This is a genomic window from Pseudomonas parafulva, assembly GCF_000800255.1.
Taxonomy (GTDB): Bacteria; Pseudomonadota; Gammaproteobacteria; order Pseudomonadales; family Pseudomonadaceae; genus Aquipseudomonas; species Aquipseudomonas boreofloridensis.
On record NZ_CP009747.1, the window covers coordinates 4,334,777 to 4,448,075 of the forward strand.

The window sequence follows — 113,299 nt, forward strand, 5'->3', positions numbered from 1 at the left end:
GGGACATGTATGAACGGATTCTCAACCCTCGCATTCAACAGCGGTTGCGCGGGCGTGTTCTTGCGGGCCACTACTGGTCTCCTCCTTGAGGATCTTCGTGATTTGCCTAGTCGACAGGTCGTACAGTCTTCCCAATGTTCTCAGGGAAAAGTACTTTGGTGCCCATCCATTAAGCCACCGAACTTCTGACTCGACAGTAGATAGCACTCGGCCACCAGTAAGTGCAAGATTTAAACCTAGGCGTCGGATGAGTTGGTTTTCATCGACGCTGGATGCGTTCGACAAAACAGCCCCGCGCTTGGTATCGAGGCAGACCTGTTCAATGTTTGCCCCTGTGATTCCGTCAGACAGCTGAGCTAGGACATCCAGATCCAACTGCTCGGCGCTGAACGGCTCCAGGTATTGTTTCCACAGCATTCGGCGCAATGCCAGGTCAGGCTCAGCCATAGGAATTCGGAAACTGAAACGGCGCCAGATGGCTGGGTCGAGCAACTGATCGTGATTGGTTGCAGCGACCAGAATGGTGCTCTCTGGGATGGCGTCTATGTTCTGCAGCAGTGCAATCACCACTCGCTGGAGCTCCCCGACATCACGTTCGTTCCCCCGAGCCCCCGCTAAGGCATCGAACTCATCTAGGAACAGTACACAGGGGCGCTGTTGGGAGTACTCGAACACCCTACGGAGGTTCCGGCTGGTCTGTCCTAGTAGACTGCTCACAAGCGTGTCGCAGCGGACCGTTAGCAGTGGCAATTCAAGGTGCCCGGCGATATACCGGGCAAGCTTAGTTTTCCCGGTACCGGGCGGGCCGTATGCCAGCAAGCGGCTCGGCATGGCAGCGCCCACGCGTGCAAGGTCGTCGTATCGGCGGATATTTGCCAGAAACTCCTGGATTCGATTCTCAACAGCACTGGGCAGCAGCAACGAGCCTTTATCAAGCGAAGGGGTGCTTACGTCCACCGTATGCAGATGGCTTTCACCATCTGTAGGCAGGTTCGAGAAGCTGAAACCATGGGCAGCATCCTGGGCACTGGCTAGCGCTGCAGGAGCCCGCGCAAGGCGCTCTCTGATCATTCGGGCTTGTCGTTTGTCGCCGTCACTCTCCAGTTTGTCTGCCAGGAGGCCGGCATAATTCGAGGCCATGCTGGCATTCGCCTTGAGAGCTCCGTCCAGGATCTTCAAGATTTCTGAGAGGTATTCCACGGGATGATTCGCTCAAAGGGTTATCTGTTTCGGATTTCGGCGTGAGTGTAGCGTATCTGGTCAAAATCGTTTCGCATTACTGTGCTTCTGATTCACTATAGTGACCTGTGGAAATTTGCATTTCTGTCGTAAGGTGGCGGCGCCCTAGGGCTATGGCCTGGCGAGCGATGCCAATGGGGTTGGCTTTCTTGAGGCAGGTATGGAGCAGAACGACCAAATCGAGCCGCTACTGGCGACCGTACATACTCTCCTGAGAGCAGATGGTGCGGATGATGCTGCCGAGATCGTGCAGAAATACCCCGCCGCAGCGGAGCAGACGGGGTATGACAATTGGAATGGCGGCACCAACTACTGGCACATCCAGTTCAAGATGCCTGCTTCTGACTATGCTCGTCTTGGCGCGAAACGCAGCCAGCTGGAAGAGCAGATCACAGCCAAGCTACGCACCGTTACCGAGCATCAGGAGAATGATTGCTACTCTGCAGTGATCGTCCCAGACAGGGAGTTCCGCGCTGATTGGCGGTCGTCGAGTCAGTCAGAACTGCCTAAAAAGGTGCGACAAAACATCTTGGATGGTCTGCGCTTGGAGGATGTCGACTGGAGCGGGCGGCTCAACGATGTGGAATTTTTGAGCCGGTTGTACGACCTGGAAGAAATGCCATCCACGGATAGCCGTTACAAGGATGCTGTTGGCGATATCTGGCAGCATCGCTGTAACAACGATGATTGGGAAAACGACTGGCTCTACAGCGACAGCCGCTTCCGCTTGGCTGAAGGGAGTGCCGATCACTTCCTGCGTTTTCTGTGTGAAATGGTCCATCCCTTGGTGCGACCCGATCGAAATGACGCGCTCAAGCTGGCGGAGCAGTTCAATGATCAACTGAAGGGCGCCGGATGGGAGCTGTATCAGGCTGAACTCATTGCTGGCCGACCGAGATTTGCGTTTCGGTCTCTAGAGCATAATGGTGGCCGCTCGGTACTCCGTGCTAAAGCGGTTGCAGATGCACTGAATGCAGGCTGGATGGCCAAGCAAATCGAACGTCTAGAGCTCGCCGTGGATACCGACCCGGAGTTGGCGATCGGCACCGCTAAAGAGCTTGTGGAGACCTGTTGCAAGTCGATTCTCACCAAGCGTGGTATCGCCTTCACCAAGTCAGACGACATGGGTGACTTGACGAAGAAGCTCACCAAAGCTCTTCAACTTGTGCCAGAGGGCGTAAGTGATGCTGCCAAGGGGGCTGAGAACGTTCGACTGATACTGCGCAACCTCACCCAGATCACGAGCAATCTGACACAGCTAAGAGGCCTTTACGGGACGGGACACGGAAAGGACGGCCAGTATCGTGGTCTTCAGCCGAGGCACGCTCGGTTAGCTGTTGCAGCGGCCGTCGCGTTTATCGACTTTGTGTCCGAGACGCACCGGCACCGGGAACACACGGAAAACGCCGAGAAGGCATGAACTGAGTAGGCGGTCCAAGGGGCTGACCGGCTAGGTTCAGCTCGACTGTTGCAGATGTTCAATTCGTCTGTAGGTCTCATAAAGCGAGATCATGTCCCCTTGGGCCATCACCTCCAGGGGAGAACGTCCTTCGAAGAAATCATTGGCATTATCCAGGTTTGGGAACCCTTGAACGTTTTCTTGATTTGCAAAGACCGTTCGCAACGCGGCATGAATGTTGAGCACCAAGCTGATTCGCTGCTGCTGATCCAGATCAAGGCGTACGCTGGCGCTGGAATCCCGTGAGATCTTCTGGCGGGTCGCGGTGGATAGGCGAAGAATGCTTCCGACCTGCTCGGTGGTCGCGTTCCATCCATCAAGAATTCGCAGGGCTGCCCTTAACCCTACGGCCAACTGATTTTGAGTGAGCTCAGCATTGGCGCCCGTCATTTGAAATCTCTCCATCACCGCGTATCTACAGCCCAAACCGCTGCTTGACTAGCTGATCATGAGGACCGGTTTCCTCACCACAAGCTTCTCGCCCATCTTCTCACCAGTCCAGGCCATCTGGAAATGGCTGCGGAAGATCATGAGGACTGGATGGCTTCAGTGCTGCCTCCAGCTGAAGCACTCCCACTGCCTTTTTGAACTGACGTGGTGATCTCTTGGAGAAAAGATCGGGTTAGCCCGTAGGCTTGTCTTTTTTGCAGAGCGCTGACCAGCCTTGGAAGCGCCAAATAAATTTGCTTTTTTTTCAATGGAAGCTCATGAGACTTCAGCAAGTTGTCAGCAGTCGATTTTAGCGCTTCTAGCAAATGCAGATCACGTTTGCTCCAATCAACGGCAGAGTGATTTCCGATTCGTCCGTTTGGAAGCCCTCTAAGCCTACTGGTCAGCCATTCCCTGTCGTTTCGGTAAAGCCAGACATACACTGCTGGGAGGCGGCATCTAATTTGCTTTGCGCTATCTTTCGAGAATGTCTTTACGGTGTTTTCCCAGATCGACCTTCTTTTAAATTTTTCGTTAGATATTGTTTTTTCTTTCCACGCATTGGCTACTGATGGCTCTGATCGCATCAATTTGTTTATAGTCGAAATCGTTATGCCGAAATCCTCACACAGGCTATATTTTGATTGACCCTGAGAAAGCCTGAGTAAGATAGCAGCTCTGATATCTTTCTTTAGAATCTTTGGTCGCCTAGCGGCTTTGAATATTTCATCTGAGGAGGAATTTATCTCTTTGACACGGTTAACTGGACTGACAAGGCCTGGCGAAACTTTTTTTGATGGCGTGTAAGAATTGACTATCTGATCGTGTAACTTGATGAAAGCAGCGACAGATCCAAACAGCCAAGTAATGAGCGTGAGGTGCTTCAAGGGGTGGACGTGCCCCCTTGGACTGCGCACAAGCCCCCTCAAAAATGTGACGGCCTCATCGGGGCTTCTGGGCATGCAGCTAAAGGGTTGGTAGGCCTGAAGTCCACTGATGTGGAGCCAAAGCGCACTGGCGGCTGCCTCCTGTCCAGACCTGCGTTCACCGTACTGAGCCAACGCTGTCCTATACACAGCGTTGACAGCGCTTGGATCAAAAACCCTCTGGCATCCGAAACTTGATAAGCCGATGATTGCATCGACAAGATCTTCCAGCACTTTCCGGGTCGTGGCTGTCGTTTCAACTCGAGGGACAGGTAGGAGATCTTCTTCTTCGGGCAGTAACCACTCGAATTGACCTGACCACTGTCTATTCTTTGTACTTTCTCGGAGATACAAACCGTGCACAGGGCAAATTGTCACCCCTGGATACTGATGAGATAGATGCCAGTAGGCCACGCCGACACGTATACGGTCGCATACCATACATGCAATACAAGCTTTTAAGGGGTGTTCCGCACCGAAGCGGTTTGTTAGCAAACCCAGACGGTACTTCAGTGATCCCAATCTCGGGCCTAAAAGTGCTTCCTTTGCAGCAAGCACATTTTTCTTAGATTGAAAGGAGAAGAAAAATGGAGCAATGGTGTGCTCGTTTATGATGGATTCAGGAGTACCCCAATGAGTAGTAAGTTTATTCAAAGCGCCTAAATTATAATTAAAATCGTGAACATACTTTTTAGTAGTGCCGAATAGCCACTCGCTAGTAGCGGCTGAGTCAATGCTGCAAAGGTACACATGCTGCCTGCTGCAGATGCTGAAGAAGGTTTCGTCTTCGAGCCAGTTTAATGCAAGTCGCACCATGGCTTTCACCATCGCTCAATACATTAATTTTGCCGATTATCATAGTAGGTGGTGTTGCGTTACGCAAGAAGTGTTTGGGAATGATAATCGTTTATCTCAATATATAATTCTCAGAATTGTATATTAAGGTCTGCTCCGGTCTCGTATTTAGGCAAGGTAAAAAAGAGGGCGTGCGTGCACTAATTAACTTAATCCAGTTGCCAACTTTTTATTGTCAGGTGGGAAAATGCAGCGGTACTATTGCCAGTTGTGCAGACGCGGTACAACGGCCTGCATCAGGGCTGGCGTTCAACGCAACCGCTACTTTTTTGAATGGTAGGAGATCACATGACATCTAAAAGCTAGCCAAGAGAGCTAATAGAAGTCAGGTAGACAAAGACCCCAGTGCGACCTGGGGTCTCTGTGGATAAGTCAGTTTTGGAAGCCTGACCCTTCCATTGTCTATCCCTTGCATGTGGGACGTCAAGTCCCGCACGACTTCGTTCATCCACAAGAAAGTTGGCGTTATCCACAGCGCAAGGTGCTGGCGGATGCCCGGCCGGCAAGGGTTTGCTGCAGTCCTGACAAATTATCCCCAGTCAGCGCTGCGGCTGCTTTCCCCACCATAAAGGGAAGAAAGACATGAACAGGCAGCATCAATTCGACCTCATCATGAGTCGACAAAGAGACTTTCAGTGGGGCGATCCGTACGTTCCTTCAACGTTGGCGGTTCCTCGAGAAGCCCCTAAAAAGTCCCGTATCTCGCGTCTGAACAGCCGAAAGCTCAATCGTGCTATCCATGCAATGTCCAACCCTGAGCGTGTTTTCATTCAGCTGGCTCTGCACTCTCCATGCTTGCTTGATATGCATGAGCAGCGAATGCTCTCGCCATATGAAGCTCGCCACCCGCTGAGTGGCCATCCGTTTATGAAGGGTAGGTTCCCGGCGCCTGTTCGTGGCACTGTAGAAATCGCCAATGAAATCGGGTTCAAGCATTTCGAAGTAACAGTGCGGGTTGGAGGTGTCTGGCGCAGGATGCCGTTCCCTTATCAAGGCGACCTACTCCTCTATTTGCTGGGTGCCAATGGCGTCCCTTACGCCGTGAATTGGACGGTCAAGGATCAAGGCGCGGCTTTTGGTGAGCGGCGTATCTCCAGTCTGAAGACCCCGGCCCAGCAGCGGAAAGATCGAGAATACGCGGAAGGACGCGCTGAACTGGAGGCGGCTTACTACGCAAGTGCTGGCATCAGGACGGTGAAAGCGTCTTTGGACAGCATTGCTCCTACCGTACAGGCCAACCTTGGCCTGATTTTTCCGATGCATGGCTTGTCGCTGTCCCACCCCATAGAGCTGCTGTCCGATTTCAGTGCAGAGGTCAAAGAATTCATCGCCAAGGGTGAGCCCGCCTTTCTGGTGATTTCTAAATTTAGTAAACGTTGGGGCGCTCCTAGACAGTTTACGGCGCGGTTTTACCAAGACATTTGGGAAGGAAGGTTGAAGGTAAATTTCTTCCAGCCAATCCTCATTGATCACCCTCTGGAAACAGAGGGAGGTGATCTGATGCAGGTATACGACTCGCTTTTTACGGAGCAAGTCTCATGATTACTGGCGCTCAATTGATCGCACCCGAAGGGTTTGGGGAACTCTGCAAAGGTGTTACTTACTACTTTCTTGTGAATGATCCAAGCCATAACCGAGCTCGGCTAATAGAGTTCATCATTGGGAAAAATCCTGTTCCGATCCTGATAACTTTAACCTCAACTCAATTCGAAGAAGCGCTAGAGACCGGAGTACTTCTGGAAACCGGAGTGGTAGATAAGTATCCGCCCTGGCTGAAACGTATCGAAGGTGTAGCCATATCTCACCTAGAGGAGTGTCGCGTTTCTGCCAAGGAATCCTATGACGAAAAGGTTAACCGTCGTTTCCTTGCGATTTCTGACCTGGTGCGCGACACCAAAAAAATTCTCATCAGCAAGAATCCAAACGCCGTGATCAATGCTTGCGCCAATGCCTCTATCCCTAGACAGAATGCTGCGCGGCTACGTCTGTGGTTCTACGCCTACATCACGTTTGGGCGTAACAAGTGGGCGTTGATGCCACGAACTCACTGTATAGGTGGGTGGGACAGGACGGGACCAAATCGCACGGTAAAACTCGGACGGCCTTCTCCTTTGGGTAAGAAGGCAGGATATCCCTGCGATTTGGAAATGCAGAAGAAAATATGCTCGGGTTATGTACGATTTACATCACCATCCCATACTTGGCATAGAATTCGTCGTGAGATACTTATCAATGAATTTGGGTGTCGTGCGATTGAAAAGTCTGGGAACTATATGTTTATTCATCCCGAGGGGCTTCCTTTTCCGTCTCTAGCACAGATTCAGTATTGGATCAGAAAGAATTTCAGCTTGCGAAAGCGTGAAGTCGCGCAGAAAGGTGCGAACAAGGCGCGCGCTAGGGCAGGTGATAAAGGAAGTTTCTCAGAAAAATTGATTAATGTTAATCAGCTTTCTGAGTTCGATGGGTACTATATTAGTGAAAAACTAAGCGGCCTGACTGAGGGAAGTGTAGTTGACTCCTTTTGCGTCGTTCGTGCAGTTTGCGGTGTATCAGGAGCCATCGTCGGAATTGGATTTTCCGAAGGTAGGGAAAACATGGAGTCCTATCGGATGTGTTTATTCTCCATGGCTTTGAATAAGGTCAAATTCTGTGAGCTTTTTGGCGTTGAGATCGCGCCCGAACACTGGCCCTGCGAGGGCTTATCCGGTAGCGTCGTCTTTGATAGAGGCCCCGGTGCAAATTATGATGTCGAGCCACAGATTAACTGGCTCGGTGAGCTTGAGCTAACGCCGGTATTTTCGGGTCAATCTAAATCGACAGTCGAGTCATCGCATCCACGCGATAAAAATGATCTGGAGCAGCCAGTAGTCGTCCAAAGCAAACTGAATTTCGTCACCATGGCCAGGCGGGAGATCAGGCAGGTGCTGGAGGACAACCTAGGGTCTGATGCTACCCGTAGAATGGAGGAGGCCCTCATTCTCGCAGGAGTAAAGGCCACACCTATCGGGGTTTGGAATTATTGGAGTGGACGTGGGCGTGATTCATCTATCGGAATGCAGTTCGAAACTGCCGTTAGATCCTTCCTTGCTCAGCATCCTGCAACCATCAAGCAAGACGCCGTGTATTTTTATGGCCGAAAATATAGGTCGCCCGAACTAGAAGCTACAGGCGTTTTTGACCGAGTATCAAAAGACTCTGTGATTCAAATAAGTGTCTACGTGCTTACCATGTGTGTTCGCCATATTTGGCTTGATCTAAACGGTGTTTTGTACGAGCTTGATATGGTGCGCACTATTAGGACCCTTGGGGGGGAAAGAGATATCTCTTTGCGTAAGCTACAAGAGATTGACGGTCTTAGGCGCGCTGAGGTAGCTAAAATAATGGAGCAGAGATCGGCGTTGCAGCAGGTCCAGCGGGATGCTTTCAAGCATGAAACGGGAGAGGATTGGCAAGCAGTTAAGCGCATAAAGGGACGGCCGTCAAAAAGCGCAGCTTCAAAGCGTGATAAATCGGATTTCGATAGAAGCCGAGGGAAGTAGAGATGAGCGGATCACTGCAAGAACGCTTCATTTTCGCCATGGATAATGAATTTGTCCGGAAAGCGATTACTGTGAAGCCTGATCCCGTTTCCGCGCTAGCTAGCGCGGAGCCATTCATGGCGGCAACAATACTTGCCGATGCATTAAAGCAATCGTTCATACCTAATCAATTTTCCCTCGATTTTATACATGAAATGGTTGGTCGAGCTTTTATGCATCATTGCTATGTTTTTTCAAGCGAGGCCGAGCATCAGGCGAAGATTTATACTCCTCCCATAACGGAAGTTGTACCAATATGCCTAACGGGTTTGGCGGGATTGGGTAAGAGTCGTACAATTGATGCTTTGAAAAAAGTAATGCCGGCTCCATCTCAGTTTCATTCGCCATACTTTGACGGGGCACTGAATCTAGAATCCTACTGGTACGCAAGTGCGGAAGGAAAGGAGAGCGGCAAGAGCTTGCTCTTATGGTTTTTGTTTGGAGGCTCAGATCGAAAAAGTGGTAATTTTGATAGGCTACTGCTTGAGTGTCGGCGCCGTGCATACAGGGATATAGTTTCGTTGCTTTTACTTGATGAAACTCAGCACATCAGCCTAGGTTTAGGTATAGCGAGGATCGTTACTATTCTGCTGACATTGATGCGAATAGGCCCGCCAGCAGTTTTCGTATCTAACTTCAGTCTTGGGCATAAGCTCTTCAAACGCAACAATGAGGACAAGCAGCGTTTACTCCCCGAACCTCGGATCATGCTGCCCGATGAGGTTGGCAGTAAGGACTGGAAGGCATATGCAAATGAGTGCGTCAGGGTCAGCGGCGGTCATATCCGCACCCGAGGAGGAGATTTTGCCGCAGAGCTCCATCGATACACATTCGGGATTAAGCGGATCGCGGTGCATCTATTGAAGCAGGCATACATCGAAAGTCGAAAATCTGGACGGGCCTGGATTGAGATGGATGACCTCGGTAGCGCCTTTCGTTCTGCGGAGTTTTCCGCCAACGCGGGCGATGTCCAAGCTCTCCATAATTTGGCATTAGGTGAACGACGATTGCAGAAGGCTCGCCCCGATTTGTGGTGTCCGTTTGATCTGCCGACGGCTTATACGAGTAGCGTTGCACAGTCGGTCATTGCCGAGCGAGATAGACAGGTGGCCGAAACGATCTTCGATTCTGCCCTCAACGCGGCAGAGCGCACCGCGAAGGCGCAAATTGTACAGCCTAGTGACAAAAGGCCTAGCAAAAGCTCTCGGAGGCCGCCTGCAGCAAAGCTGAGTGAGGAGGAACAGAAAAAACTGTTCTTCGAATATGAAAGCAGGGGTCAGAAGCCTTCTAAGCAGCAAACGCGCTGAGAAAAATTCTATTAAGTATAGGGTGGCTATCCATTTGCCGTCTTCAGGTGGTCAAGCCCAGAGGTTTTGCTTGATCAACTGGCCCCCCGGTGAGCATCTTTGAGGCAAAGCAGGCTCTATCCCGCTCGAACGATTGTGGAATCTAAGGCTACCGGATAGCTTGTAGGTCACTGACGATAGCTCCCACAGAGACGCCGACATGTCCCTTGCAGCTCAAGAGCGTAGTGCTCTCTCAGCGTTACTTGCACGCACAGCTGACAATTCTGCTTTCTACACGCTGCTCACAGCGGCTGACGGGGTGCGCGAGATCAATGAGCTGGCAGGTCTTAAGGTTGACCCTCGGTATCGTTTGGTTCGTGTTGACCGTCGGCTGGGACCGGCAAAGAATGAGTTCGAAGTTGCCCTGGTCGACGATATCGAGATGTCAGTGGCCTTTTACGACAAGGTCACGCTCGTGTGTGTCCCAGAAGTCAGTAGCCGACTCCTTGCGCGCAACTCAATCTGGCGATCGGCGAGTAGCCGTCATTCCCCAGCTCTCCGCGATATTTCACAGCAGGTGTTTTTCAACTACATCGTTCAGCACTACGACATCGTCCTAGCAGCGGACACGATGACAGATGGCGGCAATTTTAATTGGCACCGCCAGGTCTCTAGGGCGATTGAGAAAGGTCTCTACGCCTTCGTGTGCGACCCAACAACGCAAGCCCTTCAGTCAATTCCAACGCAGGGCGCGCTCAACGATTTGCTGGATCAGGCATGGTCTGATACCAATCATGAGGCCTTGCGAGCCGTTATCTCGCTTTCTCCTTTGGCCAGTCGTCTGGAAATAGACAATAAGCCCGTGTAGCGCTGCGTGTAGGTTTTGAATGCTGGTGACCGTTGCAGCAGAGGATCTACGTTAAGTCACTTACTGCAGCATCTGAGAAGATGGGGCCTGACCATGGTCCGGAGGGAGTGAAATGAAAGCCCATGCAGAGCGCTTGTGGGATGTAGTCATCATTGGCGGAGGACAAGCCGCCCTGGCAACGGCGTACTTCCTGCGCCGGACAGATCTCTCGTTCATCATCCTCGATGCCGAGCAGGGCGCCGGTGGTGCTTGGCGACACGGCTGGGATTCCCTGCGGCTGTTCTCGCCAGCCACCTGGAGCTCCATTCCCGGTTGGATGATGCCGCCTGCTCAGGATGGCTATCCGTCTCGCGAACATGTCATCGACTACCTCACCCAGTATGAGGCGCGCTATCAGTTTCCGATTGAACGGCCGGTACGTGTCACCTCAGTCGAGCGCTTAGCCGGCGCGTTACATGTCCATTCAGAGTCTGGCCATTGGGATGCCAAAGCTGTGGTCAGTGCCACAGGCACTTGGAGCAATCCGAACATACCTGCCTACCCCGGCGCTGAGCTGTTCCGTGGCCAACAGCTGCATTCGGCTGTTTACGTTGAACCGCAGGCCTTCTCTGGCAAGCGCGTGCTGGTCGTCGGCGGCGGCAACTCCGGCGCTCAGATTCTCGCAGAGGTTTCCAAAGTAGCGGATGCGACCTGGGTAACCCCTACCGATCCAGTTTTCCTACCTGATGATGTAGATGGCCGAGTGCTGTTCGAGCGGGCCACAGAGCGCTGGAAAGCGCAGATGGAGGGGCGTGTCATTGAGCAGCCGGTCGGCGGGTTGGGCGACGTAGTAATGGTCCCGCCTGTGGTGGAGGCGCGTGAGCGAGACGTTCTGCACGCGGTGAGACCCTTCGTTCGTTTCACCCCTGACGGTGTGGTCTGGGCAGACGGCTCGGAAACCGCAGTGGATGCAGTGATCTGGTGCACCGGGTTCAAACCCGCCTTGGGACACCTCGTCAGCCTTGGGGTTGTTACTGAGCAAGGACGTGTAGAGGTCGAAGGGACCCGATCTGTGAGTGAGCCCAGACTGTGGCTGGTGGGCTATGGCGAGTGGACAGGTTCTGCATCAGCAACCTTGATCGGGGTGATCCGCACTGCCCGCAGTACTGCAGCTGAAATCGAGCAGTTTGTGGTGAAAGCGGAGGCCTGATGGCCTCCGCATTTCCTCACGGATCAGTGTATCTGTTGTGCCATTTCACTGTGCCTGGGCAGTGCGATCGAGATGAGTGCGGCAGCCAATACGAAGATGCTGGATACCCACAAACACGCCTCTAACCCGTAAGCTTGGAACACCCAACCTGACAGCAGTGTGCCGACCAAGCGCCCGAGGGCGTTGGACATGTAGTAGAAGCCCACATCCAAGGACACGCCGTCTTCCTTGGCATAGCTGACGATCAGGTAGCTGTGCAGCGACGAGTTCACGGCGAACAGCACGCCGAACAGCATCAACCCACCGAGCAGCACTACCTGCGCCGACCAGCCTGCCGACAGGCCCAGGGCAATGAGCGCAGGTAGCCCGGCCAGGGCGATTGCCCAGATGAAGGCTGCTCGACCATCGGGCACATGTCCGCGCTTCTTGCCGGTGATATGGGGAGCAAACGACTGGACGATGCCGTAGCCGATGACCCACGCGGCCAAGAAACCGCCGACCAGCCAGAAGTCCCAGCCAAACTCAGAGCTCAGGTACACCGGCAGTGCCACAACGAACCAGACATCCCGCGCACCGAACAAAAACAGCCGTGCGGCCGAGAGAATGTTGATCGCCCGACTCTTGGACAGCATGTCACGGAACTTCGGTTTGGCCTTGGCCTTGCCCAAGTCTTTTTTCAGCAGCATCAGACTGCCGATCCAGATCAGGGCCAGCACCGCTGCCATAGCCAGTACCGCCTGGCTGAAACCGAGCAGCGCAAGCAGTCCTCCCCCTAGGAAGAAGCCCACGCCTTTGAGCGCGTTTTTCGAGCCCGTCAGGATGGCCACCCATTTGTAGAGGGTGCCTTGCTGGCTGTCCGGTACCAGGAGCTTGATGGAGCTCTTGGCGCTCATCTTGTTCAGGTCCTTGGCGATGCCGGAGAGCGCCTGGGCGACCATCACCCACGGCACCGTCAGCGAGGCTGCTGGTACCGTGAGCATAAGCAGGGCGACGACCTGCATGCCAAGGCCGATGTTCATGGTGCGGTTGAGCCCCAGGCGGGCGCCGAGGTAGCCGCCCACGAGGTTGGTGATCACACCGAACACTTCGTAGAACAGGAACAGCGCCGCGATCTGCAGCGGCGTGTAGCCCAGTGAATGGAAGTGCAGTACCACCAACATGCGCAATGCGCCGTCGGTGAGGGTGAAGGCCCAGTAATTGCCGGTAACCAGCAGGTACTGACGCACTTCCGCAGACAGGGCTGACAACGCCTTCATGATCGCCATTTACTCCGCTGCGCCGACCAGGCGTGCCAGTTCAACCGCACGGTTGGCGTAGCCCCACTCGTTGTCGTACCAGGCGTAGATCTTCACTTGGGTACCGTTGACTACGAGGGTGGACAGCGCATCGATGATTGAGGACCGCGGATCTGTGCGGTAGTCGATGGACACCAAGGGGCGTTCTTCGTAGCCCAGGATGTCCTTCAGCGGTCCTTCGGCTGCGGCTTTCAGCAGCGCGTTGACCTCTTCAGCCGTTGTCTCACGTTCCACTTCGAACACGCAGTCGGTCAGCGAGGCGTTGGCCAGTGGTACACGTACAGCGTGACCATTCAGCTTGCCGCGCAGCTCGGGGAAGATCTCGGCGATTGCGGTGGCAGATCCCGTGGTGGTCGGGATTAGGCTCATGCCCGAGGCTCGGGCGCGACGCAGGTCCTTGTGCGGTGTATCCAGAATGCTCTGGGTATTGGTGAGGTCGTGAATGGTGGTGATCGAGCCATGGCGGATGCCAAGGTTCTCGTGAATCACCTTGACCACCGGGGCCAGGCAGTTAGTGGTGCAGGAAGCGGCGGTGACGATACGGTGCTGCGCCGGGTCGAACTGGTGCTGGTTGACGCCCATCACCACGTTCAGTGCGCCTTTCTCCTTCACTGGAGCGCAGACGACCACACGTTTGACGCCCTGATCCAGATAGGCCTGGAGCACAGCTACCGACTTCATCTTGCCGCTGGCCTCGATGACCAGGTCGCAGCCCGACCAGTCGGTGTCTGCGATGCTCTTGTTCGCAGTGACCTTGATGCGCTTGCCCTCGATCACTACCGAGTCGCCTTCTGCGCGGGCTTCACGGTGCCAGCGTCCGTGGATCGAATCGAAGTTGATCAGATGGGCATGGGTCTCGGCGTCACCGGCCGGGTCATTGATCTGCACAAACTCGAATTCCGGCCAGTCCCAGGACGCGCGAAGCGCCAAGCGACCAATACGGCCAAACCCATTGATACCTACTTTGATAGCCATGTTCTTGGTCTCGCATCGCGATTAGAGAAAAGTCAGAGGGTGTTGGAGAACTGGTTGATGTACTCAACGTGTGCAGGGTTCTGAATCGCACGTGGGCGCAGGGCCTGGACCTGAGCAACGGCTTCCTGCACAGGAATGCCGCACTCGATCATCAGGCAGGCCGCAAATAGGCCCGTGCGTCCAGAGCCGCCCTTGCAGTGAATGGCGATCGTCTTACCGGTCATCACCAGCTCTTTCAGGCGGTCCCGGTGAGTGTTCCAGGCGGCAGCAAACGGCTCACCGGGTGCTTCGTCGTCCTCGACCGGCAGGTGGAACCATTCGAGGCCCAGCAGTTGGCACTCCTCGGGGAGCAGATCGATCTCGTTCTGCAGCAGTTCTTCACTTGGCATCAGGGTCACCAGCGCGCTCGCCCCAGCTTCGCGTAGCGTTGCCAGCGCCTGAGATACCGAGGTGTCCTTGGTACCAGGGCACGGAGTGAAGATCAGCTGGCCGATCAGCTCGGGACTAGCCAGCACGGAATAAGGGTGCAGTTGCATGCTCAGAAAGCCTCAAATGGATCGTTGATTAACGCGTTTGGAAAGCTCTTCAGCCGACTCCTTGCGCTCGGAGTAGCGATCGACCAGGTAGTCGGAGCGATCACGAAGCAGCAGAGTGAACTTCACCAGCTCCTCCATCACGTCGACGACTCGGTCGTAGTACGGAGAAGGCTTCATGCGGCCGTTCTCGTCGAATTCCAGATAGGCCTTTGGCACGGAGGACTGGTTAGGGATGGTAAACATGCGCATCCAGCGGCCGAGGACCCGCAGCTGGTTGACCACATTGAACGACTGCGAGCCACCGCAGACCTGCATCACCGCAAGGGTTTTGCCTTGGGTCGGGCGCACGGCACCCATGCTCAGCGGAATCCAGTCGATCTGCGTCTTGAACACGCCAGTCATTGCGCCGTGGCGTTCTGGCGAGCACCAGACCATGCCTTCCGACCACAGCACCAGATCGCGCAGCTTCTTGACCATGGGGTGGTCATCAGGCGCGTCATCGGCCAGTGGTAGGCCGGACGGGTTGAAGATCCGCGTCTCGGCACCGAAGTGCTCCAGCAGGCGTGCCGCTTCTTCCGTCAGCAGGCGGCTGAACGAGCGTTCGCGGGTCGATCCATACAGCAGCAGAATGCGAGGCTTATGGATGGACTTTTGCTCGACTGCCAGTTTGTCAGCTGTCGGCAGGTAGACCAGATCGTTGTCGATGTTGGGGATGTGGTGTTCGGTCATGATTTACTCCGAGAAAAGTCTCCAGATGGCTGATCGAACCAGCGGCGTTTGAGCCACAAGGCCACGCCTACCAGTGAGATCAGTACCGGCACTTCCACCAAGGGCCCAATGACGGTGGCGAAGGCGACCGGTGAGGCAAGACCGAAGGTGGCAATGGCCACGGCGATGGCCAGTTCAAAGTTGTTGCTCGCTGCGGTGAACGCCAGCGCAGTGGTACGTGGGTAGTCGGCCTCCAGCAGCTTGCCCATCCAGAAGCTGATGAAGAACATCACCACGAAGTAGATGGTCAGCGGGATGGCGATGCGCAGCACATCCAGCGGCAGCTGCAGTACCATGTCGCCCTTCAGGCTGAACATGGCCACGATAGTCAGCAGCAAAGCCACGAGCGTCAGAGGACTGATCTTCGGCATGAAGCGCTCCTGGTACCAGATCTCGCCCTTGCTACTGATCAGGATCTTGCGGGTCAGAAAGCCGGCCAGGAACGGGATGCCCAGGTAGATCAGCACCGATTGAGCAATTTCGATGAAGCTGGTCTTGATGATGCTACCCTCAAGACCAAACGCCGGTGGTAGCAGGCCAAGGAAGATCCACGCATACACGCTGAAGAACAGGATCTGGAAGATGCTGTTAAACGCCACGAGTCCGGCGACGTACTGGTTGCTCCCACCCGCGATCTGGTTCCATACCAGCACCATGGCGATGCAGCGGGCCAGGCCGATCAGGATTAGACCTGTCATGTACTCGGGTTGATCGCGTAGGAAAATGATTGCCAGGGCAAACATCAATACGGGTCCTATGACCCAATTCTGGACCAGCGAGAGCACCAAGATGCGTCTGTCGCTGAAGACTTGCGGAAGCTCCTCATACTTCACCTTGGCCAGCGGCGGGTACATCATCACAATCAGGCCGATGGCAATGGGGATATTGGTGGAGCCCACGGACAGGCTGTTCAGCCACGTCGGAAAACCTTTGAAGAAGCTGCCCAGGCCCACACCCAGGGCCATGGCCAGAAAAATCCACAGGGTAAGGTAGCGATCCAGAAAGGACAGGCGGCTCTTGCTCATGGTCATGCTCCCAGCGTGCCAATCAGTGCCAGCTCTGCTTTCAACTGCTCCGGACTCATGTGCTCGAACCGCAGGGCGAGGAATGCCCGAACGCGGTTACGAATGATTTCCACGGTATGGTCGAAGGCGCCTTCGATCAGTTCGGTACTCCCCTCCATGTCGGAAGGGTCTGCCAGCCCCCAGTGGGCTTTGATCGCAGGCCCGAAGAACACCGGGCATGCTTCACCGGCCGCTTTGTCGCAGACCGTAATCACAAAATCCGGGGCAAGCGACTGGTGAGCATCGGTAGGCTTGCTGAAAAGACCATCCGTGCCAATGCCGGCTTTGGTCAGAGTCTTTAGGCTGAGGGGGTGAACTTCGCCCTTTGGCTGGCTCCCAGCGCTATAGGCCTTCAAACCCTTCGGTGCCATGTCGTTGAAGACTGCTTCGGAAAGGATGCTACGGCAGCTGTTTGCAGTGCACAGAAAGAGAATTTTCATCGACGTATCCTTGGCGTTATTCAGCAGCAGGTAGCGGCCCTTTCAGGCCGGTCACCCATTTGTTCAAGGCGTTTGGCGTCAGGGCTGAGCCAGTGGCGATTTGCAGTGAGCGTGCTCTGCAAAATCTGGACGACCCAATCTGGGAGATTAGGGTGCAGGCGGTAGTACACCCACTGCCCTTGACGACGATCTGCCAGTAGACCGCAGGTGCGTAGTTGAGCCAGGTGGCGGGAAATTTTCGGCTGGCTTTCTTGTAGTGCACAGGTCAGTTCACACACGCACAGCTCACCTTCTTCGGTGATGAGCAGCATGGTTCGGACGCGGGTTTCATCTGCCAGGCATTTGAAGACTGTCGTTGGGGTTAGATGGTCTGTCATTGCTATCTCAGCGCTTGTTTTTCACCAGAACGAACATCTTGATGCGTTCATGGATTTCATGAAGGGTGTGTCGGAAAGCGTCAGGCTCGCTGCTGGTGGCGGGATCTTCGAAATGCCAAGAAAGGACCTCGCCAGCTTTCAACGACGTCATGCATTCCGCTGCCGATTTGTCACACAAGGTGATGACGTAATCGAAATGCTCACCTGAGAATTCGCCAGTGGCCTTGCTGCGCAAGCCATCGGTGTTCACGTTCAGATGCTCAAGTGCCTCCAGCGTACGAGGGTCAATTGAGGTGGGCTGGGTGCCGGCACTAAACGCTTCGAAATGCTCGGTATCTGTGTGCCTAAGGAGGGCCTCCGCCAACTGCGAGCGAGCGGCATTAGAGGTACAGACAAAGAGCACGCGGGTCTTGAAGGCCATGGGGGACCTCAGGGTTTATTCGGAAAATCGAATATATGATTTTCCGCATGCTTCGTAAACAGAAAATATGTTTCATGCAGCCTAAAGGACTGCTTTTGGCGAAGCTGTGTGAGGATTTCTTGGTGGGCAGATGAGGCGGCGAAGGGTTACATCTGGTTACACGTATATTTGGACTACGTCATGAAAGCGTCATCGACGGCCCTTTAGGTTGCGGCCATTCCAACCCAACACAGGAATTCGTAATGAAAAAAATGACCCTCGCGGCTCTGGTCCTCTTCGGCCTTTTTGCCGGTGCTGCCAATGCCAGTCAGTACGACAAACCCGGTTTCGTCACCGAGGTCGAAGACGGGCGACTGTGGGTGTTCCGAGCGGATTCCCAGGAGCTCAAAGACTTCAATGCCAGCGGTGAGCCGGTCAAGCAGTTCACTGACATCGGTACCGGCCCTGAAGGGATGACCGTCAAAGCCGCGGACGAGCAGACCCTGAAGGAGTACCTCGAAACACTGAAAAAGTGATGGATCAGGACTACACTCAGGCTTCATCCATATAGTCCCCTTGGCCGCCTTCGGGCGGCTTTTTTCGTAGCCGTTCGGGCAGCACATCTTTCTGACTAAATCAGGTGATGCGCTGGCGTCCGATCAAATTCAAATGGACGCCATTTTCTAGTCTGGTTATGTGAGGCGCACGCTTCGAGCCACCCTTATTTCAGGTCATTAATGCAGAAGTCATGGAAAAATTTCCGCCCTTGGGATGTCTGACAATGATTCAGCCGGCGCGACCCGAAGCGCTTAATCCGTTGAGTCCAGATTTCCCTCTCAAGCATCAGCTTTTTTTGTGGTGTAAGCAGCTACTGACTTACGTATTTCTTCCCTAGCCTCATCTGCGTTACCCCAGCGCTCCATCCTCACCCACTTACCCGGCTCCAACGCCTTGTAGTTTTCGAAAAAGTGCTGGATTTGCGCAAGCAGAAGTGTGGGAAGATCTTCGCTTTCCTTGACAGCGCTGTACATAGAGCTGAGTTTGTCGTGAGGAACAGCGATTACTTTGGCATCGGCGCCTGCTTCGTCTGTCATGTACATCACGCCAACCGGACGACTGCGAATGACAGCACCAGGAGAGACCGGATAGGGACAGACCACCAATACGTCAAGGGGATCGCCGTCATCGCTTAGCGTGTTCGGTATAAACCCGTAGTTGGCCGGATAGAACATCGGCGTACTGAGGAAGCGATCAACGAAGATCTGCCCGCTTTGTTTGTCCACCTCGTACTTGATCGGAGAGTGATTTGCAGGTATCTCGATAACGGTGAAAAAGTCATCGGGAATTGCATTTCCAGCAGGGATATCCGCATAGCTCATTTACATAACTCCAGTGTTCGAATGAAGGAAGAGGCTAGGTGGCCTTTTTGCCAACGGTGCCCATTTCGATTGGGGACTTGATGTAAAACACGGAGATCTCCTCAAGCTCCAATCGCTTGAACAACCTTTCGGATTCGTCCTCGGTGAGGGCCATGCGGATCTCTGTCGGCTGATCCGCCAATTCAAAAAAATGTGAGGAGTGAAGTCGACCTGTATGCCCAAATCCCTCAATGCCTGTAGAGAGTGTTGCGCCACGCAGCCCCATTTCCTTGGCTAAATCAACGATCCAGTCACCGAGCATCCTTCCTTGGTAGCGACGGTTTTGTTGGGTAAAGAAAATCACGAGAAAGCCTTTCATTGTCATCTCCTCAACGCGAGCCAATCATTTGAAAGGACAGAAGCCCGGCAGCCGTCATCGCCAACGAGCCCACTACGTGCAAAGAAATCGAGCCGAGAGCCCACAGCAATCTGCCTTCTTGGATGAGAGCGACTGTTTCGGCTGAAAAGGTGGAAAAGGTGGTAAGTCCCCCACAGAAACCCGTTATTATCAGCAGCCGCCACTCAGGGCTTAGGGAGGGAGACGCGGCCAAGAACGCGATCGCTAGGCCAATGATGTACCCCCCGACCATGTTCGCTACCACCGTACCTGGGGGAATTGTCGGGAACAGCGCGTTGAGCTTCATCCCAAGGAGCCAGCGCAACCAGGCGCCAAGTGATGCGCCGATAGCGATAACAATCAGTGATTTCAGCATGGCTGAGTATCTCCTCTTGGCTGATAGAGCCGAGGAGGTGCTAACAACAGGGGATTGCGAGAGAAGGCTGAAATAAATTTCTGTGTCACGGTTCTGTCCTGAATTGGCGGACAGGGGACACACCTACGCACCCTGTCCAGGGTTCACGTAGGCATCATCAGCACGAGGCGGTTTAAAGGAGGAATGCCATCTCCTGAAAAGATCTTATAGCAAGCGTATCGAAATCTTCAACCAGCACGCGCTCCGATCAGTAACCCCGTCCAGGGCTCTTTGTCATGTTGATCTAAACCTGCATCGACCTAGCCGAATACCGGAACGCGGGGCCAGGAGGGGCTTCAAGGCGATGATCTTTCACCTGAAGTCTTCTCCTGCCCCTGCTGAGGGTGCAACCTCACGCCTAGCTGGCCACCTTAACTTCCTGATTCAGATGGCCTTTTGCCGGATGCTAGTGGCCCATCAAGGTATCAATCCCATCGGGTTTATCGTGCACACCAAAACGATCCACCAGGGTAGTTGTCGCCCGGTTCATGCCGATCACATCCACTACAGTGCCATTGCGGCGCAGCTTCAAGACAACCTTGTCCAGGGCGCCCACTGCTGTGATATCCCAGAAGTGAGCTTCACGCAGGTCAATCGTTACGGTATCCGCTTCCTCACGCAGATCGAAAGCACTGGTGAATCGCTCCGCAGAGCCGAAGAAGACCTGGCCGACTACATAGTAGGTCCGGTGCTTGTGCATCGGATCGGCCTTGGAAGTAATGTCGAGGTAGTGGGCGATCTTGTTAGCGAAGAACATGGCGGCGAGCAACGTGCCAGCGATGACGCCAAACGCCAGGTTATGGGTGGCAACCACGACAACCACGGTCACAACCATCACGATATTGGTCGATAGCGGGTACTGCTTCAGATTACGGATGGATTGCCAACTGAAGGTGCTGATGGACACCATGATCATCACCGCCACCAGTGCCGCCATTGGGATGCTGGCCAGCCAATCGCCGAGGAACAGCATCATCGCCAGCAGTAGCACTCCGGCGCTCAATGTGGAGAGACGGGTGCGACCACCCGATTTCACGTTGATCATCGACTGTCCGATCATCGCGCAGCCGGCCATACCGCCAAGCAGCCCTGCGGTGATGTTCGCGATGCCTTGTCCTTTGCATTCGCGGTTCTTATCGCTGTTCGTTTCCGTCAGATCATCCACGATGGTGGCGGTCATCATCGACTCCAGCAGTCCAACGACAGCCAGCGCCGCCGAGTAAGGCAGGATAATGAGCAAGGTATGCAGGTTCAGCGGGACTTCGGGCCACAGGAAGATTGGCAGGCTGTCCGGCAACGAGCCCATGTCGCCCACCGTGCGGATATCCAGGCCGACATACATTGAGATCGAAGTCAGTACCAGAATGCAAACCAGTGGCGAGGGTAGCAGCTTGCCCAGAACAGGTACGTACGGGAAGAGGTAGATGATCCCGAGCCCGGCAGCAGTCATGGCGTAGACCGACCAGGTCACGTTGGTCAGTTCGGGGAGCTGGGCCATAAAGATCAGAATGGCCAACGCGTTGACGAAACCGGTTACGACGGAGCGTGAGACGAAGCGCATCAACTCACCCAGGCGCAGATACCCGGCGAGGATCTGCAGAACGCCGCACAGTAATGTTGCAGCGAGCAGGTACTGCAGGCCGTGATCTTTGACCAGATTAACCATGAGCAACGCCATGGCACCTGTGGCAGCGGAGATCATGGCGGGTCGGCCACCGACGAATGCAATGACCACGCAGATGCAGAATGAAGCGTAGAGACCTACTTTCGGATCGACGCCCGCGATGATGGAGAAGGCGATGGCTTCAGGAATCAGGGCAAGTGCGACAACCAGGCCTGCAAGTACATCCGCACGGATATTGGATAGCCATGTGGCTTTAAGCTTTTCGAGCATGAATTCACCCAAGGCAAGGCGCATGCAGCCCGGACGGCGACCGTCAGGCAAGCACGAGCGTGCATTTCAATTGAGTTGTGAGAGGATTTTGGCTGCGAAAAATTCTCAGGTGCAGCCGAGTACGACCGCAGCTAGAAGGCGGTCAGGTGTTGCGGGGGGGCGGGAAACTAAGGCGGCGTAGGCAGCCAGTTAGTACGAATCAAGGTTTTTCCTAGAGGTTGTCTGAAGATAGACCGGCAGTATGGTAGAGGGTTTTGTCCAAGCGGATCAACCTCAAGCGCCCGGATGTACGACCGCTTGCGGTCTTGGACAAAGCAACCTACCAGAGTTTTAGTCTCTGGCAGGTTTTGTATGAGAGGAGGCGGTTTAGGCCGCTTTTGCTGACGTTCCAGGGTGCGTCCGGCGCACTTTTAGCACTCCCCATGCAATGCCCAATACAGCAGAAATCACCGATCCGGATAGCACTCCGACCTTGGCCGCGCCTAGCAAGCTGGCATCAGCGAACGCCAATGTGGCAATGAAGATCGACATGGTGAAGCCGATACCGGCCAACAAGCCGATCAGGGTAATCACACTCCAGCTAACGCCCGCCGGCAGTGTGCACCAGCCCAGGCGGACCATCAGCCAGCTTACGCTCAGTACCCCTAGCGGCTTGCCTGCCACCAATGCAATACCGATACCCAGCATCACCCAATGAGGCGCCTCGCTCGACAGGTCGATGCCTCCCAGGTTCACTCCCGCATTGGCTAGGGCAAACAACGGCATGATGGCGTACGCTACCCAAGGATGTAGCGCACTTTGAACACGTACCACCGGGGGCACAAGCTCACGCTGCGCCAGACGCAGTCGCTTGAGTGGGTCCATCAAGTCGCTGGCATCTTGCTCCGGAGCCTTGGCACGACCGATGAGCTCACCTGAGAACCGTGCAATGGCCTCCAGCGGGCGTTCGCGCATGGGCATCGAGACAACTGGCGTCATCATCCCGAGAACCACACCAGCCAATGTAGGGTGGGCGCCTGTCATCAGTATCCCTATCCAGGTGATGACCCCCGGGATGACATACGCATAGGCCGAACCAATCCCGATCTTCTGCAGCGCGATAACCATCACGAGGCCTACCGCTGCGACCGCAAAACCTGAGTAGTCCAGGCCGCCCGAGTAGAAGAAGGCAATGATCAGAACGGCAATGATGTCGTCGATGATCGCTAGGGCCAGAAGGAAAACACGTATGTTCGAGGGAATCGACTTGCCTAGCAGAGCCAGTACGCCGACGGCGAACGCGATGTCTGTGGCGGTTGGTACCGCCCAACCGTTTTGCTGGGGGGCCTGGTGATTGAACACGAGGTAAAGCAGTGCCGGCACGGCAACGCCACCAAGCGCCGCAGCCATGGGTAAAGTGGCCTGACGCAGGCTGGATAATGCCCCCTCATGGATCTCGCGGCGAATTTCCATCCCTACCACCAGGAAGAAGATGGTCATCAGGCCGTCGTTGATCCAGAAGTGCAGGGATTGTGATACGACGTACGTTCCGATACCAAATGACAACGGGGTATGCCACAGGGCCTCGTAGCTGTCAGCCGCTGGGGAATTGGCCCAGATCAGCGCGCAAATGGCGACGACCAAAAGGACTATGCCACTGACGGCTTCGATATGTAGAAAACGCTCTAGGTTGGCAAAGGCGCGCTCGGCCATTTGCTGGGCACGGGGAAGCTCAGGTGTATGCATCGGCACAGTTACTCGCGCGCGGCGGCCCGACCGGCGTTGCTTTTAACCTGCCTCACTGCCTTATGCAGCTAGCACCCGAGTGGCAGTTTACATAAAAAGCTCCATCTTCGAACTCTGAGTCAGGTGTCTGAGGCACTAGCCACGAGCTTTAGGGGATTTACATGTGCATATACGCGCACATATATTGTCGACATGACGACCAGCCAGAAACTCCGCACCCAAGCCATCGAGGCCGCCATCGAGTCGCTGGACGAAGCCTTCTTCAAAGCGCTCTGCGAGCCATCTAGGGTTGCGGTGTTCAAGCGAGTGCTCCTGCTCGGCCGGGCGGATGTCGGCGAAATTGCCAAAGAGCTGCCACAGGAGCGCTCGGTGATCTCCAGGCACCTGCAGGTACTGCATGATGCCCAGATCGTGAAGGCCACCAAGGTGGGCAGGCAGGTGTTCTACGAGGTGAATGGTGGAGCAATCGTCGAGCGCCTGGAGGGCTTGCTCCAGCGAACCAAGGGCTTGGTTTCGCTGTGCTGCCCATAGCTAGGTTTTTGCCCTAATACATGTATGAGTGCGCATATATGAACAAGTTGAGTCGCGCAGTAGATGTGGTCGTCATCGGTGGTGGGCAAGCGGGTTTGGCGATGGGCTGGCATTTGCAGCAGCGCGGCTTGGAATTCGTCATCTTGGATAAGCAGACACTTCCGGGCGGAAATTGGCGCAATTACTACGACAGCCTGCAGCTGTTCTCCCCAGCGGAGTACTCCGCGCTACCGGGGATGGTGTTTCCCGGCGATCCCCAAGGCTACCCGTTGCGAGACGAAGTGGTGCAATACCTGGAGACATACACCGCCGAGTTTCATCTGCCTTTTGAGGGCGACACCCGAGTGGTGGAGGTCGTGCAGAAGGACAAGGCATTTGAGGTTCGCTGCGACTACGGAGTAATCTTCACTGCGCGCTCCGTGGTAGTGGCCTCGGGCGGGTTCAGCCGGCCCTACATACCTGATATTCCTGGGCTGGAAAGCTTTTCAGGGGACTATCTGCACAGTTCGGCGTATCGAGCGCCCGAGGCTTTTGCCGGCCAGCGTGTTGTCGTGGTCGGGGCAGCGAACTCGGCTATTCAAATTGCCTACGAGCTTGCTGGCGTTGCACACGTAGTGCTGGCGACCCGCGAAAAAATCCGCTTCTTTCCACAGCGGATCCTGGGGCTCGACTTTCATACCTGGATGAAGCTCACCCGGCTGGAGCACACGCGGTGGCTGAGTGACCAGAGCACGCCTGTCCTGGATACCGGTAAGTACCGGAAAGCCCTGGTTACCGGACGTTTCCAGCTCAGAGCGATGTTCCAGCAGGTGTTGCCCGACGGCGTCGTCTGGCCAGACGAAACCACCTCCCAGATCGATGCGTTGATCTTCGCTACGGGCTTCCGGCCGAACGTGCAGTTTCTGAAGCAGCTCCCTATCGCCGACCAGCAAGGGCGTGTTCTGCAGCGAAACGGAGTGGCAGATCAGGTGCCAGGTTTGTTCTTCGTTGGGCTACCCAAGCAAAGGAACTTCGCATCGGCGACCCTCAGGGGGGTAGGTGCTGACGCGGGCTATCTCATGCCGCAGTTGCTTCGTCATCTGGACCGGGTTGGTTCGAAGGAAACACTCGCTCATCGAGCGCGCAATTCAGCCAGCGGCCGTCAAGACGGGTGTGCTTTTCATAGATGCCAACGGTCCTGAACCTCCACAATACTACTTAGGCACGCTGCCCACTTAGTTCGCCAGACGTAAGTGATGTCTCCACACCAGACCTGATTTGGAGCTTCGACATCAAACGCTCGGTTCAAGGTATTCGGTATATCTGGCCGCTCCACTGTGGCCTTTTTGTACGCATGTGATCCTGGCTGCTTGCTGATCAACGCCAGCTCACGCATCAGGCTGCGTACCTTGAACCGCCCGATTTGCTCACCCTCTTCTTGCATCATTGCCATGATGGTGCGGCTGCCGGGCGCACTTCGACCTCGCGTGAACAACTCATTCACTCGACTGCGCAACCGTAGTCGTTCAACGTCCGGAGTTCGCCTTCTGTGACGATGTGCGTAGTAACTTGAGCGAGTGACTTCGAACACTTCGCACAAACAATCAACGGGCTCATGGTCGCTGAGCTGGCGGATCAGCGCGTACGCTCGAGATCTTCCGACATCAAGAGCGCGGTAGCCTTTTTTAGTATCGATTTCTCGCGTTCAAGGCGCGTGATCCGGGCTTCCAACTCTTGGATTTTTTGCTGCTCTGGCGTCAACGCTTTGCTGGCCGGCGTAACGCCGCCGCGCTCCTGTTGAAGTTGATTAACCCATCGGCGCAGGGCCGACTCGACCAAGCCGAGCGAACGGGCCGCTTCGGCATGGCTGTAGCCTTGATCGAGCACCAGGCAGGCAGCTTCGCGCTTGAACTCAGGGGTAAAGGTACGGCGTTGCTTGGTCATCGGACACCTCTCTGTGGCGAGCATTCTCGCCTAAATGGGTGTCCGGGGTTAGTAGACCACTACACTTCCTGTAGGTTTAGAAAGCTGGTGACCGATGCAGCACCCAACCTAGAAGTTTGAGATACGTCCTATTCAGAAAGGACGGACCAAGGCCTAGGCTGAGTCTATGAAAATTGGCCACATGATCTTGCCTGCTTACGCGAGCGTTTATAAACCCGAGACAGCCCGGAATTTACTACGGCTGTTAGCGTTCGCCCTTGTGGTGGGCGTTTACATCGGAGCGTATAGTTTTTTACGCGTGACTCTAAATCAAGAAGTCTCATTAAGACGCAGTTACATGAACGAGGCGGTATTTAATGCTCAGCGTTTCTTCGTCAGTCGCAAAACGCTGCTTCAAATGATCGTGCTTTCCACAGTTGGCGATGCGAATTCTGATATCCACGATGACCATGGAGAGCAACTGCATTTCGTTTTGGGTGACGCTCAGAATCAATGGAGCCTATGGCTGACAAAGCGAATGCTTGCGCATTTGAGGAAGGAGCAAAACAGTCTTATATACGTGCCCGCAAGTGAGAGCATGCCTGTAAAACGCTTCCTGGTCGCCACGGAGTACGCACAAGCGGTACCGATGTATATATTACGGCGCCTTCGTGAAATCGATACTCATGATGATATTACGAAGGAAGAGTACTAGCTTAGCGATCCCGAGCAACCTGATTCGCCCATATACATATTTATCCGTCTGGACGTCCTTAAGAAAAACTCGGGTTGGCTCGGCTTGGAGGTCGATGGGCCACACCTAATCCAAGCCATACAGCACGAGCAGGCTGGCGCTTTTCAACTACTCGACACAAGCGGACTGCTAATCCTGAGTAATACACCGTTACAGCAACGTACGCCACTAGACGCTCAGAGTGCGCCAAACAGAACGACGGCGAGTTTTGGCTGGGAAGGGGGCCAATGGCTACCAGATAGTTTAACAATACGAAAGCAACTCGACTACTCCGACTGGCAGATCGTCTATAGGTTGAAACTGTTGTCGTTGCTTCCCGCCTTGTCGCTACCGCTCAGCCTATGTCTATTGATCTGCATAGTTTTCACAGGGCTCATGCTATGGTTAGTCCGCCGGGTCGAGCAGCGGCTGATAGCACCAGCGGCAGCGCGAATTGATGCTTTAGTTGAAAGCGAAGCGTTTTGCAGCGCCGTCATCCGAATTGCCCCGGTGGCTCTGTGCGTGCTGCGCCGCCATGATGGCGCTGTGGTTTTGGAAAATCACCTATCTGAACAATGGCTCGGTACAGGTGATGAGCGGGCGGACGTGTACCAAGAGTGGATACATCGAGCATTTGACTCGGAGTCAACCAATCACAATGTTGATGAGATGCAGTTGGCCGATGGTCGCCACCTTTCTTTGAGCTACACGCCGACACGGTATCAGCGTGAAGATGTCTTGATCTTTGCTTTCAGCGATATTACCACGCGCAAGTCTGCTGAGATGGCATTGCAACAGGCACGCACACTGGCCGATGCGGCTAACGAAGCCAAGACTCTTTTCCTGGCCACTATGAGTCATGAGATACGTACCCCTTTGTACGGCGTAGTTGCGACGCTTGAGCTATTGTCACGCACCCAATTGGATGCTCAGCAGCGCGGCTATCTGAAGGCGATCGAAGGATCGTCAGCGACGTTACTACAGCTGATATGCGATATGTTGGATGTGTCAAAGATTGAAGCGGGTCAGCTTGCGCTGGAGCTAAGCATTTTTTCTCCTATAGAATTAACTCAGGATGTCATACAGGGCTATTCAGGTGCGGCTAAAACCAAAGGTTTGCAGTTGTTCACTTGTATAGACCCGTCTTTATCCGAAGAGGTATTGGGAGATGTAGTCCGAGTTCGCCAAATTCTTGGTAACTTACTGAGTAACGCGGTTAAATTCACTGAGAGCGGACGTATCGTCGTGCGTCTTCAGGTGGTATATCGGGAGGGGGAGCGCACGATGCTCTCCTGGCAAGTGGTTGATACGGGCAAAGGAATCCCGGCAGAGGATCACAATCATTTATTCGAGCCTTTTTTCCAGAGTCATCCGAGCGCCAACGTTGTGGCAGGCACTGGTCTTGGACTTTCGATATGCAAGCGTCTTGTTCACTTGATGAACGGCTCACTACGAGTGTTTAGCGAGCCGGGACTGGGAAGCAGCTTTGCCTTTAGTCTGCCGCTTGAGCATGTAACCGTAAAAACACAACAGCGGTGGGCACTGCCACTGTCAAGCGAAATCATCTATGTGCAATCCTCTGTGCAGGAGCTGGCTGAGCACACTGCAGGTTGGTTGCGGCGCTGGGGCGCCAGAACTCGACTGATCGGGCCTGACGCTGCCCAACTGGATACTGACGGAATACTGGTCGAGTTGTGCCCCGGTCCAGCAAACACCGCACAACGCGCAGACTGGCCCGGCAGGTGGGTCCTTGTCTCACAGGACGGGCACAGCATCGTTCCGAAGTCCCAACACATTTGGCATGTCGGCCTCAACAACCTTCAAGCCCTGAACCGTGCGCTCAGTCAAGCACAGGGCCTTGGTACGCATGACGAACTTGTTGTATCGCATCAGCTGGCTGAAAAGCTTCACCTGCGCTTGCTGGTAGCAGAGGACAACATGATCAATCAGCTAATTCTCCGGGATCAGCTAGAGGAGCTCGGCTGCACTGTAGTACTGGCCCGAGATGGAGTAGAAGCTCTAGCGGTGTGGCGAGACGCTGACTTCGACATAGTCATTACCGACGTCAATATGCCCAAAATGAATGGGTATCAGCTGACCCAGCGGTTGCGCGAGCAAGGCTGCACAATGCCTATCGTCGGAGCTACTGCAAATGCCATGCTCGATGAAGCTGAGCGTTGCTTGAGTGCAGGTATGGATCACTTTCTGGTCAAACCCTTCACGCTGCAAGCGCTGTACCAATGCCTGCAGCCCTATAAGAGAGGCATGCCTTGAACGTGTATCGTGTGCTTATAGTTGAGGACCATCCGTTTCAGCATCAATATCTGGCCAACATATTCCTGGCGACGGGCGGTTTCGAAGTAGAACTCGTCTGGGATGGCGCCAGCGCCCTAAATCGCCTTTCCCACAACCGTTACGATCTATTGCTGACCGATCTGATGATGCCGCAAATGGATGGCGTCCAGCTAATTCAGCAGATTGCGCAGTTACATCGTCCTCCAGCGCTGGCACTGATGACCGCCGCTTCACGGCGTATGTTGATCGGCTCTGCGCAGGCTGCCAAGAATTTGGGATTGCATGTTGTAGGCTTGATTTCAAAACCGGTGCGTGCAGACGAAATCGTCAGCCTGCGTAAAAACCTTGATCTTCACATAGCAGAACAGGTGTGCGGTTATGGTAGACAAACGCGAGGATGCCGATCCCGCGCTACGCTCATCAAGGCCCTCGAGAATGAGGAGATACAAGCGTGGTTCCAGCCCAAGAAGTCTTTGCGAGACGGCGGCATCGTTGGCGCTGAGGCGTTGGCGCGTTGGGCTCATCCTATCGAAGGTGTGTTGATGCCCGGGGACTTCTTGAATGATGTTGAAAAAGCTCAACTGGAGATTGAGCTGCTGGGCAGCATGCTCGCCCAGACACTCCACGCACAGGCCCAATGGACCAAGATGGGGCATCCGCTGCCAGTGTCTATCAACCTGCCGACGCATTTGCTCGACCGGGGCGATCTCGTCGACAATTTACTCCGTCAGGTACTTGCCAGCCAGGCCGATCCTAGGCTGATAACCTTCGAATTGACAGAAAGCTCCACCACTCGATTTTCCAGCGACTACTACGCTGGAGCCTGTCGCCTTCGTCTGATGGGCTTCGGCTTGGCACAGGACGATTTTGGCAAAGGCTATAGCTCATATTTCAACCTAGTCTCGACTCCCTTTACAGAGCTCAAGATTGATCGCTCGTTGGTGTCGGGCTGCAGCGACAATGAAGGCCAGGCAGCGGCCCTGCTAAGCATCACAGATCTCGGACGCAAGCTGGGCCTGATCACAGTGGCGGAGGGTGCCGAAACGCAATCCGAGCTGGGAGTACTGCGGCGGATCCATTGTGATCTTGTGCAAGGCTTTATCATATCGCCGGCCGTAGCCAGGGACGATCTAGCTGCTTTACTCAAAATAGATGGCACTGGGCCTGCACTTCTCTAAAGCTTGATGGTCAAACGATTCAGCAAACGGAACTGCTGCCCTAGCCTTGGGTGATAAATGCTGAGCTTCCAGCGCACCGACCTTCTCCTACTGGCTGAGCACTTCCCATGAAACATGCAAGTCTGCGTCTGGACAAGCTGGCGCAAAGTTCCCAACGTTTGAACAAAGCGCTGCTATTGCTAACCGGATTGCTCATTCTGCTGTCCAGCACTTGCTATTGGGCTATCTCTCGATTGCTCGAAGCCGAGCAGCAACGCGTCGAGTTCCACTTTGCCCGTGTGATTGAGATCGTTAATGAGCATGAGGCTTTTCTGCGCAACGTAGCGACAGGTTATCGGCACAACACATCGCCACCATTGCGTTCGGTGCAGTCGGTTTCAGTCATGCAGACGCAGCGTACCGGTAACCAGGTTCTGCTCAAAGCCAAAGGGTTCGACCTGTCTCTGCCGTTTTTCCTTGCTCATAGCAGTGACTTCAGCAGGGATGACGAAAACCGGGCATTGGCCTTAGGCGTCCAGTTGACAGACTACTATGGCGGTTTCTGGGCCAGTTCTTTTTATGCCTCGCCGCAACTGCTGGTATTAACTCCCGACGGCGATGCCAGCTTGGCCATCCCGGCCCCCGAAGATAAGCGCCAGCATCTACCGATGCAGTCGGATCAGTACTCGACGATTGTCAGTCGTATTGAGCAACTGCGAAATGCCCAGAGCTCTATGAGCGATCATCGGGTGCGCTGGGTGCGCGCACCTTTGCGGCTCTATCGCGACCACCGCAGCATTGTCGCCATGATCAAGGTTAACGCCGCCAGTGCCCTGCTTCCCGCCGCCAAGGCACAAGGGCAATTGACCTTGGCGGCGCTGGTAGACACAGCACAAGTCGACGAGTACGAGCGTGTATTACGGTTGTCGGTTTACAACCAGTTCACCTTGGTCTCGCCTGAAGGCCAAGTGGTGCTAGGGGACCTCGGAGCTGATGACCCCGCCCCGTTGGGGCTGAGTTTCAATCGTGAAGGGCTACGCTTTAAGATGGTGTCTCCCAGCGGCGATCACTGGATCGGTTTGTACGGGATCACCTACCAGGGCTTTTTGCGCTATGCCAAGTGGCCGCTCGTGGGCTTAGCATTCACTATCATCGCATCGATTCTGATCGGATTGTGGATCAACCATTGGTACAAGTCGCGCATTGTGTTCCCCGCACAACGGGCACAGGTGCGTTTATTCGAGAGCGAAGCCTTCAATCGCATCATGCTGCAGCATGCCCCGGTGGGGCTGTGCGTGCTGCGTCGCGACGATCACCAGTTGTTGCTGGAGAACCAGCGTGCCGTGCAATTGGTCGCTACACCCGCCGTCATCCAGATGCTGGAGGGCCATCAAGGAGATCAGGCTCCCGGAGAGATGTGCCTGCTCGTGGAAGGCCGCTACCTGCAGGTGGTGGTCGTCGCTGCCCGCTACGAAGGCCAGGATGTATTTCTGTGCGGTTGCAACGACGTCACCCGTCACGTGGACGAAACCTTGATGCTCAATCAAGCTCACCGGCGGGCAACTGCCGCCAACGAAGCCAAGACGGTGTTTCTGGCCACCATGAGCCATGAAATCCGCACCCCTCTTTATGGAGTGCTGGGTAATCTAGAATTGCTTTCACTCACCGAATTGAGCGATCGACAACGGCAGTATCTGGAAATTATACAGGGCTCGTCGAGCGTGCTTTTCCAGCTGATCAGTAACGTGCTGGACGTTTCGAAGATTGAGTCTGGTCAGATGGCGTTGGAAGAGGAACCGTTCCATCCAGCTCAACTGGTCGAAGACGCGATGGCCAGCTTCGCTGCAACTGCTCATAACAAGGGCTTGGAGATTGATACTGAGATCGACCCGCAATTACCCGCGCAGGTGAACGGCGATGCTGGGCGTATACGTCAGATCCTGCACAACCTATTGGGCAACGCCATCAAGTTCACTGACTCAGGTCGTATTCGGTTGCGTCTCACCGTCCAGGCACGTACAGGAAATAGTGTCTCCCTGCAGTGGCAGGTGACCGACACCGGCGTCGGGATTCCTGAAGGGTCCATTGACCAGCTGTTCAAACCCTTTTATCAGGTCACGGCCGGTCAGGATGGTAACGGCGCCGGCTTGGGGCTTTCCATCTGCTCGCGACTGAGTAAATTGATGGGCGGCAGCATGCGGGTGGTCAGTGAACCGGGCCTGGGCAGCAGCTTCTCTTTACTCATCAGTCTACCGGTAGTCGACGCCCCATACCTTGCGTCTCAATCGCCGCTGTTGCCTTCCGGCCTGGATGCGCCCTGTTTGAACGTTCGGGTTCTGGTGGCCGAAGACAATCCTGTGAGCCAGGCCGTATTGCGCGAACAGCTTGAGGCCCTCGGCGCCTATCCCACCGTCGCCCAAGATGGCCAACATGCGCTGCAGATTTGGCATACTCAACCTTTCGACTTGGTGATCACTGACATCAACATGCCGCAACTCAATGGCTACGAGTTGGCGCAAGCCTTACGGGGGCAGGGCGTGACTGTGCCGATCATTGGTGTGACCGCCAACGCATTGCGCGAGGAGGGTCAGCGTTGCCTAGCGGTGGGCATGAATGGTTGGGTCGTCAAGCCGTTGAGCCTGAGCATGTTGCGCCAGGCCTTGTTGTCGTACTGCCAAAAAGCGAGCAGTCTGGTGGCGAATGCAGTGCAGGATCAAGAGGGTTGGATCGAATTGTCCAGCACCATGCGAGGGTTGATGGCCGAGACGTTGGTAGTGGATATTGAACAGATCGAACAAGGCCTGATAAAAATGGATGCAACCATGGTCCAGCAGCGTTTGCATAGTCTCAGTGGGGCGCTGGCAAGCGTCAACGCGCAAGCGCTTTACACGCAATGCCAACAGTTGGAAAACGCGCTCCATGGCGGTCCTCTTACCGCATCGGTGATTAAGCAAGTCCGAGCACTCTGCTCCCGCTTATCGGCGCTTGCTAATTACCTGGCCGTGGAACACAGTTGATGTCTATCTCCGCTGCAAACGAGGTTCTAAATGTCTGAGTTGAACGTTGTCATAGCGGACGACCATCCCATTGTTTTATTGGGTGTACGCGAGATCGTCCAGCGCAATTGCCGCTTTACGGTGATCGGCGAGGCCGTCAGCTCTACTGAGCTAGTCGAACAAATGCGCACGCACCGTCCTCAAGTGCTCATCACCGATTTCAACATGCCGGGCGATGACACTTACGGAGATGGGCTGAAACTGATCGACTACGTGCTGCGTAATTTTCCAGAGACGCAGATCCTAGTGCTGACGATGATTTCAAATATCCTCATACTTTCACGTTTGGAAGAGCTTGGCGTGGCTGGAGTGATCCAAAAAAACCATCTGCATCTGGAGATTGAGAAGGCACTTACAGCAATTAGTCTGCATCGCCGCTACAAGAGCCCGGCGCCGGAGACCCGCTTGGCAATGGGCAGTTCAGGACATATCGAAGATCGCTTTCAAAGCCTGTCGCCTCGAGAACTTGAGGTCCTGCGCCTTTTCGTCACGGGCATGACGGTCAGCGATATTGCCCGACAGCTTTCTCGCAGTAATAAAACCGTCAGCGCCCAGAAAGTCTCCGCCATGCGCAAGCTGGGCGTGGACAGTGATCAGGCGCTTATGACCTACTGCTTCGAAGCTAGGCAGTTCCAATAATTACAGATAGCTAATCTGCATCAGCAGGGTAGCGCTGAACGCACCTGCTTGGGGTAGCGCCTCCAGGGCAACAGGCTTGAGCCGCAGTTTTACCAACATTGGAACGTCGCCAGCCTTCCACTCGCTCTGTTGACCAAGTGTGAGTGCCGGGATTGCATCATTACCGACTAGCCGCAAACCCAGACCGGCCCGGTTGGTAAGAAGCGTCGCATTGTCGTAGGCTCCGGCTCCTGCCGTGACCATTAGAGTTACCTGACTGCCGGCACGGCAGTCGAAAACCAAGGGCACTTCGGTGACTGCTACCGAGTCCATTTTAAGTTGATTGATGTTGGCATTGCCCATCTTGATTTCCATGGGGCTGGAGAACTGCGGGCGACATGCCGGCGAAATCAAATTGCCGCCAATGTCTAGCTGCACGTGGTCCGCAGCCTGGGCATGTGTAAGTGCAGAGAGGGCCAGCAACAGCGACAGGGCTTTCATAGGTAATTGATCGTCATGACCAAGGCCGAGGTGAATCGCCCTGGCGACAGATCACCTAGCTTGATCAACTTGGCTTTCATGCTCATGTCAACCGATCCGCTCAGATTGGTAAAAGACTTGGCTGTCCCCTGAAGATTGGCTGTGGAATCGTTGTTAGCCCACAACATCGAGACACCGAGGTTGGCTACATTGGTTTTTGCGATCGTGGCACTGTGGGTGCCTTCCGAAACGGCAAATGAGACGTTGAGCGAGGAGCCAGCAGGACAGCGCAGCTGGATAGGAAGCGTCTTCGTTTCTGTCTCATCTATCTTGTCTATCTGGACATCTCCAAAGCTGGCCGTGAGCGAACTCGCGGTACTCATCGTACAAGGGGGGCGAGTCAAGGTGCCGCTGATGGTAATGTTGACTGTATCGGCAGCGTGAACAGTGGCGCTGAGTACGGCCAATACCAATAGCACATAATTCATAGTGACCTCACAGGTAATTGATGCGCAAAGTGTAGCTAGCCTGGAATGTACCAACAGACTTCGAATCCGACTGCCACTGAGGTTTGAAGGTAAGGTTTAGCGTATTTGCACCAGAGTTTAGATACACTCTCCGTGGATAGTCAAAGTTCACGGGATTACCCGTATCCGTCCATGTCGACTGCATGTTCAGCCCCATCAGGGTGGTTCTGGAAATTCCCAATTTAGCGTCGACCGGAGTTTGTGTCGGTACCAGAGTAATATCGGCGCTACGATCAACGGGGCAATTGACGACAATGCTTGTGGATGTGCTCTGCGAGCCTGAATCGGTCCCGTTGAAGCGTCCCATGTTCAGTGCCACCGAACTCGACGATCCCAGCGTGCAAGCCCTCGCTGCCACGGTGTAGCGTAAGTTCATGGTATGTATCCATTCCGCGTAATTAGGGAAACCCACTGCGGTGATACCCAGCCGGATCGTAGCGGTATAAGTGCCAGGTGATTGAGGTGCCGTCCCCATTATATTATAATAATAGTTGACGTTTCCATTGACAGGGATAGCTGGGCAGTTCACCGGCTGGTACGATCCAAGGCACGCGCCACCGTAGCTCCCTAGACCTAGCTCGCTCATTCGGGTCTTGCTGTAGCCGTCAAAGACAAACAGCGCAGCAGGATTGGAGCCTGAAGTATTAGTAATCTGTAGGTTCGCCCCTGCCCCATAGGGAAATACCCGCAAAGCAACACATCTGCCACTGAAACCGACGGTCATAAGCTCACCAGGCTCGAACGTGTAATTTCTTTCGAGAACAGAGGTTGCGCAACTCATGCTGCCACCGATTAATGCATGGGCTGACTGGGCGAACCAAGTGCTGCCTACCAGCAGTACGAAGCGTGCGGTGAGTTTAAGAACGTTCGAAAAACTGCGGATTTTCATGGTTTGATTTCCTGCACATTGTGGGCGCCGGCGTGCTCGCACTGTATGTCCATCGTGATGATGCCGCTGGCGGGCTCCGGTTCATCCAGGTGCAGATCGCTGTAACACCACGTCTCACTCCCCATACTGACTCTGAGTCGAGCTTGGTTGGGGACGCCTGTCAGAAAAGCTCGACCGTTGTCGGCTATCAGCGCACTCGCCAACAAATCGCCTTCTGCATTGAATAACTGAGCGTTAGCGGCGAAGGGTGCCGCTTTGCCCTGGGAATCGGCGATGCGGAACAGAATTCGGTGGCCACTGCGCGTCGCGAAGTTCGCTACCACGAAGGCACCGCGGTTGGGGATGACATCCTGAACTAGTTGTTCAATATCTACGTTCTGGGCGATTGTCTTGCTATCGAGTGAGACTCGATTCTTGCGGTAGGGCATCGCCGAGGGCATCACCGTGTAGCCATTGCCATTGGTACGCACGCCACGTTTGCCCGCTACTGATACCTGCGCCGCATCTGGAGCGGCAATGATCACGTTGGTTTCGCCCAGCTGTTGCCCCAGCATCATTTGATCGGCGTATGCGACGACCGAACCATCGAGTCCCACGTCGAGTTGACGGCTACTACCGGTCTGGGTGTAGCCACCTCGCAGTGTCGCACGTGCGCCCTCATATTGTCCGGACAGAGAGCCTACTTGGCTATTTTGCCCCCGGCTGGACTGCCGGGCGACGCCGACGTTGTATGACAGCACATCGTCCTCCAGCGCGTTGCCGCTAAGCGTAGCCATCTGCGAATTTGTCCCGCTACTGCTATGACTTGTGCTGGCCGAGATTCGACGTCTACTGTTTGGGTCACCCAGCGGCATGCTTACGCTGAAGGTGACATTCCGATCCTTGCTCTGACCTTCTGTAACGCCAAGCGCTAGGGAGTAGGAAACATTACCGGTGCTGAAGTTGTAACCAAGCTGAATAGTAGTGTCGGCAACCGCCTTATCCCAGTACGCCGACTTGGATATGTTAGAGTAGAGACTGCCGAAGCCGCCCAATTGTTGGGAGACGTTCGCGCTGAAATTACTTTTCATATGGCCTCGACGGTATTCTTGCCGGCTCAAACTCTCGACTGAGGCATCAAAGGAGCTGCCAAGTAAATCACTGCGGCTGTCAAGTGCTTCTTTGAATGAGTAGTAACCGCCGGTGGAATAGCGATAACCTAACAAGCTGAAATTTGTGTCCGTGAGCGCTACCGATTTGGAGTATCGAAAGCGGAATGATTGGCCGCTTGCGGTGGCATTCTCCGCGCCAAGCCCGGCGCTACGTGCATGGGTAACGTCCAACGAGATCGCGCCAAAACCTGCGAAGTCGTGGGCTAAGCCGAACAGACCGGCACTGTACTTGGCGCTGAGCACACCGCCTCCGAATAATGTGGTGCCGCCGGCTAGGCCACGTCGCGCGGTCATCTGTGCGAATCCCGGTGCCGGTGAGCCCGCGACTGAAGACGATGACCGATAGCGCCCCGTATACAATGCATATGTCGTCTGCCCCTCGCGTAACATATAGGGAACAGATGCGAAAGACTGGGTATAGACCTGCGATTGTCCATCAGCGCTTTCCACCGTTACCTCGAGGTCGCCGTTATTAGTCGTCGAATACAGATCCGAAATTGCGAACGGCCCGGAAGGCACCCACTGTTCCTTAATCACGTAGCCGCGTTGTCGAATAATTACGCGGGAGCGGCCGTTGGCGATGCCGCGGACCACCGGCGCGAACTGACGAGCGTCATCAGGCAGCATGTCCAGGTCAGATGCGATACCAACGCCGCGGTATGGAATGGCGTCGAACAGATCCCCCTCAGTGGTAGCATCCCCCAGCGTCGCGATTGCCATGAAACTACCCATGTCCCGTTGAACATAAGACTCCAGCGACTCCCAGCGCCCGGGAGTAGTATTGCCATTGCGCCATGTAGAAAAATTACGCAACCGCCAGGCCCCGGCATTGACGCCGCTGCGAAAACTGGCGAACTGGTCTTGGCGTCGATCACCTGAATCAATCACGGAACTACCCGACAGGGAGTAGCTGGTGAACGCCACAGCCTCGCCGTTGCTCCATTGTCGCCGCCGCACTTCAAAAGGAATACTTCCCAGATAGGCCTGGGGTATTTCGATGTCCAGCGACTGTTGGTTGAAATCATAGTCATAAGTCACACCGGCCAGCCCCTGATCGAAGGCAACACACGTCGGATCGGCATCAACGCGCTTGTCCATTACTTTGCTGGCTACACCTTGAGAGTGGAAGAACTCGATATCCAGGCACGGGAACAACCCAGTATCGGATTGTTTTGGGTCCATAGTGCGCACGAAGCGGATGTCCTGCTTGGTGACATAGCGCTGGTTGACCGAGACGTCGACCCGGTACACCCCCGGTAGCTGTCCTTCGCCGATGGCACTGATCTGCTGCTTAACCTGCGCTGAACTCTGGCCACCCCCGATCTCCAGAAAGGTTGAGTCAAACTCAAAGCCAGCCTCTGCAGGGAGAATGGCCAAGGCCAGAACGGCGGATAAAAGAAAGCCGAAGGCCTTCACGGCGTCATAGCGCATGAATGTGGAAAAGGTGAACATGGACGATCCTGGTGGGGCGTAGTGCTGTCAGCGCAGGGTTACGGCAGGTGCTGTGATGCTGGTGCCATAGTCATCGATATAGCTCAACGAAATCTGATCGCCACTGCTACCCTTCACCGGTAATACACGATGTTCACCGGGCTTAAGTACGTCGGTTTGTGCGGTTAGCGCCGTACCGTTGACTTTTAGATCGCTGACGACAACGTGAAATTTCGAAGGGTTGTAGACCGAAAGGGTCCCGCCCGCCGCTTGCCAGTCCAGCGCTGCCACGGCCTCCTTGGGCGAGCCATTCAGCCCGGCAGGGCGGTAAAACAACTTGATGGTGGTTTTCAGGGCAATCTGTAGCACGTTTGCGTCACGCTGATCATCGCGCGTCGCAGGGATCGCTTTGACGTTCATCAGGAACATACTTTCTTGATCTTGAGGCACGTCGCCACCGCCGGTAAAGATCACCCGAACAATGTTCTCTTTGTTGGCGTCCAGCCGAAATAGTGGTGGCGTGACGATGAACGTGTTGAGACTGGCATCATTACCCGTACCGTACTGGCTGACCCAGGACTGCACCAAGTAGGGCGAATCGTCCTCACGGTTGCTGACGGCAAGGTTGGCTTCGTTCTGCTTTCCGTCGTAGATCAATCGGGTCGCCCCGACCATGACCGCTGCTTGTGAGATGCTGGCGAACAGCAGTGATAACAGCGCTAGCGCGCTAAGGAGTGTTTTGCGCATTTTGCTTGTACCTCGGGAACCGAGGGCCATGACAAGCATGGCCCTCGTGGGGTTTAGCGGTAGGTAACGTCGAAAGTGGCCAGTGCATTCACCTTACCGGTACCGATACCCGATGTCGTAACTTGGTTAGGCGAGTCACCAGTGGTCACATCCAGCGTCGTACGAACGTAGGAAGCAACAAAGTCGAAAGTGTTGGACTGAGGGCGCATTTCGTAATCTTCGGTTGCGACGTTCAGAGGAACTTTGTTACCTGTTCGCGCATCGTCGATTTGAATCGCGATACCTTTGACCTGGTTGTCACCTGTTAGGCCGAGCAGGGTGTTATCTACTTGATCAGGCTGCCCACTAAATTTGATCTGGACGTTGTTACGCGTAGCCAGAGAGCAGTTTTCCAAGGTCAGCGAAAAAGTTTTGGGTTTGGCTTTCGCGCCCACCTGGTTGGCGAAGTCAGCAATACGTACTGGATCAAGCGTGACCGACTTAGTCATGTCGTTGGTATTGATGGTGCATGCGTTATCGGTCACCGAACCAGTGAAAACGATTTGACCACTGTCGGCGAAGGACACAGCGCTTGCCAAGAGGCCAAATGAAAGGGTTAATAAGCTTAGCGATTTATGCATTATAATTTCCTCGGGCTTTTAAACTTTACTAACTATCGAGTAGTAAGCCACTCAAATATACAGTGCACAATTATGATATGACATGAGACCGATCCTAATTCTTAGTCTACATGCATTAAAAGCAGAAAATTTTATTAAATAAAATATGTCTTATAAATTGAGATTTGTCTTAGAGTATTTGAGGCTGAGATAAGGTAATTGGAGGTGCTAAGCAGAAAACCAGAGTTTGATGTCTTTCAACATCACGGGCAAAGAACTGTAGTGCATCCACTCAGACCTCTAGAGGCGCGGCTGGCGCTGCGGGGCGGAGTTCGTACAGCGTGCTTTGCACCAGCTGAATGAATTTAATGGAGTCGAATATGGTCGAGCGATCCCATCATGAATTACGGAAGTCGTTTGGCAATCTGCTCTAAGGACACCCATGTCATGCAGCAACAGGTCGGTATAGGGGAAGATCCGTTGCCCGGAAAGCTCTGATAGCGCGTGTTCCCCAGGATGGACGATGGCAGGCCGCGCACCAGGCGGTATGGAACACGCTCTTGCCCTTGAGCACTTGGGGTGACTCGGCATCTCTGCGCGCAGGTACGCCCAGGGTACGGGTGTAGAACAGCACTTGGTCGCGAATCTTGTCACTGACTTCCGGGGATCCTCCTTGGGGCGCCTCGCGGCATGCGGATTGACGCTCGGTACAGTCGTCGGTGGGCAGCAGGCTGCTGGTCAGACCCATGTCTCCCGCAAAGGCATGGGCATTTTGCTGGTCCAACGTAGGCTGGCCGGCTTTCCAGCCAAAGCGACCAGTTCGTGTTTGCTGGTGTAAGTCGTCCCAGACTTTGTTGAATTGACCACGCACCGGACCGCCGGCGTCAGCCTGAAGCGCAGCGTTCTGCTCCAGGTCGCTGTCGCTAATAACCTCCAGCAATCCAAGCCCGATCATTGGCGGTGCTACGCGTAATGACATTTGCGTCTGAGGATGCATCGGCCCATAACCCAGTTGGACGATGGTGAAAGAAGGCTTGCGCAGTGTGACCGTTTGGCCGTCGGCAAGCGTGATGGCATAGGGTTCGTAGTGCAATTGGACTCGGCCTTCCGGCGCGTGTCCGTCTATGGCTTCATCTTGTAGTTGCCCCCCGTAGGTGGGCTCGGGGACAACGCCAAGGCGCTCAATCAATGCGGCTTGCTCGGCGCTCTGTGGGATCGACATGTCTTTCTGGTACTGCGCATCAGCCGACAGGCGCCAAGGCCCGGTCTCGTAGGGGGTGCCCAGCGACAGCGATTTCTGCGGCGCGTAGGGCAGGGTCTACAACGCGGCGGTTGACCAGTACTGGCGGTGGATGAGCCTCCAAGGCGCGTAGGCTCTGGCTGCGACAGTTTTAATTCTCTACGCCATTGCTGCGAACCGTAATTTTGGGCAGTTGCGACAGTTTTGCGCTTTCTTGGAACTGTGCTGGAAGCCACGGAAGCCGGGGGGCTCTCGCGACAGTTTTAATTCTCCAAATCCAAGGGTGTGGCTTTGAACAATAAAGATTGACACAAGCTATTAAAGTTTGACACAACGCGTAAACCCCCGTATCTACGGGGGTTTTACGTTTCTGGGTCAAGCCGTTGGTCTGGATCCGCCGCTTCGCTTTTCAGCGGGAGTAGTCTAGGAAGCCCTTCAAAGTGGCCTCGCAGTGGGCCGTATTTTCCTATTACTTTTTTTGAGAGTGAGGTGAAGCGGTCCAGGTGGACTGAGGAGGTAAGGTTGCGCGGTCGTCGGTTTGCGTCAAAGCAGGACATAGAACGGCACATCGCCAATGGATTTGGTGGCGGAGCCGGAGCCGGTTACATGCCTTGGTTGCGTGTGCAGGATGTCCCGTCGAGAGGGGGTATGTCAGAAATTTTGTGTTCGGGCATAACATGAGCAAGAGGTGCATGTATGCCAACCAAGAAGAAACCCCTGCGGGCAGTGGCTACATCTCACTGGTCCTTCAGGGCCAGTTACGTTTGGTCTGGACGCTCCAGCCAATTTCTTCATTACCGCAGGAATAGGCATAACCCCGACGATCACCAAGCTCACAGCACTTGTGCAAGCACGTTACCCGCATCCTGTACGGGTCGTGCACACCGTGAAATGCAGCGACGACTTAGCGCTGTGGGATGAGGTCACTAAGCTGGTAGGGCAGCTAAGCCAAGGTGCTATCGCCCTGCATGTGACCGAGGGGAACAGTGAAATTGAAGGCGCGATCAACTACAGGCCGGATATATCCGCGTTAATCGCCGACGCTGCCGAGCGTGGCGCTGCCATCCATGTTTGCGGGCCTGAAGGCTTTCAGGGCCAGATAAAGAACAGCGTGGTTCAAGCGGATGCTGTGGATCGGCTGCACATGGACAGCTTCGCGCCCCCTGACAGTCCAGTGGAAATGCGCAAAATCCCCGAATGTGGGCCATTCCAGGTCACCTTCAGCAGATCAGGTGTCACTGCATTATGGCAACCCACAGATGGAACCCTCCTGAGCTTCGCAGAAGCCAAGGGGCTGGTATTACCTGCCCATTGTCGTGCTGGCATATGCCAAACCTGTGAGTGCGCCGTATTGGACGGGAAAATTATTCCCCTGATTAATGCCGGTAGCGCTAAATCCGGGTGTGCGCTCATGTGCGCGTCCGTACCGGGGACTGATATCACCGTTGATTGCTGAATCATAGATTAAGCACCAGCGAGGTTAACTGTTTTTGATGAGATAATTGATAAACAAACGAAATAATTCCGCATTCCCCGCAATGCCCAAGCGCTGCCAGATATTATGCCGGTGCACTTTCACTGTGCCTTCTGAAATCCGAAGCTTGCGAGAGATTGACTGGCTGCTGTGGCCCTGCAGGATAAGTTTGGCCACGAGGCGCTGGGTTTCGGTCAACTGGCCCTGGAGGATATCAACAAAGGCGTCCTCCAACTGGCTGTCCGATTCCTGCGGATCTGCCAAGTCCTGGGCGTATCGGGACAATGAAGCCCATTTCCTCAATCAAGCTACCGTGATGCGTCGAGACGCAGGGGTGGATGTCATGAGAGATGGCAAATCCGGAGGCGAAGAAGCTGTCTGGGGCCAACTCGCTCATGCGCCAAAGGCCAGAGGGATGGTTGTTGGTACAGGCGACGTAGAACGGGTCGAGCAGATAGCCGCCGCGCGGGTAGGCTTTCAGGGTACGTTCGGACGCTGATTGTAGCCGTCGTGAATGAGCAGCGCGGGCTGGTTGAAGCGAAACAGGTAGGCGTGTCTCATCCTGATGAAGTCTTGCAGGTCCGTGTGCTCTCGGTCACTTAGGTAGTCAGTGATGGCGATTTGCCATTTTTGTGACAAAATTTCATCAGGCCCAGCATTTACACCTTGATATCAAAACGATAGCTTACGCACCATTGTGATTGTGTTCACACCTCATACGTCTATCAGTAGGCCCAGAAATGCGTTTGGTTAAACTGTTATCATCACGTTGTGACGGCTTGGATTGCATTGCGTCAAACATGACCTAACCTGCTCGCATGAGCCTGCGCAGGCGAACCAACAGGCAACCGGAAGCGTCATAGGGTTTGGCGATCATCGCCAGGTGGTGAGAAGGCGCCACCCACATGGTCCACCGCGACAGATGCGCGGTTGAACGGAATCGGGACAAGAAGGTACGTAGAGGCTAAATGTCTAAATTGGAATCGAGGTTTGCCAAGCATATCCACCTCTCCAGAGGTAGAAACGCTATCGATCGCTTGCTTCTCGGCTTTGAATGGCATTCAGAGCTGGATCAAAGCGCTATGGTCAATTTGTCGACCATCGTTCGCGATATCGCTGTGCTTCCCCGTTGCATCGAAATCAGGTCCGCTGAAAAAGAGATTGCGGATCCAAAGTCGGATTTCGCTGCATTCAATGACTCTTCGAATTTGACACATATTATAGCCGACGATGGAGAGGGTTCCGACTCGGTTGATACTGAAAAATCCATTGAGCTCAATGTTCGCGAAAATGGATTTATGATCCTGCTTAATAGTGTAGCGCACTCCGATTGGGAAAATAGCCGCAATCGTGCGTTAGAGACCTCTGAAGCTGCAGTTGCTGAACTATTGAATAGGGTTTTACCAGAATCGATAGGGCTTAAGGTCGTTACAAGTTTCGAATTTGATCGCGAACTTCGCTTTGATGAGATTTTGAATGTTCAAAGTGATTTTATTCCGGCATCTACATTCAATGGTGGTTCATACTGGCGGTTTGAACACTCGTTTTACGAACCTCTCGCTAACGGTAAAGCTATTAAGACAACTTTTCACTTGCTGCATTCCCCATCAACCCATGATAGGGACAGACTTGTTATTAGTTGTCTGCATCGTTTGATATTTGGTGATCCTGCACCCATTGCCCCAAATGTGCTGCATAATGCGTATGATAATTTGTACAAAAAACACCAAACGATCGTTGCCTCTCTCCTAAGTGAAGATGCTGGAGAGTTTTTTGGCTTAAGGCCAGAAGGTGACAATTATGCATCCTAATACTCAGGATTTTGTAGTTAATCAGGCTCTACTTGTCCGTCTGGCGAAAGAAGACAATGCCGACCGCGATTGTTTTTACCGCCAGTCTGAGGTAGTTTCGATTAACAGCGATTATCCTAGCGTAACGGTCGTAAATGCACGCTCGCCCGCTAGTCATCGGTCTTTCCCCTACCCAGAGGGTATGGGTTTCCTTGGCGCCGACCGATGGAGAGATTCGTCTTGTGTAAGCAAGGCACGTAGTTTTCTGAGCGATTATCCGACATATTCTGGCGAAGAGCTAAGTGTTCAACTCATGTTGAAAATTGCGCACTTCAGCGACCAGGTCGATTGTACGAAAATGTCGGCTTTGATCATTGGCGCTCATTTTTATGAAGCCAGTGGTGCTCCAGACTATGGCAATGCATTCGCACGCCTTACCGATTTTGAGAGTGAAGAACCTGACTGGGATGGTATGAATGGTCAGCCTGCTGATGGTCACACCGCTCAAGCAGTTAGGCAGTTGTTGAACCTTGCTCGAGAGCTTCATATTTCACGGCCCAGCTTGACGTTGAGCAATAATGGTGCTGTTTCAGTGATTTGGAAAGATAACACCAGATTTGCTAACTTGAAGTTTAAAGGACATGATCAATACTCTGCCATTGTGTTAGTTGACCGAAAGCCGTTTCTAACCATGAACTGTGCGGTAGGCCAGTTACCACAAGAATTAGAACAATTTCTGATTGAGAGCTTCAAGGAAGATGTCACAACTCATTTGCCAAAATTGCCAACAGGTCTTCGCTAGTTCGCTAGGAAAGCCAACTGCAGCCCAAAAACTTTCTAAGGTTTTGGAGTGTGAAGACTGCAATGCCGAGACCCACTCGACGACAGAATGCTCGCCGGGCATCGTGCTCAATGATGAAATGGTGGCATCTTGCGCGTGTCATCCTTACCACGTTCTGGAGGACGGCAGCCTCTCGCCCGAAACTGTTGCGCACGCCTACGCGCAAGGTATGTCTGTCACTAGGTTGAGTAAGGTGGAAACCGGGGAAGCGCATGTCATGAACTTCTGCGCTGCCCAGTTCACTGGTCAAGGGAAGGGCGCACGCGGTAAGAAGAAAGCTGTGGGTATTGCGGTTGTCCGTACTGGCGATGCCCGTGAGGTCTTTTACGATACTGGGGGTCAAGCGTTCAAGGTCTACGACACCGCTAACCCGACCATGGGCTTCCATGCAGATATTTTTGCAACAGCTTTCTTTGGGAATTCTGAAGAGCTTTCGCTTGAAGATCAGGCGGTACGATTGGCCGCTCAAATGGCTTTGATCGATAAGATGGAACTGAAGCCGCTTCCGACATGAATATAAGTAAGCATTCTGCTTGGTTCAGTGATTTAGATTCTAATCTTGTACAAGTAACTCCCCCCCCTCCACACCGAATTCACAGTTTTATGGTCGATAGCAAAGTCGCGATCGACCTCTTCGATCCGAAAGTGTCTGCCTCAAGGTGAAATAACCCGATACTCACTTAAATAGTCTTATTCCAAGCCCAAAAATCGCTTACTACCCACCATGCGATTGAGCCTTTGGCTCCATAAAGTCTTGTCAATCTTTATTATCTCTAAATCAGTGGCGAGATGTTTTTTTGCTTGCCATACTCTCTAGATGGAAGGAGCTGGCAGCGGCTGTGAGGAATTCGGCTTCCTGGCGCAGTTTTTCTAAGTCCTTTGCGGGAGCGCAGCCTTGAGCTTCGGTATACCTACGTTGGGCAGCGATGGCAGTTTCCCACAGCTGAAACTGCTGCTGGATCTTCACAGAATCGATCTCGCTCATCTCTATGATCCTCACAATTGTGAACGGTCTCATCACTATAGCCCTCTGAAGAGACTTGAGGCCAAAGTCATCTGATGGATACTCAGGTTCGCGTACGCAATCCTTTATCTTCAATGCTCAGGAGCAGTTGAAACCCGTAAAGGCATCGGTCGGGCTATCGCCGAGCAGCTTGCGGCCAGTGGGCACTAAGTTGTTGGCATCGCTCGACGGGTGATTGTTAGTGCACCAGCCCGTCGCCGAGAGCTATTCCTACATCGGACCATCGCTTCGGCGCACCCTCTTCAAAGGTGAAGTGCATTGGTGCGCCGGGGTTGCCCATCAGAGAAGAGCTTAACGATAGATGAAACTACCCTTGTTCTCAGCCCAAGCATCAAAGTGTTGGCGCAGAGTGGTGAGCGCTACTGCTTCATTCGGGAAGTCAGCTGGGTTGATGGCCTCACATCGATCCCTTGCCGTATCCAGGCCGATAAAAATCTCGAAGACGTCCTTGCTGAAAATATTGTGCACCTGAGACACGTGATCACCTACGGTATGGCTGCGCCCAATGCTCATCATGCTTTTAGCCATACTGGCAAAGCCTTCATCGCTGCTGATGGCCTCTAGCAACCATGTGCGAGGTTCCTCGACGGACCCTGCATAATTTTTCCACCGATAAAGCAGGGATTCGAGGTCGGGCTCCGCGAGCAAAACGCTTTTGCCCGCAGCGCGACTTCTGATTAGTTGTAGCCACATATCTTTCATCGCCTCGACAGTCGCTAGGCTCAGGGTGGGATCAAAATCAGCTGTTTCTTGGTGGTCGGTTGGATCACTGAGATGGATTAGCATTGCTGCTACAGAAAGCGCTTCGGTCTTCTGAAGGGCGTCAACAGCTAAACCACCTCGCTGGTCCTCTGGAAGGCGCTTCAAGAACCAAGATACTGCATGCCATCCGCTTACCCAAGGCGAGCTGAATGACTCACCTTCGAAGCGCACGAGCTTCTGCGCGATGGTGAACAGTCCCGGCAGCAGTATTGCGGCGTTTTCAGTCGGCAGAAGGCCAACCGAATCATCAAGCCTCGCAATGAGCGAAGGCAGCAGGTTCTCTGCTTCTATCTCGGCGATCAAAGCGGCAAGGTTTTCCTCCATCGCTGTGGCATCAATAAACTCAATGAAGCGTCGTTCCGAAATCTCACCGAGCGCGGTTTGAAGCTCGAAATACCGGGGGAAAAAGCGTGGGGTGCACACCTGTTTGCCATCCAACCATTGCTGGCGAAAACCATCGCTGTAATGCGTGCCGCCCATGGCCCATTGGATGGTGGGGAAAAGCAGCTTAATGGTGTCTTGGGCCAGTTTGCGTCGATCTTCTGGGACGATCTCAATAAGCTTTTGGACGGCATCCTTCACGATGGCATCGCGACCATCCCCACGGTAGCGATGCTCTTGTAGAAGCATTGATTTCTCTTGGAACAGAGCTTCGTGTAGATCTGGTTCGAAAACACGCAGCGTTTCCAGCACAAGGAAGTCCACAATATTCACTTCGAGCAAATCATCTGACGCATGCAAGGGTAGATGCACCGCGATGGACGACAGCAGTCGATGAGCATCTCGCATGTTCCGCACGTGTGGTTGGATGCAGCTTAGCAAGGCATTTCCCCAGCGGACCTTGGCGAAGCCGTTTTGCTCGGTAGCGAATCGGATTGCCAACTCCGTTAGCTGCTCCGCAAAGATCTGATGCACCATTTGCGTTGGCACAGCGGGGAGATCGAAATGGGCCTGTACAATTTTTTCGAGGAAAGCGCGCCCATTGTTGTCTGCGACCGGGTCAAGGGCTCGTTCCACGATGCTGGGCTGGAAGAGCAACACAAAGACAATGTTGGGCAAGTTTGCATTAGCCTTGACCTGGCGCAGCAGGACCCGTATCTGATCAGGTTCGAGTCGATCAATATCGTCGACGAAGACAATGAGCGGGCGCTTCAATTCACGCAGGCGCGCTTCGAGAGCTTTACGGATTTTGTCCAGCGGTTCGCCGCTACGGTCGCGACCAAGGTGCTTCAACAAACGGCCCAGCAACGAGGTAGCGATCGACAACCCTGCTAGAACATAAGCCACCGTGGCTGCGGCGGGAAGGTTGAAGCCGATGGATGAGGCTACAGAAATTACCGACGCGTTTGTCAGCACTGAAGAGATTTTCTGGCTGTCCCCACCTGCCTTTTTGAGCGGGGCGCTGGAGCCAGATAAAATTGCACCGTAGCGCCTCAACGCTTCTGCACGAGCCTTTGCTTCTTGGGAATGATCGCCGCCCAATCGGTCGGCTATCTGACCAAATAGCGCCCGAGTGATGGCGTTGCCGTCGCCCCATTGCCAAGGGTTGAAATCAAGCCAATCTGCGCCGTCGCTTCTGGCTTGCAGTTGCTCGATAACGAGGTGTTTGAGTGAGGACTTTCCGAAGCCCCAGCCTCCTCGGATAGCAAACACGCGGCCTTCACGAAGACTTAGTTCGGACAGCACGCCGGCGATGCGGTTTGCATAGCCCCCCCTTCGAAGCCGGTCCTCAGCCTTCGTCCGGATTGGTGCCTCCGTTCCGATCTCCATAGGTTGATGATTGAGGAATTTATCCCTGGTTTGCGCCTGCTGGCCTGGTAGCCACTGCTTCACCAAGCTCCAAAACCCACTCATAATTTGCTTCTCCATTGCAGGAAGTCGAGCTTCTCTTTGTAGTGAAGGTTCGGCTTCGGGCCGCAGCCAGCCCTTACACATACTCCACTATGCCTAACCGTGTGTACTCTTCCCTCAAGGCTTCGACACATAGCTTCCAACCGTGAAGTCCGCAAAATGATCAAGGCATACTACCGCCTGCGATGTTTGCTCGGATAAAACCCAGGGTTGTCGCGAATCTTCTAGGCGACAAACTCGGTGGCATCATTGTTGGCGTTCGGATAGCTGCTGACCAGCCCTAAACAACTGGAAGCAGATGACCTTGAGATTGACGAGCCCGCTTGAGAGGGCTTGTCAGCGCTGTGTCAAACTATATTGTGCAAAGCGGAGCGCTTTATTCGATGAGGTATCTGCTTGTGTCAAACTATGATTCGACCACGGCGATAGGTCCCAGGGCTGTCGGGCGCGAATTACAAGGGGCTCTGTGTCAAACTATATTGTTAGCCCCCAGGGTGATGATTACCCTCGCTCCCAAGCGATGCGCAGCAGTTCTCAACGGGTGTGCATTCGACTGATCAATCACGCAGCGATGAAGGAGGCACAAAGCCTCCTTCATTGATGGACAATCGCGCCTTGAAGGGGTCGCCGTCATGTCTTCTCTGGTTGGGGAACACGCTGCAGCACGTCCTCATAGGCACGCAGATCGAGGAACGCCGTTACCTCGATCGCACGTGCGTTATCCATCCGTAATATCCAGGCATAGCGATTGATATAGGGCTTACCGTCGCCCGCGACGGCCTCGCCTGTCCACTGGACGATGACGTATCCGCCATCGGCCCAGACGTGCCTCGACACCGGCCGAATGGGCGTTTTGAGCCGCACGGTGAGGGGGCGAACCGCTCTCTCCATCAAATCATCGCGCCCGTGATAAGTACCTGCGTAGGGCCCTGACCCTTCAACGGTCCAGACGACGTTCGGTGCCACAACCTCGTTGAAGAAGTCAGAGCCACCCGCCGCCCACCGATCGAATGCGGCAGCGACAACGGCTTTGTTGTCGGCGACCACTGCAGGCTGGCTTGGCTCGACAATCGCCGAGGCAGACGTTGCACAGCAGGCAAGCGACGCGCAGAGAACGAGGCTGAAAATGTGACGGGTTGAACGCAGGCTGGTCACGATATGTTCTCCCTTGGCGTTTCTTGTCCCACGCGTTTCTGCACCGTGGCGCCGCCGAATATCAATTGCTGGACCATCGGTCTGGCGACAAACCGACCCGGAAAGACAGGTTCAGGCGCGCTTGCTCGATCCAAGCGTTCGAGATGCGACTGATCCAACTCGATACTGAGTGCTTTCAGGTTGTCTTCGGCTTGGGCCAATGTTCGCGCCCCGACGATGGGCGCCACCACCATCGGGTTGCGCAAGGTCCACGCCAGCGCGACCTGGGAGGCTGTGGCGCCTATTTCCCGGGCGATATCGACCACCACGCTGGCGATGAGCAGCGAGCGCTCGTTCATGTGTCCCGTGGCACTGATCACGCCCTTGCGGTCTGTCGCTACGCCGGCCTCTTGGTTATCGCTCAGGTCTTCACGTCCATACTTGCCGGTCAGAATACCGCCGCCCAGCGGTGACCACGGCATCACGCCGAGCCCCATTTCCCGCGCCATGGGCAGTAACTCATGTTCCACGGTGCGCTCCACCAGGCTGTATTCGATTTGTAGCGCGACCAAGGGCGACCAGCCGCGCAGCTCTGAGAGCGCTTGCAACTGCACGACCTTCCATGCAGGCGTGTTGCAGATGCCCAGATACAGCACCTTGCCGCTGCGAACCAGATCATCCAAGCCGCGCATGACTTCTTCCGCGCTCGTGGTGAAGTCCCAAGCGTGCAGGTACAGCAGGTCAATACGGTCGGTGTCCAGTTGTCGGAGGCTGGTTTCGACCGAACGCATCATGTTGAGGCGATGATTGCCGCCTGAGTTGGGGTCACCGGGATCACGGGCCATCGTGTACTTGGTTGAAACAACCAAGCGCTCGCGGCGACCCTTCATCAACTGGCCAAGCATGCGCTCGGACGCGCCATTGGTGTAGTTGACCGCGGTGTCTATGAAGTTGCCGCCCGCTGCGACGTAGGCGTCGAAAATTTGCCGGGCTCCGGCTTCGTCCGTTCCCCACCCCCAGTCGGAGCCGAAGGTCATCGTCCCCAAGGCGAGTGGGGAAACGCGAATGCCGGAGCGGCCAAGCAGGCGGTACTGATCGAGTGCTGCAGAATTAGACATTGGAACTCCTTACCGAACACTGTCGATGGCGGTAGGGAGACTGTGCGTCGAGAGGGCGGCTTGCGGGTAAAGGGATCGTCTTGCATTCTTGCATCATCCTCCGAGGTACTGGGAGTTCCACGCCAGAACGTTTGGGACACGCCATGAATCAGCGGCACACCCTGATCGACATCATCCGTCGTCATGCACCTTCCAATGGTTTCCACTCAACGCCCCTACCAGGCGTGACATTGGTGCGTTCAGATACGCCCACCGTGCCCATGCCCGTGGTGTATCAGCCAACCCTCTGCTACATCGTTCAAGGACGTAAGAAGGTCTCGATTGGCGCCACGACCTACGTGTACGACGCGGCCAATTACCTTGTCGCCTCAGTCGATATGCCGGTGATGGGCTCGATTATCGAAGCGAGCGAGGCAGAACCCTATCTGTGCCTGGTGCTTGACTTGGACAGGGCGGTGCTCAGCGAGCTTGCCCTGCGCCATCCAGCCGCTCGCCACGAATCATCGACCTCGACGCCAAGTGGTATCGAACTCAACGGCAGCACCCCTGAGCTTTTGGACGCCGTCAGCAGGCTGGCTCGCTTGCTCGACACGCCTCAAGACGCTGCAGAACTGGCGCCGCTGGTGATACGTGAAGTGCTCTATCGCCTGCTCACCCGACCTGGCAATCAGATGCTGCTGCAGATGGCCACGGCCGACAGTCGTCTTCGTCAGATCGCCAAAGCGATCACCTGGCTTCGTGCCCACTATCAGGAGCCGGTGCGCATCGATGATGTGGCGGGCGTCGCAGGCATGAGCCGCTCCACCTTTCATGTCCACTTCAAGGCGGTAACGTCAATGAGTCCGCTGGAATTCCGTTGTCTGCTCAGGCTGCAGGAGGCCCGGCGCTTGATGGTGGCCGAGGCGCTGGACGCGGCAGGTGCCGGTTACCGGGTCGGCTACGAGAGCCCGTCTCAATTCAGCCGTGACTACGCACGCATCTTTGGCCTTCCGCCTGCCCGAGATGCTGTGCGATTGCGCAGCGCGTCTTTGTAGCATAGCCAGACGCCATACCTGAGTTTCGTGACCAGGCGCCTCAGTTAAAAGCGCGAGCGTTCAGGCTGCGCCGCGCACGTATAACGGGACATGAGTGAAACTAAAGCCCCTCTGAATTCAATTCATTGGCCCCACCTTGAGACCCCCTCTAATATGCTGATCAATTCAGGGCCGTGCGAAGCTGATCGCTGATCGGCCAGTAGTGCTGGATGCACGATGATCTATTAGCGCTTGGGGAGTTGAGCCAAGATGAATAACGAATTTGCATTTTCGATTAATACGCTTCGTTTCGACGAACACTATCAACCGTCGCAGACTACCCGCATCACCACCAACTTCGCCAACTTGGCCAGGGGGGAGAGCCGCCAGGAAAACCTGCGTAATACATTGAAGATGATCGACAATCGTTTCAATGCGCTGGCTCATTGGGACAACCCTAAAGGCGATCGTTACACCGTCGAGCTCGAGATCGTTTCCGTGGAAATGGCGGTCGATGACGCGCAGGCTGCGGCGGCACTGCCTTTGATCGAGCTGTTGAAGACCACCGTGGTGGATCGAAAAACCAACGAACGCCACGATGGCATGGTCGGAAACAATTTCTCGTCCTATGTCCGGGACTACGACTTCAGCGTCGTATTGCCAGGACACAATAATAATCAGCCTCGCTTCACTATTCCGGCAGATTTCGGCGTGCTGCATGGACAATTATTCAAAGCTTTCGTCAGTTCGCCTATTTATAAAGAGCACTTCAAGAAGGCGCCCGTCATCTGCCTGAGTGTGTCCAGCAGCCGAACGTACCAGCGCACGGAAAATCATCATCCTGTACTGGGTGTCGAGTACCTTCAAGATGAGTACTCGCTGACCGATGACTATTTCGCCAAGATGGGCCTGAAGGTTCGCTATTTCATGCCGCCCAATAGTGTCGCGCCGTTGGCATTCTATTTTTCCGGTGATCTGCTCGGTGATTACACGGCACTCGAATTGATCAGCACCATCAGCACCATGGACACGTTCCAGAAGATCTACCGGCCTGAAATCTACAACGCCAACTCTGCGGCGGGAAAAGCCTATCAGCCGAGTTTGCAGCACCAGGACTATTCACTGACGCGGATCGTCTACGACCGAGAAGAGCGCAGCCGCTTGGCGGTGGAGCAGGGGCATTTCGTTGAAAAGCACTTCATCAAGCCCTACCGCGCCGTGCTCGAGCGGTGGTCTGCTCGCTACGCACGTTGATCAATCTCAAGGACAAGGTTTTTACCATGAACAAGCTGTTGCCTACTTCGACTGCTGGCAGTCTGCCCAAGCCGTCTTGGCTCGCACAACCCGAGACACTGTGGTCGCCCTGGAAACTGGAGGGCGAGGCGCTGACCGAGGGCAAGCAGGACGCCTTGCGTGTGGCATTGCACGAGCAACAACGCGCCGGCATCGACATCGTCAGCGACGGCGAGCAGACGCGCCAGCACTTCGTCACGACCTTCATCGAGCACCTCAGTGGCGTCGATTTCGAAAAGCGTGAGACGGTGAGGATTCGCGATCGCTATGACGCCAGCGTGCCGACCGTGGTGGGCGCCGTGGCCCGGCAAAAGCCGGTGTTCGTCGAAGACGCCAAGTTCTTGCGTCAGCAAACCCGGCAACCGATCAAATGGGCGCTGCCGGGTCCGATGACGATGATCGACACGCTCTACGACGCGCACTACAAAAGCCGCGAAAAACTGGCTTGGGAATTCGCCAAGATCCTCAACGAGGAGGCCCGAGAACTCGAAGCGGCCGGTGTGGATATCATTCAGTTCGACGAGCCCGCCTTCAATGTCTTCTTCGACGAGGTGAACGAATGGGGCGTCGCCACGTTGGAACGTGCCATCGAAGGCCTCAAGTGCGAAACGGCCGTGCACATCTGCTATGGCTACGGCATCAAGGCCAACACGGATTGGAAAAAGACCCTGGGCTCGGAATGGCGGCAGTATGAAGAGGCCTTCCCCAAGCTGCAGAAGTCCAGCATCGATATCGTCTCGCTGGAGTGCCACAACTCACACGTGCCGATGGAGCTGATCGAGCTCATCCGTGGCAAGAAGGTCATGGTCGGTGCCATCGACGTCGCCAATCATGCGATCGAAACGCCCGAAGCGGTGGCCGATACCCTGCGCAAGGCACTGCAGTTCGTGGATGCTGACAAGCTCTACCCGTGCACCAACTGCGGCATGGCGCCTTTGCCACGGCGCGTGGCCAGCGGCAAGCTGCAGGCGTTGACGGCCGGTGCTGAAATCGTTCGCCAAGAGCTCATGAACGTGCGCTGAGCTCACCTGGAAGGGGCCGCATCACGGCCCCTTTCTCGGTTATTCGCGGACCATCCCGCGCACCTCTTCGCCCCGCCGCCTGCGCACCAGGAAGTACGCCGCCACGATCACCACCAAGGTGACCAGCACCAGCCACGACTGCAAGCGCGTGGCCGGCTCCAGTGCCTGGGTCGTCAGCACCGCGACCAGCGCCAGGAAGGCCACGGCGTTGCTCACCGGAAAGCCCCAGGCCCTGAAGTACGACGCATCCACCACCTCGTGGCGGGTCTGCCAGCGCATTGCCAAGTGGGCGAAGATGATGAAGATCCAGACGAAGATGATGAATGCGCCGGTGCTCCTGGCCAGGGTCAGGAAAAGGTCGCCGCCGCTGAGGAAATGCACCGTCAGGATGCTCACGCACACGCTGAAGGCCAGTGCCAGGGCATTGATCGGCACGCCCTTGGCGTTGGTCCGCGCGAACAGTGCCGGGGCGTGGCCGCGCTGGCTGAGGGAGAACAGCATGCGCGAGTTGGAGAACATGAACGAGTTCATCACCGACATGAACGAGACGAACAGCACCAGCTTCATCGCCACCGCCGCGCCTTTGAAGCCGGCGAGGGTGAACAGGGCCACGTAGGGCGAGGCGAGGTTGGCCTTGTCGACCCAGGGCAGGCACAGCACCAGAATCGACACCGAACCGACATAGAACAGCATCACCCGCACGATCACGCTCTTGATCGCACGGATCACGTTACGCCGAGGGTTCTCCGACTCGCCTGCGGCCACGGCGGCGATTTCGCTGCCGCCCAAGGAAAAGATCGCCACGAGCACCCCGGCCATCACCGGCGACAGGCCATTGGGCATGAAGCCGCCGTGCTCGGTGAGATTGACCAGGCCCGGAGCCGGGATGTTTTCCTGCCAGCCCAGCAGAATCGAGGCGCCGAGCAGCATGAAAATGAGAATGGTGATGACCTTCAGCGCGGCCAGCCAGTACTCCACTTCAGCGAATGAGCGTACCGAGTAGGCGTTGCTGGCGATGAGTGTCACCAGCATGATGAAGGCACCGACCCAGATCGGCAGCCAGGGCATGAAGTCGTTGAGGATTGCGCCCAGCAGGACCGCCTCCAAGGTGATGGTGACCATCGACTTGAGCCAGTACAGCCAGCCGACCGTGAAGCCTGCCCAGTCGCCCAAGTAGGTATTGGCATAGGTGGAGAAAGAGCCGGCATCGGGATTGCGTGAGGCCATTTCGCCGAGCATGAACATCACCAGGGTGACGATGAGGCCACCGATGACGTAGGAGAGGATCGCGGCCGGGCCTGCCAAGGCGATCAGGCTGCCAGAGCCGACGAACAGGCCCGCGCCGATGACGCCGCCCAGCGCGATCATGGTGATGTGCCGCTGCTTGAGGCTTTGCTTCAATCCGCTGTCTTGCATGTCCAGGTGTCTCTTATTATTGGAAGGAACGGGCACTGGTACAGCGCGCAAGGCGCTGCGGTCCGCCTGCACAGGGCGGGGCCATCGAGCGGGGCCTGGGTCTGGCGCTGCGCCTGCCAAGGACTTCCCGATCTGTAACCTTGGGCAAAACGACGCCAGGGCTCAAACGAATTCTGCGCACAACATCCTGCGGTTTTTTCCTGAGGCCCGATGCGAGGGGCTCAAACTGACGGCGTAAAAGGTATACAAAGTGCCAGTATCCCGCTCGTCGGCGCGCAGCTTCCTAAGAAATTTCCTTCAATTCCTACGGCGCAGATCAATGTGTCGTTCCCTATGAGTGACGTAAGGTCCTGTGCTTTTCAAAACAAGGACGACGCTCATGCAAGCGATGGAACGGATACTCGACATACAACCCATCACCCAGGCCGACATCACCCTGCAGCTCAACGGTCAGCCGGTTCAGGCAGCAGCCGGTGAAACCGTGCTCAGCGTGCTCAACGCGGTGGGGCTGCGCCCAGTGGCGCTCAATGACCATGGTCAGCGCAGCGGCGCCTTCTGCGGCATGGGGGTGTGCCATTGCTGTCTGGTCGCCATTGATGGCCGCGCCAAGCGTCGCGCGTGTCAGACCGTGGTGCGCGAAGGCATGCGCGTCGAGACCGAGGTCAATGCCATTGCCGCGCAGGTGCAACCATGAGCCTGCGTCCGGTGATCGTCGGCGGCGGTTCGGCGGGGATGGCGGCGGCCATCGAACTGGCCGAGCAGGGTGTGGATTGTCTGCTGTTCGATGAAGCCTCGCGCCCCGGTGGGGTGGTCTATCGCGGTCCGCTGCGGGCCGGTGTCGACCTGGGTTATCTCGGGGCGCGCTATGGCAAGGCCCTGCAGCGACTGCACGAGCAATTCGCGGCCAACGCCCGGCACATCGACGTGCGCTTGAACAGCCGCGTGGTCGGTGGCGACAGCGAGCGGCTAATGGTGCTCGACGCCGACGAGCAACTGCATGAAATCGACTACGCCCAGTTGCTGCTGGCGGCCGGTTGTCACGAGCGCAATGTGCCGTTCCCTGGCTGGACCCTGCCCGGGGTCATGCTGCTCGGCGGGTTGCAGTTGCAGATCAAGAGCAACGTGGTCAAACCCTTGGGCAGCACCTTGATCGCCGGCACCGGACCGCTGCTACCGCTGGTGGCCTGTCAGTTGCACGCCGCTGGGGCCAAGGTCGCCGGCGTCTACGAGGCCTGTGCCTTCAATCGCATTGCCAAGGAAAGTCTGGCGCTGATGAACAAGCCCCAGTTGTTCCTCGACGGCCTGAGCATGCTGGCCTACATGAAACTCAACGGTATCCCCATGCATTACGGCTGGGGTGTGGTTGGCGCTCGCGGTGACGCTGAACTGAGCGAGGTCAGCGTGGCGCCCTATGGCCAGGACTGGAAACCTGACCTGAGCCGTGTGCAGCGCGAGTCGGTACAGACCCTCGCCGTGGGCTACGGCTTCATCCCGCGCACCCAACTCAGCCAGCAACTGGGGCTGGCGCACGGCTTCAGCGAAGACGGCTATCTGCGCGCCGAGTGCAACGTCTGGCAGCAGAGCAGCGAGGCGCACATCCACCTGGCGGGTGACATGGGCGGTATTCGTGGCGGAGAAGCCGCGATGCTGACCGGGCGTATTGCAGCGGTCTCGATCCTGCAGCAACGCGGTGTGCTGGATGCCGCACAGGCCATCGAGCGGCGTGAGCGCTACCTGGGCAAGCTGGCGGCGATCAAGCGCTTCCGCTATGGCGTCGAGCGCTACACCCGTAGGGGCGCGGCGCAGATCGAGCTGGCTGCACCGGATACGGTGATCTGCCGCTGCGAGCACGTCACCCGCAGCGACATCGACCTGGCGCTGGAGCAGGGCGTGCAGGACATGGCCAGCCTGAAGATGCGCACCCGGGTGAGCATGGGCGACTGCCAGGGCCGTATGTGCGTGGGTTATTGCAGCGATCGCCTGCGCGCCGACACCGGGCGCGCCGACGTGGGGTGGTTGCGGCCACGCTTCCCGGTGGACCCGATTCCGTTTTCCGCATTCCTGCACCTGGGCACGGAGGCCTGAACATGAACAAGACCTATGACATCGTGATTGCCGGTGGCGGCGTGATCGGCGCCTCCTGCGCCTACCAGTTGTCCAAGCGCAAGGGCCTGAAGATCGCCCTGATCGACAGCAAGCGCCCCGGTAATGCGACCCGCGCCTCGGCGGGCGGGCTGTGGGCCATCGGCGAATCCGTGGGCCTGGGCTGCGGGGTGATCTTCTTTCGCATGATGTCCTCGCGCAACAAGCGCGAGGCCCACGGCGCGGCGGTGGCGGTGGATTCGAGCACGCCTCACATCCTGCCGCAGTGCTTTTTCGACCTGGCGCTGCAATCGAACGCGCTGTATCCACAGCTGCACCAGGAGTTGATCGAGCGCCACGGCATGGACTTCAAGTTCGAACGCACGGGCCTTAAGTACATCATTCAGGACGATGAAGACCAGTTGTACGCCGAGCACATCGTGTCGCACATTCCGCACCTGGCCGATCAAGTCCGCTGGCTGGATCGCGCGGCCCTGCGCGAGCGTGAGCCGGCGGTGAGTCACGCGGCCAGTGGGGCGCTGGAGTTCCTCTGCGATCACCAGGTCAGCCCGTTCCGGTTGGGTGATGCGTTCCTGGAGGCGGCCCGGCAGAACGGTGTCGACCTGTACCTGAACACCAATGTCACCGGCGTGCTGCATGAGCAGGCGCGGATCAAGGGCGTGCGCACGGCTGAGGCCGGCGTCTTCCATTGCCATACCCTGCTCAATGCAGCGGGCTCCTGGGCCGGAGAACTGAGCGAGTGGGCCACCGGCACCTCGATTCCGGTGAAACCGGTGAAAGGCCAGATCGTCCTGACCGAACGCCTGCCCAAGCTGCTAGATGGTTGCCTGACCACCAGCGACTGCTACATGGCGCAGAAAGACAACGGTGAGGTGTTGATCGGCAGCACCACCGAGGACAAGGGCTTCGATGTGCGCACTACCTTCCCGGAAATCGCCGGGCTGGTGCAAGGCGCAGTGCGCTGCGTGCCGGAGCTGGCGCAGGTGAGTCTCAAGCGCACCTGGGCGGGACTGCGCCCGGGGTCGCCAGACGAGCTGCCGATTCTCGGACCCGTGGAGGATATGCCGGGCTACTTCAATGCCTGTGGACATTTCCGCACCGGCATCCTGACGTCGGCGATCACCGGGGTACTGCTGGACAAGGTCATCAACGACGAAGAAACGCCGCTGGATCTGACCCCATTCCTCGCTTCGCGCTTCGGCACGGCTGTGGATAAGAACTGGGCGGTGGTGTAGACCCGACGATTGATCCGCGATGGCGCCTGACACCTTCGCGGATCGACCCTTCCCACAGCTGCGCGAGGAAAGTTCCTACGGATGAGCTACCCTGAATCGATGGGGTTCGAATCTGTGTACGGCGTCCTAACGTGAAGGGGGTCTTTCATGCTTGCGCAACTTCCGCCAGCCTTGCAGAGCCTGCACTTGCCTCTGCGTCTTAAGCTCTGGGACGGCAATGAGTTCGATCTGGGGCCCAGTCCCCAAGTCACCATCCTGGTCAAGGAACCGCAGTTGATCGCTCAGCTCACCCATCCGAGCATGGATGAACTGGGCACTGCGTTCGTCGAGGGCAAGCTGGAGCTCGAAGGCGACATCGGCGAAGTCATCCGCGTGTGCGACGAGCTCAGCGAGGCCTTGCTCCACGACGAAACCGACGTCAACCCCGTGCGCACCGCGCACGACAAGGACACCGACGCCGAAGCCATTTCCTACCACTACGACCTGTCCAACGCGTTCTATCAGCTGTGGCTCGACCCGGACATGGTGTACTCCTGCGCCTACTTCAAGGAACCGGACAACACCCTGGCCCAGGCGCAGCAGGACAAGTTCGACCATCTGTGCCGCAAGCTGCGATTGCAGGCTGGCGACTACCTGCTGGATGTGGGGTGCGGCTGGGGCGGGCTGGCGCGCTTCGCCGCCCGTGAGTATGGGGCCAAGGTGTTCGGTATCACGCTCAGCAAGGAGCAGCTCGCCTTGGGACGTCAGCGGGTCGAAGACGAGGGGCTGGCCGACAAGATCGATCTGCAGATCCTCGACTACCGCGATCTGCCCCAGGATGGGCGCTTCGACAAGGCGGTGAGTGTCGGCATGTTCGAGCACGTGGGTCATGCCAATCTCGAGCTGTACTGTCAGCGGCTGTTCGGGGCCGTGCGCGAGGGTGGCCTGGTGATGAACCACGGCATCACGGCCAAGCATGTGGACGGCCGCCCGGTCGGACGCGGGGCAGGGGAGTTCATCGATCGCTACGTTTTCCCCCATGGCGAACTGCCCCACATTTCAATGATTACGGCGCGTATCTGCGAAGCGGGACTTGAAGTGGTGGATGTGGAGAGCCTGCGCCTGCACTACGCCAAGACCCTCAATCACTGGAGCGAGAACCTGGAGAATCAGCTGCACCGCGCGGCAGCGCTGGTGCCGGAGAAGACGCTGCGAATCTGGCGCCTGTACCTGGCCGGATGTGCTTACGCCTTCACCAAGGGCTGGATCAACCTGCATCAGATTCTCGCGGTCAAGCCCTATGCGGACGGTCACCATGACCTGCCGTGGACGCGCGAAGACCTCTATCGTTGAGCCCAAGCGGGCCGCCGCGGCGGGGCGGCCCGTCAGGTTCGCGTTACAGGATGGGTGAGATCAGTCGGGCGATGCGCATGCCCAATTGCTGTAGGCGGTGGGTATCGCGGATGTCCTCGGCGGTGACCTCCCGCGACTGCTCGAAATCACGCAGCAGCATGGCCTCCACCTGATCGGCGAATGCACGGTCGATGGTCAGCAAGGTGATCTCGAAATTCAGCCTGAACGAGCGGTTGTCCATGTTGGCGCTGCCGACGGCGCTGACGTCGTCATCCACCAGAATCACTTTCTGGTGCACGAAACCGGGTTGATAGCGGAATATCCTCACCCCGGCACGCACTGCCTCGAAGGCGAACAGGCTGGAGGCCGCGTAGACGATGCGATGGTCTGGTCGGCTGGGAATCAGGATGCGCACATCCACACCGCGCAGTACCGCCAGGCGCAGCGCAGCCACCACGGCTTCGTCGGGCACGAAGTAGGGGCTGGTGATCCAGATGCGTCGAGTGGCTGACTGAATGGCCTCGACGAAGAACAGTTGGCAGGTCTCCTGTGGGTCGGCGGGTCCGGTGGCGAGTACCTGACACAGCACGCCGTCTTCGGGATAGGCATCGGGCAGGATCAGTGGCGGCAATTCACGGGTGGCCCAGTACCAGTCCTCGGCGAACGACTCCTGCAGGCACGCCAGAACCGGTCCGCTGACCTGGACATGGGTGTCTCGCCAGGGCGACAGACGCGGGTGTGCACCCACGTACTCGTCGCCGACGTTGTGTCCACCCAGAAATCCGACCAACCCATCCACCACCACGATCTTGCGGTGATTGCGGAAGTTGACCTGGAAGCGGTTGAACCAGCCGCGCTTCGAAGAGAAGGCCTGGATCTGTACCCCACCTTCTCGCAGTACTTGGCTGTAACGCGAGGGCAGGGCATGGCTGCCCACCTGATCGAACAGCACATAGATCTTCACGCCTTCGGCAGCCTTGCGCAGCAGCAGTTGTTGCAAGCGCTGGCCGAGGGCGTCGTCGTGGATGATGAAGAACTGCACCAGCACCGTATCGCTGGCCCGTTCGATGGCGGCAAAGATCGCCTCGAAGGTGGCCGTGCCATTGATCAGCAGTTTCACCTCGTTATTGGCCAGGCACGGCATGCGGCCCAGCTTGGGCATCGCTCGCAACGCCACATAGCTCACCGACTCGCGCGCGGCCAGGGCTTCTTCGACCCAAGGCCGCCAGTTGAGGTTGGCCATCGCCACGTGCATCTCCTGGTTGGCTTGGCGACGCGCCTGGATATAGGCATAGAAGGAGCGCGCGCCAAACACCAGATAGGGGATGAGGGTCAGGTAGGGGATGAACAGCAGCGACATGGCCCAGGCGATGGCACCTTGCGCCGTGCGCACGGTGAACACCGCATGCAGTGCGGCACCGATGCCGAGCAGGTGGATCAGGCCGAGCAGGTAACCGAAGAAATAAGGGCTGTGGTAGTCCATACGCATCCTGCATTCCAAGAGCACTGTTGCTAACAGACCATGTTCATCGGTGTAGGTGCAACCCGCAGGGGTAAAACGCGTCTAAGCCTCTGTCCGGCCTGGGGCCGGTATCTCGAGGAGTACTGATCCATGAAGATTCGTCTGCCACTGATCGCCCTGGCTTTTGGCCTGGGCAGCCCGCTGCTGGCGCACGCGCAGATGCTGCAACCCGGTCTGTGGGAGCTGACCACCAGCGACATGCAGGTCGATGGCAAACAGCTACCGGACATGCAGTTCATGTTGGGCCAATTGAAGAATCTGCCACCTGAGCAGCGCGCGATGATGGAGGGCGCCCTGGCCAAGCAGGGCATCAGCGTAGGCGGCAAGGGTGTGCGTGCCTGTTTGACACCTGAGCAGGTGGCGACCAACGACATCCCTTTGCAGGACCCGCAATCGGGTTGCACGCAGAAGATCACCGACCGGCAAGGCAACGTCTGGAAGTTCCAGTTCACCTGTCCCAAGGCGCAGGGTTCAGGCCAGGCCACGTTCCTCAGTGACCGCGAGTTCACCACCAAGGTCAGCGGTACCTTCAACGCGTCCGGTGTTCAGCAGCAGGGCAGCATGAACACCCGTGCGCTCTGGCAGGGAAAAGACTGCGGCAACGTGCGTCCGCGTAGCTGAAGGTTCACCACTGCCAGCGGCTTTCAGCTACTGCATCGTGGGCGTGCAGACTTTCTGCATGTTCCACGCGCAGGTCGAAGCCGCTGCACCATGCCAATCCGCGTAGCGCGTGATGAATACGTCGCGCCGCGTCTTCGCAGAACATCAGGTTTTGCCCGTTCGCCAACGCGAAGGCTTGTTCGTCGGCGCGTTTCACCGCCGTTTGTACAGCCGTGCCCAGTGCGCTTTCTACGGCATCGATCAGCGCTTCGACCGGCAGGGTTTGTAGTGTGTCCTGCAGGCGTACTCTCACGGCTGCCTGGCTGCGCTGGCTATGCGGTGTCGCGACGATTCCCGCAGTGCTTCCCAGCCATTGCAGGACCGCTTGGATATCTGCTGGCTGATTGGCGAAGTCGTTGAGGAATTGCTGCTGAATCAGCTGTCGAGCCAGGGCCGCCGAGCAGGGGCAGGTCGAGGAGTAAGGGATTTCAACGTATTGTTCCACGTGGAACATCTCGTTTTCGATCCTTGCGTCGAGGATGACGGGGTAGCGCTTCCATCCCTCCAGTGGACTGATCAGCGCAGGACGCTTGAGCATGCAGTCGAACTTCAGACGCACATAGGCCGACGATGACAGGCCGTCATGGGTGTCGAGAAAATGGGCCAGCAATTGGCGCAAAGCCAGTGGCGTCAGTTCAGTGTGCTCCAGCGCCTCCAAGGCCAGGTACAGGCGCGACATGTGAATGCCGCGTGATTCCCCATCGTCAAGGCTCACACCTGCATCGGCCCAGGCGCTCAAGGTGCGGCCGCCCAGTTGCACCGGCAAAGCGATGCCGCGCATACCGACCCAGTCCAAGGGCTGCAGCGTCGGGCTGGTTTGTGCGGCGATGTCGGGAAGCGTCAGGCTGGTCATCGAGATATCCCATGAAAAAAGAGGCTTAGCGGCAGCCGCCGATCAAGCTGCAGTGCAGGTTGAAGCGTTGTCCGCTGGAGCTGGAAACACGGTTCAGGGTGGTCCAGCCAACGCGACGGCTGTAGCCCACCCAGGCTTCGCCGTCGCTGGCCAGACCGGTGAAGAAGGTCATCTGCCCATAACGACTGTTGGTCTGGGCCCAGAGTCGACGAGTGACGCTGTCGTAACCGCGCAGATGAAAATCGCTGCCGTCGGTGCGCACGCTGTAGTAACTGCCCTTGCTGTCTTCGCATGCCAGAAGTGTGGCGCTGCGAGTGCATACGGCCAGACCGCTGTGCGCAATCGCGGCATGCAGCGGGGTAGATACCGCGAATGTCAGTACCCATAGGGCGAGCTTCAAGCGGTTCATGATTGTCCTCAAAGGCAGCCGTTCGACAGACGCGGCTTGGCGAAATTGTATTGTTATATTATAACGTTGTGCAATGCATCGTTTCGAATGCGCACCGCCGATGAGGTTCATCATGTCCGACCGTCTTCCCGTCACCGTGCTGTCCGGCTTCCTGGGGGCCGGCAAGAGCACGCTGCTCAATCATGTCTTGCGTAATCGCGACAACCTGCGGGTCGCGGTCATCGTCAACGACATGAGCGAGATCAACATCGATGCCAGCGAGGTCCAGCGTAACGTCAGCCTCAATCGCGCCGAGGAAAAGCTCGTCGAGATGAGCAATGGTTGCATCTGTTGCACCCTGCGCGAAGACCTGCTGGAGGAAGTCGCCCGCTTGGCCGACGAAGGGCGTTTCGATTACCTGCTGATCGAGTCCACCGGCATCTCCGAGCCGTTGCCGGTGGCCGAGACCTTCACCTTCCGCGACGAGCAAGGTCGCAGCCTGTCCGATATGGCCCGGCTGGACACCATGGTCACGGTGGTCGATGGTCTGAACTTCCTGCGCGACTATCAGGCTGCCGAAAGCCTGGCCAGCCGGGGCGAAACCCTGGGCGAGGAAGACGAACGCTCGATCAGCGACTTGTTGATCGAGCAGATCGAGTTCGCCGATGTGCTGCTGCTGAGCAAGATCGACTTGATCAGTCAGGCGGACCGTGACGAGCTCACCGCGATTCTGCGCAGCCTCAATGCCCGGGCGCAGATCGTACCGATGGTCATGGGAGAGGTGCCGCTGTCGCGCATCCTCGACACCGGGCTGTTCGACTTCGACCAAGCCGCACAGGCACCGGGGTGGCTTCAGGAGTTGCGCGGAGAGCACGTGCCCGAGACCGAGGAATACGGTATTGCCGCGACCACCTGGCAAGCGCGCAAACCGTTTCATCCACAGCGCTTTTTCGACTTTATCCACAACACGTGGAGCAACGGGCGGCTGCTGCGCTCCAAAGGATTCTTCTGGCTGGCCAGCAAGTACCAAGAAGCCGGCAGTTGGTCCCAGGCCGGCGGCATGATGCGCCATGGCTTGGCCGGTCGTTGGTGGCGCTTCGTGCCACGCGAGCAATGGCCTCAGGACGAAGACAATCGCCAGGCGATCCTCAAGCAATGGACCGTGGAGACCGGTGACTGTCGCCAAGAGCTGGTCTTCATCGGACAGAACATCGACTTCGTCCGGTTATCCACAGAACTCGAGGCCTGCCTGCTGACGGATGAGGAGATGGAGCAAGGGCCGATGGCCTGGCTGCGCCTGCCCGATCCCTTCGGCCCATGGTACGAAGAGGCGGCTGCCTGATGTTGGCGCTCAAGGCTGTGGATATCTGCCAGAGGCAGGGCGAGTCTCCTCAGGTCATGACCGAGATCCTTCGCGATGACGTCAATCTCGCGGTCTGGCAGCGTCGTTTACCGGTACAGGTCGAGGACTTTGCCGAGCTGGTCACTCGTCTGGATCAGCCCATGTCCGATGAGCGGGTGATCGAGGTGAATGAACAGCAACCGCCGAGGCTGACCGGACTGCTGCGCGAAGCGGCGGATCTAGAGGGGTACGAAGGGTTCGTCGCCGATGTCACCTGGCTGGTGGAGGCCTTCACCTGCCTGCTTGGCGCCCGCCGTGTAGGGCTCAGGCTGCGAGTGCTCGACGGTGCGATGTGCCCGCGGTTTCATGTCGATCACGTGCCGCTGCGCTTGCTCACTACCTACGCGGGGATGGGCAGTGAATGGCTGGCGGAAGGGCATATCGACCGCAGCCGTTTGCAGGTGGCGCAGCCGCCTGTGGATAACATCCAGCGCTTGGCGATGGGTGAGGTGGCGCTGCTCAAGGGTGAGAAATGGGTGGGCAACGAAGGGGCGGGTTTGATTCACCGCTCGCCGGCCACGCCCAGAGGCGAGAAACGATTGTTGTTGAGTCTGGACTGGCTGGGCTGACAGGCGGGTGCGAGCCATCGGTTCGCCGCCGCGCTAGACTGTTCTTTTATTCGGTTCGACACCGCGCCATGTTGCAGCATATCCCGACCCATGTGATCTCCGGCCCGCTGGGCGCTGGCAAAACCACGTTGATCCGTCATCTGATGAGCCAGCGTCCGGCGCACGAGCGCTGGGCAGTGCTGGTCAACGAGTTCGGCCAGATTGGTCTGGATGCCGCACTGCTCAGCCGCGACGAGAGGGGCGTGGCCATCGGTGAGGTGGCGGGGGGATGTCTGTGTTGCGTCAATGGCGTGCCATTCCAGGTCGGATTGAGTCGCCTGTTGCGCAGTGCCAAGCCAGACCGGCTATTCATCGAGCCTTCTGGCTTAGGCCACCCACTGCAACTGCTGGAACAGCTCACTCAGGCTCCCTGGACAGGTGTGCTGGATGTCCGCCCTCTGGTCATGGTGATGGATGCCCAGGCGCTGGCCCGCGGCGAGTTGCTTGCACAAGCCCAGTTGCAAGCACAGCTGAAGGCGGGCGTTCTGATCTTCAATAAATCGGCATCTGTGGATGGCGCCACTCGCCTGTTGATAAGTTCTCGGTTTGCCGAGCAGCGCGGTATCTGGACCGATCAGGGCAAGCTCGATCTCAGCGATCTTCCGGCTTCATTCGCGAATCCATCGTGCCTCGCGGCGCCCAGCCCTTTGCCTGTGGAACGTTCACTGCCGGCGTTGCCAGCCCTGTGGACAGATCCTGAACGCCCCATTTGCCTTGCCCAGCAAGGTGAGGGCGGCTGGAGCGTGGGTTGGCGTTGGCACCCTACTCAGCGTTTGGATGAAGCGCTGTTGAGCGACGCGCTCCGGCGTTGGCCTTGGAAGCGGGCCAAAGGGGTTATCCACAGCGGCCAAGGATGGCGTTCGTTCAATGGATTGAACGGCGAACTGCAGGACTGGCGTTCGAGCGAGTGGCGCAAGGATTCCCGCCTCGAACTGATCTTCGACCACCCGCAGGCCCTGGAGGCGCTGCAAGCTGCCATGGCGCGCTGCCAACTGAGCGCGTGATCAGTTGCGCCAGCGGTTGTGTTCCTGGCGCCACTGCTGCATTTCGATGACGTTGTCGCCGCGCGGCGCCGTGTTGATCTCGAACGGATAAGGCGCCAGTTCGATCTGCATCGTATGGGCACCGAACTGGGTCACGCTACCAGGATGCCGTTGCTCTCCGGTGACCGTGAATTCGAAGGCATAGATACGTGCCAGGCGCTTGCGGCCCTTGGCATCACGCACGAAGCCGATGCGTTTGAGCGCCACGGCGTCGTCGAGCAGTTCCAAGTCGAGCTTGGCGCAATGCTGCTTGACCCGCTCGAGTGCCTTCTCGCGCAAGCCGTGGTTATGCCACAGCCAGGCGCCAGCCGTCGCCAACAGCATCAGGACGAACAGGTTCTCCAGGGTCAACATTTCAATAGGCTCCAGACAGGTGGGCGCAGCTTAACTGCGTCGCTGGCCTGTCGTACAGGTGGCTTTCAGGTTCATACTGCTCGGTCTTCACTTATCCACACAGCTTCGGAAATCTCCTGCATGAAACGTACGCCGCACTTGCTCGCCATCCAGTCCCATGTGGTTTTTGGACATGCCGGAAACAGCGCTGCGGTGTTACCCATGCAGCGCATTGGCGTGAATGTCTGGCCGCTCAATACCGTGCAATTCTCCAACCACACTCAGTATGGTCAGTGGGCAGGAGAAGTGCTCGCGCCTGCGCAAATTCCCGCGTTGGTGGAAGGCATTTGCAACATCGGTGAGCTGGGCAATTGCGATGCGGTGCTCTCCGGTTACCTGGGGAGCGCCGAGCAGGGCCGGGCCATCCTTGCAGGGGTGCAGCGGATCAAGGCGGTGAATCCGCGCGCGCTGTATCTGTGCGACCCGGTCATGGGTCACCCTGAAAAGGGCTGTATCGTGCCGCAGGAGGTCAGCGACTTCCTGCTCGACCAAGCGGCGGCGGCAGCCGACATCCTGTGCCCGAACCAGCTGGAGCTGGACAGTTTCTGCGGGCGCCGCGCGCAGTCGCTGGAAGACTGCGTGGCCATGGCGCGTAGCCTGCTGGCGCGTGGGCCACAAGTGGTGCTGGTCAAGCACCTGGCCTACCCAGGGCGTGCCGACGATGCCTTCGAAATGCTGCTGGTGACGCGTGAGCAGAGCTGGCACCTGCGTCGGCCACTGCTGGCATTCCCGCGTCAGCCGGTTGGGGTCGGCGATCTCACCTCAGGGCTGTTCCTGGCGCGCGTGCTGCTCGGCGACACCTGGGTACAGGCGTTCGAGTTCACCGCAGCGGCTGTGCACGAGGTGTTGCTGGAAACCCAGGCCTGCGCCAGCTACGAGCTGCAACTGGTGCGCGCTCAGGACCGCATTGCGCACCCACGGGTACGCTTCGAGGCGCAGGCACTCGAGCGGTAGGTCACTCGGTCTTCAAATCCTGATAGCGCTTCTCCAGCTCTTGGCGGATCTGCCGGCGCTGCTGACCCTGCAGGAACCGGCGCTTTTCTTCGCTGCTTTGCGGCTGGCGTGCGGGGACTTGCACCGGACGGCGATTGTCGTCCACGGCCACCATGGTGAAGAAACAGCTATTTGAGTGACGCACCGAGCGCTCGCGGATGTTCTCGGTCACCACCTTGATGCCCACCTCCATGGAGGTGTTGCCGGTGTAGTTGACCGAGGCGAGGAAGGTCACCAGCTCGCCGACGTGCACCGGTTCGCGAAAAATCACCTGGTCCACCGACAGGGTCACCACATAGGTGCCGGCATAACGGCTGGCGCAGGCATACGCCACTTCGTCCAGGTATTTCAGCAGTGTGCCGCCATGTACGTTGCCAGAGAAGTTGGCCATGTCCGGCGTCATCAGGACGGTCATGGTCAGCTGGGCGTTGCCGGGTTCCATAGAGTGCTCACGGTGTGGTTGCGCTGAAACGGGGTGGGTATCTCCAGACACTTCTAAACCCCTTCGATGAAGTTTCCTATCGTGGTTACGGACGTCTGCGAGCGGTCCGCCGTCACGCCGATCATGCCATTACTGGGCGCGGTCTGGCCGATCTGTTTCTGCATATTGCATCGCCGTTCGATCGACGGACGCAATGTTACCCTGAGTACGCCCATGCAACATGGGCGTACCGCCGATCAACACAATCTGTACTTGCCGTTCGCTCAGGTGTCGCCTGGCCGAGCGGCGATCTGCCTCATGCGTCGATACAACCGTGCGTTGATAAAAGGAGTGCCACGCCATGCATGCCATAAGCTTCATCCAGGATCTGGCCGTGATCATGCTGGTCGCAGGGGTGGTAACCATTCTTTTCCACCGGCTGCGTCAGCCGGTCGTACTGGGCTACATCGTTGCCGGCTTCATCATCGGCCCCCATACCCCGCCGTTCGGCCTTATCCACGACGAAGACACCATCAAGACCCTGGCCGAGCTCGGGGTGATCTTCCTGATGTTCTGCCTGGGCCTGGAGTTCAGCCTGCGCAAGCTGTTCAAGGTCGGTGCCACGGCCTTCATCGCCGCGTTCCTCGAGATCGTGCTGATGATCTGGATCGGCTTCGAAATCGGCCGCTGGTTCGGCTGGAACACCATGGATTCGCTGTTCCTCGGCGCCATCCTGGCGATTTCCTCGACCACCATCATCGTCAAGGCGCTCAATGACCTGAAGATGAAGAACGAGCGCTTCGCGCAACTGATCTTCGGTGTGCTCATCGTCGAGGACATCCTCGGCATCGGCATCATCGCACTGCTGTCGGGCATTGCAGTCAGCGGTTCGGTGAGCTCCGGGGAGGTGTTCTCGACCGTCGGCAAGCTGTCGCTGTTCATGATCGTCGCCCTGGTCATCGGCATTCTGCTGGTGCCACGGCTATTGGCCTATGTGGCCAAGTTCGAAAGCAACGAGATGTTGCTGATCACCGTACTCGGCCTGTGTTTCGGCTTCTGCCTGCTGGTGGTCAAGCTCGAGTACAGCATGGTGCTGGGCGCCTTCCTGATCGGCGCGATCATGGCCGAATCGCGACAGTTGCTGAAGATCGAGCGCCTCATCGAGCCGGTCCGTGACCTGTTCAGCGCCATCTTCTTCGTCGCCATTGGTCTGATGATCGACCCTCACGTGCTGGTCGAGTACGCCTGGCCGATCGTGGTGATTACCCTGGCCGTGGTGCTTGGCAAGATGCTTTCGTGCGGCATGGGCGCCTTCATTGCCGGTAACGACGGGCGTACCTCGTTGCGAGTGGGCATGGGGCTGTCACAGATCGGCGAATTTTCCTTCATCATCGCGGCGCTGGGCATGACATTGCAGGTCACCAGCGACTTCCTCTACCCGGTGGCGGTCGCGGTCTCGGCCATCACCACCTTACTGACGCCTTACCTGATCCGCGCGGCCGATCCGCTGTCCATTCGTCTGGGCAAGGTCGTCCCGCAGCGCCTGTCCAGGGTGCTGTCGTTGTACGGCGAGTGGCTGCGCAGCATTCAGCCGCAAGGTGAGGGCGCCATGCTGGCGGCGATGATCCGGCGCATTCTGTTGCAGGTTGGGGTGAACCTGGCGCTGGTGATCGCGATTTTCTTCAGTGGCGGTTACTTCGCCGTGCGCATCGGCGCGTGGCTCAGCGAATGGATCGGCGATGTGGGGCAACAGAAAGCGCTGATCTGGGGCGCCGCGCTGCTGCTGTCGCTGCCCTTCCTGATCGCGGCCTACCGCAAGCTCAAGGCGCTGTCGATGTTGCTGGCGGAGATGGGCGTCAAGCCGGAAATGGCCGGGCGCCACACCCAGCGCGTGCGGCGGGTCATCGCCGAGGTGATTCCATTGCTGTCGCTGCTGGTCATCTTCCTGCTGCTGTCGGCCTTGTCGGCCAGCATTCTGCCGACCAGCGAACTGCTGCTGATCATCGCGGTGGTGGCTGCGGTGGTGGTGGCGCTGCTCTGGCGCTGGTTCGTGCGCATGCATACGCGCATGCAGGTGGCATTGTTGGAAACCCTGGAGAACAGCCGCGACCACTCGCACTGATTGATCGCGGTGTCGCTTGTTCCGACGCGGCGAGGGTAAGGCCTTCGCCGTGTCAGACGCGGGTCACTCAGCAGGCTCAGCTTTCCAGCCAGACGTCTCGCGCCCAGTGCCACACCGATTCCCAGCTGTCTTCCCCAACGATCTCTTCGTCACCGTCCCACAGCACCACGGTGCCGTCTTCTTCGACGCAGTAGTAATTGTCGCCGTCCTGGCACAACGGAATCAGGTCACGCGGTACACCGGCGTCCCAGGCGTTGGCGGCGACGTCGGGCAGGTAGGTGTGCGATTGCGGGTCGGTGACGGTGACCGGTTCGAGAGACCCGTAGACCACGTCACTGACCGTGAGCAGGAACTCTTTGAAGACGAAGGGGATGTTGATGAACAGCTCTTCCTCGATCTCGACCAGTTGGTCTTCATCGGGAAGCTCGAGGGGGACCGGTACCGGCTCGTTGGCTTCACGGAGTTGTTCGATCACTTCTTCCACGTTTCACTTCCTCTGGCCTTGATGACAACGCTGCGGTTTATACCCTAGTAGTCCGCTATGGCAAAAGCAAAAACCCCGGAACAGGTCCGGGGTTTTTGTGCTGCAGGTCGGAATCAGCCGTTCTGGCGGATACCGGCCAGCATCCAGGGCTGGTTCTCGCCCTGTGCACGCTCCATGTGCCAGCTTTCGCTGAAGGCTTCGCCTTGATCGAAGCGAGAGTTCTTCGACACGCCACGGAAGGTTAGGGTCGCGACGGTCTTCTCGGCACGGTCTTCGACGCCGTCCAGTTGCACGTCGAGGTCGTCGATGTAGGTGGACTGGAAGCCATCACCTTGTTCGGCGCGCTCGCGCTTGAGGAACTCAAGCATCTGCGGGGTGACGAACTCGGCGATCTTGTCCATCTCGTTCGCGTCCCAGTGCTGCTGCAGGGTCTGGAAGTGGTTGCGCGCGGCAGCCAGGAAGTTCTGCTCGTTGAACCAGGCCGGGGCGTTGATCACCGGCGCGGCGACCGGTGCGGCCGAACCGCCGAAGATCGACTGGGCAGGCTGCTGCGCTTGAGTCTGTACTTCACGCTGGTATGGCGCGTGACCCGCAGCCTGTGGCTGCTGCTGACGGCGACGTGCGGCGATGAAGCGGAAGACCAGGAAGGCGATCAGGCCCATGATCAGGAAGTCGAAGATCTGCATGCCTTGGAAGCCATCGCCCATGAACATGGAGGCCAGCAGACCACCGGCAGCGATACCGGCCAATGGACCCAGCCAGCGCGAAGCACCGCTGGCAGCGGCCGGGGCGCGGCCCGGAGCGGTTGGCGTGGCGGCAGGCGTAGTGGGGGAGGCCTGGCGGGTCTGGTGCATGGGCGCTGCGCCCGAGCTCTTGCCACCGCCGAAGCGCTTGGCATTGGCGTCGAGGCTCAGCGTCAGGCCGACGCAGAGCGCCAGTGCGATGCTAAGAAAACGTTGCATAAGATGGGATTTCCCGTTTTGTGGATTGCACGCGCGTCATGGTGCACATGATCTGACAGACAAGGCCAGCGTAAGAATGTTTCGAGCTTTTGCCTGGCGGGCAGGGCGATGTTTGGAAGAGTCTGTAGGTAGAGTCTGGAAAGGTTATCTGAAAAAGGAATCTCGCTGAGATCCCTTTGCCCTCAGATCGCTTCCAGCTTGGCGTACCCCAGCATCAACCATTTGCTGCCTTCGTCGAAATTCACCTGCACCCGCGCCTGGGCGCCGGAACCTTCGAAGTTGAGGATCACGCCCTCGCCGAATACCGAGTGCTGAACCCGCTGCCCGAGGCTGAAGGCGGTCTGCGGGATTGCGGCATTGGCGAACAGGCTGCTGGCCTGGGTCTGAGCGCCGCCGAAGGGGCGACTGACCGAGTTGGACAGGCGCACCTCCTGAACCAGCCCGGCCGGAATTTCCCGAACGAAGCGTGACACCTTGTTGTACGTCTCACTGCCATACAGACGGCGCGTTTCGGCGTAGGACATGATCAACTGGCGCATGGCCCGCGTGATACCGACATACGCCAGCCTGCGCTCTTCTTCCAGACGTCCCGGCTCTTCCAGGCTCATCTTGTGCGGGAACAGCCCTTCTTCCAGGCCGACCAGGAACACATAGGGGAACTCAAGGCCTTTGGCACTGTGCAGGGTCATCAATTGCACGCTGTCTTCGTGCTCATCGGCCTGGGCATCGCCGGCTTCGAGCGACGCGTGGCCGAGGAAGGCGGACAGCGGCGACAGGTCACCGTCGTCTTCGCTGGTCTCGAAGTTGCGCGCGGCGCTGACCAGTTCCTCAAGGTTTTCCACCCGCGCCTGGCCCTTCTCGCCTTTCTCTTCCTGGTGATAGACGATCAGCCCGGATTGCTCGATCACGGTCTGGGTCATCGTGTGCAGCGGCATCTCGCTAACCTTGGCCGCGAGGTGCTCCATCAATTCGATGAAGCCGCCCAGCGCGCTTGCCGCGCGACCCTTGAGGGCTTTGGCGGCGAGCAACTGGCACATGGCATCCCACATCGACGACTGGCTGTGGCGAGCGTGCTCGCGGATGGCCTCGACGGTTTTTTCGCCGATACCGCGTGGCGGCACGTTGATGACCCGCTCCAGGGCTGCGTCGTTGCCGCGCCCTTCGAGCAGGCGCAGGTAGGCCATGGCGTTCTTGATCTCGGCGCGTTCGAAGAAGCGCTGGCCGCCATAGATGCGGTAGGGAATACGCTCGCGCAGCAGGGCCTCTTCGAGCACTCGCGACTGGGCGTTGGAGCGATAGAGGATGGCAATGTCATTGCGTGAGTTGCCGTCCTTGATCACGCGCTCGATGCTCTCGACCACGTAGCGTGCTTCGTCGTGCTCGTTGTAGGCCGCATACAGCGTGATGGGTTCGCCTTCGCCCAGGTCGGTCCACAGTTCCTTGCCCAGACGCCCGCTGTTATTGGCGATCAAGGCGTTGGCTGCTTTGAGGATGCCGCCGGTGGAGCGGTAGTTCTGCTCCAGGCGGATCAGCTCGGCATCGGGGAAGTCGGCGGTGTACTGATGGATGTTCTCGATCTTGGCCCCGCGCCAGCCATAGATGGACTGGTCGTCGTCACCCACCGCCATCAGGCTGTCGCCGCCTGCGGCCAACAGGCGCAACCAGGCGTACTGCACGGCGTTGGTGTCCTGAAACTCGTCCACCAGCACGTGACGGAAGCGGCGCTGATAGTGCTCCAGCAGGCCAGGGTGGTCGCGCCACAGGTCCAGGGCGCGCAGCAGCAGCTCGGAGAAATCGATGACACCGGCGCGTTCGCAGGCTTGTTCATAAGCCTCGTAGATGCCACGCATGGTGGCCAGGAACAGGTCGCCGCCTGGCTGGATGTGCTGCGGGCGCAGGCCTTCGTCCTTTTGCCCGTTGATGAACCACTGGGCCTGGCGAGCCGGCCAGCGTTGCTCGTCCAGACCCATTTCGCGGATCACGCGTTTGACCAGGCGCTGCTGGTCGTCGCTGTCGAGAATCTGGAAGTTCTGCGTCAGCCGCGCTTCCTGCCAATGGGCACGCAGCAGGCGGTGCGCCAGGCCGTGGAAGGTGCCGACCCACATACCGGCCGGGTTGATGCCCAGCAACTGCTCGATGCGGTGGCGCATCTCGGCCGCCGCCTTGTTGGTGAACGTCACCGACAGGATGGAGTGCGGCGAGGCCTGCTCGACCTGGATCAGCCAGGCGATGCGGTGCACCAGCACGCGGGTCTTGCCGGAGCCGGCGCCAGCCAGCACCAGCTGACGGCCACGCGCAGCGGCTACGGCCTGGCGCTGGGCATCGTTGAGGGAATTGAGCAGGAGGGAGAGGTCATCAGTGTGCATCCGGCCATTCTAGGGGCGCGCGGGGGCGGGGGCAAACGCGTTGCTGATAAATCTCGGGCATTGCGGCGGGCCGTTCATCGGCAAGGGGCAGCGGACAAAGGACAGGGCTGTTGTGAAAACATGACGTACAGCAGTTTGGCCAACGGGCGGTGTTGTGTATTCTCCGTGACCGTTAGCGGCTGACCACTACAAGAACACTGCCATATGACCCAGAATTGCATGGTGATCGACGCATTACCCGACACGACGAAGCGCGTTCGCAGGCAATTCGCAACCGAGCTCTCCATCGAGCGCACCCGCCTGCTGTATCAAGGCTCCTTGCTACCCACTCTGCTCATGTTGCTCAACGGCCTGCTGTGTGCCTGGCTGCTATGGAGTCCGGCCCGCTACCTGCTGGTGTGTGTGTGGACGCTCTGGCTCCTGGCGTTGGTGGGCCTGCGCGTGATTCAGGTGGCGGCCTTCGAGGCGGCGCCTGCGCCACGGCAGGCGCAACCGAGTTGGTGGCGACTGTTTCTCGGCGGGTCTGCCTTCAGTGGGCTGACTCTGGCCTGTGCCGCGCTCGCCTTGGTGCCGGTGGACAGCTTCGTCCAGCAGGCCTGGGTGTTCGGCTTGCTGGGCGCTGCGGCGCTGTCGGCCAGCGTCGCCTATGCGGTGAGTCTGCCCGCCTTTCTCAGTTTCGTGCTGCCGGGGCTGCTGCCGCCGATCGGCTTTCTCTTCATCTACGAGGATGGCGCGCAGCGCGGCTGGGGTTGGCTGGGTCTGATTCTCTTGGGCGCGCTGTTCGTGGTGGCTTGGCAGATCAATCGCCTGATCGAGAACGGTCTGTTGCGACGCTTCCAGAACCAGGCGTTGATCGAACATCTGCAGCAGGCACAGCGCCAGGGCGAGCGGTTGAATCTGGCGCTGAGTGAGGAGGTCAAGCAGCGCCGTCAGGTCGAAACGCAGCTACGTCATGCCCAGCACTGCCTGGAGCAGCGGGTGAGCGAACGTGGCCGTGAGCTGGACCTCGCGCATCAGGCACTGGGCGCCAGCGCGCAACGCCTGGCTGTGCATGAAGAGCAGCAACGCCTGGCCGCCACGGTGTTCGAGGCCGCCAGCGAGGGCATCGCCATCCTCGACGCACACTTCCAGGTGCTGGCGGTGAACCAGCCCTATTGCACACTCACCGGCCACGCTCGCGAAGAGTTGCTGTCGCGCAACCTGTTGCAACTGCCGAGCAGCCGCGACGCGCAGCGTCACAGCGAGTCGATCCGCGAAGCGTTGCAACAGCAAGGCCGTTGGCAGGGTGAACTGGTCGAGGCACGCAGCAACGGTGAGTTGTACCCGCAGTGGTTGCAGCTCAACGGCGTGCACGACGGCAACGGCAGGCTCAGCAATATCGTTGCGTTCTGCACCGACCTGTCGACGCGCCGTCAGTCGGAGGAGCGTTTGCGTCATCTGGCTCATTACGATGAACTCACTGGCCTGGCCAACCGCATGCTGTTCCGTCTGCGCCTGGATCAGGCACGCCAGCGGGTTCGGCTCAACGGCCGCACCTTGGCCCTGCTGCACGTGGACCTGGACCGCTTCAAGCTGCTCAATGAAAGCCTAGGTCAGGCGCTGGCCGACCAATTGCTCAGGCAGATGGCGCGACGTCTGGCCAACGCAGTACCCGAGGCCGATACGGTGGCGCGTATATCGGGTGACGAATTCGTGGTGCTGTTCGATGGCTACAGCCATTTGTCGAGCCTGGTCCGGGTCACCACGCGCCTGCTCGACAAGCTGCGTGTCCCGCAGCAGTTGGGTGACCACGAAGTGGTGGTCAGTGCCTCGGTGGGGATCAGCCTGCTGACGGATCCTTCCTGCGACCTTGAGACGCTGCTCAACCAGGCTGACATGGCCAAGCAACACGCCAAGCACTTGGGCGGTGATTGTTTCCAGTTCTACACCGAGAGCCTGCGCGCCAGCACGCTGGAGCGCCTGCAACTGGAGAACCACTTGCGCAAGGCCTTGGTCGAGAACCAATTGCGGGTGTTCTACCAACCCAAGATGTGCCTGCGCAGTGGCCGTCTGAATGCGGCCGAAGCCCTGGTACGTTGGCAGCATCCGCAGTGGGGCATGGTGCCGCCCAGCGAGTTCATCGGGCTGGCGGAAGAAACCGGGCTGATCGCGCCGATGGGCGAATTCGTCCTGCGTCAGGCGTGCTGGCAAGCGTGCGAATGGTTGCGCCAGGGTCGAGACATCCGGGTCTCGGTGAACCTGTCGGTGTACCAGTTGCGCCAGGGCAAGGTGGTCAGTCTGGTCCGTCAGGTGCTGGAAGAGACCGGGTTGGCGCCGCATCTACTGGAACTGGAACTCACCGAAAGCCAGTTGCTCGACAACGTCGAGCACATCATTGCCACGTTCGAACAATTGCATGCGCTAGGGGTGAAGCTGGCGATCGATGACTTCGGCACGGGCTATTCGTCGCTGAGCTACCTGAAGCGCTTCCCGGTGGATTACGTGAAGATCGACCAGGCGTTCATCCGCGGCCTGCATGAGGGCAATCAGGATGCTGCGATCATCCGGGCAATCATCGGCATGGCCAAGAGCCTGGGTCTGGAAGTGGTGGCCGAGGGCGTGGAAACCCCGGAGCAATTGTCGTTCCTGCGTGAGCAGGGTTGCGACGAAGTCCAGGGTTACTTGATCAGTCGTCCATTGGAGGCCGAGGCTTTCGAGAAATTGCTGCAGCAATAACCGTCGGCGAGTCGTTCCCGCAATGGGTCGGCCGCGTCAGTGCTGCGCGTTCACGCGCAAGGTTTCGATTGCCTTACCGTCGTGGAGGACGACGACCAGGCGTACCGGGTAGCCGAAGTCTTTTTCGAACACCACCGGTTTGTCAGTCATCACCGCGAGGTGAATCCCGTCCTCCTGCTCCAGGACCAGATCCAGATTCAAGTTGGATGACTTGTCCTGAATGCGCGATGGCACCAGCAGCGGGGTGACCCCAGGGTTGGCCACGGTGACTGTGGCTTCAACGCGCAGCAATGTGTCGGTTTGCGTTGCAGTCCAATGCTTCGATTCGGTCATGAGGTTTTTTCCTGCGATAGGCGTTACGCGGAATGCGTCGCTTCAACGAACGATGCGTCTTGGCAGACCGCGATTGCAGGACGAAAGGTTTCAGTCATGCCACTGCCTTCCCTGGTTCGCCAGCAGGCTGTTGGCCTGCTCCGGCCCATTGCTGCCGGCCGGGTAAGGGCGGGGCGCCTGGAAGTGCGCTTCCCAGCCCTTGAGGATCGGGTCGATCCAGGCCCAGGCCGCTTCCACCTCGTCGCGGCGCATGAACAGGGTGGAATCGCCCTCCAGGATATCCAGCAGCAGGCGCTCATAGGCGTCCCAGCGACGGGTGTGGCCGAACGCCTGGGCCAGGTTCAGGTCCAGGTCGACCGGGGCCAGGTGCATGCCCTTGCCAGGCCGTTTGGTCATCATGCGCAGGCTGATGCGCTCTTCGGGTTGCAGCCGGATCAGCAACTGGTTGACCTGTTCACTGGCGAACAGCGCGTGGGGCACCGGCTTGAACTGGATGACGATCTGCGATGAACGCCGCGCCATGCGCTTGCCGGTACGCAGGTAGAACGGCACCCCGGCCCAGCGCCAGTTCTCGATGTGCGCCTGGACGGCGACGAAGGTTTCGGTGTCGCTGTCGTGGTCCACGTCTTTTTCGAAGTAGTAGGCCGGCACCTCCTGACCGCCGATTCGACCGGCGCTGTACTGCCCGCGTACGGTCTGGTCCTGCACGTCCTGGTCGCCGAGTGGACGCAGGGCGCGCAGGATCTTCACCTTCTCGTCGCGCACGGCCTCGGCCTCGAACTGCGCCGGAGGCTCCATGGCCACCAGGCACAGCAACTGCAACAGGTGGTTCTGCAGCATGTCGCGGGTGGCGCCGGCGCGATCGTAGTAGGCACCGCGATTCTCCACGCCGAGGGTTTCGCACACGCTGATCTGCACATGATCGACCTGCGCGTTGCGCCACACCGGCTCCAGCAGGGCGTTGGCGAAACGCAGGGCCATGAGGTTCTGCACGGTTTCCTTGCCCAGGTAGTGATCGATGCGAAACACCTGGGATTCCTCGAATACAGCACCGATGGCGTGATTGATCGCTTGGGCCGACGCCAGCGAATGGCCGATGGGCTTTTCCAGCACGATGCGCGCTTCCGGGTCGGCCAGGCCTGCCAGGCGCAGGTGGCCGGCGATCGAGGCAAACAGACTGGGCGCGGTGGCCAGGTAGAAGATTCGCGTGAGGCCACCCGGTTCGCCAAGATAGCGGGCCAGGCGGACGAAGTCGGCGCCTTGGGCGGCGTCCATGGCGAAGTAGTCCAGGCGCGCGCAGAAGCGTCGCCACAGTTCGTCGTCGAAGTCGGCAGGGGCGATCTGCGCCCGGCCATGACGCTCGACCCGCTTGAGGTAGTCGCGACGCGACAGTGGCTGGCGGGCCAGGGCGATGATGCGTACGGCATTGTGCAGGCGGTTCTGGCGATACAACTGATAGAGCGCCGGCAGCAGCTTGCGCAGGGCCAGATCGCCAGTACCGCCGAAAACCAAGATGTCGCAGGGAATACTCAAGCCACCACGCTCCCACGTTCGTTTAGCTGGGCGGTCCGCCGGTCATGTAGTATAACTACAAGATAGCTACATCCCCGGCCAGCCGATCATAACCGAGTCAAGCCTGTGAATCTGTTGCAACACATCGCCCAATCGCGCCATCTGCTGCGCAAATCGGAACTGAAAGTGGCCGACCATGTGCTGCTCGATCCGGCTGCCGTCATGCACAGCTCAATGGCCGATCTGGCGCATAACGTCGGGATCAGCGAGCCGACCATCGTGCGTTTCTGCCGGGCCATCGGCTGCTCCGGGTTCCAGGATCTCAAGCTCAAGCTGGCGCAGAGCCTGGCGGCGGGCGCCAGCTTCGGACAGTTCGCCATCCATGAAGACGACTCGGTGGCCGACTACAGCCTGAAGATCTTCGACACTACGCTGCACACGCTGATGGAGGTGCGCGAGCACCTCGACCCGCAGGCCCTGCAGCAGGCGGTCAGCGCCATGGCCCAAGCTCAGCGCGTGGAGTTCTACGGTTTCGGTGCCTCAGGCGCAGTGGCCGCCGACGCCCAGCACAAGTTCTTCCGCTTGTTGCTCAGTGCGGCGGCCTATTCGGACCCGCACATGCAGGCCATGTCCGCGGTCACGCTCAAGCCGGGCGATGTGGCGGTGTGCATCTCCCAGTCGGGGCGCTCCAAGGACCTGCTGATCACCGCGAATCTGGTGCGCGAAAGCGGCGCCAACCTCATCACCCTGTGCCCCAGCCAAACCCCATTGGCGGAACTCTCGACCGTCAACCTGGCCATCGATGTGCACGAAGACACCGAAATCTACACCCCGCTGACGTCACGCATCGCCCACCTGGTGGTGATCGACGTGCTGGCGATGGGCGTGGCCATGGCGCGTGGCCCGAGCCTGGTGAATCACCTCAAGAGCGTCAAGCGCAGCTTGCGCAGCCTGCGGCTTTCGCCCAAGTCGATCAAGGCGACCGACGACTGAGCGCGCTTGCGTGCTAGCGACCCGCAAAATTCATCGGCCTGTCACCAATCGGTAAAGCGCGCTCGCCACCCTGAAGCTCCCGCATCCGATCTGGGAGACAGGCAATGGCAAACGATCACTTCGGTTCGTACCAACCCAACGCCAAGGCTCGCAAGCAGGCTGAAAAGGATCAGCGTCGCATGGAATATCGCCGTGCGATCGAAAGCTATTGCGACCAGCGTCAATTGCTTCGTGAAATCGCCGATTACCCCGAATTGCAAGACATCACGGTGTGGCAAGTGGTGCCGGCAGCTTCCCAGAAAATCGCTCCACCAGCCCACTGATCGTCGCCCGTTCGCTGCGAATGAACGCCAGGAAGGCCAAGGCAACCGGCGACTGTCGCTTGGCCTTGGCCTGTACCACGCACCAACTGCGAAACAGCGGCAGTTCTTCCACCGGCAGCTCGCGCAGCAGGCCGGTGGCCAACTCCATGTTCACCGCGTGTCGCGTCAGCAGGGCGATGCCCAGACCGGCGATCACGCTCTCTCGCTGAGCCTCGGCAGACGCCACTTCGAGGGTCTGGGTAAAGTGCACGCGCTTGTCCTTGAAGTATTCCTCGCAGGCTTTGCGCGTGCCTGAACCCTGTTCGCGGACCAGCAGCGTGTGAGGTTCCAGATCTTGCAAGCGCAGGCGCTCGGGCTGTGACAGCGGATGATCCGGCGGCGCTACGGCGATGATCGGGTTGTTGAGGAAGGGCAGGAACTCCAGGCCCATGTCCTGGGGCACCATCGACATGATGATCAGATCGTCGCGGTTGTCCGACAGCCGCCGAATCGCCTGGGCGCGATTGACCACCGTCAGCGTGAGGTTGACCTCAGGATGGCGTCGCTTGAACGCCGCGAACAGATGAGGCACGAAGTGCTTGGCGCTGGATTCGATCGCCAGCTTCAACTGCCCTTGCAGTGAGCCCTGCATATCCGACAGCTGCATGTCGAAGTTCTCCAGCCGGCCGAAGATGTCCCGGCTGGCCCGTTGCAGTGCCTCGGCCGCTTCGGTCAGGTACAACTTCTTGCCCACATACTCGAACAGCGGCTGACCCACCAGCTCCTCAAGCTGACGGATTTGCAGGCTGACGGCCGGTTGCGTGAGCGACATTTCTTCGGCCGCGCGGCTGTAGGAGCGCAGGTCGCACACCTCATTGAAAATCTGCAGTTGACGCAACGTCATACGCATCAATGACTTACGCATTTATCCGAACACCCCGGCAATACCCTGTTACCGAACTATAAGCTTTTGCTAATACTGCCCCTAACAAATATTGATTTTTGTTTATCGATCAGCGGCGCTAGCTTTGAACGTGCGACTGGCCAGCAGCGTCTGGTCACGCGCCGACCGGTGTATCCGGATCGTCTGTTCGAACGGCTTTGGGAAGACTCCAGTGATAAAAAAAATCCTGATCGCCAACCGGGGTGAAATCGCAGTCCGCATCGTGCGTGCCTGCGCCGAGATGGGCATCCGCTCCGTCGCGATCTTTTCCGATGCCGACCGGCATGCCTTGCACGTCAAGCGCGCCGACGAGGCCTACAGCATCGGTGCCGAGCCGCTGGCCGGTTACCTGAACCCGCGCAAGCTGGTGAACCTGGCTGTGGAAACCGGTTGCGACGCCCTGCATCCGGGCTACGGCTTCCTGTCGGAAAACGCTGAACTTGCGGAAATCTGCGCCGAGCGTGGGATCAAGTTCATCGGTCCGGCCGCCGAGGTCATCCGCCGCATGGGCGACAAGACCGAAGCACGGCGCACCATGATCCAGGCCGGGGTGCCCGTCACGCCTGGCACCGAAGGCAACGTGGCCGATATCCACGAGGCCCTGCGCGAAGGCGACCGCATCGGTTACCCGGTGATGCTCAAGGCCACTTCCGGTGGCGGCGGGCGCGGTATTCGCCGCTGCAACAGCCGCGAGGAACTGGAACAGAACTTCCCACGGGTGATTTCCGAGGCGACCAAGGCCTTCGGCTCGGCCGAGGTGTTCCTGGAAAAGTGCATCGTCAATCCCAAGCACATCGAGGCGCAGATCCTCGGCGACAGCTTCGGCAACGTGGTGCACCTGTTCGAACGCGACTGCTCGATCCAGCGCCGCAACCAGAAGCTCATCGAGATCGCCCCGAGCCCGCAGCTCACCCCTGAGCAGCGCGCCTACATCGGCGACCTGGCGGTGCGCGCCGCCAAGGCGGTGAATTACGAGAACGCTGGCACCGTGGAGTTTCTGCTCGCCGAGGGCGAGGTGTACTTCATGGAGATGAACACGCGGGTGCAGGTAGAGCACACCATCACCGAGGAAATCACCGGTATCGACATTGTCCGCGAGCAGATCCGCATTGCCTCGGGCGAGCCGTTGTCGGTCAAGCAAGAAGACATCGTGCACCGCGGCTTTGCGCTGCAGTTTCGCATCAATGCCGAAGACCCGAAGAACAACTTCCTGCCCAGCTTCGGCAAGATCACCCGTTACTACGCCCCCGGCGGCCCGGGCGTGCGTACCGATACGGCGATCTATACCGGCTACACCATTCCGCCGTTCTACGACTCGATGTGCCTGAAGCTGGTGGTCTGGGCGCTGACCTGGGAAGAGGCCATGGATCGCGGGTTGCGGGCTTTGGACGACATGCGCGTGCAGGGCGTCAAGACCACCGCCGCGTACTACCAGGAAATCTTGCGCAACCCGGAATTCCGTAGCGGCCAGTTCAATACCAGCTTCGTCGAAAGCCACCCTGAACTGACCAACTACTCGATCAAGCGCAAACCCGAAGAACTGGCTCTGGCCATCGCCGCCGCCATCGCTGCCCACGCCGGCATCTGAATCCAGTGGCAAGCTGCGAGCGGCAAGCTGTAAGTAGAAGCGGATCGGCTTTTCTTGCGGCTTACCGCAACACGCTTGCCGCTAAAAGGAGATAACAATGTCCAAGAAAATCCATGTAACCGACACGATCCTGCGTGATGCCCACCAGTCTCTGCTGGCCACGCGCATGCGCACCGAAGACATGCTGCCGATCTGCGACAAGCTCGACAAAGTAGGCTACTGGTCGTTGGAAGTCTGGGGTGGCGCCACCTTCGACGCCTGTGTGCGCTTCCTCAAGGAAGACCCGTGGGAGCGCCTGCGCCAGTTGCGCGCAGCCCTGCCCAATACGCGCTTGCAGATGCTGCTGCGCGGGCAGAACCTGCTGGGCTATCGCCACTACAGCGACGACGTGGTCAAGGCGTTCGTGGCCAAGGCGGCAGTCAACGGCATCGACGTCTTCCGTATTTTCGATGCCATGAACGACGTGCGTAACCTGCGCGTGGCCATCGAAGCGGTAAAGGCGGCTGGCAAGCACGCGCAAGGCACCATCGCCTACACCACCAGCCCGGTGCACACCATCGACGCCTTCGTGAAGCAGGCCCAGCAGATGGAAGCCATGGGGTGCGACTCGGTGGCGATCAAGGACATGGCCGGCCTGCTGACCCCATTCGCGACCGGCGAACTGGTCAAGGCCCTGAAGGCCGAGCAGTCGCTGCCGGTGTTCATCCACTCCCACGACACCGCCGGCCTGGCCGCCATGTGTCAGCTCAAGGCCGTGGAAAACGGCGCGGACCACATTGACACGGCCATCTCCAGCTTCGCCTGGGGCACCAGCCATCCCGGCACCGAATCGATGGTCGCAGCGCTCAAGGGCAGCGAGTTCGACACCGGCCTGGATCTGGAACTGTTGCAGGAAATTGGCCTGTACTTCTATGCCGTGCGCAAGAAGTACCACCAGTTCGAGAGCGAGTTCACCGCCGTGGACACCCGCGTGCAGGTCAATCAGGTACCGGGCGGGATGATTTCCAACCTGGCCAACCAGCTCAAGGAGCAGGGCGCGCTCAACCGCATGAACGAAGTGCTGGCGGAAATCCCACGGGTGCGCGAAGACCTCGGCTTCCCACCACTGGTCACGCCGACCTCGCAGATCGTCGGCACTCAGGCGTTCTTCAACGTGCTCGCCGGCGAGCGCTACAAGACCATCACCAACGAAGTGAAGCTGTACCTGCAGGGCGGCTACGGCAAGGCCCCAGGTGTGGTCGATGAGCAACTGCGGCGCCAGGCGATTGGCAGCGAAGACGTGATCGATGTGCGTCCGGCCGACCTGCTCAAGCCTGAAATGGCCAAGCTGCGCGCCGAGATCGGCAATCTGGCGCACAGCGAAGAGGACGTGCTGACCTTCGCCATGTTCCCGGACATCGGTCGCAAGTTCCTCGAGGAACGCCAAGCCGGCACGCTCAAGCCCGAAGTGCTGCTGCCGATTCCCGAAGCCGGCGCCGCCGCCTCGGTGGGCGGTGAGGGTGTGCCGACCGAGTTCGTCATCGACGTGCACGGCGAGACCTACCGCGTGGACATCACCGGTGTCGGGGTCAAGGCCGAAGGCAAGCGCCATTTCTATCTGTCGATCGATGGTATGCCGGAAGAAGTGGTGTTCGAACCGCTCAACGACTTCGTCAGCGGCGGCAGCAGCAAGCGCAAGCAGGCCAGCGCGCCGGGCCATGTCAGCACCACCATGCCGGGCAACATCGTCGATGTGCTGGTCAAGGAGGGCGATGTGGTCAAGGCCGGGCAGGCGGTACTGATCACCGAGGCCATGAAGATGGAGACCGAAGTGCAGGCGGCCATCGCCGGTAAGGTCGTGGCCATCCATGTCGCCAAAGGCGACCGGGTCACGCCGGGTGAGATCCTGATCGAAATCGAGGGCTGATACGCAGCGCTCGAGAGTGAAGCGGTTACCTCATGGGGAGCGAAGGCTCCCCTTTTTTTGCGGTGCGTTTTAGTGCAGATGGAAACGCAGGATGAGGTATAGATGCACTAAAATGCAGATCTGAAGTGGTGATCGCTTGGAATCTGCACTATCTTGCAGTTGTGCACGGTTTTTTGATTTACAAGATGCATTAAATTGCAGGTGATTGATGGATAGACTCACGCTCCAACTACACGATCAGGGCAAATGGCACGATGCGCTCACGCTTGTTTTTGCCAATCCCGAAAAGAGCCTTTCCGGTCCCTGCGAGTTTGGCTATGCATCAAGCTATGTGAAAACCAGTCTGGAGGCCTACGACAGCGTGTTCTGCCAGGCAGTCAGTGCCAATCTGCCAGTAGATTTTGGCTCGCACCGTCTGCCGCATGCACCTGCTTTTGTTTATGACATAGCACCCGCTGGTGCGGCCAAGCGCTTCCTGCTAAAGCATGTCGGCCGCGAAAGACCGCCTGGCATGGGTGAAGATCTTTTTCTTCTTGGCCGATCCACCCCGGCACCCATAGGCAACTTGCGCATCAAGGAGTCTGTTGAGTTTGTGGAGCGCGCAGCCCCCCTCGGATTCGACCGTCAGGACATCGTCGACCGAGATCAGCACTTTCTGGAGTACGCCTACGAACAAGGCGCGGCCATTGGTGGCGCGACAGGGGCCGGGGGGGAAGCGCCAAAGCTTTTGATGACTGAAGGAAGAGATGGGCAACTGTATCCGGACGCGGTATTGGCGGATGAGCATGCCTGCCGACACTGGTTCATCAAATTCGCCAGGAATCAGGCGCTGGCTGATGATCAGGAAATCCTGCGGGCCGAGTGTCTCTATTACAAGGCACTGCGGCAGCTTGGTATCGAGACGGTAGCCAGTGAGCACTTGATGCTGGAAGAGGGCCGCAAGCCCAGCCTCTGGATGGAGCGTTTCGACCGTCGGGTATGTACCGAAGGGGTGCAGCGCTTTGCTGTGGAGTCGATGTATTCGCTATGTGGTGTCACAGAGCCCGGCAGCCGCATGGGGCATCTGGAGGTGATCGAAGCGCTCGTGCGATCGTGGGGGGCGGCGGGGCAGGAAAAGGAGGTGCCGGATCTGATTGCGGACTACCTGCGCCGTGACTTGATCAACAAAATGCTGGGCAATGCTGATAACCACGGACGCAATACAGCCATCATTCGTACCCGCGACCAAATACGTCTCGCACCGATTTACGATCTGGCGCCGATGGTGATGGATCAGGAAGGGATCACTCGAACGACGAAATGGCCTGTCGAGATCGAGCGCGGGGGAGACGTCGACTGGCTGGCCGCCTGTGCCGAACTGGCTAAATACATCGATCCCGACGACGCCTACCAGCGGTTGCGTCAGGACGCACGGCAGTTGGCCGCCTTGCCGGATATTCTCGCCAGCCTGGGACTCTCCGATGCTGTGATGAATCATCCGTCAATTGCGCTGGGTAAGCTTGAGCGTCGACTGGTGCAGTGGGGGTTGGCATGACGGTGTCCATCGATGCTCGTGGTCTGATGATCGACGGCGTTCGCGAGGGCATCGCCGACGGCAGCCTGGAATTGGGCGCTGCCGTGCGGCGGTTGCGTCTGGAGGTGGCGAAGATGCAACAGGCGCAGTTCGCGCGCATCTGCAAGATTTCTGTGCGCACGCTCATTCAGATCGAGCAGGGCGACGGCAACCCTACGCTCAAGTCCCTGAACGCGGTCTTCAAACCGTTCGGTTTGCAGATGGGTCTGGTCAGGCGCGCAAGCCTGATCAGGTAGCGCTGCCAGCGCCGTCGCTTGCCCGTCGGCAGTCTTCCAGCGTTCGCACCTGACCTTCCGGCCGCTGGTTTTCGGCCGCCAACCAGCGCTCGAAACCGGCTGCCACCTGCGGCCATTGCTCGTCGGTGATCGCATACCACGCCGTATCGCGGTTGCGGCCCTTCACCACCATGTGTTGCCGGAACACCCCCTCGAAGACGAAACCGAAGCGCTGCGCGGCGCGCTTGGAGCGGGCGTTGGCGTCGTTGCACTTCCATTCCAGCCGGCGATTGCCCAGTTCGAATCCAAGCTTGCCCAGCAGGTACACCGCTTCGGTGCCCTTGGGCGTGCGCTGCATCGCGGCGCCGAAGGCGATGTGGCCGAGTTCGAAGCGACCGTGGTCGGGCACCATCGACATGTAGCTGAGCAGGCCTTGGGCCTGATCACTGTTTTTGTCGATCACGCTGTAGAACAGCGGATCTGCGCTGGCGGCATGGCCGTGCAGCCAGCGGTCGAAGGCGGCGCGCTCGGTGAAGGGGCCATAGGGCAGATAGTCCCACAGAGCGGGGTCGGCGTCCGGACCTTGCAGGACTTCCCAGAGGTCGTCGCCGTGGCGCGCCGGGTCGAGTTTTTCCAGGCGGATGAAGCGCCCCTCCAGGGGCGCAGCATCGGGAATCCCGGCAGGTGTCCAGTTCAGTGCGTCAGTCATGGCGCTTACAACCCTTTGCGGAATTGGATGAAGCCTGGCCGTTCGGCCACCTGTTGGTAAAGGCCGATGGCTGTGGCGTTGGTTTCGTGGGTCAGCCAGTGCACCTTGATGCAGCCGGCGGCCTTGGCCGTGGCACAGACATGCTCGATCAACTGACGACCGATGCCCAGGCCGCGCTGCTGTGGGTCGACGTACAGATCCTGCAAGTAGCAGGCGTTCTCGATGCTCCAGTTGGAACGATGGTAGATGAAGTTGACCATGCCCACCGCCTTGCCATCGACCCAGGCCAGTGTCGAATGGGTGGGTTCGCTGGGGTCGAGCAGCCGCTGCCAGCTGTTGGCGCTGACCTCCTCGGCCAGGGTGGTTTCGTAGAAGCGCAGGTAGGCCTGCCACAGCGGCAGCCAGGCGGCGTGATCTTCGGCGCGCACAGGGCGCAGCGTGACGGTGGACATGGGCATTCTCCTTTAGAGCGAGCGCATATGCGCGGCAAGTGATTGGTCGAGTGGGTCGCGGCTGTCGGCCAAGCCAGCGTGAACGCCCTGGATGTCCGCCGCGCTGCGGTTCTGGCTGAGCTTGCGCGCGCCCTGTAGGCGGGCGATCGGCAGACGGATACCGACGATGGCGCGCAGCATGCCGTCGATGTAGTCGGCTGGCGCATCGGCCACCGCCCAGGGCTCGCTGCGGCCGTGCTCGTGCAGGTCGGTCAGGCGGCTGACGATCTGCAGCAGCGACTCGGCGTCGTGCATGACAACGACCGGACCGTAGGCATGCACCGCGACGTAGTTCCAGGTCGGCACCACCTTGGGATCGTGGTGCTTGCTCGGGTAATAGCTGGGGCTGACGTAGGCATCCGCACCTGCAAACACCAGCAGCGCCTCGCCGCCGCGCTGCAGGTCCTGCCACTGGCGATTGGCCCGCGCCAGGTGGCCGTAGACCGTGCCGAACTCGCCCTCATCGGTGTCCAGCAGTACCGGCAGGTGAGTGGCCAGCAGGCCGTGGTCGCCGTGGCTGATCAAGGTGGCGAGGCGGGCGCTCTGCATGTGCTGGTGCAGACGCTGAAGGTCGTGATCCTGGAAGGGTTTGGCGATGTGCATGATGAAAGTCCTTGTTCGATGGGGACCATCCTAGGCAGGCTATTGGTCTGGTGTAAGAGCCATTGAAGTCTATTTTCATAGGTCCAATTTCATGACTGAGCGCGCACTCGTATCGTCTTTCGACCCAGCCGGAATCGTCTTGGACCGGCGCCGCGGGCTCAGCCAGCAGCTGTATCAGGCGCTGCGCGCAAGGGTGCTGGATGGCCGCCTGAGCAGTGGTACGCGCCTGCCGGCCACCCGTGACCTGGCGTCGATGCTGGCGCTGTCGCGCAACAGCGTGGTGCGTGCCTACGATCAGCTGTATGCCGAAGGCTTCATTGAAAGCCGGGTCGGCGATGGCACGTATGTGAGTCGGCTGGAAAAACTGTCCACACAGTTATCAACAAGGTTATCCCAGGGGTTATCAACAGGTTTATCCACATTTTCGTCTTCTGATACTGAGCATTTATCCAGCTCGACGCGTTCCAGTGCGCCGCTCGAGCGCCTTGCCAGCCATCATCTTTCACTGCCTCGAACCGATGCGCCGCGGGCATTTCGACTGGGCATGCCGGCAGTCGACCTGTTTCCGTTCGAGGTCTGGGCCAAGCTACAGGCGGGTTTCTGGCGAAATCCCGATCCCGCTGTGCTCGGCTATGGTGATCCGGCGGGCGAGCCACTGCTGCGCGAACTGATCGCCGCCTACATGCGTCGCTCGCGTGGGCTGTCGTGCACGGCTGAACAAATTGTGATCACCAGTGGTGCGCAGCAGGCCATCAGCCTTTGTGCACAGCTGCTGTTGCAGCCGGGCGATGCGGTGGCTGTGGAAAACCCAGGCTATCGTGCGGCTCGGCATGCGTTCGCCCTGGCCGGTGCTTCGCTGCGCGGCGTGCCGGTGGACGAGCAGGGGCTGGAATGCGAGCGGTTGGCGGATTGGCCTGATTGTCGATTGGTCTATGTGACGCCCGCGCACCAGTACCCGACCGGCGTCACCCTGAGCCTGGCGCGGCGCCTGGCGTTGCTGGCCTGGGCCGAGCGCCATGACGGCTGGATCGTCGAGGACGACTACGACGGCGAGTACCGCTACAGCGGCGCGCCGTTGGCCCCGCTGGCGGCGCTGGACAGGCAGCAGCGGGTGATCTACGTCGGCACCTTCGGCAAGATCGCCTTTCCGGCCATGCGCTTGGGCTACCTGGTACTGCCGCCGCGACTGGTCGAGCCGTTCAGCCAGGCACGCGCGCTGGCAGTGCGACACTCCGAGGTCGGTACTCAATGTGTGATGGCGCAATTCATGGCTCAAGGACACTTTCAGCGTCACATCCGCCGCATGCGCCGGGCGGCCCTGGCCCGTCGCGACGTGCTCAAGGCGGGCTGGCCCAAGGATGTTTCGGGGTTGGGCACCATGCCGGAAGTGGCGGCAGGCCTGCATGTGAAGGTGGATGTGGATAACGTTGCCCGGGAAACGCAATTGGTGGCGCAGGCCGAGGCGGTGGGGGTGGAAGTGCAGGCGCTTAGCCCGTATTGGCTTGAGAACGGCGAAGCGCCTGTGGATAAGTGCGCGGGTCTGGTGCTGGGTTTCGCCGCGGTTCCCGAGCCGGAGATCGCCGAGGCCTTGCTGCGGTTACGCAAGGCCTGGCGCTAACCACCGGCAGAGGTACGACTCAGGTTCCCGACTTGATCCGCGTCCAGGCGCGGGTGCGTGCCCGCTCTGCCTCTCGGCTCAGCGGCTTGAGGGTGTACAGCTTGGTCATCGCCTCGGCCGTTGGGTACAGGTTCGGGTTGTTGCGAATGTCCGGGCTGACCTTGTCGGTAGCGTCCTTGTTCGGGTTCGGGTAACCGACGAAGTCGCTGATCGGCGCGATCACCTCAGGCCGCAGCAGGTAGTTGATGAAGGTGTGGGCATCTTCCGGGTTTGCCGCGTTCTTCGGAATCGCCAGCATGTCGAACCAGATCGGCGCGCCTTCCTTGGGCAGGCGCATGTCCACCACCACGCCGTTCTTGGCTTCGCGAGCGCGGTTGGCCGCCTGGGAGAAGCTGCCGGAGTAACCCACGGCCACGCAGATATCGCCATTGGCGATGTCGGCCATGTACTTGGATGAGTGGAAGTAGGTGACATACGGACGAATCTTCAGCAGCAGCGCCTCGGCCTTCTTGTAATCGGCCGGATTATCGCTGTTGGGCGGCAGGCCCAGGTACTGCAGCGCCAGCGGCAGGATCTCCGAGGGGGAATCGAGCAACGCCACGCCGCATTGCTTGAGCTTGGCGATGTTTTCTTCCTTGAAGATCAGGTCCCAGCTGTCCACAGGCGCGTTGTCGCCGAGCGCAGCCTTGACCTTGGCTGGGTTGAAGCCGATCAGGATGGTGCCGTACATGTAAGGGACCGCGAAGCGGTTGCCGGGATCGTTGGCCTCGATCAGCTTCATCAGCGCCGGGTCCAGGTGCTGCCAGTTCGGCAGCTTGCTGCGGTCCAGCGGCTGGAACACCCCGGCTTCGATCTGCTTGGCGAGGAACACATTGGACGGCACCACCACGTCATACCCGGAGTTGCCGGTCAGCAGCTTGGCTTCCAGTGCTTCGTTGGTGTCGAAAATGTCGTAGATCAGCTTGACCTGGGCATCCTTCTGGAAGTCCACCAGGGTCTGCGGGGTGATGTAGTCGAACCAGTTGTACACGCGCAGGGTGCGCTGTTCGGCATGGGCCGCAGCGCCGCCGGCCAGCAGGCCGACAGCGATGAGTGGGGCAAGCAGACGCTTGAATGGACGCATGATCAGGCTCCTGTCTGGACGCGCTGGAAACCTTCCAGCACGTTGACCGCGTTGATACCGATTTCCTCGACGGCGTAGCCACCTTCCATCACGAACAGCGTCGGCTTGCCGAGCCGAGCGATGCGCTCGCCCATGGCCAGGTAGTCCGGGCTGTCCAGCTTGAACTGGGAGATCGGGTCGTCCTTGAAGGTGTCCACGCCCAGCGACACCACGATCACCTCGGCGTCGAAAGCGGCGATGCGCTGGCAGGCGTCTTCCAGTGCCGCGCTCCAGGCCGCCCAGTCGCTGCCCGCTGGCAAGGGATAGTTGACGTTACAGCCCTCGCCGGCGCCTTCGCCGGTTTCGTCGGCATAGCCCAGGAAGAACGGGAATTCATCGGTCGGATCGCCGTGGATCGAGGCGAAGAATACGTCGTTGCGGGCATAGAAAATGTCTTGGGTGCCGTTGCCGTGGTGGTAGTCCACATCGAGGATGGCGACCTTGCCCTTGCCCTGATCGAGGAACGCCTGGGCAGCGATGGCGGCGTTGTTCAGGTAGCAGTAGCCGCCCATCACCTCGGCGGCGGCATGGTGCCCTGGCGGACGGCACAGGGCGAAGGCCGAGTGAGCGCCGTTGTGAATGGCGGCTTGAGCCGTCAGAGCCACTTGGGCTGCGCTGTAGGCGGCCTGCCAGGTGCCGGCGGTGATGGGCGCGCCGCCGTCGAAGCTGTAGTAGCCCAGTTCGCCATGCAGGCCGCGTGGTTTGATGGGGCGCAAGGTGCGTGCCGGCCAGGTGAAGGGCAGCAGGTCGCCCTCCTGGTTCATCGCCGCCCAGCGGGCCCAAGCACCTTCGAAGAAGTCCAGGTAGGCGGCGCTGTGGACGCGCAGCAGGGGTTCACGGCCGAAGTCGGTGGGCGCCTGGATCGGACCCAATTCGCGCTGCTTGACGCGGTCGAGTACATGATCGGCGCGTGATGGCATCTCGAAGCACGGCATCAGCTTGCCGTCGATCAGCTCGCAGCGGCCGTGGTGCAGGCGGTGATCGTCGGAATAGATCGTCAGCATTTGTTGTTCTCCGCAGGGACTGGCGTGAATTCATTGTGGTGGCCAAGCCAGAGGGGGTGAAACGTCGCAAACGGCCAAAAGGGGATCGATGTGGCCACTGTCGATGGCCGGATCGGGGTCGTGGGGGATCATTCAGGCCGCGTACCCGGTGGTTTGGATCAGCCGCGAAAATGACTGGGCGCTACGCCGCTCCAGCGCTGGAAGGCATGCCGGAAGCTGGCTGTCTCGCTGAAACCGAGGGTCTCGGCGATGCGGTAGATGGGCATGTGATCCTCGGCCAACAGCTGTTTGGCGCGCTCGAAACGCAGTTCGTCGAGCAACTGCTGGTAACTGCTGCCCAGCGCCTGCAAGTGGCGGCGCAGGGTACGCGAGGAGCAGTTCATCTGCTGCGCCAGGCCCTCTAGCCCAGGCGCCGCGTCGAGTTGCTTGAGCAGCAACTGGCGGATGCGCCCGAGCCAGGCCTGGCGTCCGGTGAACTCCAGGTTCAGGCGGCGGCATCGTTCGGCCATGGCCTTGTGGGTAATGGGGTCGGCGAGTGGCAAGGGCATGTCGAGCCAGCGCCGTTCGAAGGCGACGGCGTTGTCTTGCGCGCGGAATTCCAGGGGGCACTGGAGTGCACCGGCATAGAGCGGGTGATAGGCCGGGCGCGCGTGTTCGAAGCGGGCGGCCAGCAGGGGCAGTGGCCGGCCGAGCAGGTCATCGCAGATGACCTTGAGCGACACCATGCAGAATTCGGCGTTGAACGCTGCCAGGGCTGGTAGCTCGCGGTAATCGCTGGCGCTGAGCCAGACGCGCTGGCCGTCGTCGACCAGGCGCAGTTGGAAGATTGTTCCCAGCAGTGCCGGAAAGCGCAGTGCCAGACGCAGGGCGTCACCCAAAGTGGCACTGGAGAGCAGCGCGTAACCGAGCATGCCATAGCAGGACACATGCATGCGCCGGCCCAGTTCCAGGCCGATTTCCGCGCGTCGCGCCACGGCGTTTGCGCAGACCTGCAGTTCCTGCTGGGTGGTGATGCGCGCGTCGGGATGCCCCAGGTCCGCCGGGCCTATGCCGCTGCCATCGAGCAGTTGCGTAGCGTTGCAGCCCTCTTCCTGGAACAGGTTGAGGATCAGCGAAACGGCGTTGAGGGTAGTGAGGTGACTGTGCAGCATGCTCGGCATCCCGGTGCGGTGAGGGCTATTGGCGAGCAAGTTGTGTGCCGCAGGACGCCGACGGGTCGGTGGAGGTGCGAAGCGTGGATAAAAAAAGGGCCCGGCGCTGTGCGCTCGGGCCCTGGAAAGGTTGAGAGGTGTCTAGTCCCTCGACCTGGTGAGACGGTTGCAGCGGTCGGGTTACGCTTTGAGCGGAACCAGACGGGGAGCGATCATGTTTTCCGGACGCAGGATGTCATCGAGCATGGCGTCGTCCAGCAGCTTCTCCTCGCGAACCAGTTCCAGCACGCCACGCCCGGTTTCCAGGGCGACGCGGGCGATACGGGTGGCGTTCTCGTAGCCGATGTACGGGTTCAGCGCGGTGACCAGGCCGATGGAGTGCTCGACCAGTTCGCGGCAGCGTTGTTCGTTGGCGGTGATGCCGACGATGCAGTGCTCGCGCAGCATGTCCATGGCGCGCTGCAGCAGGCGGATCGAGTCGAAGATCTTGTAGGCGATCAGCGGCTCCATCACGTTGAGCTGCAACTGGCCGCCTTCGGCCGCGACGGTCAGGGCCAGGTCGTTGCCCATGATGGCGAAGGCCACCTGGTTGACCGCTTCGGGGATCACTGGGTTGACTTTGCCCGGCATGATCGAGCTGCCCGGCTGGCGCGCCGGCAGGTTGATTTCGTTGATGCCGGTGCGCGGGCCGCTGGACAGCAGGCGCAGGTCGTTGCAGATCTTCGACAGCTTGACCGCGGTGCGCTTGAGCATGCCGGAGAACAGCACGAAGGCGCCCATGTCGGAGGTGGCTTCGATCAGGTCGGCTGCCGGTACCAGCGGCTGGCCGCTGATGGTGGCCAGGCGCTGCACGGCCAGGGCCTGATAGCCCGGGTCGGCGTTGATGCCGGTGCCGATGGCGGTGCCGCCCAGGTTGATTTCGGTGAGCAGCTCAGGCGCCAGCGAACGCAGACGGTTGAGGTCTTCGGTCATGGTGGTGGCGAAGGCGTGGAATTCCTGGCCGAGGGTCATCGGCACGGCGTCTTGCAGCTGGGTGCGGCCCATCTTCAGGACGTGGTCGAATTCCTTGCCCTTGGCCGCGAAGGCCTGGATCAGGCTGTCGAGGCTGGCCAGCAGGGCGTCGTGCCCCAGCAGCAGGCCCAGGCGGATGGCAGTCGGGTAGGCGTCGTTGGTCGACTGCGCCATGTTCACGTCGTTGTTCGGATGCAGGTACTGATACTCACCCTTCTGGTGGCCCATGGCCTCCAGCGCAACGTTGGCGATGACCTCGTTGGCGTTCATGTTGGTGGAGGTGCCTGCACCGCCCTGGATCATGTCGACCACGAACTGCTCGTGATAATCGCCTTTGATCAGGCGGGCGCAGGCTGCGCTGATGGCAGCGTGCTTGGCATCGCTCAGGTGGCCCAGCTCACGGTTGGCGTCGGCAGCGGCCTGCTTGACCATGGCCAGGGCCACGACCAGCTTCGGGTAGTGCGACAGCGGAACGCCGGAGAGGTGGAAGTTGTTGGCAGCGCGCAGGGTCTGGATGCCGTAGTAGGCATCGGCAGGGACTTCAAGGGTACCAAGCAGGTCTTTTTCGACACGGAACGATGCAGCGGAGGACATGACGGATATCATCTCGGGTTGGCCCCGGCACTAGCCGGAATGCCGCCAATCCTAGGGATCGACGGGTTTTGCGGCCAATGCTGATGCACGCTAACCTATGCACAAACGGCATACGGTTTGATGTGACGCCGGTTGACAATCGAGCGTGTCCCATTTTGGTGCACGCCTTCGGAGCTTCTCGATGAACCTTGAAAGCAAGTGGCTGGAAGACTTCAGTGCCCTGGCCTCGACGCGTAGCTTCTCTCAGGCGGCAGAGCGCCGTTTCGTCACCCAGCCGGCCTTCAGCCGCCGCATCCGCAGCCTGGAAGCTGCGCTCGGGCTGACCCTGGTGAACCGCTCGCGCACGCCCATCGAACTGACCGAAGCCGGGCAGCTTTTTCTGGTCACCGCTCGAACCGTTGTCGACCAATTGAGCGAAGTTCTCCGCCACTTGCACCATTTGGAGGGCGGGCAGGGCGAGGTCATCCAGGTGGCCGCCGCGCATTCCCTGGCCTCCGGCTTCTTCCCGCGTTGGGTGGCGCAGTTGCGCAACGACGGGCTGAACATCGCCACCCGGCTGGTGGCCACCAACGTCGGCGACGCCGTGCATGCCCTGCGTGAAGGCGGTTGCGACCTGATGCTGGCGTTCTATGACCCGGATGCCGCCTTGCAGATGGATGCGGAGATCTTTCCGTCCCTGCACATGGGCACCACCGAGATGCTGCCGGTGTGTGCGGTGGGACCTGATGGCAAGCCGCTGTTCGACCTGGAAGGCGAGGCCAGCGTGCCGCTGCTGGCCTACAGTGCCGGTGCGTTCCTCGGGCGTTCGGTGAGCCTGCTGCTGCGCCAGCGCAACCTGCGCTACACCACGGTGTACGAGACGGCGATGGCCGACAGCCTCAAGAGCATGGCGCTCGAAGGCATGGGCATCGCCTGGGTGCCGCGCCTGTCGATGCGCGGCGAGCTGGAGCGCGGGGAACTGGTGATCTGCGGCCCCAGCCAGTGGCATGTGCCGCTGGAGATTCGCCTGTACCGCTGCGCGCTGGTGCGCAAGGCCAATGTGCGGTTGCTGTGGCGCAAGCTCGAAGGTGTCGCACAGGGTGTGGCAGTTGACTCGAAAGTCAGCGCAACCCCCGAAAAATAAGGCCGACAGATGGTCGGCAGGGGTGCCTGTGCGGCGCTGGGTTACGGTATACTGCGCGGCCCCTGGACCGGTTAGATCCGGTCATGAACAGCAAACAAGCCACGCCGTCCCGCGTGGCTTGTTGTTTTTTGACGGCGCCCCCGGGCGCACAAGCGAAGAGGCTCGACGATGAGTGCACTGGTTGGCGTGATCATGGGCTCCAAGTCCGATTGGTCCACCCTTAGCCACACCGCCGATATGCTGGAAAAACTCGGCATTCCCTACGAGGTGAAGGTGGTGTCCGCCCACCGCACCCCCGACCTGCTGTTCCAGTACGCCGAACAGGCCGAAGGCCGCGGCATCGAGGTGATCATCGCTGGCGCTGGCGGTGCTGCGCACCTGCCCGGCATGTGCGCCGCCAAGACCCACCTGCCGGTGCTCGGCGTGCCGGTCCAGTCGTCGATGCTGTCGGGTGTCGATTCGCTGCTGTCGATCGTGCAGATGCCGGCCGGTGTGCCGGTCGCTACCCTGGCCATCGGCAAGGCTGGCGCGATCAACGCGGCGCTGCTGTCGGCGAGCATCCTGGGCGCCAAATACCCGCAGTACCATGCGGCGCTCAAGCAGTTCCGCACCGAGCAGACCGACACCGTTCTGGACAACCCGGACCCACGCCAGGCTTGAGGCTGACGATATGAAGATCGGTGTAATCGGTGGCGGCCAACTGGGCCGCATGCTGGCTCTGGCGGGTACGCCGCTGGGCATGAACTTCGCTTTCCTCGACCCGGCGCCGGATGCCTGCGCGGCACCGCTGGGCGAACACCTGCGCGCCGACTACGGCGACCAGGACCACCTGCGTCAGTTGGCCGACGAAGTCGATCTGGTCACCTTCGAGTTCGAAAGCGTCCCGGCCGAAACCGTCGCCTTCCTCTCGCAGTTCGTGCCGGTCTACCCGAGCGCCGAGGCGCTGCGCATCGCGCGCGATCGCCTGTTCGAGAAGAGCCTGTTCCGCGACCTGGGTATTCCCACTCCGGCCTTCGCCGATATCCTCTCGCAGGCCGACCTCGACGCCGCCGTGGCCAGCATCGGCCTACCGGCCGTGCTCAAGACTCGCACCCTGGGCTACGACGGCAAGGGCCAGAAAGTCCTGCGCACGGCGCAGGACGTGGCAGGCACGTTCGCCGAGTTGGGCAGCGTGCCCTGTCTGCTGGAAGGTTTCGTGCCGTTCACCGGCGAAGTCTCGCTGGTGGCCGTGCGGGGCCGTGACGGCGAGACGCGCTTCTATCCCCTGGTGCACAACACCCACGACAGCGGCATCCTGCGCCTGTCGGTGGCCAGTGTCGCGCACCCGTTGCAGGCCCTGGCCGAAGACTACGTCGCCCGCGTGCTCGAGAAACTCGACTACGTCGGGGTCATGGCTTTCGAGTTCTTCGAGGTGGACGGCGGTCTGAAGGCCAATGAGATCGCCCCGCGGGTGCACAACTCCGGGCACTGGACCATCGAAGGCGCCGAGTGCAGCCAGTTCGAGAACCACCTGCGCGCCGTCGCCGGCCTGCCGCTGGGCTCGACCGCCAAGGTCGGTGAGAGCGCCATGCTCAACTTTATCGGCGAGGTGCCGGCCGTGGGCAAGGTGACGGCCATCGACGATTGCCACCTGCACCACTATGGCAAAGCGTTCAAGGTCGGTCGTAAAGTCGGCCACGCCACGTTGCGCTGCAAGGACATGGCTACCCTCCAGGCGAAGATCGCCGAAGTCGAGCAACTGATCGGCGGCTGATCGAACTTCGCCGGGCGCCCGCCCTCTGAAATGGCAACACGCCAAAGCGCTGCACGGGCTTTGGCCTGTTCCATCTTTATTGCGGAGGGATTGCCATGGGCATCATCGGAACTATCTTCATCGGCCTGATCGTCGGCCTGCTCGCGCGTTTCCTCAAACCGGGCGACGACAGCATGGGCCTGATCATGACCATCCTGCTCGGCATCGCCGGCTCGCTGGTGGCCACCTACGGCGGCCAGGCGCTGGGTATCTATCATGCCGGCCAGGCGGCGGGCTTCTTCGGCGCGCTGGTCGGCGCCATCGTGCTGCTGGTGATCTACGGATTCATCAAGAAGCGTTGAACACAGGCTAGAATGCGCGGCAATTCATCCGAGTTGCCGAGCATTGCCATGCGTGCGTCATTCCTGTTTTCCCTGTTGCTGGCCAGCACCCTGGCCCATGCCGAGCTGCCCGAGACCGATTGGCTGGAGCTGATGCCTAAGTCGGACCAGAAGGCCCTCGAGCAGATGCCTGAAATCGACCACAACTCACCTGAAGCGCTCGGCACCTTCACCGCCAAGGGTGGCCTGAAGCAGAGCAAGGGTCTGCCTGCGGTGATGTACTCGACCAAGACCGTGGCGGCGATGAACGGCCGGCAGATCCGCCTGGGCGGTTATCCGGTGCCGCTGGAAAGCGACGCCAAGGGCAACAGCACGTTGTTCTTCCTGGTCCCGTATCCGGGCGCCTGCATCCACGTGCCGCCGCCACCACCGAACCAGTTGGTGCTGGTGCGCTACCCCAAAGGCCTGAAGATCACCGATATCTACACGCCGCTGTGGGTCAGCGGCGCCTTGAAGATCGAGAAGGTGAGCAACGACCTGGCCGACGCGGCCTACGCGCTGGACGCGGCGAAGGTGCGGGTGGTGGAAGACGCCGACCTCTGAGTCGCCGTAGGGCTCAGAGCGCTTCGCTGCTCAGTTCCACCTGCAGCACATGGCCCGCGCCGGGCGCCAGGGTGACCACGTCGTCCCACACGTTCGCCGTCTCGATGCACAGCATGCGCTGCCAGCCATCGTCGGCCATGTCCGGCAACTCGCGGGCTCGGTCGGTCCAGGGGTTCCAGATCACTGCGCTGCGCGAGCCGCTGGCACGCAAGATGACTCGGCGGTTCCAGCGCGGATCGACGATCGCCAGTTGCTGGGGCGTGTTCAGGTAGATACGGTCGGTCTCGCCCGCAAAGCGCAGCACGCTGTGCTGGGTGCGCGGCTCCCAGTTCTCCAGGGTTTCGATGTAAGTCAGGCCCTCGACACCCTCCACCTGCACCTCGCGCACGTCACTCACGGCGAAGTAGCTGTGCAGCGCCTGGCTCAGGGTGACGGGCGCCTCGCCCAGGTTGCGACTGGACAGTGCGACGCGCAGTTGCGTGCCCAATTCGATCACCAGGCGCAATTCGACGGTGTGCGGCCAGTCGGGCAGTTGGCCCTGGGCCTGCGGCAAGTCGAATTCGATACGCAGTGTTTCATCGCGCTCCTCGACACCCAGCAGTTGCCAGTCGCGGCCACGCACCAGGCCGTGGGCCGGTGCTTCGCTGCCTTGGTACATCGCGCGGACCGAGTCAGGATTGCGCTGGAAGTTGCTGAACCAGGGCCAGCACACCGGCACCCCGGCGCGCACCGACTTGCCTGGACGGAACAGAGCCTGGTCGCTCAGCCACAGCAGCGGCGGTTCGCCGAGGCGCTGGTAGCTGAGGATCTGCGCGCCCTGCTGGGCGATGAGAAGTTCGGCGTGCTGGCTGACGATGCGCCAGCAGCTGAGTTCGCCGTGTTGCTCGGTGTCGACCGTGAAGGTTGCCATGCGGCCCTCATTCAATGCGGGTGAGGCCGTTGGACCTCGATGCCGACGTCGAGTTTACCGCGCGGCGGGCTTCAGCAGCGCGGCACGGAGCGGGTGCGGCCGCTGCCGTCGATGGCGACGAAGACGAATACCGCTTCGGTGACCTTGCGCCATTCGCTGGACAGCGGGTCGTCGCTCCACACCTCGACCATCATGCGGATGGAGCTGCGCCCGATTTCCAGGGTCTGGGTGTAGAACGACAGTTGCGCGCCCACGGCCACCGGCACCAGAAAGGCCATGCGGTCGATGGACACGGTGGCCACGCGTCCGCTCGCGACGCGGCTGGCCATGGCGGTGCCAGCCAAGTCCATCTGCGCGACCAGCCAGCCGCCGAAGATGTCGCCGAAGCCGTTGGTTTCACGCGGCAGCGCGGTGATCTGCAAGGCCAGGTCGCCCTGCGGGATGGGATCTTCTTGTTCGAGCTCAATCATGCCGTGGGGCCTCTGACCCGTGAAGCTTCATTGGTTGGCGCGGTGGTGGACGCCCTGAAAACGATTCAGCGCGAAACATACTACGCTGATCTGGCTGCCGGCGGTGGCCAAAGGAAAACGCTGAGGAACCGTCTGTCCAGTGTGACCGGCGTTTTCGCACAACGTCCCACATCGTAGCCAACCTTTTCCTACAACGGGCCAGTATATAGACGGGATTGGCCAGCGACGACAGCGCCATGGTGAATAACTGTAGGGTTTTTGTATCGCTATGAGCAGCGCTTAGCAATTTGCTATCTTCGCCCTTCCCGCACCAGCAGCCGCGCCACAAGCGGCCTGTCCTATAAAAGAGAATCTCCATGACCGCCGTGCCCAACCCCCTCGAACAGCCTTCCCGGCCGCTGACCCGCAGCGACTACAAGACCCTTTCGCTGTCGGCGCTGGGCGGCGCGTTGGAGTTCTATGACTTCATCATTTTCGTGTTCTTCGCCACGGTGGTCGGCAAACTGTTCTTCCCCGCCGACATGCCCGAATGGCTGCGCCTGATGCAGACCTTCGGCATCTTCGCTGCCGGCTACCTGGCGCGGCCACTGGGCGGCATCGTCATGGCCCACTTCGGTGACCTGCTCGGGCGCAAGAAGATGTTCACCTTGAGTATCTTCATGATGGCGCTGCCGACGCTGATCATGGGCCTGCTACCGACCTATGCGCAGATCGGCCTGTGGGCACCGATCCTGCTGCTGCTGATGCGCGTGGTGCAGGGCGCGGCGATTGGAGGCGAAGTGCCGGGGGCCTGGGTGTTCGTCTCCGAGCACGTGCCCGAGCGCAACACCGGGTATGCCTGCGGCACGCTCACGGCGGGGCTGACGGCGGGCATCTTGCTGGGCTCGTTGGTGGCCACCTTGATCAACACCTTGTACACCCCAGAGCAAGTGGCCGACTACGCCTGGCGTATTCCTTTCCTGCTCGGCGGCGTGTTCGGTCTGTTCGCGGTGTACCTGCGGCGTTGGCTGCATGAAACCCCGGTGTTCGCCGAAATGCAGCAGCGCAAGGCTCTGGCCGAGGAACTGCCACTGCGTGCGGTCCTGCGCGATCACCAGGGCGCGATCGTTCTGTCGATGTTGCTGACCTGGCTGCTGTCGGCGGGCATCGTGGTGGTGATCCTGATGACCCCGGCATTGCTGCAGAGCCTGTACCACATCAGCCCCACCGATTCGCTCAAGGCCAACAGCCTGGCCATCGTTCTGCTCAGCCTGGGTTGCATCGGTGCGGGTAGCCTGGCGGATCGCTTCGGCGCCGGGCGGGTGTTCGTGCTCGGCAGCCTGGGGCTGCTGGCCTCGTCCTGGGTCTTCTACCACAGCCTGCCGACGCGCCCGGACCTGCTGTTTCCGCTGTATGCCGTCACCGGTCTGTTCGTCGGCCTGGTCGGCGCGGTGCCCTACGTGATGGTCAAGGCGTTCCCGGCAGCGGTGCGGTTCAGTGGGCTGTCGTTCTCCTACAACGTTGCCTATGCCATTTTCGGCGGCCTCACGCCCATGGTGGTGACCGGGCTGCTCAAAGTCAGCCCCATGGCGCCGGCCTACTATGTGGCGGGGCTGTGTGCGGTGGGCCTGGGGGTAGGGCTGTACCTGCTCGCACGAAAACGCTGACGACCCGACATGATGAAGGGCCTTCGCAATGATGGCCTTTCATCCATTTGTCACAATTAGGTCATATCGTGTTCATGCGGCGTGCCGATACTGGGCCCCGTTCCATCCGACACCCCCCATTCCTGCTAGGAGTAAGGCATGAAATTGAAGCGTTTGATGGCGGCCCTCACCTTTGCCGCCGCTGGCGTCGCAGCCGCCACCGCGGTCGCCGCTGTCGATCCTGCTATCCCGACCTACACCAAGACCACGGGTGTGTCGGGCAACCTCTCCAGCGTCGGTTCCGATACCCTCGCGAACCTGATGACCCTGTGGGCCGAGGCCTACAAGAAGGAATATCCGAACGTCAACATCCAGATCCAGGCTGCTGGCTCGTCCACCGCACCACCTGCGCTGACCGAGGGCACCGCCAACCTCGGCCCGATGAGCCGCAAGATGAAGGACGTCGAGCTGCAGGCCTTCGAGCAGAAGTACGGTTACAAGCCGACCGCCATTCCGGTCGCTGTCGATGCCTTGGCCGTGTTCGTGCACAAGGACAACCCGATTCAGCACCTGACCATGGAACAGGTCGATGCCATTTTCTCTTCCACCCGCCTGTGCGGTGGCAAGACCGAGGTCAAGACCTGGGGCGACGTGGGCGTGACCGGCGACCTGGCCAGCAAGCCCATCCAACTGTTCGGACGCAACTCGGTGTCCGGCACCTATGGCTACTTCAAGGAAGAGGCGCTGTGCAAAGGCGACTTCAAGCCTAACGTCAACGAACAGCCCGGCTCGGCGTCGGTGGTGCAGTCGATCAGTTCCTCGCTGAACAGCATCGGTTACTCGGGCATCGGCTACAAAACCGCCAGCGTGAAGACCGTTGCCCTGGCCAAGAAAGGCAGCAGCGAGTTCATCGAAGACACCGAAGAGAACGCCCTGAACGGCAAGTATCCGCTGTCGCGCTTCCTCTACGTGTACGTGAACAAGGCGCCGAACAAGCCGCTGGCACCGCTGGAAGCCGAGTTCGTCAAGCTGGTGCTGTCCCAGGCCGGCCAGCAGGTGGTGGTGAAGGATGGCTACATCCCGCTGCCGGCCAAAGTCGTCGAGAAAACCCTGAACGACCTGGGCCTGGCCCACAAGTAAGACGATGACCCGGAAGCGATCGGTCTTCAGCCGCCGATCGTTTCCACCGCCTTTTCAGTCCGGCGCCAGATACCTGAGCGGCGGGCTTTTTTGCGTCATTGTGTTGTCATGTTTCTGTAATACGGTGCCACTAGGGTGTGCCCATGAACGATCTGGCCAATTCTGCGATGACCCCCAATTCCCCTCCCGTGCGCATTGATTTCAATACGCCCGAGCTGCAACGCAAACGCCGTCTGCGCGCGTTGAAGGACCGCCTGACCCGTTGGTACGTGCTGGTGGGCGGGCTCGCCGTGCTGGCCGCCATCACCCTGATCTTCTTCTACCTGGCCTACGTGGTGTTGCCGCTGTTCCAGGGCGCCGAGCTGACCCGCAAGCCAGCCTTGCAGCCTGCCTGGCTGCAGCAGGATGCCGGCAAGCCGCTCGCGCTTGCCCTCGAGGAGCAGAATCTGGTGGGCATGCGGGTGTCCGATAACGGCCAGGCGCTGTTCTTCGATAGCCGTACAGGTGCCGAGCTCAAGCGCGTCGAGTTGCCGGTCCCGGCCGGCGCCCGCGTCAGTTCGATCGGCAGCGACCAGCCGGGCAGCGCGCTGATGGTACTGGGCCTGTCGGACGGCCGCGCGCTGGTGTTCCATCACAGCTACAAGATCACCTACCCGGACAACAAGAAGACCATCACCCCCGATATCGACTATCCGTATGGTCAGGCGCCGATCCTGCTCGACGAGCAGGGTCGCGCGCTGGAGCACGTCACCCTGAACCGCAACGGCGACACCCTGTTGTTGGCCGGTTCGACCGGTGCGCAGTTGCAGGTGCTGTCGCTGTCGAGCAGCGAGAACATGATGACCGGCGAGGTCACCCAGGAGCAGACCCGCATCGTGCTGCCGCAGATGACCGAGACGGTGAAGAACCTCTTCATCGACCCTCGTCAGCAGTGGCTGTACGTGATCAACGGGCGGGCCACGGCGGACGTCTTCAGCCTGCGCGACAAGAGCCTGAACGGCCGCTACACCCTGCTCGACGATGGCAACGCCGCCATCACTGCCAGCGGTCAGCTGGTCGGTGGCATTTCGCTGATCCTCGGCGACTCCAAGGGCGGCCTGAGCCAGTGGTTCATGGCCCGTGACCCGGATGGCGAGTCGCGCCTGAAGCTGATCCGCAGCTTCCAGCTGGGCAAGGCGCCGATCGTGCAGATCGATGCCGAAGAGCGGCGCAAGGGCTTCATCGCCCTGGACAGCGACGGCAAGCTCGGCGTGTTCCATAGCACCGCGCACCGCACCTTGCTGGTGGAGCCGGTGGCCGAGGGCGCCGGGCTGCTGGCGCTGTCGCCGCGGGCCAACCGCATCATGATCGAGCAAGGGGGCAAACTGCTGCCGCTGAGCCTGCGCAACCCGCACCCGGAGGTCTCCTTCAGCGCGCTGTGGGGCAAGGTGTGGTACGAGAACTACGACGCGCCGAAATACGTCTGGCAGTCCACGGCTTCCAACACCGACTTTGAGCCCAAGCTGAGCCTGTCGCCGCTGACCTTCGGCACGCTCAAGGCGGCGTTCTACGCGATGATCCTGGCCGCGCCGCTGGCCATCGCCGCTGCCATCTACACCGCCTACTTCATGGCGCCGGGCATGCGCCGCAAGGTCAAGCCGGTGATCGAGCTGATGGAGGCGATGCCGACGGTGATTCTCGGCTTCTTCGCCGGCCTGTTCCTGGCCCCGTATCTGGAAGGCCATCTGCCGGGCGTATTCAGCCTGTTGCTGATCCTGCCCATCGGCATCCTGGTCACCGGCTTCGCCTGGAGTCGCCTGCCCGAATCGATCCGCCTGCGTGTGCCGGACGGCTGGGAGGCGGCGATTCTGATCCCGGTGATCCTGGCGATCGGCTGGCTCGCACTGCACCTGAGCCCGGCGGTGGAAAGCGCCTTCTTCGGCGGCGACATGCGCCTGTGGATCCGCGAAGAGCTCAAGCTCAACTACGACCAGCGCAACGCCCTGGTGGTGGGGATCGCCATGGGCTTCGCCGTCATCCCCAACATCTATTCCATTGCCGAGGACGCTGTGTTCAGCGTGCCGCGCAGCCTCACCCTGGGCTCGCTGGCCCTGGGCGCGACACCTTGGCAAACGCTGACCCGCGTGGTCATCCTGACCGCCAGCCCCGGCATTTTCTCGGCGCTGATGATCGGCATGGGCCGGGCAGTGGGCGAGACCATGATCGTGCTGATGGCCACCGGCAACACCCCGGTGATGGAGCTGAACCTGTTCGACGGCATGCGCACCCTGGCCGCCAACGTGGCGGTGGAAATGCCCGAATCGGAAGTCGGTGGCAGCCACTACCGTGTGCTGTTCCTCGCCGCCCTCGTGCTGCTGCTGTTCACGTTCGTGATGAACACCTTGGCCGAGCTGATTCGCCAGCGTCTGCGCAAGAAATACTCGTCGCTTTGATAGAAAGGTAGAGATCCGTGAAACAGGATTCCCTCAAAGGCTGGTTCAAGAGCGGTGCGCCCGGCGTATGGATCAGCGGTGGCGCGGTGGCCATGGCGGTGATCATGACCCTGGGCCTGCTCGCCGTGATCGCCGTGCGCGGCCTGGGCCACTTCTGGCCGGCCGATCTGATCCAGGCCACCTACAAGGTGCCCGGGCAGGCCGACGTGGTGATCGTCGGCGAAGTGGTGCAGAAGGAAGAAGTCCCTCGCGTGCGCCTGAAGGATGCCGGCTTGCCGGTGCCCGAGAATGGCCCAGAGTTCATGACCCGCGAGCTGGTCAAGGTGGGTAACCGCGACCTCAACGGCAGCGACTTCACCTGGCTGGTCGGCGACTGGCTGGTGGACCAACGCCGGCCGGCCGACCTGATGGCCCTGGAGCGCCGCGAGTGGGGCAACTTCTATGGCTACCTGGTGAGCGTCAAGGAGCAGGGCCGTGTGGTCGCTTCCGGCCCCAGCGCCTGGAACGAACTGCAGGCACGACTCAAGCGCGCCGACGCGCTCAACGACCAGCTTGTCAGCCTGGAAAAAAAGGACATCGGGTCGATCAACCATGGACTGGAACGCCTGCGCCTGCACAGCCGCAAGCTGGAATTGCAGGGCAAGCTGGACGCGGCAGCCCAGGCCGATATCGAGGCCGAGCGCGCCGAGCTGACCAGTCGTTACAAGACCATCGAAGAGCGCCTGACCGAGCTGCACCAAGCCTTCGCCCGTGACAGCCTGGTGGCTCGCGACGGCAGCGGCCGACAGGTCGAGATCAACTTGAGCAAGGTGGTGCATGCCATCCAGCCCAACAACATGTCGACCCTGGCCAAGCTGGGTGCTTATTTCAGCAAGGTCTGGGAATTCCTCAGCGACGACCCGCGCGAGGCCAACACCGAAGGGGGGATCTTCCCGGCCATCTTCGGCACGGTGATGATGACCTTGATCATGGCGGTGATCGTCACGCCATTTGGCGTGCTGGCGGCCGTTTACTTGCGCGAGTATGCCCGCCAGGGGCCGGTCACTCGCCTGATCCGTATCGCCGTGAACAACCTGGCAGGGGTGCCGGCGATCGTCTATGGCGTGTTCGGCCTGGGCTTCTTCGTCTACGTGCTCGGTGGCTCCATCGACCGCCTGTTCTTTCCCGAATCGCTGCCGGCGCCGACCCTGGGCACGCCGGGCCTGCTGTGGGCCTCGCTGACGCTGGCGCTGCTGGCCGTGCCGGTGGTGATCGTCGCCACCGAAGAGGGGCTGGCGCGCATTCCACGTACCGTGCGCGAAGGTTCGTTGGCACTCGGTGCGACCAAGGCCGAGACCTTGTGGAAGATCGTGCTGCCGATGGCCAGCCCGGCGATGATGACCGGCATGATCCTCGCCGTGGCCCGCGCCGCTGGCGAAGTGGCGCCGCTGATGCTGGTGGGTGTGGTGAAGCTGGCGCCGTCGCTGCCGGTGGATGGCAACTACCCTTACCTGCACCTGGACCAGAAGATCATGCACCTGGGCTTCCATATCTACGATGTCGGCTTCCAGAGCCCCAACGTCGAGGCCGCGCGGCCGCTGGTGTACGCCACCGCCCTGTTGCTGGTGCTGGTCATCGCGACCCTCAACCTGTCGGCGGTATGGATCCGCAACCACCTGCGCGAGAAATACAAGGCACTCGACAGCTGATCCCGCCCGCAAGCGGCAAGCCGATTCGACGCAGGCCCCTATTTGCAGCGTGCAGCTCAGAGCTCGCCGCTAAAAAACCGGAGTACGACCATGCAACACGATACTCATAACCACGGCATCGACATGTCGGCGCTGGGGCGCAACAAGCAGAGCCTGCGCCTGGCCGAAGAAACCGTGGCCATCGAAGTGCCGGGTCTGTCGCTGTTCTACGGTGACAAACAGGCGCTGTTCGATGTGCAGATGAACATTCCCAAGCAGCGTGTCACTGCCTTCATCGGCCCGTCCGGTTGCGGCAAGTCGACCCTGCTGCGCACCTTCAACCGCATGAACGACCTGGTGGACGGTTGCCGCGTCGAAGGCGCCATCAACCTCTACGGCCACAACATCTACCGCAAGGGCGAGGACGTGGCCGAACTTCGTCGCCGGGTGGGCATGGTGTTCCAGAAGCCCAACCCGTTCCCCAAGACCATCTACGAGAACGTGGTCTACGGCCTGCGCATCCAAGGCATCAACAAGAAACGCGTGCTGGACGAAGCGGTGGAGTGGGCGCTCAGGGGCGCGGCGCTGTGGGATGAGGTCAAGGACCGCCTGCACGAGTCGGCGCTGGGCCTGTCCGGTGGTCAGCAGCAGCGTCTGGTGATCGCCCGGACCATCGCCGTGGAGCCGGAAGTGCTGTTGCTCGACGAACCCTGCTCGGCGCTGGACCCGATCTCCACGCTGAAGGTCGAGGAGCTGATCTACGAGCTCAAGTCCAAGTACACCATCGTCATCGTCACCCACAACATGCAGCAGGCCGCACGGGTTTCGGACTACACCGCGTTCATGTACATGGGCAAGCTGATCGAATTCGGTGACACCGATACGCTGTTCACCAACCCGGCCAAGAAGCAGACCGAAGACTACATTACCGGCCGCTATGGCTAAGCGCCCTTGGGCGCAGCTGCACGCTTTGAGCTGCAAGCCACCAGTCAAGGCAGCTAGCGCGGTGTCAGGGAACCACAGGAACTACTTGAAGCTTGCAGCCAGCAACTTCGCGGAGCGAACGCATGATCAACAAAGACAGCCTCACCCATCACATTTCCCAGCAGTTCAATGCTGAGCTCGAAGAGGTGCGCAGCCATCTGCTGGCGATGGGCGGCCTGGTCGAGAAGCAGGTCAACGACGCCGTGACTGCGCTGATCGAAGCCGATTCGGGGCTTGCCCAGCAGGTGCGTGAGGTCGATGAACAGATCAACCAGATGGAGCGCAACATCGACGAAGAGTGCGTGCGCATCCTCGCCCGGCGTCAGCCGGCGGCGTCCGACCTGCGTCTGATCATCAGCATCTCCAAGTCGGTGATCGACCTGGAACGCATCGGCGACGAGTCGACCAAGATCGCCCGACGCGCTATTCAATTGTGCGAAGAAGGCGAGTCGCCGCGTGGCTACGTGGAGGTGCGGCACATTGGCGATCAGGTGCGCAACATGGTGCGTGACGCGCTGGACGCCTTCGCTCGCTTCGACGCCGACCTGGCGTTGTCGGTGGCGCAGTACGACAAGACCATCGACCGCGAATACAAGACCGCCCTGCGTGAGCTGGTCACCTACATGATGGAAGATCCACGCTCGATCTCGCGGGTTCTCAGCGTGATCTGGGCATTGCGCTCCTTGGAGCGCATCGGCGACCACGCACGCAATATCTCGGAGTTGGTGATCTACCTGGTGCGCGGTACCGATGTACGCCATATGGGCCTCAAGCGCATGAAAGCTGAGGTTGAAGGCGACCCGCTGGCCGCGCTGGAAAAGGCTAATGTTCCGGGGCAATCTGACGATAAATAGTATTGCCCCCGTGCATCGACGCCCGGCCCAAGCCGGGCGTTTTCGTTGGTGGCAGATGCTGCAGGTACCCGCGAACTGTCTTGAAACGTCCCGGCGTGAACAGTGCTTTGGCAAATTGCCATCATTCGGCGGTAAGCTAGTCGGGATTCAAGAGGAGTATCGATGAGTAAAGTCAATGTGCTGGTCGTGGACGATGCGCCGTTCATCCGCGATCTGGTAAGAAAGTGCCTGCGCAATGCCTTCCCCGGCATGGTCATCGAAGACGCGGTCAATGGCCGTAAAGCTATGGCCATGCTGACCAAGGAACGCTTCGACCTGGTCCTGTGCGACTGGGAGATGCCGGAAATGTCCGGCCTCGAACTGCTAGCCTGGTGCCGCCAGCAGCCTGAGATGAAAGCCATGCAATTCATCATGGTGACCAGCCGTGGCGACAAGGAGAACGTGATCCAGGCCATCCAGGCCGGCGTCTCCGACTTCGTCGGCAAGCCGTTCACCAATGAGCAACTGCTGACCAAGGTGAAAAAGTCGCTGCAGCGCATCGGCAAGCTCGAAGGACTGATGTCGGCGGGACCTGCGCGGGTGAATTCGGCATTCGCCAACGATTCGCTGAGCGCCCTCACCGGCGGCAAGCCTGAGGCGGCCAAGGTCGCGGCAGCGCCATCCGCCGCGGCCAAACCGCTGATCAATGCGCCGGCCCCGCAGAGCGCCGCCGCTGCTGCTGCCGCAGCACCGAGTGGACGTGGCCAGGGCCAGTTGCGCCTGTCCAGCGGCAACCAGCCCTGTGTGATCAAGGCGCTGAGCCTGAAGGAAGCCCTGCTGGTGGTGCGTCGCAGCGCGGTGCTGCCGCAAGTGCTCGAGGGCGCGGTGCTCGATCTGGAGCAGGGCGAGAACGCTGAGGTGGCGCGTCTGAACGGCTACCTGCACGCCGTCGCCGCGCTCGAGCCCAAGCCCGAGAGCGACTGGTTGCAGTTGACGTTCAAGTTCGTCGATCAAGATGCACAGAAGCTCGACTACCTGTCGCGGCTGATCGCTCGCGGCACTGCGCAGAAGCACTTCATTCCCGGCGCCTGATCGTCCGGCTGCTCGCGATCGTTTGCCGCTCCCCTACAGGAGCGGTGTTTCAGTCCAGTTTGACCACTTTGGACAGCACGATCTTCGGGCCTTTCATCTTCTTGATGATGATCCGCAGGCCCTCGACTTCCAGCACTTCCTCTTCCTCAGGCACGCGCTTGAGCGATTCGTAGACCAATCCGGCAAGGGTCTCGGCCTCGATATGATCGAGGTCGACGCCCAGCAGGCGTTCGACCTTGAACAGCGGCGTGTCGCCACGCACCAGCAGCTTGCCCGGTTGGTAGGCGAGGATGCCGCGCTCGGCCTTGCGGTGTTCGTCCTGGATATCGCCGACCAGCACTTCCAGCACGTCTTCCATGGTCAGGTAGCCGATCACCTTGCCATCGGCTTCCTCGACCAGCACGAAGTGCGCGCCGCCCTTGCGGAACTGCTCCAGCAACTGCGACAGCGGCATGTGCCGTGAGACGCGTTCCAGAGGGCGTGCCAGCTCTTCCAGGTCGATGCGCTCAGGCAGGTGGTCGAGCTCGGCCAACTCCAGCAGCAGGTCCTTGATGTGCAGCAGCCCGGTGAACTCCTCGCGCTCGGCGTCGTACACCGGGTAGCGGCTGAACTTGTGGCGTCGCAGCATCGCCAGGATGGTCTTGAGCGGCGCCTTGGCGTCGATTACCACCATGTCTTCGCGCGAGTTGGCCCAGTCGACCACCTCCAGTTCGCCCATTTCCACCGCCGAAGCGAGCACGCGCATGCCTTGGTCGCTCGGATCCTGGCCACGGCTGGAGTGCAGGATCAGCTTCAGTTCCTCGCGGCTGTAGTGGTGCTCGTGGTGCGGCCCGGGCTCGCCCTGGCCGGCGATGCGCAAGATGGTGTTGGCGCTGGCATTGAGCAGGTAGATGGCCGGGTACATCAGCCAGTAGAACAGGTACAGCGGTACCGCCGTCCACAGCGACAGCAGTTCGGGCTTGCGGATCGCCCAGGACTTGGGCGCCAGCTCGCCGACCACGATGTGCAGGTAGGAGATGACGAAGAAGGCGATGAAGAACGACACGCCCTTGATCAGCTCCGGGCTGTCGACGCCCAGGTAGGCCAGCAGCGGTTCGAGCAGGTGGGCGAACGCCGGCTCACCGACCCAGCCCAGGCCCAGGGAGGCCAGGGTGATACCCAGCTGGCAGGCCGACAGGTAGGCATCGAGTTGATTGTGCACCTTGCGCAGGATGCTGCCGCGCCAGCCGTGCAGTTCGGCGATGGACTCGACGCGGGTCGCGCGCAGCTTGACCATGGCGAACTCGGCGGCAACGAAGAAGCCGTTGAGCACAACCAGGAACAGGGCAAAAAGGATCATGCCGAAATCGGCGAACAGTGACGCGAGGTTGAAACCAGGGGAAGGGTCCATGATGGAGTTTTTACGGGGTCCGTCTTCGATAGGGGGAGAAAAAAAGTGCCAGCTCAAGCTGGCACAGGGGATCCAATGTAGCGGCTGGTGCCGCAAAAGCAAAGGGGACTGATGTCATTGCCAAGCGTCAGCGGCTGGCGCCGACTAATTGTGCCGGGGCGAAGTGACAGGTGAAGGTGCTGCCGTGACCGGGCACGCTGCTGATCTCCAGCTTGCCGCGATGGCGCATCAGCACGTGCTTGACGATCGCCAGGCCCAGGCCGGTGCCACCGGTATTGGACGCGCGGCTGGAGTCGACGCGGTAGAAGCGTTCGGTCAGGCGTGGCAGGTGCTTGGCGTCGATGCCCACGCCAGAGTCCTGCACGCTCAAGTGCGCACCTTGCTCGTCGGCCCACCAGCGAATACGGATGTTGCCGTCTTCCCCGGTGTACTTCACGGCGTTGAACACCAGGTTGGAGAAGGCGCTGCGCAGCTCCGATTCGCTGCCCTTCAGGCGCACGCCGGGCGCCGCCTCCAAGGTGATGTGCTGACGCTTGGGGCCTGACAGCGCCTGGGCGTCGCCCTTGATCGACTGCAGCAGCGTGTCCACGGCCACCGGCTGGTTGTCGGAGGGGTAGTCGGTGGCTTCGAGCTTGGCCAGCAGCAGCAGGTCGTTGAGCAACGTCTGCATGCGCGAGCCTTGCTGGCTCATCTGTTGCAGGGCGCGGGCCCAGCGCGGATTCACATCCTCGACGTTGTCCAGCAGGGTCTCCAGGTAGCCGGTGATCACGGTCAGGGGGGTACGTAGCTCGTGGGAAACGTTGGCGACGAAATCCTTGCGCATCTGTTCGAGCAGATGGATACGGGTGACGTCGCGCACCAGCATCAGGTGCTCGTTGTTGCCATAGCGGGTGATGTTCAGTTGCACGCGCAGACGGTCGTTGATGGGCGAGGGGATTTCCAGGGGTTCGACGTAGTTTTCCGCTTCGAAGTATTCCTTGAAGCGTGGATGGCGGACCAGATTGGTCACCGGTTGTCCGCCGTCCTGAGGGGTCTTGAAGCCGAGCAGGGTCTCGGCGGCGCGGTTCCACCACTCCAGGTTGCCGTCGCTGTCGAGCATGATCACCGCATCGCGCAGGGCTGCGGTGGACTCCTGCACCCGGTCGATCACCGCTTGCAGGCGGCCGCGCACGCGCTGATCGCGGCGTTGCAGGTGATAGATGCTGTCGAACACTTCGCCCCACAGCCCGTAGCCGTCGGGCGGTGCCTCGTCGGGCTGATGGTTGCGCAGCCAGTCGTGCAGGCGCAGCAATTGCTTGAGGGTCCAGCCCAGGTACAGCGCCAGGCCTATGGCCAGGCTCCAGCCGTACTCGCCGCTGGCCAGGCCACCGACCAGGCAGACGGTGATCAGCAACAGCAGATGACGAATCAGGGTCGCATGCCAGTTCTGGTTCAATTAGGGGATCCTTCGGATCCAGCGGCTAGTTGCGAGCGGCGAGCTGCAAGTAGAGGCGGATCGGTGGTGCATTCACGTCCATTTATGGGCTTGGCGCTTCGCTTTTCAGCTCTTGGTGGAGAAGCGGTAGCCGGTGCCGCGTACGGTTTGTACCAGATTTTCGTAGGCTTCACCCAGCGCCTTGCGCAGGCGACGGATGTGCACGTCGACGGTCCGCTCTTCCACATAGACATTCCCGCCCCAGACCTGATCGAGCAGTTGGCCACGGGTGTAGGCGCGTTCCTGGTGGGTCATGAAGAATTGCAGCAGACGGTATTCGGTCGGGCCCATTTCGGCGGGTTTGCCGTCGATGGTCACGCGGTGGCTGATCGGGTCGAGCAGCAGGCCGCCGACTTCGATGGGCGCCTCACTGTCGCTCGGGCCGGTGCGGCGCAGCACGGCTTTCAGGCGGGCCACCAGTTCGCGGGGCGAGAAGGGTTTGGTGATGTAATCGTCGGCACCGACTTCCAGGCCCTGGATCTTGTTGTCCTCTTCGCCTTTGGCGGTGAGCATGATGATCGGGATATCGCCCGTCAGTTCGTCGCGCTTGAGGCGGCGCGCCAGCTCGATGCCGGAGGTGCCGGGCAGCATCCAGTCGAGCAGGAT

101 protein-coding genes, 3 pseudogenes and 1 riboswitch (2 of these 105 cut by a window edge) are annotated in these 113,299 nt (G+C 59.0%); of the genes and pseudogenes, 50 read left to right on the forward strand and 54 right to left on the reverse strand.

Annotated elements, in window-relative coordinates; translation table 11 throughout:
• Together iteS and iteA are read right to left on the reverse strand one after the other, a co-directional pair.
• A protein-coding gene (gene iteS, locus NJ69_RS19010; protein WP_039582308.1) for a S8 family anti-phage peptidase IteS crosses the window boundary here: on the reverse strand, positions 1-71 show its 5' end (the start). The gene continues 2,209 nt to the left of window position 1, outside the view; only the first 71 of its 2,280 coding nucleotides appear in the window; it begins with the start codon at positions 69-71; its stop codon lies off the left edge, out of view.
• Complete coding sequence (iteA, locus tag NJ69_RS19015) at positions 22-1,200, reverse strand: anti-phage ATPase IteA (RefSeq protein ID WP_019470297.1); 1,179 nt, start codon at positions 1,198-1,200, stop codon at positions 22-24. Before iteA ends, iteS begins: the two co-directional genes overlap by 50 nt.
• A 199-nt stretch (positions 1,201-1,399) precedes the next feature.
• Here iteA and NJ69_RS19020 point away from each other — a divergent pair, with 199 nt between their 5' ends.
• Positions 1,400-2,659, forward strand: coding sequence for an abortive infection family protein (locus tag NJ69_RS19020; protein ID WP_039582309.1), 1,260 nt, complete (start codon positions 1,400-1,402; stop codon positions 2,657-2,659).
• Positions 2,660-2,695: 36 nt separating this feature from the next.
• On the opposite strand, the gene NJ69_RS19025 is transcribed toward NJ69_RS19020, so the two are convergent.
• Together NJ69_RS19025 and NJ69_RS22515 are read right to left on the reverse strand one after the other, a co-directional pair.
• A complete protein-coding gene (locus NJ69_RS19025; RefSeq protein WP_039582310.1) occupies positions 2,696-3,088 on the reverse strand; it encodes an antitoxin Xre-like helix-turn-helix domain-containing protein in 393 nt (130 codons plus the stop codon).
• A 137-nt stretch (positions 3,089-3,225) separates the two neighbouring features.
• Positions 3,226-4,869 (reverse strand): TnsD family Tn7-like transposition protein, encoded by a 1,644-nt coding sequence (locus tag NJ69_RS22515; protein WP_162889577.1) that lies wholly within the window; start codon positions 4,867-4,869, stop codon positions 3,226-3,228.
• Between the two features lie 621 nt (positions 4,870-5,490).
• On the opposite strand from NJ69_RS22515, the gene NJ69_RS19030 reads away from it, so the two are divergent.
• The 5 genes from NJ69_RS19030 to NJ69_RS19050 all read left to right on the forward strand — a co-directional run bounded on the left by NJ69_RS19030 (position 5,491) and on the right by NJ69_RS19050 (position 11,829).
• A complete protein-coding gene (locus tag NJ69_RS19030) occupies positions 5,491-6,450 on the forward strand; it encodes a hypothetical protein (protein WP_039582311.1) in 960 nt (319 codons plus the stop codon).
• A complete protein-coding gene (locus tag NJ69_RS22965) occupies positions 6,447-8,447 on the forward strand; it encodes a hypothetical protein (RefSeq protein WP_039582313.1) in 2,001 nt (666 codons plus the stop codon). The genes NJ69_RS19030 and NJ69_RS22965 overlap by 4 nt, the downstream gene beginning before the upstream one ends.
• A 2-nt stretch (positions 8,448-8,449) precedes the next feature.
• Positions 8,450-9,793, forward strand: a complete 1,344-nt coding sequence (locus NJ69_RS19040; protein WP_052192157.1) for a hypothetical protein — start codon at positions 8,450-8,452, stop codon at positions 9,791-9,793.
• A gap of 199 nt (positions 9,794-9,992) precedes the next feature.
• On the forward strand, positions 9,993-10,640 hold the full coding sequence (locus NJ69_RS19045) for a hypothetical protein (RefSeq protein ID WP_039582314.1): 648 nt from the start codon (positions 9,993-9,995) through the stop codon (positions 10,638-10,640).
• Between the two features lie 112 nt (positions 10,641-10,752).
• Positions 10,753-11,829, forward strand: a complete 1,077-nt coding sequence (locus NJ69_RS19050) for an ArsO family NAD(P)H-dependent flavin-containing monooxygenase (protein WP_039582315.1) — start codon at positions 10,753-10,755, stop codon at positions 11,827-11,829.
• 23 nt (positions 11,830-11,852) lie between these two features.
• Here NJ69_RS19050 and arsJ read toward each other — a convergent pair whose 3' ends face one another.
• From arsJ to NJ69_RS19085, 8 genes are read right to left on the reverse strand one after another with little or no spacing between them, the layout of a single operon-like run.
• On the reverse strand, positions 11,853-13,085 hold the full coding sequence (arsJ, locus tag NJ69_RS19055) for an organoarsenical effux MFS transporter ArsJ (protein WP_039583315.1): 1,233 nt from the start codon (positions 13,083-13,085) through the stop codon (positions 11,853-11,855).
• A 9-nt stretch (positions 13,086-13,094) separates the two neighbouring features.
• Positions 13,095-14,099, reverse strand: coding sequence for an ArsJ-associated glyceraldehyde-3-phosphate dehydrogenase (locus NJ69_RS19060; RefSeq protein WP_039582316.1), 1,005 nt, complete (start codon positions 14,097-14,099; stop codon positions 13,095-13,097).
• 32 nt (positions 14,100-14,131) lie between these two features.
• The gene (locus NJ69_RS19065; protein WP_039582318.1) at positions 14,132-14,635 is read right to left on the reverse strand and encodes a cyclin-dependent kinase inhibitor 3 family protein; all 504 of its coding nucleotides are present in this window, start codon (positions 14,633-14,635) and stop codon (positions 14,132-14,134) included.
• A 12-nt stretch (positions 14,636-14,647) separates the two neighbouring features.
• Positions 14,648-15,364 carry an arsenical resistance protein ArsH gene (gene arsH, locus NJ69_RS19070; protein WP_039582320.1) on the reverse strand — a complete coding sequence of 239 codons (717 nt, stop codon included), beginning with the start codon at positions 15,362-15,364 and terminating at the stop codon, positions 14,648-14,650.
• Positions 15,361-16,428, reverse strand: coding sequence for an ACR3 family arsenite efflux transporter (arsB, locus tag NJ69_RS19075; protein WP_039582322.1), 1,068 nt, complete (start codon positions 16,426-16,428; stop codon positions 15,361-15,363). The genes arsH and arsB overlap by 4 nt, the downstream gene beginning before the upstream one ends.
• 2 nt (positions 16,429-16,430) lie before the next feature.
• Positions 16,431-16,907 carry an arsenate reductase ArsC gene (locus NJ69_RS19080; protein WP_014753604.1) on the reverse strand — a complete coding sequence of 159 codons (477 nt, stop codon included), beginning with the start codon at positions 16,905-16,907 and terminating at the stop codon, positions 16,431-16,433.
• Between the two features lie 20 nt (positions 16,908-16,927).
• Positions 16,928-17,284, reverse strand: a complete 357-nt coding sequence (locus NJ69_RS22520) for a metalloregulator ArsR/SmtB family transcription factor (protein WP_080754779.1) — start codon at positions 17,282-17,284, stop codon at positions 16,928-16,930.
• 7 nt (positions 17,285-17,291) lie between these two features.
• Complete coding sequence (locus NJ69_RS19085) at positions 17,292-17,705, reverse strand: arsenate reductase ArsC (RefSeq protein WP_039582324.1); 414 nt, start codon at positions 17,703-17,705, stop codon at positions 17,292-17,294.
• Positions 17,706-17,947: 242 nt separating this feature from the next.
• On the opposite strand from NJ69_RS19085, the gene NJ69_RS19090 reads away from it, so the two are divergent.
• The gene (locus NJ69_RS19090; protein WP_039582325.1) at positions 17,948-18,220 is read left to right on the forward strand and encodes a hypothetical protein; all 273 of its coding nucleotides are present in this window, start codon (positions 17,948-17,950) and stop codon (positions 18,218-18,220) included.
• 300 nt (positions 18,221-18,520) lie between these two features.
• On the opposite strand, the gene ppa is transcribed toward NJ69_RS19090, so the two are convergent.
• The 5 genes from ppa to nhaA all read right to left on the reverse strand — a co-directional run bounded on the left by ppa (position 18,521) and on the right by nhaA (position 23,473).
• The gene (gene ppa / locus NJ69_RS19095; protein WP_039582326.1) at positions 18,521-19,063 is read right to left on the reverse strand and encodes an inorganic diphosphatase; all 543 of its coding nucleotides are present in this window, start codon (positions 19,061-19,063) and stop codon (positions 18,521-18,523) included.
• A gap of 34 nt (positions 19,064-19,097) precedes the next feature.
• Entirely contained in the window at positions 19,098-19,421 is a 324-nt protein-coding gene (locus NJ69_RS19100; protein WP_039582328.1) for a DUF190 domain-containing protein, read from the reverse strand.
• Between the two features lie 10 nt (positions 19,422-19,431).
• Positions 19,432-19,815, reverse strand: coding sequence for a fluoride efflux transporter CrcB (gene crcB, locus NJ69_RS19105; RefSeq protein WP_014753597.1), 384 nt, complete (start codon positions 19,813-19,815; stop codon positions 19,432-19,434).
• 141 nt (positions 19,816-19,956) lie between these two features.
• Positions 19,957-20,018: riboswitch (Fluoride riboswitch) on the reverse strand.
• A gap of 242 nt (positions 20,019-20,260) precedes the next feature.
• On the reverse strand, positions 20,261-21,748 hold the full coding sequence (locus NJ69_RS19110) for a SulP family inorganic anion transporter (RefSeq protein ID WP_039583316.1): 1,488 nt from the start codon (positions 21,746-21,748) through the stop codon (positions 20,261-20,263).
• 366 nt (positions 21,749-22,114) lie between these two features.
• A complete protein-coding gene (nhaA, locus tag NJ69_RS19115) occupies positions 22,115-23,473 on the reverse strand; it encodes a Na+/H+ antiporter NhaA (RefSeq protein WP_039582329.1) in 1,359 nt (452 codons plus the stop codon).
• A gap of 192 nt (positions 23,474-23,665) precedes the next feature.
• Here nhaA and NJ69_RS19120 point away from each other — a divergent pair, with 192 nt between their 5' ends.
• Complete coding sequence (locus NJ69_RS19120) at positions 23,666-24,004, forward strand: ArsR/SmtB family transcription factor (protein ID WP_039582331.1); 339 nt, start codon at positions 23,666-23,668, stop codon at positions 24,002-24,004.
• Between the two features lie 38 nt (positions 24,005-24,042).
• Complete coding sequence (locus tag NJ69_RS19125) at positions 24,043-25,185, forward strand: flavin-containing monooxygenase (protein ID WP_039582333.1); 1,143 nt, start codon at positions 24,043-24,045, stop codon at positions 25,183-25,185.
• 29 nt (positions 25,186-25,214) lie between these two features.
• Here NJ69_RS19125 and NJ69_RS22525 read toward each other — a convergent pair.
• Positions 25,215-25,927 (reverse strand): annotated as a pseudogene (locus NJ69_RS22525) (IS3 family transposase); the annotation flags it as partial.
• Between the two features lie 166 nt (positions 25,928-26,093).
• Here NJ69_RS22525 and NJ69_RS19135 point away from each other — a divergent pair.
• The 4 genes and pseudogenes from NJ69_RS19135 (at position 26,094) to NJ69_RS19150 (ending at position 33,786) form a co-directional block, all read left to right on the forward strand.
• Positions 26,094-28,913, forward strand: a pseudogene (locus tag NJ69_RS19135) (ATP-binding protein).
• A complete protein-coding gene (locus NJ69_RS19140; RefSeq protein WP_039582339.1) occupies positions 28,910-30,112 on the forward strand; it encodes an EAL domain-containing response regulator in 1,203 nt (400 codons plus the stop codon). Before NJ69_RS19135 ends, NJ69_RS19140 begins: the two are co-directional and overlap by 4 nt.
• Positions 30,113-30,219: 107 nt before the next feature.
• On the forward strand, positions 30,220-33,108 hold the full coding sequence (locus tag NJ69_RS19145; protein ID WP_039582341.1) for a hybrid sensor histidine kinase/response regulator: 2,889 nt from the start codon (positions 30,220-30,222) through the stop codon (positions 33,106-33,108).
• A gap of 30 nt (positions 33,109-33,138) precedes the next feature.
• A complete protein-coding gene (locus NJ69_RS19150; RefSeq protein WP_039582342.1) occupies positions 33,139-33,786 on the forward strand; it encodes a response regulator in 648 nt (215 codons plus the stop codon).
• On the opposite strand, the gene NJ69_RS19155 is transcribed toward NJ69_RS19150, so the two are convergent.
• The 7 genes and pseudogenes from NJ69_RS19155 to NJ69_RS19180 all read right to left on the reverse strand — a co-directional run bounded on the left by NJ69_RS19155 (position 33,787) and on the right by NJ69_RS19180 (position 40,811).
• Entirely contained in the window at positions 33,787-34,266 is a 480-nt protein-coding gene (locus NJ69_RS19155; RefSeq protein WP_039582343.1) for a fimbrial protein, read from the reverse strand.
• Complete coding sequence (locus NJ69_RS19160; protein ID WP_039582345.1) at positions 34,263-34,733, reverse strand: fimbrial protein; 471 nt, start codon at positions 34,731-34,733, stop codon at positions 34,263-34,265. Before NJ69_RS19160 ends, NJ69_RS19155 begins: the two co-directional genes overlap by 4 nt.
• A gap of 7 nt (positions 34,734-34,740) precedes the next feature.
• Positions 34,741-35,661: a fimbrial protein gene (locus NJ69_RS22690; protein WP_155290551.1), complete on the reverse strand. Its 921-nt coding sequence runs from the start codon at positions 35,659-35,661 to the stop codon at positions 34,741-34,743.
• Positions 35,658-38,264: a fimbria/pilus outer membrane usher protein gene (locus NJ69_RS19165; protein WP_052192159.1), complete on the reverse strand. Its 2,607-nt coding sequence runs from the start codon at positions 38,262-38,264 to the stop codon at positions 35,658-35,660. The genes NJ69_RS22690 and NJ69_RS19165 overlap by 4 nt, the downstream gene beginning before the upstream one ends.
• A 27-nt stretch (positions 38,265-38,291) precedes the next feature.
• Positions 38,292-38,990 (reverse strand): fimbrial biogenesis chaperone, encoded by a 699-nt coding sequence (locus NJ69_RS19170; protein ID WP_039583318.1) that lies wholly within the window; start codon positions 38,988-38,990, stop codon positions 38,292-38,294.
• Between the two features lie 53 nt (positions 38,991-39,043).
• Positions 39,044-39,610, reverse strand: a complete 567-nt coding sequence (locus tag NJ69_RS19175) for a fimbrial protein (protein ID WP_039582347.1) — start codon at positions 39,608-39,610, stop codon at positions 39,044-39,046.
• Between the two features lie 279 nt (positions 39,611-39,889).
• A pseudogene (locus NJ69_RS19180) lies at positions 39,890-40,811 on the reverse strand (di-heme oxidoredictase family protein).
• A 706-nt stretch (positions 40,812-41,517) separates the two neighbouring features.
• On the opposite strand from NJ69_RS19180, the gene NJ69_RS19185 reads away from it, so the two are divergent.
• Complete coding sequence (locus NJ69_RS19185) at positions 41,518-42,285, forward strand: flavin reductase family protein (protein WP_080754780.1); 768 nt, start codon at positions 41,518-41,520, stop codon at positions 42,283-42,285.
• A gap of 24 nt (positions 42,286-42,309) precedes the next feature.
• Here NJ69_RS19185 and NJ69_RS23075 read toward each other — a convergent pair whose 3' ends face one another.
• A complete protein-coding gene (locus NJ69_RS23075) occupies positions 42,310-42,588 on the reverse strand; it encodes a helix-turn-helix domain-containing protein (RefSeq protein ID WP_348529583.1) in 279 nt (92 codons plus the stop codon).
• Positions 42,589-43,271: 683 nt separating this feature from the next.
• Between NJ69_RS23075 and NJ69_RS22695 the strand changes: the two genes are divergently transcribed.
• The 3 genes from NJ69_RS22695 to NJ69_RS19195 are packed head-to-tail and all read left to right on the forward strand — an operon-like array spanning position 43,272 to position 45,448.
• A complete protein-coding gene (locus NJ69_RS22695; protein ID WP_155290552.1) occupies positions 43,272-44,114 on the forward strand; it encodes a hypothetical protein in 843 nt (280 codons plus the stop codon).
• Positions 44,104-44,895: a hypothetical protein gene (locus NJ69_RS22700; RefSeq protein WP_155290553.1), complete on the forward strand. Its 792-nt coding sequence runs from the start codon at positions 44,104-44,106 to the stop codon at positions 44,893-44,895. Before NJ69_RS22695 ends, NJ69_RS22700 begins: the two co-directional genes overlap by 11 nt.
• The gene (locus NJ69_RS19195; protein ID WP_039582351.1) at positions 44,852-45,448 is read left to right on the forward strand and encodes a hypothetical protein; all 597 of its coding nucleotides are present in this window, start codon (positions 44,852-44,854) and stop codon (positions 45,446-45,448) included. The genes NJ69_RS22700 and NJ69_RS19195 overlap by 44 nt, the downstream gene beginning before the upstream one ends.
• A gap of 264 nt (positions 45,449-45,712) precedes the next feature.
• Here the strand turns inward: NJ69_RS19195 and NJ69_RS19200 are convergent, their stop codons facing one another.
• The 4 genes from NJ69_RS19200 to NJ69_RS19215 form a co-directional block, all read right to left on the reverse strand.
• Positions 45,713-45,919, reverse strand: a complete 207-nt coding sequence (locus tag NJ69_RS19200; protein ID WP_039582353.1) for a hypothetical protein — start codon at positions 45,917-45,919, stop codon at positions 45,713-45,715.
• A 330-nt stretch (positions 45,920-46,249) separates the two neighbouring features.
• Positions 46,250-48,589 (reverse strand): KAP family P-loop NTPase fold protein, encoded by a 2,340-nt coding sequence (locus tag NJ69_RS19205; RefSeq protein WP_209435518.1) that lies wholly within the window; start codon positions 48,587-48,589, stop codon positions 46,250-46,252.
• 612 nt (positions 48,590-49,201) lie between these two features.
• Complete coding sequence (locus NJ69_RS19210) at positions 49,202-49,726, reverse strand: nuclear transport factor 2 family protein (protein WP_245219482.1); 525 nt, start codon at positions 49,724-49,726, stop codon at positions 49,202-49,204.
• Positions 49,723-50,823 (reverse strand): aldo/keto reductase, encoded by a 1,101-nt coding sequence (locus NJ69_RS19215; protein WP_039582356.1) that lies wholly within the window; start codon positions 50,821-50,823, stop codon positions 49,723-49,725. Before NJ69_RS19215 ends, NJ69_RS19210 begins: the two co-directional genes overlap by 4 nt.
• Positions 50,824-50,966: 143 nt before the next feature.
• Between NJ69_RS19215 and NJ69_RS19220 the strand changes: the two genes are divergently transcribed.
• The 3 genes from NJ69_RS19220 (at position 50,967) to NJ69_RS19230 (ending at position 54,151) form a co-directional block, all read left to right on the forward strand.
• The gene (locus NJ69_RS19220) at positions 50,967-51,857 is read left to right on the forward strand and encodes an AraC family transcriptional regulator (protein ID WP_039582357.1); all 891 of its coding nucleotides are present in this window, start codon (positions 50,967-50,969) and stop codon (positions 51,855-51,857) included.
• Positions 51,858-52,106: 249 nt separating this feature from the next.
• Entirely contained in the window at positions 52,107-53,090 is a 984-nt protein-coding gene (locus tag NJ69_RS19225) for a DUF1852 domain-containing protein (protein ID WP_039582359.1), read from the forward strand.
• A gap of 26 nt (positions 53,091-53,116) precedes the next feature.
• Positions 53,117-54,151, forward strand: coding sequence for a methionine synthase (locus NJ69_RS19230; RefSeq protein ID WP_039582361.1), 1,035 nt, complete (start codon positions 53,117-53,119; stop codon positions 54,149-54,151).
• Between the two features lie 39 nt (positions 54,152-54,190).
• On the opposite strand, the gene NJ69_RS19235 is transcribed toward NJ69_RS19230, so the two are convergent.
• A complete protein-coding gene (locus NJ69_RS19235) occupies positions 54,191-55,567 on the reverse strand; it encodes an amino acid permease (protein WP_039582363.1) in 1,377 nt (458 codons plus the stop codon).
• 379 nt (positions 55,568-55,946) lie between these two features.
• Here NJ69_RS19235 and hcnA point away from each other — a divergent pair, with 379 nt between their 5' ends.
• From hcnA to cfaB, 4 genes are all read left to right on the forward strand, one after another.
• Entirely contained in the window at positions 55,947-56,261 is a 315-nt protein-coding gene (gene hcnA / locus NJ69_RS19240; RefSeq protein ID WP_029612206.1) for a cyanide-forming glycine dehydrogenase subunit HcnA, read from the forward strand.
• Positions 56,258-57,652 carry a cyanide-forming glycine dehydrogenase subunit HcnB gene (gene hcnB / locus NJ69_RS19245; protein WP_039582366.1) on the forward strand — a complete coding sequence of 465 codons (1,395 nt, stop codon included), beginning with the start codon at positions 56,258-56,260 and terminating at the stop codon, positions 57,650-57,652. Before hcnA ends, hcnB begins: the two co-directional genes overlap by 4 nt.
• Before the next feature lie 2 nt (positions 57,653-57,654).
• Entirely contained in the window at positions 57,655-58,905 is a 1,251-nt protein-coding gene (gene hcnC / locus NJ69_RS19250; RefSeq protein ID WP_039582368.1) for a cyanide-forming glycine dehydrogenase subunit HcnC, read from the forward strand.
• 147 nt (positions 58,906-59,052) lie between these two features.
• Positions 59,053-60,237, forward strand: coding sequence for a C17 cyclopropane fatty acid synthase CfaB (cfaB, locus tag NJ69_RS19255; protein WP_039582370.1), 1,185 nt, complete (start codon positions 59,053-59,055; stop codon positions 60,235-60,237).
• Positions 60,238-60,280: 43 nt separating this feature from the next.
• Here the strand turns inward: cfaB and cls are convergent, their stop codons facing one another.
• On the reverse strand, positions 60,281-61,720 hold the full coding sequence (cls, locus tag NJ69_RS19260) for a cardiolipin synthase (RefSeq protein ID WP_039582372.1): 1,440 nt from the start codon (positions 61,718-61,720) through the stop codon (positions 60,281-60,283).
• 129 nt (positions 61,721-61,849) lie between these two features.
• Here cls and NJ69_RS19265 point away from each other — a divergent pair, with 129 nt between their 5' ends.
• Positions 61,850-62,380 carry a DUF3617 domain-containing protein gene (locus NJ69_RS19265; RefSeq protein WP_039582374.1) on the forward strand — a complete coding sequence of 177 codons (531 nt, stop codon included), beginning with the start codon at positions 61,850-61,852 and terminating at the stop codon, positions 62,378-62,380.
• A 4-nt stretch (positions 62,381-62,384) separates the two neighbouring features.
• Here the strand turns inward: NJ69_RS19265 and folE2 are convergent, their stop codons facing one another.
• A complete protein-coding gene (gene folE2 / locus NJ69_RS19270) occupies positions 62,385-63,272 on the reverse strand; it encodes a GTP cyclohydrolase FolE2 (RefSeq protein ID WP_039582375.1) in 888 nt (295 codons plus the stop codon).
• A 25-nt stretch (positions 63,273-63,297) separates the two neighbouring features.
• Complete coding sequence (locus NJ69_RS19275) at positions 63,298-63,681, reverse strand: hypothetical protein (RefSeq protein WP_039582376.1); 384 nt, start codon at positions 63,679-63,681, stop codon at positions 63,298-63,300.
• Between the two features lie 112 nt (positions 63,682-63,793).
• On the opposite strand from NJ69_RS19275, the gene zigA reads away from it, so the two are divergent.
• From zigA to NJ69_RS19290, 3 genes are all read left to right on the forward strand, one after another.
• Positions 63,794-65,002, forward strand: a complete 1,209-nt coding sequence (zigA, locus tag NJ69_RS19280; RefSeq protein WP_039582377.1) for a zinc metallochaperone GTPase ZigA — start codon at positions 63,794-63,796, stop codon at positions 65,000-65,002.
• Positions 65,002-65,631, forward strand: coding sequence for a DUF1826 domain-containing protein (locus NJ69_RS19285; RefSeq protein ID WP_430736657.1), 630 nt, complete (start codon positions 65,002-65,004; stop codon positions 65,629-65,631). The genes zigA and NJ69_RS19285 overlap by 1 nt, the downstream gene beginning before the upstream one ends.
• A gap of 68 nt (positions 65,632-65,699) precedes the next feature.
• Positions 65,700-66,674, forward strand: coding sequence for a CobW family GTP-binding protein (locus tag NJ69_RS19290; protein WP_039582380.1), 975 nt, complete (start codon positions 65,700-65,702; stop codon positions 66,672-66,674).
• On the opposite strand, the gene NJ69_RS19295 is transcribed toward NJ69_RS19290, so the two are convergent.
• Positions 66,675-67,067: a DUF3301 domain-containing protein gene (locus tag NJ69_RS19295; RefSeq protein ID WP_029612218.1), complete on the reverse strand. Its 393-nt coding sequence runs from the start codon at positions 67,065-67,067 to the stop codon at positions 66,675-66,677.
• Positions 67,068-67,187: 120 nt separating this feature from the next.
• Here NJ69_RS19295 and pdxY point away from each other — a divergent pair, with 120 nt between their 5' ends.
• Complete coding sequence (pdxY, locus tag NJ69_RS19300; RefSeq protein ID WP_039582382.1) at positions 67,188-68,060, forward strand: pyridoxal kinase PdxY; 873 nt, start codon at positions 67,188-67,190, stop codon at positions 68,058-68,060.
• Between the two features lies 1 nt (position 68,061).
• On the opposite strand, the gene NJ69_RS19305 is transcribed toward pdxY, so the two are convergent.
• On the reverse strand, positions 68,062-68,541 hold the full coding sequence (locus NJ69_RS19305; RefSeq protein WP_029612221.1) for an acyl-CoA thioesterase: 480 nt from the start codon (positions 68,539-68,541) through the stop codon (positions 68,062-68,064).
• 340 nt (positions 68,542-68,881) lie between these two features.
• On the opposite strand from NJ69_RS19305, the gene NJ69_RS19310 reads away from it, so the two are divergent.
• The gene (locus NJ69_RS19310; RefSeq protein WP_039582384.1) at positions 68,882-70,642 is read left to right on the forward strand and encodes a cation:proton antiporter; all 1,761 of its coding nucleotides are present in this window, start codon (positions 68,882-68,884) and stop codon (positions 70,640-70,642) included.
• Positions 70,643-70,718: 76 nt separating this feature from the next.
• Here NJ69_RS19310 and NJ69_RS19315 read toward each other — a convergent pair whose 3' ends face one another.
• The 3 genes from NJ69_RS19315 to uvrD form a co-directional block, all read right to left on the reverse strand.
• Complete coding sequence (locus NJ69_RS19315) at positions 70,719-71,126, reverse strand: SMI1/KNR4 family protein (protein ID WP_039582386.1); 408 nt, start codon at positions 71,124-71,126, stop codon at positions 70,719-70,721.
• Positions 71,127-71,239: 113 nt separating this feature from the next.
• A complete protein-coding gene (locus NJ69_RS19320) occupies positions 71,240-72,088 on the reverse strand; it encodes a Tim44 domain-containing protein (protein ID WP_039582388.1) in 849 nt (282 codons plus the stop codon).
• 182 nt (positions 72,089-72,270) lie between these two features.
• A complete protein-coding gene (gene uvrD, locus NJ69_RS19325) occupies positions 72,271-74,454 on the reverse strand; it encodes a DNA helicase II (RefSeq protein WP_039582391.1) in 2,184 nt (727 codons plus the stop codon).
• Positions 74,455-74,658: 204 nt separating this feature from the next.
• On the opposite strand from uvrD, the gene NJ69_RS19330 reads away from it, so the two are divergent.
• Positions 74,659-77,169 carry a putative bifunctional diguanylate cyclase/phosphodiesterase gene (locus NJ69_RS19330; protein WP_039582393.1) on the forward strand — a complete coding sequence of 837 codons (2,511 nt, stop codon included), beginning with the start codon at positions 74,659-74,661 and terminating at the stop codon, positions 77,167-77,169.
• A gap of 36 nt (positions 77,170-77,205) precedes the next feature.
• Here the strand turns inward: NJ69_RS19330 and NJ69_RS19335 are convergent, their stop codons facing one another.
• Both NJ69_RS19335 and zwf read right to left on the reverse strand, forming a co-directional pair.
• On the reverse strand, positions 77,206-77,502 hold the full coding sequence (locus NJ69_RS19335) for a hypothetical protein (RefSeq protein WP_052192164.1): 297 nt from the start codon (positions 77,500-77,502) through the stop codon (positions 77,206-77,208).
• A gap of 90 nt (positions 77,503-77,592) precedes the next feature.
• Complete coding sequence (zwf, locus tag NJ69_RS19340) at positions 77,593-79,035, reverse strand: glucose-6-phosphate dehydrogenase (RefSeq protein WP_039582395.1); 1,443 nt, start codon at positions 79,033-79,035, stop codon at positions 77,593-77,595.
• A 105-nt stretch (positions 79,036-79,140) separates the two neighbouring features.
• Between zwf and hexR the strand changes: the two genes are divergently transcribed.
• Both hexR and NJ69_RS19350 read left to right on the forward strand, forming a co-directional pair.
• Positions 79,141-80,007, forward strand: a complete 867-nt coding sequence (hexR, locus tag NJ69_RS19345) for a transcriptional regulator HexR (protein WP_039582397.1) — start codon at positions 79,141-79,143, stop codon at positions 80,005-80,007.
• A 104-nt stretch (positions 80,008-80,111) separates the two neighbouring features.
• The gene (locus NJ69_RS19350; protein WP_029612230.1) at positions 80,112-80,330 is read left to right on the forward strand and encodes a PA3496 family putative envelope integrity protein; all 219 of its coding nucleotides are present in this window, start codon (positions 80,112-80,114) and stop codon (positions 80,328-80,330) included.
• Here the strand turns inward: NJ69_RS19350 and NJ69_RS19355 are convergent.
• A complete protein-coding gene (locus NJ69_RS19355; protein ID WP_029612231.1) occupies positions 80,272-81,234 on the reverse strand; it encodes a LysR family transcriptional regulator in 963 nt (320 codons plus the stop codon). The genes NJ69_RS19350 and NJ69_RS19355 overlap by 59 nt on opposite strands.
• 190 nt (positions 81,235-81,424) lie before the next feature.
• Between NJ69_RS19355 and NJ69_RS19360 the strand changes: the two genes are divergently transcribed.
• The 4 genes from NJ69_RS19360 (at position 81,425) to NJ69_RS19375 (ending at position 86,555) form a co-directional block, all read left to right on the forward strand.
• On the forward strand, positions 81,425-82,840 hold the full coding sequence (locus NJ69_RS19360; RefSeq protein WP_039582399.1) for an acetyl-CoA carboxylase biotin carboxylase subunit: 1,416 nt from the start codon (positions 81,425-81,427) through the stop codon (positions 82,838-82,840).
• Positions 82,841-82,937: 97 nt separating this feature from the next.
• A complete protein-coding gene (gene oadA / locus NJ69_RS19365) occupies positions 82,938-84,746 on the forward strand; it encodes a sodium-extruding oxaloacetate decarboxylase subunit alpha (RefSeq protein WP_039582401.1) in 1,809 nt (602 codons plus the stop codon).
• 208 nt (positions 84,747-84,954) lie between these two features.
• Positions 84,955-86,280 (forward strand): type II toxin-antitoxin system HipA family toxin, encoded by a 1,326-nt coding sequence (locus tag NJ69_RS19370; RefSeq protein WP_039582403.1) that lies wholly within the window; start codon positions 84,955-84,957, stop codon positions 86,278-86,280.
• Positions 86,277-86,555, forward strand: coding sequence for a helix-turn-helix domain-containing protein (locus tag NJ69_RS19375; RefSeq protein WP_039582405.1), 279 nt, complete (start codon positions 86,277-86,279; stop codon positions 86,553-86,555). The genes NJ69_RS19370 and NJ69_RS19375 overlap by 4 nt, the downstream gene beginning before the upstream one ends.
• Here the strand turns inward: NJ69_RS19375 and NJ69_RS19380 are convergent.
• Genes NJ69_RS19380 through NJ69_RS19390 form a run of 3 tightly spaced genes read right to left on the reverse strand, consistent with a single transcriptional unit; the run spans position 86,548 to position 88,337 of the window.
• Positions 86,548-87,243: a GNAT family N-acetyltransferase gene (locus NJ69_RS19380; protein WP_039582406.1), complete on the reverse strand. Its 696-nt coding sequence runs from the start codon at positions 87,241-87,243 to the stop codon at positions 86,548-86,550. The two genes, NJ69_RS19375 and NJ69_RS19380, sit on opposite strands and share 8 nt — an antisense overlap.
• Before the next feature lie 5 nt (positions 87,244-87,248).
• Complete coding sequence (locus NJ69_RS19385) at positions 87,249-87,695, reverse strand: GNAT family N-acetyltransferase (RefSeq protein WP_039582407.1); 447 nt, start codon at positions 87,693-87,695, stop codon at positions 87,249-87,251.
• Between the two features lie 12 nt (positions 87,696-87,707).
• Positions 87,708-88,337 (reverse strand): FMN-binding negative transcriptional regulator, encoded by a 630-nt coding sequence (locus NJ69_RS19390; RefSeq protein WP_039582408.1) that lies wholly within the window; start codon positions 88,335-88,337, stop codon positions 87,708-87,710.
• A gap of 91 nt (positions 88,338-88,428) precedes the next feature.
• Between NJ69_RS19390 and NJ69_RS19395 the strand changes: the two genes are divergently transcribed.
• Positions 88,429-89,955 (forward strand): PLP-dependent aminotransferase family protein, encoded by a 1,527-nt coding sequence (locus tag NJ69_RS19395; RefSeq protein WP_039582409.1) that lies wholly within the window; start codon positions 88,429-88,431, stop codon positions 89,953-89,955.
• A gap of 19 nt (positions 89,956-89,974) precedes the next feature.
• On the opposite strand, the gene NJ69_RS19400 is transcribed toward NJ69_RS19395, so the two are convergent.
• From NJ69_RS19400 to aspA, 4 genes are all read right to left on the reverse strand, one after another.
• Complete coding sequence (locus NJ69_RS19400) at positions 89,975-91,078, reverse strand: polyamine ABC transporter substrate-binding protein (protein WP_029612243.1); 1,104 nt, start codon at positions 91,076-91,078, stop codon at positions 89,975-89,977.
• 2 nt (positions 91,079-91,080) lie between these two features.
• A complete protein-coding gene (locus NJ69_RS19405; protein ID WP_039582411.1) occupies positions 91,081-92,121 on the reverse strand; it encodes a histone deacetylase family protein in 1,041 nt (346 codons plus the stop codon).
• A gap of 158 nt (positions 92,122-92,279) precedes the next feature.
• Positions 92,280-93,272: an AraC family transcriptional regulator gene (locus NJ69_RS19410; RefSeq protein ID WP_039582413.1), complete on the reverse strand. Its 993-nt coding sequence runs from the start codon at positions 93,270-93,272 to the stop codon at positions 92,280-92,282.
• 180 nt (positions 93,273-93,452) lie between these two features.
• Entirely contained in the window at positions 93,453-94,877 is a 1,425-nt protein-coding gene (gene aspA, locus NJ69_RS19415; protein WP_039582414.1) for an aspartate ammonia-lyase, read from the reverse strand.
• A 181-nt stretch (positions 94,878-95,058) separates the two neighbouring features.
• On the opposite strand from aspA, the gene NJ69_RS19420 reads away from it, so the two are divergent.
• The 5 genes from NJ69_RS19420 to NJ69_RS19440 all read left to right on the forward strand — a co-directional run bounded on the left by NJ69_RS19420 (position 95,059) and on the right by NJ69_RS19440 (position 98,676).
• Positions 95,059-96,000, forward strand: coding sequence for a LysR substrate-binding domain-containing protein (locus NJ69_RS19420; RefSeq protein WP_039582416.1), 942 nt, complete (start codon positions 95,059-95,061; stop codon positions 95,998-96,000).
• 168 nt (positions 96,001-96,168) lie between these two features.
• Positions 96,169-96,660, forward strand: a complete 492-nt coding sequence (gene purE, locus NJ69_RS19425) for a 5-(carboxyamino)imidazole ribonucleotide mutase (protein WP_029612250.1) — start codon at positions 96,169-96,171, stop codon at positions 96,658-96,660.
• A 10-nt stretch (positions 96,661-96,670) separates the two neighbouring features.
• The gene (locus tag NJ69_RS19430) at positions 96,671-97,753 is read left to right on the forward strand and encodes a 5-(carboxyamino)imidazole ribonucleotide synthase (protein WP_039582418.1); all 1,083 of its coding nucleotides are present in this window, start codon (positions 96,671-96,673) and stop codon (positions 97,751-97,753) included.
• 95 nt (positions 97,754-97,848) lie between these two features.
• Positions 97,849-98,094 carry a GlsB/YeaQ/YmgE family stress response membrane protein gene (locus tag NJ69_RS19435; protein WP_039582420.1) on the forward strand — a complete coding sequence of 82 codons (246 nt, stop codon included), beginning with the start codon at positions 97,849-97,851 and terminating at the stop codon, positions 98,092-98,094.
• A 48-nt stretch (positions 98,095-98,142) separates the two neighbouring features.
• Positions 98,143-98,676, forward strand: a complete 534-nt coding sequence (locus NJ69_RS19440; protein WP_162889481.1) for a DUF3299 domain-containing protein — start codon at positions 98,143-98,145, stop codon at positions 98,674-98,676.
• Between the two features lie 13 nt (positions 98,677-98,689).
• On the opposite strand, the gene NJ69_RS19445 is transcribed toward NJ69_RS19440, so the two are convergent.
• Both NJ69_RS19445 and NJ69_RS19450 read right to left on the reverse strand, forming a co-directional pair.
• Positions 98,690-99,586 carry a D-hexose-6-phosphate mutarotase gene (locus NJ69_RS19445; RefSeq protein WP_039582421.1) on the reverse strand — a complete coding sequence of 299 codons (897 nt, stop codon included), beginning with the start codon at positions 99,584-99,586 and terminating at the stop codon, positions 98,690-98,692.
• 71 nt (positions 99,587-99,657) lie between these two features.
• Positions 99,658-100,056 (reverse strand): acyl-CoA thioesterase, encoded by a 399-nt coding sequence (locus tag NJ69_RS19450; protein ID WP_029612256.1) that lies wholly within the window; start codon positions 100,054-100,056, stop codon positions 99,658-99,660.
• 356 nt (positions 100,057-100,412) lie between these two features.
• On the opposite strand from NJ69_RS19450, the gene NJ69_RS19455 reads away from it, so the two are divergent.
• The 7 genes from NJ69_RS19455 to NJ69_RS19485 all read left to right on the forward strand — a co-directional run bounded on the left by NJ69_RS19455 (position 100,413) and on the right by NJ69_RS19485 (position 109,829).
• A complete protein-coding gene (locus NJ69_RS19455; protein WP_039582422.1) occupies positions 100,413-101,702 on the forward strand; it encodes an MFS transporter in 1,290 nt (429 codons plus the stop codon).
• Positions 101,703-101,840: 138 nt separating this feature from the next.
• Positions 101,841-102,821 carry a phosphate ABC transporter substrate-binding protein PstS gene (locus NJ69_RS19460; RefSeq protein WP_029612258.1) on the forward strand — a complete coding sequence of 327 codons (981 nt, stop codon included), beginning with the start codon at positions 101,841-101,843 and terminating at the stop codon, positions 102,819-102,821.
• Positions 102,822-102,964: 143 nt separating this feature from the next.
• Entirely contained in the window at positions 102,965-105,253 is a 2,289-nt protein-coding gene (locus tag NJ69_RS19465) for an ABC transporter permease subunit (protein WP_039582423.1), read from the forward strand.
• Positions 105,254-105,270: 17 nt separating this feature from the next.
• Complete coding sequence (pstA, locus tag NJ69_RS19470; protein WP_039582424.1) at positions 105,271-106,941, forward strand: phosphate ABC transporter permease PstA; 1,671 nt, start codon at positions 105,271-105,273, stop codon at positions 106,939-106,941.
• Between the two features lie 90 nt (positions 106,942-107,031).
• Complete coding sequence (pstB, locus tag NJ69_RS19475) at positions 107,032-107,865, forward strand: phosphate ABC transporter ATP-binding protein PstB (protein WP_039582425.1); 834 nt, start codon at positions 107,032-107,034, stop codon at positions 107,863-107,865.
• Positions 107,866-107,987: 122 nt separating this feature from the next.
• Positions 107,988-108,758, forward strand: coding sequence for a phosphate signaling complex protein PhoU (gene phoU, locus NJ69_RS19480; RefSeq protein WP_039582427.1), 771 nt, complete (start codon positions 107,988-107,990; stop codon positions 108,756-108,758).
• A gap of 162 nt (positions 108,759-108,920) precedes the next feature.
• The gene (locus NJ69_RS19485) at positions 108,921-109,829 is read left to right on the forward strand and encodes a response regulator (protein WP_029612261.1); all 909 of its coding nucleotides are present in this window, start codon (positions 108,921-108,923) and stop codon (positions 109,827-109,829) included.
• A gap of 49 nt (positions 109,830-109,878) precedes the next feature.
• Here NJ69_RS19485 and NJ69_RS19490 read toward each other — a convergent pair whose 3' ends face one another.
• The 3 genes from NJ69_RS19490 to phoB form a co-directional block, all read right to left on the reverse strand.
• Positions 109,879-111,219 carry a hemolysin family protein gene (locus NJ69_RS19490; protein WP_029612263.1) on the reverse strand — a complete coding sequence of 447 codons (1,341 nt, stop codon included), beginning with the start codon at positions 111,217-111,219 and terminating at the stop codon, positions 109,879-109,881.
• 127 nt (positions 111,220-111,346) lie between these two features.
• Positions 111,347-112,654, reverse strand: a complete 1,308-nt coding sequence (gene phoR, locus NJ69_RS19495; RefSeq protein ID WP_039582429.1) for a phosphate regulon sensor histidine kinase PhoR — start codon at positions 112,652-112,654, stop codon at positions 111,347-111,349.
• 105 nt (positions 112,655-112,759) lie between these two features.
• Positions 112,760-113,299 carry the 3' portion of a phosphate regulon transcriptional regulator PhoB gene (gene phoB, locus NJ69_RS19500; protein WP_003253341.1) on the reverse strand. Its footprint extends 150 nt past the window's final position, so 540 of the gene's 690 nt are visible here — the last part of the coding sequence; its start codon lies beyond the right edge, outside the window; its stop codon occupies positions 112,760-112,762.

What these genes read in the sequence shown, in the direction of transcription:
- NJ69_RS19080 (WP_014753604.1), bottom strand. Translation starts at nt 16,907, where the DNA reads ATGAAAATTCTCTTTCTGTGCACTGCAAACAGCTGCCGTAGCATCCTT.
- NJ69_RS22695 (WP_155290552.1), top strand. Translation starts at nt 43,272, where the DNA reads ATGTCTAAATTGGAATCGAGGTTTGCCAAGCATATCCACCTCTCCAGA.
- NJ69_RS19110 (WP_039583316.1), bottom strand. Translation starts at nt 21,748, where the DNA reads ATGCTCGAAAAGCTTAAAGCCACATGGCTATCCAATATCCGTGCGGAT.
- arsB (WP_039582322.1), bottom strand. Translation starts at nt 16,428, where the DNA reads ATGAGCAAGAGCCGCCTGTCCTTTCTGGATCGCTACCTTACCCTGTGG.
- NJ69_RS19385 (WP_039582407.1), bottom strand. Translation starts at nt 87,695, where the DNA reads ATGTCCACCGTCACGCTGCGCCCTGTGCGCGCCGAAGATCACGCCGCC.
- NJ69_RS19160 (WP_039582345.1), bottom strand. Translation starts at nt 34,733, where the DNA reads ATGAATTATGTGCTATTGGTATTGGCCGTACTCAGCGCCACTGTTCAC.
- oadA (WP_039582401.1), top strand. Translation starts at nt 82,938, where the DNA reads ATGTCCAAGAAAATCCATGTAACCGACACGATCCTGCGTGATGCCCAC.
- folE2 (WP_039582375.1), bottom strand. Translation starts at nt 63,272, where the DNA reads ATGACCAGCCTGACGCTTCCCGACATCGCCGCACAAACCAGCCCGACG.
- purE (WP_029612250.1), top strand. Translation starts at nt 96,169, where the DNA reads ATGAGTGCACTGGTTGGCGTGATCATGGGCTCCAAGTCCGATTGGTCC.
- NJ69_RS19485 (WP_029612261.1), top strand. Translation starts at nt 108,921, where the DNA reads ATGAGTAAAGTCAATGTGCTGGTCGTGGACGATGCGCCGTTCATCCGC.
- NJ69_RS19440 (WP_162889481.1), top strand. Translation starts at nt 98,143, where the DNA reads ATGCGTGCGTCATTCCTGTTTTCCCTGTTGCTGGCCAGCACCCTGGCC.
- cfaB (WP_039582370.1), top strand. Translation starts at nt 59,053, where the DNA reads ATGCTTGCGCAACTTCCGCCAGCCTTGCAGAGCCTGCACTTGCCTCTG.
- NJ69_RS19050 (WP_039582315.1), top strand. Translation starts at nt 10,753, where the DNA reads ATGAAAGCCCATGCAGAGCGCTTGTGGGATGTAGTCATCATTGGCGGA.
- NJ69_RS19150 (WP_039582342.1), top strand. Translation starts at nt 33,139, where the DNA reads ATGTCTGAGTTGAACGTTGTCATAGCGGACGACCATCCCATTGTTTTA.
- NJ69_RS19450 (WP_029612256.1), bottom strand. Translation starts at nt 100,056, where the DNA reads ATGATTGAGCTCGAACAAGAAGATCCCATCCCGCAGGGCGACCTGGCC.
- NJ69_RS19200 (WP_039582353.1), bottom strand. Translation starts at nt 45,919, where the DNA reads ATGAGCGAGATCGATTCTGTGAAGATCCAGCAGCAGTTTCAGCTGTGG.
- NJ69_RS22700 (WP_155290553.1), top strand. Translation starts at nt 44,104, where the DNA reads ATGCATCCTAATACTCAGGATTTTGTAGTTAATCAGGCTCTACTTGTC.
- NJ69_RS22520 (WP_080754779.1), bottom strand. Translation starts at nt 17,284, where the DNA reads ATGACAGACCATCTAACCCCAACGACAGTCTTCAAATGCCTGGCAGAT.
- nhaA (WP_039582329.1), bottom strand. Translation starts at nt 23,473, where the DNA reads ATGCATACACCTGAGCTTCCCCGTGCCCAGCAAATGGCCGAGCGCGCC.
- NJ69_RS22515 (WP_162889577.1), bottom strand. Translation starts at nt 4,869, where the DNA reads ATGGTGCGACTTGCATTAAACTGGCTCGAAGACGAAACCTTCTTCAGC.
- aspA (WP_039582414.1), bottom strand. Translation starts at nt 94,877, where the DNA reads ATGTCCTCCGCTGCATCGTTCCGTGTCGAAAAAGACCTGCTTGGTACC.
- NJ69_RS19460 (WP_029612258.1), top strand. Translation starts at nt 101,841, where the DNA reads ATGAAATTGAAGCGTTTGATGGCGGCCCTCACCTTTGCCGCCGCTGGC.
- crcB (WP_014753597.1), bottom strand. Translation starts at nt 19,815, where the DNA reads ATGCTGAAATCACTGATTGTTATCGCTATCGGCGCATCACTTGGCGCC.
- NJ69_RS19145 (WP_039582341.1), top strand. Translation starts at nt 30,220, where the DNA reads ATGAAACATGCAAGTCTGCGTCTGGACAAGCTGGCGCAAAGTTCCCAA.
- NJ69_RS19310 (WP_039582384.1), top strand. Translation starts at nt 68,882, where the DNA reads ATGCATGCCATAAGCTTCATCCAGGATCTGGCCGTGATCATGCTGGTC.
- NJ69_RS19290 (WP_039582380.1), top strand. Translation starts at nt 65,700, where the DNA reads ATGTTGCAGCATATCCCGACCCATGTGATCTCCGGCCCGCTGGGCGCT.
- NJ69_RS19350 (WP_029612230.1), top strand. Translation starts at nt 80,112, where the DNA reads ATGGCAAACGATCACTTCGGTTCGTACCAACCCAACGCCAAGGCTCGC.
- NJ69_RS19455 (WP_039582422.1), top strand. Translation starts at nt 100,413, where the DNA reads ATGACCGCCGTGCCCAACCCCCTCGAACAGCCTTCCCGGCCGCTGACC.
- NJ69_RS19215 (WP_039582356.1), bottom strand. Translation starts at nt 50,823, where the DNA reads ATGTCTAATTCTGCAGCACTCGATCAGTACCGCCTGCTTGGCCGCTCC.
- pstB (WP_039582425.1), top strand. Translation starts at nt 107,032, where the DNA reads ATGCAACACGATACTCATAACCACGGCATCGACATGTCGGCGCTGGGG.
- NJ69_RS19100 (WP_039582328.1), bottom strand. Translation starts at nt 19,421, where the DNA reads ATGAAAGGCTTTCTCGTGATTTTCTTTACCCAACAAAACCGTCGCTAC.
- NJ69_RS19025 (WP_039582310.1), bottom strand. Translation starts at nt 3,088, where the DNA reads ATGACGGGCGCCAATGCTGAGCTCACTCAAAATCAGTTGGCCGTAGGG.
- arsJ (WP_039583315.1), bottom strand. Translation starts at nt 13,085, where the DNA reads ATGAAGGCGTTGTCAGCCCTGTCTGCGGAAGTGCGTCAGTACCTGCTG.
- NJ69_RS19400 (WP_029612243.1), bottom strand. Translation starts at nt 91,078, where the DNA reads ATGCGTCCATTCAAGCGTCTGCTTGCCCCACTCATCGCTGTCGGCCTG.
- NJ69_RS19410 (WP_039582413.1), bottom strand. Translation starts at nt 93,272, where the DNA reads ATGCTGCACAGTCACCTCACTACCCTCAACGCCGTTTCGCTGATCCTC.
- pdxY (WP_039582382.1), top strand. Translation starts at nt 67,188, where the DNA reads ATGAAACGTACGCCGCACTTGCTCGCCATCCAGTCCCATGTGGTTTTT.
- NJ69_RS19020 (WP_039582309.1), top strand. Translation starts at nt 1,400, where the DNA reads ATGGAGCAGAACGACCAAATCGAGCCGCTACTGGCGACCGTACATACT.
- arsH (WP_039582320.1), bottom strand. Translation starts at nt 15,364, where the DNA reads ATGACCGAACACCACATCCCCAACATCGACAACGATCTGGTCTACCTG.
- zigA (WP_039582377.1), top strand. Translation starts at nt 63,794, where the DNA reads ATGTCCGACCGTCTTCCCGTCACCGTGCTGTCCGGCTTCCTGGGGGCC.
- NJ69_RS19155 (WP_039582343.1), bottom strand. Translation starts at nt 34,266, where the DNA reads ATGAAAGCCCTGTCGCTGTTGCTGGCCCTCTCTGCACTTACACATGCC.
- NJ69_RS19170 (WP_039583318.1), bottom strand. Translation starts at nt 38,990, where the DNA reads ATGCGCAAAACACTCCTTAGCGCGCTAGCGCTGTTATCACTGCTGTTC.
- NJ69_RS19305 (WP_029612221.1), bottom strand. Translation starts at nt 68,541, where the DNA reads ATGGAACCCGGCAACGCCCAGCTGACCATGACCGTCCTGATGACGCCG.
- NJ69_RS19430 (WP_039582418.1), top strand. Translation starts at nt 96,671, where the DNA reads ATGAAGATCGGTGTAATCGGTGGCGGCCAACTGGGCCGCATGCTGGCT.
- NJ69_RS19220 (WP_039582357.1), top strand. Translation starts at nt 50,967, where the DNA reads ATGAATCAGCGGCACACCCTGATCGACATCATCCGTCGTCATGCACCT.
- NJ69_RS19490 (WP_029612263.1), bottom strand. Translation starts at nt 111,219, where the DNA reads ATGGACCCTTCCCCTGGTTTCAACCTCGCGTCACTGTTCGCCGATTTC.
- NJ69_RS19195 (WP_039582351.1), top strand. Translation starts at nt 44,852, where the DNA reads ATGTCACAACTCATTTGCCAAAATTGCCAACAGGTCTTCGCTAGTTCG.
- NJ69_RS19165 (WP_052192159.1), bottom strand. Translation starts at nt 38,264, where the DNA reads ATGTTCACCTTTTCCACATTCATGCGCTATGACGCCGTGAAGGCCTTC.
- NJ69_RS19420 (WP_039582416.1), top strand. Translation starts at nt 95,059, where the DNA reads ATGAACCTTGAAAGCAAGTGGCTGGAAGACTTCAGTGCCCTGGCCTCG.
- NJ69_RS19040 (WP_052192157.1), top strand. Translation starts at nt 8,450, where the DNA reads ATGAGCGGATCACTGCAAGAACGCTTCATTTTCGCCATGGATAATGAA.
- NJ69_RS19380 (WP_039582406.1), bottom strand. Translation starts at nt 87,243, where the DNA reads ATGACTGACGCACTGAACTGGACACCTGCCGGGATTCCCGATGCTGCG.
- NJ69_RS19375 (WP_039582405.1), top strand. Translation starts at nt 86,277, where the DNA reads ATGACGGTGTCCATCGATGCTCGTGGTCTGATGATCGACGGCGTTCGC.
- hcnA (WP_029612206.1), top strand. Translation starts at nt 55,947, where the DNA reads ATGCAAGCGATGGAACGGATACTCGACATACAACCCATCACCCAGGCC.
- NJ69_RS19285 (WP_430736657.1), top strand. Translation starts at nt 65,002, where the DNA reads ATGTTGGCGCTCAAGGCTGTGGATATCTGCCAGAGGCAGGGCGAGTCT.
- NJ69_RS19090 (WP_039582325.1), top strand. Translation starts at nt 17,948, where the DNA reads ATGAAAAAAATGACCCTCGCGGCTCTGGTCCTCTTCGGCCTTTTTGCC.
- NJ69_RS19045 (WP_039582314.1), top strand. Translation starts at nt 9,993, where the DNA reads ATGTCCCTTGCAGCTCAAGAGCGTAGTGCTCTCTCAGCGTTACTTGCA.
- NJ69_RS22690 (WP_155290551.1), bottom strand. Translation starts at nt 35,661, where the DNA reads ATGAAAATCCGCAGTTTTTCGAACGTTCTTAAACTCACCGCACGCTTC.
- NJ69_RS19265 (WP_039582374.1), top strand. Translation starts at nt 61,850, where the DNA reads ATGAAGATTCGTCTGCCACTGATCGCCCTGGCTTTTGGCCTGGGCAGC.
- NJ69_RS22965 (WP_039582313.1), top strand. Translation starts at nt 6,447, where the DNA reads ATGATTACTGGCGCTCAATTGATCGCACCCGAAGGGTTTGGGGAACTC.
- NJ69_RS19355 (WP_029612231.1), bottom strand. Translation starts at nt 81,234, where the DNA reads ATGCGTAAGTCATTGATGCGTATGACGTTGCGTCAACTGCAGATTTTC.
- NJ69_RS19320 (WP_039582388.1), bottom strand. Translation starts at nt 72,088, where the DNA reads ATGCAACGTTTTCTTAGCATCGCACTGGCGCTCTGCGTCGGCCTGACG.
- NJ69_RS19030 (WP_039582311.1), top strand. Translation starts at nt 5,491, where the DNA reads ATGAACAGGCAGCATCAATTCGACCTCATCATGAGTCGACAAAGAGAC.
- NJ69_RS19390 (WP_039582408.1), bottom strand. Translation starts at nt 88,337, where the DNA reads ATGCACATCGCCAAACCCTTCCAGGATCACGACCTTCAGCGTCTGCAC.
- NJ69_RS19465 (WP_039582423.1), top strand. Translation starts at nt 102,965, where the DNA reads ATGAACGATCTGGCCAATTCTGCGATGACCCCCAATTCCCCTCCCGTG.
- NJ69_RS19445 (WP_039582421.1), bottom strand. Translation starts at nt 99,586, where the DNA reads ATGGCAACCTTCACGGTCGACACCGAGCAACACGGCGAACTCAGCTGC.
- NJ69_RS19395 (WP_039582409.1), top strand. Translation starts at nt 88,429, where the DNA reads ATGACTGAGCGCGCACTCGTATCGTCTTTCGACCCAGCCGGAATCGTC.
- NJ69_RS19330 (WP_039582393.1), top strand. Translation starts at nt 74,659, where the DNA reads ATGACCCAGAATTGCATGGTGATCGACGCATTACCCGACACGACGAAG.
- NJ69_RS19175 (WP_039582347.1), bottom strand. Translation starts at nt 39,610, where the DNA reads ATGCATAAATCGCTAAGCTTATTAACCCTTTCATTTGGCCTCTTGGCA.
- NJ69_RS19405 (WP_039582411.1), bottom strand. Translation starts at nt 92,121, where the DNA reads ATGCTGACGATCTATTCCGACGATCACCGCCTGCACCACGGCCGCTGC.
- NJ69_RS19235 (WP_039582363.1), bottom strand. Translation starts at nt 55,567, where the DNA reads ATGCAAGACAGCGGATTGAAGCAAAGCCTCAAGCAGCGGCACATCACC.
- NJ69_RS19275 (WP_039582376.1), bottom strand. Translation starts at nt 63,681, where the DNA reads ATGAACCGCTTGAAGCTCGCCCTATGGGTACTGACATTCGCGGTATCT.
- NJ69_RS19335 (WP_052192164.1), bottom strand. Translation starts at nt 77,502, where the DNA reads ATGACCGAATCGAAGCATTGGACTGCAACGCAAACCGACACATTGCTG.
- ppa (WP_039582326.1), bottom strand. Translation starts at nt 19,063, where the DNA reads ATGAGCTATGCGGATATCCCTGCTGGAAATGCAATTCCCGATGACTTT.
- NJ69_RS19370 (WP_039582403.1), top strand. Translation starts at nt 84,955, where the DNA reads ATGGATAGACTCACGCTCCAACTACACGATCAGGGCAAATGGCACGAT.
- NJ69_RS19125 (WP_039582333.1), top strand. Translation starts at nt 24,043, where the DNA reads ATGAACAAGTTGAGTCGCGCAGTAGATGTGGTCGTCATCGGTGGTGGG.
- NJ69_RS19065 (WP_039582318.1), bottom strand. Translation starts at nt 14,635, where the DNA reads ATGCAACTGCACCCTTATTCCGTGCTGGCTAGTCCCGAGCTGATCGGC.
- NJ69_RS19225 (WP_039582359.1), top strand. Translation starts at nt 52,107, where the DNA reads ATGAATAACGAATTTGCATTTTCGATTAATACGCTTCGTTTCGACGAA.
- NJ69_RS19120 (WP_039582331.1), top strand. Translation starts at nt 23,666, where the DNA reads ATGACGACCAGCCAGAAACTCCGCACCCAAGCCATCGAGGCCGCCATC.
- hcnB (WP_039582366.1), top strand. Translation starts at nt 56,258, where the DNA reads ATGAGCCTGCGTCCGGTGATCGTCGGCGGCGGTTCGGCGGGGATGGCG.
- phoU (WP_039582427.1), top strand. Translation starts at nt 107,988, where the DNA reads ATGATCAACAAAGACAGCCTCACCCATCACATTTCCCAGCAGTTCAAT.
- NJ69_RS19435 (WP_039582420.1), top strand. Translation starts at nt 97,849, where the DNA reads ATGGGCATCATCGGAACTATCTTCATCGGCCTGATCGTCGGCCTGCTC.
- NJ69_RS19230 (WP_039582361.1), top strand. Translation starts at nt 53,117, where the DNA reads ATGAACAAGCTGTTGCCTACTTCGACTGCTGGCAGTCTGCCCAAGCCG.
- NJ69_RS19295 (WP_029612218.1), bottom strand. Translation starts at nt 67,067, where the DNA reads ATGTTGACCCTGGAGAACCTGTTCGTCCTGATGCTGTTGGCGACGGCT.
- NJ69_RS19085 (WP_039582324.1), bottom strand. Translation starts at nt 17,705, where the DNA reads ATGGCCTTCAAGACCCGCGTGCTCTTTGTCTGTACCTCTAATGCCGCT.
- NJ69_RS19060 (WP_039582316.1), bottom strand. Translation starts at nt 14,099, where the DNA reads ATGGCTATCAAAGTAGGTATCAATGGGTTTGGCCGTATTGGTCGCTTG.
- cls (WP_039582372.1), bottom strand. Translation starts at nt 61,720, where the DNA reads ATGGACTACCACAGCCCTTATTTCTTCGGTTACCTGCTCGGCCTGATC.
- uvrD (WP_039582391.1), bottom strand. Translation starts at nt 74,454, where the DNA reads ATGCACACTGATGACCTCTCCCTCCTGCTCAATTCCCTCAACGATGCC.
- NJ69_RS19205 (WP_209435518.1), bottom strand. Translation starts at nt 48,589, where the DNA reads ATGGAGAAGCAAATTATGAGTGGGTTTTGGAGCTTGGTGAAGCAGTGG.
- hcnC (WP_039582368.1), top strand. Translation starts at nt 57,655, where the DNA reads ATGAACAAGACCTATGACATCGTGATTGCCGGTGGCGGCGTGATCGGC.